The sequence below is a fragment of the Limnobacter sp. 130 genome, assembly GCF_902506325.1.
Lineage (GTDB): Bacteria > Pseudomonadota > Gammaproteobacteria > Burkholderiales > Burkholderiaceae_B > Limnobacter.
This window is the reverse complement of the sequence record NZ_LR732328.1, coordinates 1,425,328-1,540,670: the sequence shown is the minus strand read 5'-3', so window position 1 is coordinate 1,540,670 and position 115,343 is coordinate 1,425,328. Positions and strand designations below refer to the sequence as shown.

Here is a 115,343-nt window from a genome sequence, read left to right as displayed (position 1 = left end):
AACGATGATTCAGCAAGAAATGACCATCAGCAATAAATTGGGCCTGCATGCGCGCGCGTCAGTCAAACTGACCCAAACCGCCAGCCGTTTTCAGTCAGAAGTGTGGATCGGCAAAGCCGGTCGCCGCGTGAATGCGAAAAGCATCATGGGTGTCATGATGCTGGCCGCAGGCAAAGGGCACAACGTATTGCTGGAAGCTGAAGGCAGTGACGAAACCGAGGCCATTGCTGCACTGGTGGCTTTGATTGATGACAAATTTGGCGAAGGCGAGTAAACCATGACCCTGGCCTTGCATGGCATCGCAGTTTCACGAGGCATTGCAGTCAGCCGCGCCCTGGTGTGGGACACGGCCATGCGGGATATACCCCGCAATCGCATCGAGAAAAAGTCGGTTCGCTTCGAGAAGAAAAGGTTCGACAATGCCATTAAGCGAGTGGCTGATGAACTGGTTGAAATCCGCAGTCAAATTGCGGCAGACTCCCCGGCTGAGTTTGATGCTTTTCTGAATTTGCACAGCCTTATTCTGGCCGACCCGATTCTGTCGGAAGAACCCAAGAACCTGATTCAAAGCAAACTGATCAATGCGGAATGGGCGTTGATCGAGCAAATGGAAGTGCTGCTGGAGCAGTTCTCTGCCATTGAAGACGACTACTTCCGTGAGCGCAACAGCGATGTTCGGCAAGTGGTTGAACGGGTATTAAAGTCTTTGCGCGGCCATGCTACCGCGCTGCCATTGCCACCCGAAGGCGAAAACGAAGACCCTTGGCTGATTGTTGCGCACGATATTTCCCCGGCCGACATGGTGCAGTTAAAGGGTCGCCGGGTGGGCGCATTCGTGACAGAAATGGGTGGTGCGACCTCCCACACTGCCATTGTCGCGCGCAGCTTGGGCATTCCTGCAGTGGTGGGGGTGCCGCGTGCTTTGGAGTATGTGCACAACGGTGACCTGGTGGTGGTGGATGGCAAAGTGGGGGCCGTGTTTCTGGACCCCGCGACCATGGTGGTGGAGGAATACCAGCGCAAACAGGCAATACTGGCGCTTTCCCGTCAACGCTTAAAGCGTCTGATCACCACGGAAGCGCGTACGCAATGTGGACGCCGCATCGAGTTGCTGGCCAATATTGAGTTGCCTGAAGACATCAAAGGCGTTGTGGACGCTGGCGCAGACGGCGTGGGCTTGTTTCGCTCCGAATTTCTGTTCATGAATCGCAAAGAATGGCCTTCGGAGGACGAGCAGTACGAAGCGTACCGCAAGGTCATCAAGGCCATGAAAGGCAAACCGGTGACGGTTCGCACGCTGGATTTGGGCGCCGACAAAACCTTGCAGTTTGATGGTGCCAACAGTAGCGCGCCGCCCGTATCCAGTACCTCTGCGCTGGGTCTTCGGTCTATTCGATTCAGCCTTTCCGAGCCCGCCATCTTTCTGACTCAAATACGCGCATTGTTGCGGGCAGCCAAGCACGGGCCGATAAAAATTTTGTTGCCCATGCTCACCAATATTCGGGAAACCAAGCAGGCATTGGCCTACATCGACATGGCGCGTGAGCAATTGCTCGAGCGGCGTTTTCAGGCCAATCAGGCCGTGCCCATTGGTGGCATGATCGAAGTGCCTGCGGCTGCACTCAGCCTGCCACATTTCCTGAAGTATCTGGATTATGTGTCGATCGGTACCAACGACCTGATTCAGTACACATTGGCTGTGGACCGGGTTGATCACCAGGTGGCGCATCTCTACGACCCACTTCACCCGGCGGTACTTCGGCTGGTGTACGAGGTAATCTCGAGCGCAGAAAAAGCAGGGGTCCCGGTCAGTGTTTGTGGCGAAATGGCAGGCGATATACGCTTGACCCGCTTGTTGCTGGGCATGGGCTTGACCCAATATTCAATGCATCTTTCGCAGTTGCTGGATGTGAAAGAACTGCTCTTGAAAACCGATTTTGAGGCCACTCAAAAACTGGTGAAAAAGGTAACACGCAGCTTCGATATTGAAAAAATTGATGCATTGATGCGCCAGTTGCACGACGATTAAGGAAAACCAGGTGCCCACTGGGCGCCCAAGCCCGCACTCAAAGCACCGTCAAAGCCAGTTTGCGATTTATACTCAAAGGCTTGCGAAAACCAACAATCCAACCTAAGAAACGCCGAATTGTGTTTGCCAACCAGTCCGTGGGCTTCGTAAAGTCCGAACTTATTGAATTCACTGCACCGCTTTTGCTGGAGTGCGGAAAGTCTTTGCCCAGCTATTCGCTGATGGTGGAAACCTATGGCACCTTGAATGCCGACAACAGCAATGCTGTGTTGGTGTGCCATGCGCTTAATGCTTCCCATCACGTGGCGGGCCTTTATGAAGGGCAGGAAAAAAGCGAAGGCTGGTGGGACAATATGGTGGGCCCCGGAAAGCCCTTGGACACCAACCGCTTTTTTGTGATCGGCGTGAACAACCTGGGCTCGTGTTTTGGTTCGACTGGCCCCAGCAGCATGAATCCGCAAACCGGAAAACCTTACGGTGCTGATTTCCCGTTTGTGACCGTACAAGACTGGGTGAATGCGCAGGTGCGCCTGGCGGATTATTTCGGAATTCAGAAATTTGCAGCGGTGATGGGCGGCAGCCTGGGTGGTATGCAAGCCTTGCAGTGGAGCCTGAGTTACCCCGACCGTGTTGGCCATTGCATGGTGGTTGCGTCTACACCCAAGCTGAGCGCGCAAAACATTGCATTCAACGAAGTGGCTCGCCAGGCCATTGTCACCGACCCCGATTTTCATGGTGGCAACTACTACGAGCACAGCGTGGTACCCAAGCGGGGTTTGCGCCTGGCCCGCATGATTGGTCACATCACGTACTTGAGTGGTGACGACATGGCCGAAAAGTTTGGCCGCACCCTGCGCAACGGCGACTACAACTATGGGCTCGAAGTCGATTTTCAAGTAGAAAGTTACCTGCGCTACCAGGGTGACAAATTTGCCGATTACTTCGATGCCAATACTTACTTGTTAATTACCAAGGCGCTCGATTATTTCGACCCGGCACGCCACACCGGCGGCGATCTGGTCAAGGCACTTGAGGCCGCCAAAGCCAAATTTTTGCTGGTCAGTTTCACCACCGACTGGCGATTTGCCCCTGAACGCACCCGCGAAATTGTGGAGGCCCTGATGGCCAACCAGCGCGATGTGACCTACGCTGAAATTGACGCACCGCATGGCCACGATGCTTTTTTGCTGACCGATGAGCGCTACCACAACGTGGTGCGTGGCTACTTTGAGCGCATTGCCAAGGAGCTTGCATGAAAACCCTGCACGCGGTTCGACAAGATGTACAACCCTTGCCCATTGTGGTGCCAAGGGCCGATCTGGACTTGATTGAAAGCTGGGTGCCCATGGGCGCGCGTGTGCTTGATTTGGGTTGTGGCGACGGTTCTTTTCTGGCCCGCCTAATGAAAACCCGCAAAGCCACTGGCTATGGTGTTGAAATTGATGACATCAATGTGCAGCGCAGTGTGGGCAACGGCATCAATGTGATTCAGCAAGACCTTGAAAAAGGCTTGGCCATGTTCGAGGACCATGCCTTTGACGTGGTCATTTTGTCGCAAACCCTGCAAGCCATGCACAACACTGAGCGAATCCTGAAAGAGATCGCACGGGTGGGCAAGGAAGGCATTGTCAGCTTCCCCAACTTTGGCCATTGGTACCATGTGTGGTCGATTGCTTTGGGTCGTATGCCTGTGTCCAAGCAAATGCCCTACCAGTGGTACAACACACCCAATATCCATTTGTGCACCCCCAAAGACTTCGAAGCGCTGGTTGCTCAAATCGGACATAAAGTACTGGGCAAACAACTTTTTTTGAACGGCGAGCCCGTTGAGTTTCTGGGCAATTTGCGCAGCACTTTGGCTGTTTATCGCTTCAAACCTCAGTTTGTGGCCTAGGCCAACACCATGAAAAACCCGCAACCCACCCCACTTGAAACCGAGTATTGGCGGCAGGTTAAGCGAATTACCTGGCGTTTGCTGGTTGTTTGGATCGCCTTGATCCTCAGCGTGGTGCTGTTCATTCCCCGGCTCGGGATCACTGTTTATGGGGTCCCGTTGACTTACTGGGTCATCTCCAGTGTTCTGCTTTTGAGTTTTTTTGGATTGGTTGCGTGCTACGCGTGGCGCATGGATAGGTTAGAATCAAGATTCAAACGAGCGGTGGAAAACAACCGCAAACATCCAGGAGATACGAATGAAAAGCAGCACCGGCGAGGTGGGAAAACCCCTCACTGACACCAAAGGCACGCCCCTGCGTTTTGTAACCGGCTCGTCGCTGTTCGACGGACACGATGCCGCGATCAACATGATTCGCCGCTTGTTGCAAAGCCAAGGTGCTGAAGTTATTCATCTGGGTCACAACCGTTCTGTTCAGGAACTGGTCGATGCCGCCATTCAGGAAGACGCCGACGGCCTGGCCGTAAGCTCCTATCAAGGCGGGCACAACGAATTCTTTAAGTACATGGTTGACGAACTGAAGGCCAACAACGCCGGTCACATCCAGGTGTTTGGCGGCGGTGGCGGGGTTATTTTGCCGTCCGAGATTGAGGCGCTTCAGGCCTATGGCGTGAACCGCATTTACAGCCCGCAAGACGGCCAGAAAATGGGCCTGGAAGGCATGATCGGTGACATGATCGCCCGTGCTGCACAAGTGCGCGACGCCCGCAAAAAAGCCGAGGTGACTTGCACATCGGCTGGCATTCAGGCCTTGGCCAACAATTGGCCCCTGCTCACCCAGCTGATTACCCGCTTGGAGCGCGACGAAGTACCTGCCGCAGATCTTGAAGCCATTCGCGAACAAGCCAAAGCCAGCAAAACTCCCGTGTTGGGTATTACTGGCACGGGTGGTGCGGGTAAATCGAGCCTGACCGATGAGTTGATTCGCCGCCTGCGCATGGACCACGGCGACGACCTGACCATTGGCGTGGTCTGCGTAGACCCATCCCGCCGCAAAACCGGTGGCGCTTTGCTGGGCGACCGAATTCGAATGAATGCAATTGGCCCTTGGGCTGGCAATGGTCCCAAGGTGTTCATGCGTTCCCTGGCCACCCGCGATTCCGCGCAGGAAGTGCCCGCCACCCTGCCCGACATTATTGCGCTGTGCCGCGCCACGGGTTTTGATGTGGTGCTGATTGAAACCCCCGGTATTGGCCAGGGCGATGCCGCCATTGTGCCGCATGTGGATTTCAGCCTGTATGTGATGACGCCTGAGTACGGCGCCGCCAGCCAGCTCGAGAAAATCGACATGCTCGACTTCGCCGATTTCGTGGCGGTGAACAAATTCGACCGCAAGGGCGCGCTTGATGCCCTGCGCGATGTGTGCAAGCAAGTGCAGCGCAACCGCATGGCGTTTACCAGCATGCCCGACACCATGCCTGTGTATGGCACCTTGGCCAGCCGCTTTAACGACGATGGTGTCAGTGCCCTGTACAAAGCATTGCGTGCAGCCTTGCCCATTGCCAAGCCTTCCAAAGGGCTTTTCAACGCGGTTGACACCAAACACTCCACCACCATGAAGGCGGTGGTGCCCTCTGAGCGTGTGCGTTACCTGGCCGAAATTGCGCAGGCTGTGCGCAGCTACAAGGCGCAGGTTCAGAAAGACGTGGCCTCGATGTACGACCTGGAATGCATGGAGCGTGCGCAGGCTTTGTTGCTGGCCCACAAGCCTGACAAAACCAAAGCAGTTGAAGCACTGGACGACATTGTTGAGCTGACCAACACCCGCATCAGCATGGCTGCTCAAAAGGCCATGAAAGATTATTCCAAATTGGCCGAAGGCTACCAAGGCGACACGCTGACTTACGAGGTGCGCGGCAAAGCCTTGCAGGCACCGCTAACGGTCACATCCCTTTGCGGTTTAAAAATCAACCGGGTCAGTTTGCCGAAGTTCACCAGCCGTGCTGACTTGTTGAAGTTCGTGATGCTTGAAAACCTGCCCGGTTACTTCCCGTTCACCGCGGGCGTATTCCCCGTGAAGCGAGAGGGCGAAGACCCCACCCGCATGTTCGCTGGTGAAGGCGACCCAGCGCGCACCAACCGCCGTTTTAAAATGCTGAGCAGCGCGAGCGACGCCAAGCGCTTGTCCACTGCATTTGATTCGGTAACTTTGTATGGTTTCGACCCCGATTTACGCCCCGATATTTACGGCAAAGTGGGCACCAGTGGCGTGAGCGTGGCCACACTTGACGACATGAAAGTGTTGTACAGCGGTTTCGATTTGTGTGCACCCAGCACCAGTGTGTCAATGACGATTAATGGCCCTGCACCCAGCATTTTGGCCATGTTCCTGAACACAGCAATTGACCAGCAAGTGGACAAGTTTACGGCTGAGAACAAGCGCGCGCCGAATGCAGATGAATACGCGAACATCAAGGCTGCTACTTTGAAAGCGGTGCGCGGCACAGTGCAAGCTGACATTCTGAAAGAAGATCAGGGCCAGAACACCTGCATCTTCTCGACCGAATTCAGCCTGCGTGTGATGGGCGACATTCAGCAGTATTTCATCGACCATGAAGTGCGCAACTTCTACAGTGTGTCGATCAGTGGTTATCACATTGCCGAAGCCGGAGCCAATCCGATTTCACAACTGGCCTTTACGCTGAGCAACGGCTTTACATTTGTTGAGGCTTATCTGGCGCGTGGCATGAGCATTGACGATTTCGCGCCCAACTTAAGCTTCTTCTTTTCCAACGGCATGGACCCGGAGTACACCGTGTTGGGCCGCGTGGCGCGCCGCATTTGGGCCATCGCCATGCGCGACCGTTACGGCGCCAGCGACCGCAGCCAGAAGTTGAAGTACCACATTCAAACCAGTGGTCGCAGTTTGCACGCACAGGAAATTGCGTTCAACGACATTCGAACCACCTTGCAAGCGCTTATTGCGGTTTATGACAACTGCAATAGCTTGCACACCAATGCCTATGATGAAGCTGTAACCACACCCACCGAGGAAAGCGTGCGCCGTGCCATGGCCATTCAGTTGATTATCAACAAGGAATGGGGTTTGGCGAAAAATGAAAACTCAAGCCAGGGCGCATTCATTATTGATGAGCTGACCGAGCTGGTTGAAAACGCTGTGTTGGATGAACTAGACCGCATCAGCGAACGCGGTGGTGTGTTGGGTGCCATGGAAACGGGTTACCAGCGCAGCAAAATTCAGGAAGAGTCGATGCATTATGAAATTCAGAAGCACGACGGAACATTGCCGATTGTGGGTGTGAACACCTTCACCAATCCGAATGAGAACGCCGATTCCTTGAATTCGCTGGAGCTTGCCCGTGCTACCGAGGAGGAAAAGTTGAGTCAACTGGATCGCCTTGCGGATTTCCAGCAGCGGCATTCAGCAGAAAGCGCCGCCATGCTGGAGCGCTTGAAGCAAACAGCCATGGATGGTGGCAATGTGTTTGAGGTACTGGTGGATGCCGTGCGGGTTTGCTCGCTGGGGCAGATTACGCAGGCGCTGTTTGAAGTGGGTGGGAAGTATCGCAGGTCGATGTGAGGCGTGACTTTTTCGCTGAATGTGAAGGGGCACTGTTGCGGTTTCTTGCGCAATTCAGTGTGAGCGACTTTTGATCTGAACTTGAAGGGTCACCGCTGCCCGAAAACTTGGCATATCGTCTTGTCAGCTTGAGCCTGCACTAAGCCAAGCCCTCCAAAAGTAACGGTCGGGTCTTGGCTTTCGCGCCGGGCGCGATCGTTTGTCTCGGCGTGCCAAGCCGGCAAGTTTTCTGACCGGTCATCGTGCGACCACTTGCAAGTTCAGCTCTAAGTCACCGGCGCCAGAGTCTCTCCATCACCGCGCATCTCGCCGCTGGCTCAAAAGCCCAATCGGCGGCGGTGTTTCGATCGCCTCGCCTTCAAGAAAACCTGCCCGTTTGAATTCACCCGCCACGGTCGGCCATCGGCCGGCACCGAGACTCGGCCCGCCTTTTTGCCGAGCGAGGTGAGTCAGGGTGAATCTCAAAAAGGGAAATACAGGTTTTCAGGCGAGAGATTGAAATTCGCGCCGAGTGGGACATTAAAGAGCAGCGAGAGATCGGAACCCAAGCCGATCGGGTTAAAAAACCAGCGGCCGAACTTTGCGGTAAAATCAAACCTTTGCAGTACACAACAAGCAGCACCATGAAACTCAACGCCGATCTCTCCCAACGCGCAGTCGTCAACAGCAACGAAGTGGAATGGGTACAGTCCCCAGCCCCTGGGGTTTGGCGCAAGCCGCTGGAACGCGATGGTGATGAAGTGGCTCGCCTTACATCGATTGTTCGTTACGACGCATGCTGCACGTTTCCTGAACACGAGCACGGTGGCGGCGAAGAATTCTTCGTGCTGGAAGGCACGTTCGAAGACGAGTTTGGTGCTTACCCGGCTGGCACCTTTGTAAAGAACCCGGTGGGGACCAAACATTCACCCAAATCCACTGAAGGCTGCACCATTCTGGTCAAGCTGCGCCACATGCGTTCAGAGGATCAAACCCCAGTGGTGATCAACACCAACACGGCCGAATGGCGGCAGGGCTTGGTACCGGGGTTGAAGGTAATGCCGTTGGACAGCTTCGAGACTCGCCACACCGCCTTGGTGAAGTGGGCGCCTGGCACCTATTTCAACATGCACCGGCACATGGGTGGCGAAGAAATTTTCGTGCTTGAGGGTGTGTTTTCAGACGAGCATGGCGACTACCCAGCTGGCACGTGGTTACGTAGCCCGCATGCCAGTGCGCACACACCATTCAGCAAACCCGGTTGTACCATTCTTGTGCGCACAGGGCATTTGGTCGATTAAATTAAAACTCTTCAGCCCACTTCTTGAACTGATTCAGCGAGCCCTTGAACAAATGGTCAATGTCGGCAAGGTGTTCATCTACAAATTCACGCACCACCGAACTGGTGCTGGCGGGTTCCACCCGCAAGTGGGCTTCGCATTGGCCGTCGGCATTGCTCACCCGCATGTTCAGCTTGTGCGCAATGCGCAGCATGGCCTCGTTGTCCATCAGGGTGTATATGAACAGCATTTCAATGCCTTCATTGCGCGCACGGCGCAAAGCCCGCTGAAACAACAAAGTTCCCAAGCCATGGCCGCGCATATTGGCGTCCAGCGACAAACCCAGCTCGGCGCCTTTGGGGGCAGTGCTGTCTGCAGACGAATTCAGTTCAGCCAGGTGCACAACGCCCAGCAATACATCGTCCCGTCCGAAAATACCGAATACGGAATCGCGTTCAAAATCAAGACTGGCAGCGTACTTGGCAATTGCAGCGTCGCCCAGCGCATAACTGAAGCGCAAACGGCGATCGGTTTCGTCCAAGGCCAGCAAGTGTGCAAGAATTAACGGGCGGTGCGATTCATCCAGTTCCACAATGGGTACCTTGGACAATCCAAGAATGGAAGCAGCCCGGCGTCCGAGGACGCTGGGAATATCAAACCATTCAATGGGCTCTGACGACATGATGAACTCGATTGCAAAAATTGTGAAAATCGGAAATATGCCTACATGATCCACCAACAAGAAAGCAAGCCGCAACCCAACACCCCGCAAGTTGGAGTACCACTTCAAATTCGGGAACTGGGCTTGGTGGACTATTTGCCCACCTGGGAAGCCATGCGAAATTTCACAGACGCCCGTTCAGAACAGCTTAGCGACGAGATCTGGATTTGTGAACACCCCCCTGTATTCACTTTGGGCCTTGCAGGTGACCCTGCCCACATGTTGCAGCGCAACAACATCCCTTTGGTGAATACCGACCGCGGCGGCCAAATTACCTATCATGGCCCCGGGCAAATCGTAATTTATCCGTTGCTGGACCTTCGCCGCTTTGGCCTGAAGGTGCGCGAGTACGTCCAACTGCTTGAACAAAGCATTATTGACGCCTTGGTCGCAGTGGGTGTGGCAGATGCCCAACGCAAACCAGGTGCGCCCGGTGTGTACACATTTCACAACGGCGCGTTGGCCAAAATAGCAGCCTTGGGCATCAAGATCCGCAAGGGCTGTAGTTATCACGGCCTGTCATTGAATGTGAACATGGATTTGACACCGTTTCAGCAAATAAACCCTTGTGGTTACGCGGGTTTGGAAACAGTGGACTTGGCCACGATTGGTGTTAAAATTTCACCTTCTGAGATGCAAGTGCATCTGATGAAATACCTGATTCAACACCTTGAGGCTGCGCGATCCGCGGTGTCAAAGTAAACAAACGGCCAATTCACCCTATGGCCAGGGAGCAAAAACGTGTCCGAGATCAATGAAAAGTCAGCCGTTGCCAAAGAACTGAGCGCGGTGAGCGATCCGACCGTCAAACAGAAAGCAGCCGCGAAAACAGCCCGCATTCCCATCAAAATTGTGCCGGTGGAGCAACTGAAAAAGCCCAGCTGGATTCGTGTAAAAGCAGGCTCGCCTTCCACCCGTTTCTACGAAATCAAGGAAATTCTGCGCGAGCACAAGTTGCACACTGTGTGCGAAGAAGCGTCTTGCCCCAACATCGGTGAATGTTTTGGCAAAGGCACCGCCACCTTCATGATCATGGGCGACAAGTGCACCCGCCGTTGCCCCTTCTGCGACGTGGGCCATGGCCGCCCCGACCCGCTGGATGAAAACGAACCCCTGAATTTGGCGAAAACCATTGCCGCATTGCGCCTGAACTACGTGGTCATTACCAGCGTAGACCGCGACGACCTGCGCGACGGTGGCGCCGGCCATTTTGTGGCCTGTATTGAGAAAACCCGTGAACTGTCGCCCAACACCAAAATTGAAATTCTGGTGCCTGATTTCCGTGGTCGCCTGGACCGTGCGCTTGGCATTCTCAATGCCGCCCCGCCCGACGTGATGAACCACAACCTGGAAACCACCGAGCGCCTGTACAAGGAAGCCCGCCCCGGTTCGGACTACAAACATTCGTTAAAGCTTTTGCAAGACTTCAAAAAAGCCCACCCCGACACGCCCACCAAAAGCGGCATCATGGTTGGGCTTGGTGAAACCGACGAAGAAATTCTGCAAGTGATGCGCGACATGCGCGAACACCAAGTGGACATGATCACGATTGGCCAGTATCTGGCCCCCTCGGGCCACCACCTGCCTGTGCGCAGGTACGTGCACCCCGATGTGTTTAAAATGTTTGAAGAAAAAGCCTATGAAATGGGCTTCACCCACGCAGCGGTGGGTGCCATGGTGCGCAGTTCATACCATGCCGATGAACAGGCGCATGGTTTGGTGTAAAGCACAGCGGGATTAAAGTTCCCGCTTGTCCGCACACTCGCCCAGGCTGCCATCCAGCCTGCAACGAATTCGCTTCAGAATTTTCATCATTTCGGGGTCATAAAACCCGTCTGCCGTCATTTGAATTCTGGATTCACGCATCAGCACATCGTACTTGGCACGATCAGTCTCGGGAATGTCCAGCCAGGCGGCAGCGGGCACTGCTTTCTCAGAAGTGTCTACCAATGCAATGGCGCGCTCAAACTGTTTTTGAACCCATTCGCGAGATTTTTGCCCATATCCTTCTGGAAACTTGTCTTTGCGAATCAAAATATTGGCGGTTAGCTGCACCAATGGAAAACGGTAAATGCCGCCCTTGCTGCCAATCCCTTTGTACAACTCCAACGGTTGATAGGCAATTGCGGGCGCGGCAATAATGTCCACCTGGCCATTGTTGAACTTGGTGCCGAAGTTGATCACTTCGCTGGCAACCGGTTGTGCACCCAATTGCTGCACCATTTTTGCTTGCGACTTGTCGTAGTCCAGTACCGCAATTTTTTTACCCGCCGCTTTTTCTACTGAATTAATTGCCCTGTCGTTCACCATCACATACGCGGCACCAATGGGCAAAATACCGGCCACTTCAAACAGGCCCGAGGTCATTTTGTCATTCAGTTTCGGATTGCTTAACAAGTCGATCACGGTGCGCAAGTGCTTGTAGGTGGGTACCGCACCGATTGAATCTACACTGCCCACAAACTTGTTGAACTGGCGCCCACGCAAGGTGGAAATTGCGGCAGCATCGCATTTGCCAGTTTTGAAATCTTCGGCAGCCAGGCGTTCATCGACATACGCTTCCAGCTCAATGTTTACCCCCCATGCTTTGGCGGCGATTGCGTAATCTTTTGCCTGTGCAAAGGCAGGCCCACTGCGACCAGCAATATCAAAAATACACATTTTGGTGCTTTCTGCATGGGCCTGGAAGGGGGCGGCCAGGCTGGCGCCCAGCAATACGAGTGCTGCAGCTTTGATGGTGTTCATTTCGTCTCCAGTAGTTTTGGGCTTTTTTTGTAATATTTCAGCCCTTTGATTTTTTTATTCTACAGAATAATTAATCCACTTCGTCCACCGAGAACCAGGCGGCCGCCAGTCCGTCGCCGCAAGCTGTTGTTGTGCAGGTGGTCACGCCCTCCAGCGGTGCGCTGTTTTCCTGAATCAATCCAAATCCGTAATGGTCAGTCATGTTCAGTTGTGAGTAGTCACGCGGGTCTTCTGTGACGATGACCAGAAATTGGTTGCTGCCGGCGGGTCCCGTTGCCTGTATGGGTTCATTGCCAGGAGGCAGCAGTATTTTTTCATTCGCCTTGATCGTGACCTGGGGCACGCGAACATTGGGTAGCAACTGAATGACTGATTGATCAGATGACAGCACATACACGGCCACATATCCGTTCAATGGCGATTGAACCTGAAACCTCAACAAGTCCTCACCGATTTTCAGTACAGGATTGTCCATGTGAATACTCAAGGCGCTCTCCGCTTTGGCGAGTACCTTTTGAAATACAGGGGCAATCGGGTTGTCAGGTATTTCGGGTTCGGCTTGCATTGCAATTACTGTGGGTTTTGCAACAACGTCTTCAGACGTATTGTTCGTTGTGACGCCAAGCAAGGCGATACCCGCAAACGCCACCGCAAACAATGCTGCGGATACAACCCCCATTGTCAAACGTTTTGTAGTTCGGGATGAAGTTAAAACGTGCGGCAAGTTCGCGCTCGATTTTGGCTGCAGGGCGTTGCGAAAATCGGCCATGCTGGCAGTTCTGTCATGCACCTGTACACGCAAGGCATGGTCAATGGCTTGTTTGATTTCTGCATTGAACTGCAATTCAACCCGGGATTCTAGCGGCACGTAAGTGTCATTGACCAATCGACTGACCGATGAAGGAGGTGTTTTGCCAGTGATCAAATAATGTGCAACAGCGGCCAGTGCATACACGTCAGTCCAGGGACCTTGCGTCATGGTGGGCACCTCGGCATATTGTTCTATGGGTGCGTAGCTCGCTTTCAATATCACCGTAAATGGTTGCGAGACACTGCCAATTGCTCTGCGTGCGGCACCAAAATCAAGAAGAATGGGAAGCCCGGTGCCTTCCTGAATAATGATATTTTCGGGTGAAATATCACGGTGATAGCACTGCTGCGCATGCATGCATTCCAGGGCCTCGGTCAATGCCACAAGCCAATTCAGCAGCAGGTCATTCGAAATGGGTTCGGCGTGTTGGGCTGCATACTGCTTCAGTGTTATGCCCTGATACAAGGGCATGACCATGTAAGCGGTGCCCTGCATTTCCCAGAATCGGTATACCTTGACAAGTGCTGCATGGTCGAACTGGGCCAACAAACGCGCTTCATTCACAAAGCTGCTCAAGCCCGATTCGTAGGTGCCGCGGTGTCGCTCTTCCCTTACTTTCACAGTACCTCTTGGTGTACGTACGGCGAGTGCACTTGGGAAGTATTCTTTGAGCGCAACCAGCCGCTCGAGCATGGGGTCCCAGGCTTTGTAAACAATGCCAAATCCACCAATTCCGATGACATCGCGAATTTCAAGTCCCTCAATTTGTGTGCCGTGCGTAAGCGTGTCAGGACTGCCGGGCTTGTCGAGATGGCCTGAATCGGTGGGCGCAGGCTGAATCACGGTAATGTCTGCTGTCATGGCGCTGTATTCAAACCAAACAGCGTTTCAAAGGCACTGATATCGGGCAGCCCTTGGTATCGTGTCAACCATTGGACCGAACCCGAGAACTCAAGCCGATACCAATGGCTGTCAGTATCTTCGGTGGTCAAGGCGTGTGTACTTTGCAGTTCGGGCAGAAGATCAAGCGCATCGCCGAACCGTTTCAATGTCCACTCTTCATCCAGCGCGCTGGCGCATAGTGTGTGCGCCTGTAAAAACCACCTTGCCAATTCTTCGTGATTCGGGCGCGTTGTTAAAGCACTGTCCAGTTGCTCCATGAGTACAAAAGGAAACGCGCGGCCCGCTTTGTCCACAGAGGGCATGATCACACCGACTGCACTTTGACCGCTCAGGGCTGGCAGGGCTTTTCCCCCCAACAGAAAACCGTGCATTGGGGCCTGATAGTATGCGTTTGTCCAGGCAGCGCCATGTTTTTCGTGACCATTTTGCATGGCTGCGCTTAGCCAAAGATCCAAAGCGTTAAGCAGGGGCTCAGACATGTTGTTACTACAAAAATCGCCGACACAAGGCAGTTTGCCAAACCAGGACACCGCGCGTTTTTCCCGTTTCATAAATTCCCCGGACATCTAAACTGCCGAAGTTCACTTAAGCGAAGTGGATTGAATGCCGAATTGGCCAATACCTCAAAATCAAACTGTTTGCCTTCAAGTACAAAGCGTGCCCTGAACTTTTCCGGGCGCTCCGTGTTCTCGATTTGCGCGGCATCAAACATTCGAAACAAGGCCCAGGGGCCGTTGTAAGTTTTGTGCGCACCCTCGGATGCCCGGATGCGCAAAGTGCTCGAAGGGGCCTGCCCACCCCATTGAATGCGGTGACTAGGTTGAAACTGTTTAGAAAACATTTTCAACTCCCCATTGGTTTCAAGATAAAAAACATCGCTCGGGTGGCTTGATTGCACCAAGCGCATTTCCACATCAAATTTCGCCACTGCAGAATTGCCTGAGAAAAATACGTCGCGAATTCTTGCGGCACGCTGAAATTGAATCAGCGACGGGTTGTTCGGTGCTTGCGATCCGTCACCGAGCGGTTTCAGTTTCCAGCTCGGCCCGCCGGTATCCACCACCTGGCTTAGGCGGCTCATGAAAAACTGATCCATCAATCCATTCGGTGCAAAAAAACGGGCAAAGTCATCGCTTAGTACATCCAGACCCGATCCGGGGTGAATGGGGTAGCGATTGGACACAGTTCGCCGACAAATTTCCTGCAGTGGCCGCAGGTCAGCGCTTAGATTGGCTCGCTCGGCTGCACGGCCCTGCGCACTGCCTTGCCCTGCCAATTGCCCGACAATGGCGCGAACTGGTTCTGGTAAAACCCCGGCACCCACCTGCAATGAATCCATGGAAGCCGCAGGTGGTGGCGCAGACTTGCTTTTTTTTGCACTGGCAATGGCCGCCAGTTGTGCGTAAAGATCATTCAACAAGCCAGACACCTGGTTGTATGCAGGTGGATTGCCTTCAAATAGGTTGTTGATGTCGCTGAAGTAATCGTCGACCTGTTGCTCGAGCGGCGCCTCAAAGTCTGTGGCTTTAAAATCGGAACCTGCCAAAAGCGCCGCGCTTGGGGACAAGGTTTGTTGGGCTTTCTGGTTGGTGAGCGTCTCAAGTTTCTCGCCAGTTTTCACCAGTCCACCTGCAAGCCGGGTATTTTCCGAAACCTCTTCAAGGAATTTTTTCAAGGGAGATTGAGGCGATGCCAGAACCCGCGCAAGATCAACCGCTTGTTCAAACTGGGCGGGTCGCTGAATCTGGACATCTTTCAGATAGCTGTCCCAAATACGGATGTAATCGCGAATGTACAAACCGCGAACCTGACTCAGAAGTTCGGATATTTGAGTTGCCTTGACTGAGCTGCTTGTTCTACTTTCTCCCATCACCCAGCTGGATTCCTGTGTCAGGCGATTCGCTTGATCTGGCAACTGTTTTAGAAAGTACTTGATGTAGGTGTCACGTGTGTAGATCGCATCAATTCCCTGGCTTAAGGATTGACCACTGGGCCGCGTAAATATCGCAGCTGAACTTGCGCCCACCGCACCGATCAAATTAAAGCCGCCATTGGGTTCTGGTCTGTAAAATCGAACCATGCGCTTGTACAGCCTGTCATCCAGAGCCTGAGCGCCAATCACTTGTCGTGCGGTTTCAATCAGCTCATCGTCTTTCTCAGGCAAACCACCTGGTGCCCCCAGGGCAATTGCTGCTTGCAGGTGTTGTATGGCGGCGTCTTGCAGCGGCGGCGCATAGCTGGCCAGAACATTCTGCTGCCAGTCAAACACCACCCAGCTCGCCAGCGCCTGCGCATCATAATGTGTGGGTGAATGAATCATGACATACGCTTTCAACGACTCGTAGGCCAGTTCCATGTCTTGGTTCAGGGCCGTACGTAACCTGTCCTCCAACCGCTTTGCAATCCTTGGCATCAACGCTGTTTCAAGCGCTTTGTGATAGGCCAATTGTTCGGCTTGGCGCAATTTGTCGTCCTGGTTTAATCCAAGATGGTGTGTAAAACCCGCTGGGCTGGGTTGAGCAATATCTTGCAGCCGGCTAAGCGCCGAGAACAGGGGTTGCAAAGAGGCCTGCGACTCGGTCTGCAAGGTAGACGCCTGCCCGGACACTGCACGGCTTGTCTGCAAGGTTTGATCAAGCGTCGTGCTGTTGTTGCTGTAGCTAATCCACCAGCCAAGCAACAACAAAGACAGCAGGGCCGCCGAGCCACCTAACAGGCCGATGTAAATTGCGCGTTCAAACAGTGCCGTTTTTTTAACGTACCCGGCCAAATGCTGTTCTTGAAAAACAACTTTGGCCAACAATTCACGAATGAAAAAACTTTTACCCTGCTTGCCTGTGGGCGTTTCCAGTGCTTTATTCGGGGCAATGCCCAGTGCAATTCGATCAAATACATTGCCTTCCTGAGTGCCGCTGCTCAGATAAACTCCACGCAGCACAACGGGTTGCTCAAATGGACTGTCTGATTGCAGTGCCTGCTGTAGAAGACCTTCAATAGCGGGCTTCAGTTGGGCAAAGGCCAGTGGAAATTCAAACAGTTTGATGCGTCTGTTTTCTTGTTCCTCTTCCTCAAGTCGTTGGTTAAGTTGCTCGCCCAGGTGCTCAACCATGTGGCTTAACGCATTGGGTAGCGTCTGTTTCAGCGTTGTGTCCAAAGTATTGGGGTGTTCAAAATTGATTCCCCAGGCCTTGGCTCGATCAACTTCGGCGAGTCGCCCAAAGGTTTCACGAAAACCGGTCAGCAAGTCGAGTTTGGTGATCAACACATACACCGGCGGACACATGCCCAGCGCACGGATCATTTCCTGAAGGCGTAGGGCAATCTTGGTGGCTGTGTCTTTTTGCTTTGATTCACTGTCCAGTAATTCTTGAACGCTGATCGTGAGCAATACGCCGTTGAGTGGTTGCTTGGGGCGATGTTTCTTGAGCAGGCTCAGAAACGAATTCCATCCTGCCGAGTCGGTGTTGTGGTCTGAATCCTGTGTGGTGAAGCGGCCGGCTGTGTCGATCAGGACCGCTTGATCCGTAAACCACCAGTCGCAATTTCGGGTTCCCCCCACACCCTTGATCGCATCTTTTCCCAAGGGGTCTTGCAGCGGAAAACGCAGACCTGCATTTTTCAGGGCAGTGGTTTTGCCGCTGCCAGGCGGACCAATCATGACATACCAGGGAAGTTGGTATAAACCTGGTTTGCTTTGATACCAGGCCTTTCGGGATTGATGCTGCTTGAGCATGTGCACCGCCTGGTTGAAGATATCCTGAAGCTTCGCAGTTTGTGCAAAAGCCTGTTCATCCTGGCGGGTCAGTCCCGCTTTCAATGCCTGCTCAGCTGTGCGAACTTTCCACCAGCGCCAGGTCAGTGGAATAAAAACAAGCAGCCCGACAATCAAAATCAACAGGGCTTGGGCCCACCATTTTTCAAACGGTTTTATTTCGCCAATCGCAATGATGGGACCGACCAGCCAAATGAATACAGCAAACCCTGAAAACGCAAAAAGGCTTAAAGCAAATCTCAAAAACATAGTGAACTCGAAGGTGTTTTATTGGGCATGAAGCAGGGTAATTTCGACACGACGATTCAAGGCTCGACCTTCGGACGTGTCATTGGGTGCAATCGGGTTGGCTGCACCTGCTCCTTCTGTGGCAATGGCCACATTGGGCAAATGAATGGCGATCCGTTGGCCCACGTGGTCGGCCCGTGCTGCGGACAGTTGCCAGTTCGATGGGAAACGGATTGATCGAATCGGCTGATTGTCGGTGTATCCCGTTACCGTGATTTGACCGGGGTGCTGCGCCAGTTCCTGCGCAACTTTGTCGACCAGTGGCAAGGCATCGGGTGAAAGTTCAGCGCTACCCGAGCTGAACAGGCCATCACCCACCAACACGACAGTGGACCTGTTGCCCGATTGTTTCAAGGTGAGTTGGCCGCCAATAATTTCCTGTTGTAGCTGGCTTGGTAATTCAAGCCCAACAGCAGGCGGCAATGGTTGAACTTGTGATTTTGTGAACTCAGGTTGTGGAAAAGAAATGGCGGCGATTTCATTGAAAACCGTATCGGACTGCGTGTTCATATCGAAGTAAAGGCCAACAAAGAAGATTGCGCCGATTAAACACATTGCACTCATGGGCAACCAGAGCGGAATCTGTAAAAATCGATGGTTTGGACTGGGTGCTTTTGACTGCCAAAGATCAGGATGCAAGCCGCGAGTCCCCGTATTCAAGTTCAACGAAACAAGCTGAAATAGCCTGGAGCGCAATTGGTTCAGGGCAGACTCGCCGCCTGGTTCGACTTTGTATTTTCCTTGAAGCCCAAGACTGAGAACAACTGCCATCAAACCAAGCAGGTCACGGTTTTCTGTTGGGTTTTGCATCATTTTCTGGATCAGTGCAAATACTTTTTCACCGCCCCAGGTCTCACTGAAAAACTGATGCAGCAAACTGTGGCTGGCCCATTGCCCGGCGCCACCCCAGGGTGTGTTCGCAGCGCGCTCATCCATGTAGGTACACAACAAATAGCGCACTGAAAGCCTTTCAGCCTGCGGTCGCTGAAGTAATTCCAAGGAGCGGTCGAGTTCTAGCAGGCCTGCCGACAAGGTTGTGGAAAGTAACTTGGGGGAAGGCAGGTCAGCCATCTCAGCGACGGTGCACATCAGGCGAAGCAAATGCGAAGTCTGAATCAACAGAATGTTCTTGCTCGCCGGTGGGCAGTTTTTCAACTGACTGAGCAGCTGATTCAGTTGACTCTGTGCAGCTTGTGGTGAATCTTGACCCATGGGTTTCGATTGGGACACTGGGCCGAGAATGTTGTCAATCGAGTCAATCGCGTGGGTATTTGTTTTACCCGTTTTACCCAGCCGGGGTTTAATAATGGTGCGCTCGCCACTCAAGGCTGAAAAGGGGTCAAGTGGATTCAAAGCAAGCGCTCCTGTTCGCGTCTAACAGCCCACAGTTCCATTCTTAGCTCTGGCAAATCTCCCGCGTAGTGAATCGCCAAATGCCCGGTTTGATCCAGTATTTTCCAAAGTACCTCGGCGCGGGTTTCCAGTTGAAAGTAAAGATGGTCTGCATAGTAGGGCAAGGCTGGCGGGTTTTGCTGAACGGGCTTCAAGCGGATTCCTGGCAAGTTCAAATTGACAAGATCGCGCAGTTTCTCCGCTGGGCCAATTTTCACGGTGCTTGGGAATTGACGCTGTACGAGTTCTTCCGGTGCAAGCGCATGCACTGTTAAATAGAAATGGGCATCGGTGAGTAAGGTGCGGTCTGTAATTTGTGCCAGGTGTACGCCGCTTTGTTTTAGGTTAAGTGGAATTTGAACGGCGTGTTGGTCATGCATGGATGCCAAAGCATTTCTGATGGCGGCCAGCACTGGGGAGAAAGCGGTACGAATGTTGTCATGGTCGTAGGCGGGGCTAAAGTCAGCGGCAGAGTCGTCACCATACAAGGTTACGGAACCCAGGCATTCAAGCAGTCGAATATAGGCAGACTCGGGGTGTAGCCTGTGGCTGGTCAGCAAATGCAAAAAAACCAAACGGTGTTCAATGCAACTTTGTAGCAGCAGAAAATCGCCAATTTCGGAGCTGTTGTGGCTACCCTTGCGCACACGCCGTTGTCGAAGCTGATCAATTTTGCTTTGGAGCAAACTGACCACTGTTTCCAGCGCACGACGAATATTGCTATTCTGAATGCCGCACAAGCAGGGTTCTATAAAAGTTTCGTCGACTTGCGGCATGCCGTGTTTGGTCTCGCGCAGTTCACAGATTTGCAGACCAACCACGCCGTCTCGGATCTGTTGCCCAGCGCTTAGAAACATATTGAGTTGTCCCACTTCAATGGTCTGTGCTTCAAGCTCGTGGTCATAAATACTGAGGATTTCCGCGCCTTGAGCCACATATCGTGTGTCTGGCTGAACACCGGTTTCGGGATTCTCGGCACACCAAGCCACATGTTGAGCCTGCCAATGCGGTCGGGCCAATGTCAAAAAAATCTTGTTGTCTTTCACGTTGCTTGAAAGGTCCAGGCATGCCGGAGCCGGGTCTTGATCGGGAATGGAAAAGTAACTTCCATCCGGAAAATAGCCCGATGCTTTCAAGATCGAAATTTTTCCGGCCAACAGCAAGTCTTGATCCAGTTTCAATTCATGAAAACCATGGCAGTGCGCATTGAAGTGAGCGGTCCTTATATGGACCTCGTGCTCGAAATGTCGTTCTTGTTGCTGGAAATGTTGGGGCTGAAGGAAAAGGCCCTCACTCCAGATGACGCGGTTGTTTTTAGTCATAACGGGGGATGAGTTTCACTCTCTGCTGATGGGGATGTATCACTCTTTGAGCGACTTTTTTCAAAAGGAATAGACTCGACGCCCAAGTCGCGAAAAATCCTAACACGAGATTTTTTAAGGTGATTTTTTTACCAATCTCCTACCTATTTCGGAGTAGCTATGTTTGATAAATCCATTCTGAAGTGTTCATTGGCAGTGCCGTTTTTCTTCAGCATGCTTTCACCTGGTCATGCAGAGTCCTTGGTGGTTGATCTGGCCGGTACAGTTCCCGCAGTCGAACAGGTCAAAGAGGGTTTGTTTCCCGAAGAGGCTTGCGAGGAATTGCGCAAGAACGGTTTCAAGTGCATGGGCTTCAAGCCCGCGGTGCGCTTCTCGATTCCGAATGCCCACTTTCAGTTGGGTTCCGCAGAACTACCGGTCGATTTAAAAAAGCAGCTCGATGTCTTTGCGAAGGTCTTGAGCAATCGACCCGCCGACTCAGCCCCGGTGCTGGTGACTGGCCATGCGGATGCAAGTGGCAACGAACCTTTGAATCAGGCACTTTCAGCCGATCGGGCCAAAGCGGTCAAAAGCTATTTGATCCAGAAAGGGGTCTCGCCAGCCTTGTTGCGCATTGAAGGCAAGGGTGCCGAGAAACTGGCAGATGTGAACAATCCATTTGCGCCGGCCAACCGCCGGGTTGAAATCAGCCGTTTGCCCTGATAACACAATCACCTCATCACATGAACAGACTGATCACCATGAGCGGCGCAGTGCCGCTGGAAGAACTGCACTTCAGATCGGCTCGCCTTCTGGAGTCCTTGTCGGAAAACAGCACTGGCACCGTCTACCTTGAATCGGATGTCGCCACCTTGAATGCCGATGATTTCCTCGGAAAGAATCTTTGCCTGGGTTTTGAGACTCGGGAGCAACAAAAGCGCTACTTCGATGGTGTGGTCGTGGAAATGGAGCAAACCTCCATGGCGATCAGTGGGCGCTGTTCTTATCGTGTTGAGTTGAAATCATGGTCCTGGTTGTTGAGTAAAAATCAGGAGTTTCGTGTTTATCAGCACAAAAGTATTCCCGATATCGTGGCCGAGGTCATTGGCCGGCACGCCCATTCGTCCGTGCGTTTTTCTGATCGCACCCTGGGAGCCAAGCGTGTGTGGGAATACGTAGTGCAGTTTGGCGAAAGTGACCTGAATTTCATTCGGCGCGTGCTTGAACAAGAAGGCGTTTATTTTTATTTCGAGCATGCCGAGAATCAGCACACCTTGGTGCTGGTGGATTCCGGTACAAGCCATGCACCTTACCCCGGTTACGAATCGCTTAATTACAATCCGGGTTCTTTGGGCGGGCGATTGAGTCCAGAAGAAGTCATTTCCAGCTTGTCGTTGAAAAAATCGATTGAGCCCCCCAGGCACGCACAGTCGGATTACAACTTCAAAACGCCTTCCACGTCTTTGCTGGTCAATTCGCAAGGCAAGTCTGAATCCTATAACTCGGCTTTTGAAGTGTTTGAGTATCCAGGGGAATACAATGACGAAGGCGAGGGGGCTCACTACAGCAAACTGCGACACCAAGAAGCCCAGGCGCGTCAACAAATTTTCAGTGGCAGCACAACAGCACGCGGTGTCAGCACAGGTTGCCTGCTAACGTCGGTGTGCAAAGACAATCCAGCATTCTCCAATAGCTTGTTGATTGTCAGTACCCATTTGGCAATTTACGAAGCCGAACCCGAGGCCAATGGCGGAGCACAGTCCGATTTTGACTGCCAGTTTGAAGCCATTGAATCGGTTCAACCATACCGACCAGAGCGCAAATCCAGAAAGCCGCATGTGAAAGGCCCCTTGCCTGCTTTGGTGGTTGGGCCTGAAGGGCGTGAAATTCACACTGATGAATTTGGACGCGTGAAAGTGCAGTTCTACTGGGATCGTTACGGCAAGCGCAATCAGGACAGTTCATGTTGGGTTCGTGTTGCAACACCGGCTGCTGGAAAAGGTTGGGGATTTATTGCCATTCCACGCATTGGGCAAGAGGTTGTCGTGTCCTTTGAAGACGGCGATCCCGATCGCCCCTTGATTACAGGGGTTGCCTACAACGCTGAGCAAATGGTTCCCTATCCATTGCCCAATCACAAAACAGTATCAGGTTGGCGCACCCAATCTACTGAGAAGGGTACTCCCTCCAATTTCAATGAGCTTCGATTCGAAGACAAACTTGGCAGTGAATATGTGTGGTTTCAAGCAGAAAAAGATTATCTCAGCTTGATCAAAAACAACAGCAATACAGAAATTGGCGGCAATTCAAACAGCCTTGTACACGGCAACCTGATTGAAGAAATCAAGGCAGATGTATCTCGTACCGTGTTGGGTCAGGTCAGTCAGCAAATCGAGAAAGCCTTGCACCTCACCGTGAACGACGATCTTCTCGCCACTGTACAAGGATTGTTGGGTCTGATTAATCAGGGGCAAATTGCAGTCAGCACCACGGGCCAACTGTCCATCAAGTCTGGAGGAAGCACCGAGCTCGATGCCAGTGGAAATTTGAGCTTGAGTACTGCAGCACAAGGGAATCTAAAAGCCGGTGCCAGTCTGAAGCTTACCGCTGGTTCCAGTCTTTCACTCAATGTGGGTGGCTCCTCATTGTCGATTTCAGCCGCCGGAATCACGATGAGCGGACCCTCCATTTCAGTCAATTCAGGCGGTGGGGGCTCGGGTGCTGCCAGCGCCTCGCCTGCGCCGCCCGAGCAAGCTCAGGCTCCTTCCGTGGTTGAGCCACCGCTTGATCCGATTTCCTGATTGCACATCATGTTGAGCGTCTTTGGTGTGGCCCCAAGCGATCTGATTTCATCCGGAAAAGTTGTGGCTGAATTCCCGTCGTTCTCTGGGCAAACAGTGGGGGGCGTTGTCCCGGTAGACTGCCCAACGGGAGTTCTCGAGCTCTCGAGTTCGGCTGGGAAGTCTTCCGAGCATTGGCCATGGAAGCCGACAAACCGTGGCTATGTTGTTTTGCTCAACGAACAGCCTGGCAGCGCACTGAAAAATCAACTGAGAAAGATTCGTTATCTTCAAGATGAGTTTGGACAGAATCGAGTGTGGCCTTGGTTTGACCCACGTTATCTCAAGCTGGCACTGAACTCGCTTGAAGGTTCAGAGCTAAGTTTCATGTTTGGTCCGATTCAGGCTTTCGGATTCGTAGCCAATGACAACGCGGACAATATTCACGCGATTGAATTGTATCAATTGGGTCTGGATGGTTTGCTTGTCAAAAAGGTTGCGGCATGATCACCCTGGACCTCAAGGAACGTTTCTCCAAGTTGGCGCGAGCAGATCACCTTCTGCGAGTGTCAGCGACCCTGACGGATCTGGACATCAGTCATGGCTATAGTCAACAGACTGATTTCAATACGCGGCTTGTCGCTTGTATTTCAGCGTTGGCAGACCAGGGACTACACGGTGCCGCCGAGCAAACACAAGCGCTTTATTGCGTGCTCACTGAAGCATGTTGCATGACCACACTGCTACAGACCCTACAAACGAATAATTCGTTTGATGTGTGTTTGAAGCTGTGTGTTGAGCAGTCTCATGATTCACAGAATCTGCAGCAAAATCTGGATCGAATACAACAAATTTTTGCGGGTCTGGGCCGGTTTGATGAGATCTGGCTTGCGCCATTGAACAGCACCGTGAGTTTGCCTGCCGCAGTGAATTCGAAGGCCGATCCAAGTCTTCTGTATTTGGCTTGTACTCACGACGGAATTTTGAATTCAGATCATTTGCCTCCTTTTTCCGAGGACATTAATCACTTGTGCACAGAGTCGGGTTTCCGGCACAAGGTATCTGGAAAATTCACACCGTCGGCATTGATTCAACAAGTGTGCCTTCAGGCGTTGCCCCGATGCGAAACTGCACTTAGCCTCCAAGCTGTTGTTGCTCAATGCAGTTTTGGTGAAATGCGCCACAACAAGTTCACAGTTGCGCACCATGTCGCTTTGCTGGATGCAAGGCAGCTGCAGTTCAAGTTCGATCGCAGGCCACTTGAATGCCCGGCGAGCGATAAGCAAGCTCTTCAGTCCACTTGGCAATCTCAGCGTTCTCTCAGTGAAGCGCAGGTGTTGGTACAAAAGTCTTTGCTTGATTTCGCCATGCAACTGACTGCCGCATGGGAGAAGGTGGGGCACAAGTTTCAGTTCAAAGTACAAGGCAACGCATCAGTGGAAATTCAGGCAGATGCAATTCAATGGCATGCAAGCCTTGTGCACAAGGGCGTGCGCATGTACCTCACTGTGCAACCCGAGCAGAACTCGCAAACGCAATGGTGTTTGTCCCATGCATGGGACGAGGGGCAACTGCCCTTCGGGGAACCGTTTCTAATCCGTGAGCACACTGTGCCTGTGGTGGTGAACTGCACCACACCCTTGGCGGTTGGTCAGGCTGTATTGAGTACGCCCCCCGGTGTGGCTGGATACCTGACCATTCGCTTGCAGGGTCACGTAAATGCCGATACGCACTGCGTAGATCTTGAATTGAGTTTGAGTCATTCAGAGTTGCAGTATCACTGGCAATTTGCGGACGCCTTGCTGGGAAGGTCCTTCGGTTCATCGACATTGCTCACACAAGCGCACATCGCAAGCTGGAATGTAACGCATGGATAAAACCTTGTTGATACGCGCGTGCGTGACAGGCTCAGATGCGCTGCTGTGCCTCAATGGCATGGTCTTGTGCAAATTGATTTCAGGGCAAGAAATGCGTTTGCCGGTGCATGAGTTTATTCAGTCTGGTGAAAACCGGATTCAAGTGATTTTGCTGGGAAGCGTACTGAATGATACCCACAGTCGTGTGTGCGTCGAGTTACAGAAAGACAGGGGTGCCGATGTACTTGTTCAGCCTCAGGTCTTGTATGAATTTGAAGAATCGCTGTTACGTGGAGAACGTTTGGAGAAAAACCGACTGATCGATGTTTGTGTTGATCTGCCCGTGTCCTTTCCGAAATGGCGTTACCTGGACGTGATGCAGGCAAGCAGCGATGGTCAGGATCTGCAAAAAATCCAAGACTTCATTCTCCAGCTCTTGCGTCTGATGCAAGAGAAAAAAACTACCCTTTTGCTGCCTTTCTTCTCAGTTAGAAACAGGGAGATCGCCATTGCATACGGTTTGGATGCGCAGCAGGTTCATCATGATTTTCAACAGCATCTTCGGCGCATCACCGCACATGGAATTTTCCCGGACTGCGTATGGGATTCTCAATCGTGGTGTTTGCTTCCGGTTCGTCGAGCTGCAGTGTATGCCTTGCTCAACAATCAGCATCAGCCGCTCTTTCAACTTCAATTTGACGATGACGGCACCGCACTTCAAATTCCCATGCATGTGGGCGTTTTGGGCGGTGAGGTTTTTGTGCTGCGATAGGGCTTCATCATGAGTTCAAGTTGGGTGTTCAAAATTCAGTCGAGTTTTTTGCTGTCGCCTTCCATCGATGAATGGAGAGTGCCGTCGAAAGGCGGTTTGCTTGGTCGGGCGATTGACTGCGATTGGGTGTTGCCCGATCCCGGCAGGGTTATTTCACGCCAGCACGCCAGGATAGATCTTGAGGCTGAGCAATGCTACTGGACCGATTTGGGTACCAACAGCACACAGGTCAATGGCAAGCCGATGAATCCTTCTCAGCGCACGCTTTTGATGTCAGGCGACATTGTGAAGTTGGGCGATTATTCGATTGTTGTGGAAAAACTCCCGAACAATTGGTTTGACCCCGCGACGGATTCATTTGATTTTCTGTCGCCACCGTCGGTACCCGAAATTCAGATTGATGCGCTGTTGAGTGATCACGATGAACAGCAAATTGCGGAGTTATCCAACGATTCCGGGCAGGTTCCGGTGCTCGCTCAGCGAATGTATGTGGGTTCCCAGCAGCAGGCACAAGTCGCACCGGGGCCTGCAGTTGCACCGGTGGACAGCGCCGGGTTGCAAAAGGAGCTGGCCACTGTCAGGCAACTGTTACGCATCAGTGTTCAAGGTTACATGCAGTTGTTGCAAGCCCGACGATTGTACAAAACAGAATTGGGGGGCGACTACACGTCCCTGTCCGGCAAGGGCAATAATCCACTGAAATTCTCCAAGACCGTGGATGAAGCCATGGCCTTGCTGACCGGCGGGCAGTCTCCCGGATACTTGCCTGCAGAACAGTCCTTGGAGCAGGCCTGTCAGGATTTGCTTGCGCACATGCAGCTGAGCATTGCACAGGTTCAACAAGTGATTGAACAAGCACAAACGACACTGAACCCACAGTTGATCGCTGACGAACTTCAGCATGAAGGCGGATTCAACCTGAAACTCGCATCTTCCCGAAAAGCCCGTTTGTGGGATCTTTATTGCGAGCGGTATCGATTGTTGGGCGAATTATGGAGTTGACCATTCAGCTCGGAGCCTGCGGTGAATCGCGACCCGTTTCACTGCATGTGATTTCTCGTAGCGATCAAGGTGATCGTGACGAGAATCAGGACGCATTGAACCATGCTATTTCGGGGGAGTGGCATGTGTGCGCGCTTGCTGATGGTGCGGGGGGGCACCAAGGTGGTCAGGTTGCTGCTCAGCAGGCCGTTGATTTCTTTCTCGAATTGTTCTTGCTGCAACCAACTGTTTGCCGTGTGCAATTGCTCGCCATGGTGAATCAGGTGAACAAACACATTCTTGAAATGCAGCAATTGAATACCGGACTACAGGACATGCACACCACCTTTTGCGCACTTGTTGTGAATCGTGACACCCTGCAGGCTCTGTGGTTGCATGTTGGTGATTCGCGCGTATACAGGTTTCATCAAGACAATTTGGTGTCAAGAACCCGTGACCACAGCATGTTGCAGTGGATGACTGACCACCAGCCTGACCATTCGCCACCAGCCCGCAACACGCTCTATACCGCGCTGGGCGAGCAGCCTTCTGAACTCACCATTGATATTTCTGATGTTTACACCGTGACGCCTGGCGATTGGTTTTTGTTGTGCAGTGACGGGCTTTGGGAGCATTTCAGTGATGCAGAACTGGGCTTGATCGGATCGAGTCTTTGGAATCAGGAGAGTTTTTGTACGCACATTCACCAACTTGCGCTTAATCGTGCGACAGGGCGTGCAGACAATTTAAGCAGCATGGTTCTTTTCGTAGGCGAGGGGTGTCATTCGAACGGTTGATGCCATGCCAACGACCCTATTTTCTCATTTTCCAGTTTGATGCTTCAATCGCGTTCGCCTTTATTTTAAGTGTTCCAGCCATGTTCCCCTTTCGTTTTTTTCTTGCCACTTTGTGTGCGGTGTTCGCCCTGCCATTGCAGGCGCAGGTTGATACCCCCTCCACCTTGTTGAACGCCAAGCCCGCCGTATCAAGCCGAGAAAACTCACCAGTGCCCACGATTGACAATCAGTTGCCCGACAAAGCAGCGCCCGAACTTGGCAAGCCCTTGAATGACATCTCAATCGATGTCACGGCTTACCGAATTGACGACGTGGAAGCCCGATACCAGAACGATCTTGAAACATTGTTGGCTCCCTATGTGGGAGCAGGCCGGTCGTTTGAAGACCTCAGCAACGCAGCGCAACTTGTAACGGCATACCTTCAGCGTGAACTGGGTTTGTACCTGGCCTATGCTTACCTGCCTGCGCAGGACATCAAAAATGGTGTGGTTCGTATTGCGGTACTGCCAGGGATTCTTGAGTCTGTAGAGGTGGTGTGGCCTGCAGATGAACTCAGGGTGAAGCGCGAAATTGTCCAGTCACATTTGGCAAGCCTGAGGCCCGGGTCAATCATTCGCGTGGACGAGGTTGAGCGCGTGGTTTTCCTGCTCAATGATCTGCGTGGCATTCGAATGTCTTTTGCGATCAAGCCGGGCACTCAAGCCGGAAAGGCAATTTTGGTGGCCACACCCACGAACGATAAGCCGTTGACCGGAAGCGTTGGGGTGGATACAAATGGCTCACGTTTCGCGGGCACATACCGTGGAATTGCCACCCTGTCATGGGAAAGCCCTTTGGGCCTTGGTGATTCCCTGTCAGTCAGCCATTTGAAGTCTGATACCGGTGGTCTGGACTTTACCTTGCTCGGTTACACACTGCCGGTGGGTTCGAATGGATTGAAGTTGGGCGCGAACGTGTCCACAGTGAATTACCAGCTGAGCGAAGATGATTTTCCCTTGGGATTGAATGGCGATGCTGAGTCATTCGGGGTCTTTGCCTTGTACCCCTTGTTGCGTTCGCGAAACTTGAACCTGTTTGTCTTGGCAGGTTTGGATCAAAAAGAATTTACTGACCGACAAACGCTGACCGGCTTGGAAACAGTCAAGCAAGTGGACTCGTTCAGATTGGGTTTAAACGGTGATTCCCGTGACAGTTTCGCAGGCGGCGGTTTGAATTTTTTCAATCTGACTTACGAAGAAAGCAAAGTGAACTATCCCGGTGGAGTGCCGTTTGGTCTGGATGATGACCTGAGTGCCATGCGGGCCAACTATTCACTGGGACGCTTGCAGTCAATTGTTCCGGGCAAGCTCATGCTGTGGGCTTATTTACGTGGCCAGCAGGCCTTTGACAATCTTGACAGCAGTGAACAATGTTCTTTGGGCGGTGCCACGGCAGTACGTGCTTTTGCCCAAGGTGAAACATCGGGTGACAGTTGCGACCTGTTTACGCTGGAAGCCCGTTATTTGCCGTCGGCTGCCTGGCTCGACGGTTACGCACGCGAATTGTCGTTCAACGTGTTCTATGACCAAGGTCGTGTGCAACTGCGACATGATGCAAGTTCACAGGCCAGTGGCTTTGACAATCACGCTGAATTGGCTGGTTATGGACTTGGTCTGGCCTGGGATCGCCAAGACGTATTCACATTCAACCTGAGTTTGGCCTGGGAATTAACGGGCATACGCAAGTCTGATCCGAAGCGTCAATCACCACGAATTTTTGCATCTTACATCTACTATTTCTAAGCGAGTATTAATCATGAACTCCGCCATTTGCACGTCTGTACGTTCCTTTCCACTCAAGCCATTGGCTGCGGCAGTGTTACTGATCTATGCCACCGGCATTCAATCGGCACCTGTTTTTCAAAATTCACTCGGCAGCAATGTCACGGTGAGCAATCCTGACGCTCAAACTACTGTGGTTGTCCAGGAAGGTAGCCGTGCAGTGGCCAACTGGCGCGATTTCTCGATCGAGGCAAATGAAACGGTTCAGTTCCTTCAAGACAACGCAAACGCAGTGATACTGAATCGCGTGACCGGTGAAGACACCTCAAGAATTCTGGGTAACTTGCAGGCCAATGGGCGTGTCTTTTTGATTAACCCCAACGGTATTGTATTTGGTGCGAACTCGCAGGTGAGTGTGAATGGTCTGGTGGCCTCCACCTTGAGTTTGAAGCCTGGAATGCAATCCAATTCGGATGAGGTGGGCCTGGAGATCAATGGCACCGCTGGAAGCATCATCAACAATGGCCATATATCAGCAAAAGACATTCTGTTGATTGCCCCCACCATTGAGAACAACGGAACATTGGCGTCGAATGTTGCCAACTCGTCTGTACAACTGCTTGCTGCAAGCGAAGTCACGGTGAACACAGCCGATGGCAATCTGGTTTTTCAAGTCATGGCGGGTCACGAGAATGCCCTGATCGAGCAACTTGGCACAGTGATGGCTGAGGGCGGGCGAATTGTTTTCCTGGCAAGCGCTTCGGCAGGTGGTGCACCTAGCGTGATCAATGTCTCGAACCTGAACCAGGCCACGCAAATTTCTGTGCAGGGTGATTCGGTGCGTTTAAGTGGCGACATTAATTCGACGCTAAGCAATGCCACAGTCGAGGTCATTGCTCGCAATATTGCGCAACTCAACGCGGTGAGCATGGGCGGTGAAGTGGTGTTGAATGCAGATTCAGTGAATTTGCAGAATGCACAAAATGATTTTTCAGACAAAGTGACACTGAATGTCACTGGGCAGCTCAGTTTGAGCGATTCAAACAGTCTCGACATTCAAGGTGTTGCAGAAGATGCAACGCTGAATGCAGGCGAGAGTGTTCTGGTGAACGACTTTCATGTGAACAATCACTTGAGAATCGACGCTGGCACAGAAGCAAGCCTTGGCGACTTGAGCGCCAACAGCTTGAGCATCAACACGCAAAGCGTGAGCCAAATTCAAAATACGTCAGTTGACGTGAGCGCGGGCAGTAACCTGACCGCCAACCGAGTGACCTTGGGTAACAGCGAGAATCGCTTCAACGGTGTAGTCGACTTGGCAGTTGAAGGACAAGCCACACTGCATGGCAGCCAATCTTTGACCGTAACAGGTGAGGCTGGGCAAGCCGTATTGACAGGTGACCATGTGGTGCTTGGTGAATTGAATACAGGTCGTCTTCACGTGGAGGCCAGTGAGTTAAGCCAACTGGGCAATGACGCGCTAACTGTTGGAGGCACCACCACTGTGCTGGCTGGCAGCGTGACCTTGAATCAGGACAGCAATCGTTTTGGCGGTTTGGTGAGCCTTGATGTGAGCTCGCAAGCAGAACTGCGCGGCGGTGGACGTCTTGAAGTGGCCGGGCAGGTAAACAACGCATTGTTGCAGGCAGACAACCTTGTTTTGAGTGGTGTGAATGCCGAGGGAAATTTAAGTCTTGTTGCAAACACCATTGGTCAAACGGCGAGCCTGGTAGTACATGGCAACACGACTATTCAAAACACATCAGCAGTTAATCTTGATTCATCCAACGATTTTGTCGGTCTTGTGACCTTGGCTGGAGCCGACCTGGCTGAAGTCAATTTGACTGATCGAAATACTATCCAACTGAGTGGCCAGGCGGGCGATATCAGTGTTGTGTCTACAGACGCAGTTTCCGGTGTTGTTGCGTTGGGTAATTTGCAGGCGCAGTCGTTGACTGTGGCAGCAAATTCGGTGCGCCATATCAATGCAAGCGAACCAGGTAGCGCCATTCGTGTGTCTGGTTCCACACACCTGAACGCCAACCATGTTGAGCTTGCAAACAGCGCCAATGACTTCGTGGGCACGGTCAATTTGAATGTTGATGATGAAGCGAGAATTCGCGATGCCAATCAATTGCGTGTTGAAGGTGTAACCCACAATACACGACTTGAGGCCAGTTCAATCGAGCTGGCGGGAGCATTCAACGTGACTGGCAACTTGAACTTGCAAGCAGAGCGTGTTCAAGGCAATGCTCCCCTGTCCGTGGCTGGAGTTACAACGATTGAGCAATCAAGCATTGCAAGCTTGAACAACACGACAAACGATTTTGTAGGCGCAGTGAGTCTTCTCGACGCCGGAGAGGTGGTGCTCGCTGATCGAAATGGCATCGAGGTGCTGGGGCAGGCGAGTTCTCTGGAAGTGTCAACGCCGCTTGCAGGCTCTGGCCTGGTTACGCTGGGCGATTTGACGGTTGAAAGTCTTGTTGTGAATTCACAGCGTATTGCGCAAAGTGGCTCGGTGGTCGTAACCGGTGAAAGTAGTTTAAATGCCAGCGAACTTGAGCTGAATGGCTTCGAGAATGATTTTGTTGGTGCAGTTAACCTGAGTGTGGGTGGACAGGCTGACTTGCAGGATACCAACGAGTTGCGCGTGAAAGGCGTTGTTAATGCACTCAGCCTGAAAGCGCAAACTGCAGTAATAGATGGATTGACCGCGCAGGGTGATTTAGCGATTCATGCCGATTCAATTCAACAGGAAGGTGGCCTGATTGCCAACGGTAACACCCGCTTGGTGGGTGGAACGGCCAACCTTGCCACCTCAACAAGCAATACGTTTTCGGGCACTGTTCACCTGGATTTGACTGGTGAAGTGGCTTTGCATTCCTCTGGTGATCTCGCGCTTCTTGGGAAGGCTGAGTTGGTGAATGCAACAGCGGCAGGTGAACTGGCTGTGAGTCAATTGGATGCACAAGATATTTCACTGAACGCGGCAAATGTGGTGCTAAACAATTTAGTGGCACCGGGTAATTTGACGCTGAATGGCGGCAGTGTAAGCCAGCAAGGCGCTTTGACCGTTGAGGGTGACACCACACTGGGCGCAAGCCGGGTTGAGTTAGTCGACTCCTCCAATGATTTCAAAGGCAAGGTGATATTCAACGACGCCGGGCAGGTAGCACTGAACGACATGAATGACATTCGCATTCAAGGTCAGGCCGAGGCCTTGCAGGTTGAAGCCACCACGATTCTTGAACAAACGGGCGCTGTGGGTATTAATGGCTTTTCCCGCTTCGAGGGGGCCACGATCAATTTGAACAACACGTTCAACCGGTTTGGCAGCATGGTAGATCTGCAGGCAACGCAGGAAGCCACAATACACAGCGCGCACGATCTGCAGCTTCGCTCCACCGCTGCGACATTAAATGTTAATACGACCGGAAACCTTGTATTGGGCGACACTCAGGTAGGAACCCTGAATGCAATTTCAGGCGGTCTGATTGAGCAAAACTCTGCAAGTGCTATCACTGTCGAAGAGCGGGCTACATTGAGCGGCCAAAATGTTCGCATCGATGGCAGCAACAACGACTTTAAAGGTGTTGTTAATTTGACTGTCGAGGAAAGCACCGAAATTCGGGATCGAAATGACCTGAATCTTCAGGGGGGCACTCAAAATTTGATCGCCGATGCCAGCAATGGGATCTTGATCGCAGGTGGCAATGAAAGCCTGGAAGTAAGCAACGGAACATTGACAGCGTCGACTATCGAACTGGATCGATTGCTCGTGTTGAACGACGTCAGCTTGCAAGCCAACTCAATCACGCAACGCCAAGCCAGCAATACCGGTGGCAAAATTACATTGAAAGCCGACACGGTTTCTTTGACCCAGGCGGATAACGATTTTGCCGGCGAACTGGTTTTAGATGGTGTTCGAATCGCTGATATTGTGGACGAAAACCAAGTGACCATCAGCGGTACCACGGGCAACTTGAATGTGGAAGCGACAGAGCGCCTTACCTTGGGCGCGTTGCAGGCCAATAACTTGAGTGCCCGCGCACAGCAGATCGATCAAATCACCTCGCCTGGCAGTGTCGTTCTGGTGCGTGGTGAAACCAGTCTGGCTGCAGCAGACGTTGAACTTCGCAACAACAACGATTTTCAAGGTGCGGTGAAGTTACAAGTGACCGGGAACACGCAACTGCGAGATGCAAATACATTGCAGGTGGAGGGCACGACCAGTCGATTGGAGGTCTTTGCGCAACAGTTGGGTCAACGTGAAAATTCGGCGTTGCTTGTCGAGACCCAGACCCAAATCAATGCAGGTGCCGTGAATCTGAGCGAATCGGGCAATGATTTCCAGGGTGATGTCATTTTGAATGTCACTGGCAGTGCCGCGCTTCGCGACGACAACAACATTCACATTCAGGGCAGTACAGCGGCACTGGAGTTGTTGGCCAATGGTGATATAGAACAGTCCGCCTCACTTGAAGTTGCCGGTACGACGCGGGCCACCGCAGCGAACATTCAACTGAACAATGTGGCGAACAGCTTCGGCGGAGCAGTGACCTTTCATGCTGATCAAACTGCCAACGTGCAAGCCGAGCAGAACTTGCTGGTGGCAGGACGCGCTGAAAGTCTGAATGCGACAGTGGGTGGCGATTTGGAGTTGGGTGCGTTGACTTTGGGGCGCCTGACAGCTGCAGCTGGGGGACAGATTACACAGACTGCCTTGAGCGCGATAGAAATTAATGAGGAAGCCTCATTGGGTGCACAGTCTGTTTTGTTGAACAACGCAGGCAATGATTTCAAAGGCATTGTGAATTTGGCTGTCGCAGAGAACTCCACTGTGACTGACCGGAATGGTTTGCAAATTCAAGGTGCCTCTCAAAGTTTGAATGCAAGCGCCGAGAACGGAACTTTCATCGCCGGTGGCACTGACAAGCTGCAAATTGAGCGAGGTACTTTGACCGCAGCCACGATTGAATTAAACCAATTGGATGTTACAGACGCAGTGCGCTTGCAGGCGGAACTGATCACTCAAAATGAAGCTGCCAGCACGGGCGGTCAAATTACGCTGGCAGCACCTGTCATCAATTTGACTCATGCGGAGAACAACTTTGCAGGCGAGTTGATTCTTGAGGGTGCCGGCACAGTAAATCTTGTAAGCAAGCACCAATTGACTGTAGGCGGCGTGGTTGATCAATTCAATGTGTCGGCGGATGAGTCACTGACTTTCACTGGCTTGCTCGCTAACAAGCTGAATGCTGAGGCGGAGCGTGTTCTTCAATCAACTCAGCCGGGGCAGACGCTTAAGGTGAGTGGTGAAACTACACTGAAGGCAACGGCGGTTGACCTTCGTGGTAACAACGATTTTCAAGGTGTGGTGAATTTACAAGTCACTGAACAGGCGCAGCTGCGAGATAGCAATACCCTGGGTTTGGAAGGTTCGGTTGGCCAGTTGGATGTTTACGCGCGAAATCTTGAGCAGCGTGGTGCGCTGGCGGTGGCAGGTGATACCCATGTGAATGTCAACAACGTAACGTTGGATCATGCGGACAACGATTTTCAGGGTGAGGTGGTGTTCAATGCCACAGGCAGCGCCCGTGTGGTTGATGCGAACTCCTTGGCTGTTTCAGGTCAGGTGAACGGAAGCACGCAGTTCATGGCAAAGCGCATTGAGCAAACCCGTGCTTTGACCACAGGTTCTTCCCTGCTGCTGCAATCTGCGAATGTTAACCTCGGCAATTCCGGCAATCAATTCAATGGCGTGGTTCGGATCGAAAATGCAGTCGACGCCAATTTGGTCAGTACTGGCCGCTTAACCCTGACCGGTGCAGGTCTTGAACATTTGTCGTTGACCGCGAACGAAGTCAGCTTGGGTGCATTGGGTGAATTTCAAACGTTGAATGTTGTCGCTGACAAAGTGGATCAAAATTCAGCCTTGTTGGTGCAAGGGCAAACCACGTTGACAGCGCGCAAAGTGGAACTGGGTGATTCAGGCAATGACTTTGTGGGTGACGTGCTTGTTCAGGCTTATGTCTCGTCAAACCCTGTTGTAGAAATCGCTGATAAAAATTCATTGACCGTGCAGGGGGATGATTTACAGTTAAACGCTCAAATTCAAGGCGATTTAACTGTGCGAGCAGACAATCTGGTTCTGGGGCAAACCGCAGTACTCGGCGATAGCCAGCTAATACTGACAGGTGAGTTGACCCAAAACGGCGCGGTGAGTTTGAACAATGCTTTGCTGAACGCTGATCGAATTGTTTTAAATAACTCTGCCAACCTTTTTAAGGGTGACACCACGCTGGACGCCTCGGACGAGGTGGTGCTTCGCACGGCTGGTGATTTCAACGCAGATGTTGGCTCGTCAAATGCAATCCTGAAGTTGAATGTTGATGGGAATACAAACCTGCAAGGTGAGCATGTCAGGTTTTCGCAATCAAAGTTCAGCGAAAATTTGTCAGTCAATGCCAACCAGATTTCCCAGGTGCTGACAGGTTCGCATGCGCTAGAAGTGCAAGGCAATACGCAGCTGGTTGCGGTGGGCGGAAGCATTAATCTGCTGAATTCAAACAACCGGTTTACCGGGCATGTCAGTGCAAGCGCCGAACAAACAAACATCGCAGGGCGCCGTGATTTGCAACTGATGAACCTGAGCAGTCGAGGTGGTGAAATTACGGCGGATGGTCGTTTGCTTCTGCTGGGTAATATTGAGCAACAAGGCGGTACGCTGACTTTTGCTGCGCATGGTGTACCCAGTCCTTTGTCTTCAGCTGAAATTGCACTGTTGCTACCACCAGCACTGGACGTTTTCTCGAACAAAGAAGCTGCCAATCCAATCACCGGCTTGGGGCGAATCAGTTTGGCCAGCACGGCCATTGAGCAAACCGGTGGGCAAATCACGACAGCAGCGGGTTCGCTGACCCAGTTCAAGGCGTCGCAAAATGGTTCGGTTGTCCTGACGCAGGGTAATCAGATCAACGGCCAGGTCAGCGCATTGTCGGGCGATCGTTTCGCTATGTCATTTGACTATTTGCCCAATCGGGGAGCCAGCCTTTTTGCCGTGAACAACACGGTGAAACTGCTCGTGGGTGCGCAAGGCGTGGAAGCCGATGTCATTGCCATTCGTGCCCGCGGATTGGCCACGCCGGGTGAAGAGTCGTTGATAAGGGCGCGCATGCCGTATAACGATGTTGCGGTGGGCACCGCCCGGTCCTATGCGGGTCTGACTTTGTCTATCCCCCTGAGCCCATCGGGTGGAGCACAAGGTTCAAATGCCAGTTTCGGCGAGTCGTCGGACAATGGTTTGCCGGGCAGTGCGGGGGCCATTCGCGTTGAAGTGGGTGACACCTCGAGGCCTGGGTTGGGCGGGTTCCTTACCGTATTGCCTTTCGAGGGCAGCAACCTGTTGCCCGGGCAAGTGGTGTATCTTGCCGGTCCGGAGCGCAAAGGCACTCAGGCCTTCTTTTACGATGGCGCACGCAATCTGAATCGTGTGCCGGTGGTTTATAACGGAAGCTTATTGCTTTCACCGCAAGAGACCGCTGCTTTGACAACGGCGCAGGGCGCAGTGGTTCTGGCCCGCCAGGAGCAAACCCGCTCGGTAGTCAGAACCGAGAATGTGGCTGGCAAAATTATTCATGGGGTGGTTGTTGAGGTTGGGCCAGGGCGCCCCGCCACCGAAGGGGAGGGTGGTGCTGGCAAGCCTACTTCTTGTGACGCGGCAGACACAGGGTTGGCTTGCAACCCTTAAGTTCTGGCTGGATTAGGGACTTCCTGTGTAGCCATCACGGGAAGTGTGCCGCATACTTCGGTTTGAATTTTTAAATCGAATTGGAGCAAGTTTATGAAAACCAAACCCATGTTGTCTGCTGACGACGTTCAAGCAATTTTGACAGCGGCCCGCGCTGAAGCTGAAGCCAATGCCTGGGCTGTAACCATTGCAGTGGCCGACGATGGCGGGCACCTGCTGGGCTTGATTCGTTTGGACGGCGCACCCCCCATGAGTGCGCACATTGGCCCTTCCAAAGCCAAGTCGGCCGCCATGGCGCGCAAAGACACCAAAATTCTTGAAGACGTGATCAACAATGGTCGCACTGCATTTGTAACTGCCCCTTACGTAGATGGTCTGCTGGAAGGTGGTGTAACCATTGTGGCTGATGGCCAAGTGGTTGGCGCAGTGGGGGTTTCTGGCGTGAAATCGGACCAAGATGCGCAAATTGCGCGTGCTGGCATTGCCGCGCTGAAGCTGTAATCACCGCTGAACTTCGATTGCAAACCCCGCTGCGGCGGGGTTTTTTGCATTCAACGCCGGTTAAATTGAATTTTGCACGCTCTGGGTCGTCTAAAATAAAAATTCGAAGATCACATGGGTATCACTTGATGAGCTATCAACCCAACCCGGTTCCCAGCCAGGAAGAGTCCAATCGCACCATCGTGCTGGTGGCCTATATTTTGGGCGCAGTGGGTATTTTCACTGCATTCATTCCAATCCTGATCGCCTTGATTATTTGCTATGTCAAGCGCGGTGAATCAACCGGCACCATTTATTACAGCCACTATGACTGGCTTATATCAACTTTCTGGATCGGTATGTTCTGGTTTGTTGTGGCCATGATCACCATGGTGTTTGGCGTGGGCTTTATTGTGTATGGCATTTTAAGCCTGTGGTTGCTGTATCGTTTTGTGAAAGGCTTGCTGCGATTCAGCGAAAGGAAGGCGGTTGTCTAGCCTGATTCAGTCGATGAAATTACGCAGCCTGCTGTTGTGTGCGGCACTTGTTTTGCAAGCCTGTGCCACAGCGCCCGATGAACCTTCGGACGTGCTGGTGCTTGAAGATGGCTCGCTGTTTTTTGGTGATGCTGCAGGCAAGGGTGAAGTTCAACAACGTTTGCTGACCCAGTTCCGACAATGGCGTGGCACGCCCTACCAATTGGGCGGTAATTCCAGGGTGGGCATCGATTGTTCAGCGTTTGTGCAACAAACCTTGAGCACTCATTTTCAAATCAAGGCACCACGAACCACCGCTCAGCAATTGAAAATGGGAGATGAAATTGCACGCGACGCCATGCAGGTGGGCGATTTGCTGTTTTTCAGAACAGGCTATTCCACCCGGCACGTGGGGTTTTATCTGGGGGATGGGAAGTTTCTTCATGCCTCGACCAAAGTCGGTGTCACGATTAGTCGGCTGGATGATTTGTACTGGCGAAAGACCTTCTGGAAAGTAAGAAGGGTGATGTGAATTTAAGCGCAATAAAAAACCCGCCAAACTTCGGCGGGTTTTTGTTGGTGCGCACTGTGCCGCGGTGTATTTATCGCTGCTGTGCCAGTGCTTCAATGCGCTGCTCAATGGGCGGGTGGCTGCTGAACAAGGCCATCACACCGCCTTTGCCTGAAATGCCCGAGGCAGCCATGTTGGAAGGCAACTCACCAGCCTGCATGCCACCCAAACGTTTTAGCGCCGAGATCATGGGTTGGCGTGAGCCCATAATCGTGGCTGCACCCGAGTCAGCGCGGAATTCACGCTGACGCGAGAAGTACATCACGATGATGGAGGCCAAAATGCCCAGCGTAATTTCCATCACGATCACGGTGATGAAATAACCCATGCCGGTGCCGCTGGATTGGGAATCGTCTTTGCGCAAAAACTGATCCACAAAGAACCCCACGACGCGCGCCAGGAAAAACACAAAGGTATTCACCACGCCTTGAATCAGCGTGAGTGTCACCATGTCGCCATTGGCAATGTGGGCTACTTCGTGGGCCAGCACGGCTTCGGCTTCTTCACGGCTCATGCTTTGCAGCAAACCGGTACTGACTGCCACCAGCGAATTGTTTTTGCTGGGGCCGGTCGCAAATGCATTGGGTGCGCCTTCGTAAATGGCAACCTCGGGCATGGGAATGTTGGCTTTCTGCGCAAAACGCTGAACGGTTTGCACCAACCACTGCTCGGTCGGATTGCGCGGGGTTTCAATGACTTGTGCACCGGTGCTCCACTTGGCCACTTTTTTGCTGATCAACAGGCTGATGAATGAACCACCAAAGCCCAGTACAGCACTGAATGCCAGCAGCATGGTCAGGTTAAGCTGCCCCCCGGCCATGAACTGGTTCAAGCCCAGTACATGCACGGTAATGCCCAGTACCACCATGATGGCGACGTTGGTGGCTAAAAATAAAACAATGCGTTTCATGATGCGTGTTGTCCTTTCAACAATTGCAAGTGGGGGGTCACCTGGTGAAGGGTGTGTTTCAATTGGCGGCGAACGGCGCGTGCGGCTGATTCAACCGCCTGGTCAATTGCGCTGAGCCAATGCGGCCCGGCGCTGTCTACGATCACGGGCGCTTGCCCGTCGATTCGAATTTCAATCACACAGTTGCGCTGATCAGCCTGTTGGGCAGTGCGCCGGTCCAGTTTCACTGTGATGTTTTTGATCTGTGTCGAAAGTTGATTGATGGCCGAGCGCACGCGGCGAAGTACATACCTGCGCAGGGTGTCATCGATCTCGGGATGCCGAGCCACAATTTCTGTATTCATGGTTGCGTCCTCCTTTCGGGGAAATAGACAGTTGAAGTGTACGCCGGTTCAATGTAAGAATAAATAGAACAATTGTTTAGTGAATATTCGAATAAATCGAAGGGTTGATGAAACTTACTGACTTGAATTTCCATCACTTGCGCTACTTCTGGATGGTGGCGAACACGGGCAGCCTGACGGCGGCGGCTGAGCGGCTGGGCCTGCGCGCACAAACGCTTTCAAGCCAAATTACCCAGCTGGAGCAAACACTGGGCAGGGCGCTGTTTCAACCGGTGGGCCGGGGCTTGGGGCTGACTGAGGCGGGGCGAATTGCCTTGCGTTATGCCGATCAAATTTTCCAGTTGGGCGAGCAAATGGCCGAAAGCCTGGGCGATGAGCAACTGGATTACACCTTGCGTTTGTCGGTGGGTATTGCCGACGCGTTGCCAAAAACAGTGTCGTTTCACATGATTGAGCCAATTTTGGGCATGCAGCGCCCAGTGCGCCTGGTGTGTCATGAAGGTCGTTTTGAAGCCCTGTGTTCCGAGTTGGTGCAGCACAGCGTAGACGTGGTGTTGGCCGAGCGCCCGGGAGGCCAAGGCACGGCCCACTTGCAGGTGGCCAAGTTACTCAGCTACCCGGTGCGCATATTTGCAAGCCCGGTCTTGAAAAAGAAGTATGAAGAGAATTTCCCGCACAGCCTGCACCATGCGCCATTTCTGATGCCCTCTCGAAACAACGTGTTGCGCTTGAAACTTGAGCACTGGCTGGAAAGTGTGGGGGTTGAAGTGACCGTGGTGGGGGAATTCGACGACCTCGCTTTGCTGGAAACTTTTGGGCGTGCAGGCTTGGGCTTGTTTGCAGTGCCGGCACTGTTGATTGAAGATGTGGTGCGTGACCACACGGTGGTGCACATGGGCGACGCCCAAGGTGTAGTTGAGGACTTTTTTGCTTTTACCCATCCGCGCAATTTAAATCACCCGGCGCTCAAGCTGCTGTTTAACGCCACGCCGAACGCCAACACCAATACAAACCCGAATCGCCCCGTTTAATGGCTTGCAGTACACTGCGACTTTTCCAGCCCTTTCTCCTTACGGCCTTTTATGTTCTTGCGCATTGTTGCAGTTATTTTTCCGGTGTTTGCGGTTGTGGCCTTGGGGTATTGGTATGGCCGGGTGAAAAAGCCCGACATGAAGTTTGCCAATCAGCTGAATATGGAAATTTTTGTGCCGGCGCTGGTGTTCTCTGCGCTGGCCAGCAAGTCGTTTGAAATTGAGTCGTATTGGTTGTTGGCTGTGGGCGGTGCCATTGTTGTATTGGGTTCGGGCCTGTTGGCTTGGCCCATTGGGCGTTTGCTGGGCATAGACAGTCGGATTTTTGTTCCACCCATGATGTTCAACAACTCGGGAAACATGGGGTTGCCATTGGCCATTCTGGCGTTTGGCGAGCAGGCTTTGCCCGCCGCAGTGATGTTGTTTTTGGTGGGCAACACGCTGCACTATTCGCTAGGCACGTGGATGATGAGCCCCAATGCGCGCATTTTGATGCTCTGGAAAGAACCTGTGATTGCGGCGTCCATTGCGGGCTTGTTGGTCAGTGTATTGAATATCGAGGTGTGGTCACCTTTGTATTTTGCGATCGACATGGTGGGCGATGTGTCCATTCCCTTGCTGCTGTTTTCGCTGGGTGTGCGGCTGACACAGGCTGACTTCTCGGATGTGAAACTTGGGGTAATTGGCGGTGTGTTGTGCCCTTTAACCGGGCTGATATTCGCGGCGTTGTGCGTGTGGCTGCTGCCCTTGACGCCTGAGCACACCGCCATGCTGATTGTGTTTGGCGCGTTGCCACCCGCGGTGCTCAGTTTCGTGTTTGCTGAAAAATATGGCCTTCAGCCCCAACGCGTGGCTTCACTGGTGATGATGGGGAACCTGATGAGCCTGATTTTCGTGCCGATGGCCTTGTACTGGGTGCTGTGAGCCCGCACCCTGGCTGGGCATGCTGACCCACACGCGTTCTGTTTTCGGCAAGCGCAGTGTGGCGTTGGCCAACAAATCGGGGTAACGGGCCAGGTCGATTACCAGCCTTTCCTGGCGTGGGTCATTGTAAACATGGCCCAGGGTGGGCCCGGTGCGCATGCCCAGCGCAGTGAATTCAGGTGTGTTCATCCACAAGCCCAATGGCAGCAATTCCATGGTGTTGTAAATTTCACCAATTTTTTCAGCGGTCAATTTGCCGACATGCACTTGCAAGTAAGGCCCCAAAGGCGAGCGCAATACGTTTTTAATGGCTCGCAATTCGGTGTTGAGCTGCAAGGGTGGCAGTGCGCTGCCCAGGGCGATGCGAATGGTATTGCCTTGCAGCTTCACCGCAGTTTCGTCAATTTTAATCAGATCGCCGAGATTCAGTCCCACATAGTTGATGATCGGCAGCACCGAGAGGCCGAACATGCGCACTTGGGTGGGTGTGAATTCAAGGTGCTGCCTGTCGTTTGAAATGACAAGAGGCCCGCTTAGTTTGGCAGGCAACCAGAACAGGGGAATACCAAAAATTTCAGGCCTCGCCTGCAAGGCAAGCTGAAGGTGAGGTTCGCCAATGGTGGCACTCACCTTGCGGATCGGGCTGCCTTTGAAATTGAACAGGGCTTTGTTCATCATGGTGTTCAATGCGGTTTCACTGAGGGAAATTTCGCCCACATGAACGGTTTGTGCGGCGGTGGGCAGTTGACCCAGGTTGGTGGACCTGGTGCTGGCCAACAGCTTTTCAACGCGCAATTCGACGCCTTCTTGTGACAGCAGGGTGGCATGGTGCACAGCCAGGGTGACCGGGTCGCTTTGGGTGCCCACGAGAAGTGCCAGTTGGGCGAGCGCTTTTTCGCCCGTGGCCAGCAGCGAGAGGTCATCGGTATTGAGTAAGCCTTCTTGTGCGCTTATCCACAGTGCACCGTCGGTTCGAAGCTGAACTGTGCTGGTGGTGATCAAGCGGTTTAAATCGTGCAGTGCAATCGGCAGGCTGCCATCGCTGATTCCCGTAACCAAGGTGGGCTGGCCTGCCAGCACCATGCCGGCGGCGCGTAATTCACCCCCGTGGGTGTACACAAAATTACTGGGGCATTCGGATTTGCAAAAAAAGGCGGGGCCTGTTTTGCTGGTTCCCAGCTCGAGTTGAACTTCTCCTTGCCCAAGTTGCAGCGAGTTCAGTTCAAACGCAATTTTGGGTGCCTGTAGCAGTTGGCCCAAGCGCAGCACCATGGCTTGCCCTTGCAAGGCAACTGCCCTGGATTTCATGTCGATGAGTGACTGCAGTTGAATGTTGGTGGCGAGCAGCGCCTTGTAAACGGGTAGGCCGGCCACTTTGAGTGTGCGTGGCGTCAATGTAATTTCCTGGCCATTTTCTATGGTGGGTGTGCCTTCCATCGAGAAGGAAATCCAAAGGCCAAGCCGCCGGATATCGCCAGTAATTAAAACTCCCCCGGGTTGGGTGCTCACCTGCCTGATTCGCAAGGGGGCTTCACTGGCCTGTAATTCGGCTTGTACCAATGCCTGCAGCACGTCATCGGAAATGCGCAGTTGAGCATGGTCAACACGAACGTCAAAGGCCGACAGGTTTTCCAGCAATACAGGTGCATTGGCCTGGTGCGGCAGCAGCTGGCCGTGCAGCGACTTCACGTCGAATTGAATGTTGTTGGCGAGTGCCAAACGACTGTTGCGCACCTGAACGGATACGATTTCGCTGTTGCCCCGGTTGTCGGGAAGTACGGTACGCCAATCCTGAACTTTCTCCAGCGTTTCGGCCAACGCAGCAGGGGAAAAGCAGGCGGTGAAAGTAGTAAATACAAGGGCGACCAACAGGCGAACTTGATGCTTCATCACAATAAGCCAGAGTGAATTTGGGGTGAAGTGTAGCCGGATGTGATTGTTTTTCTTGGAGTTTGGCTTCTAGGTGTTGTTATTTGGGTTTGTAGCCCCACACCTCGTTCAAGCGATTTTCCCGGCCGCAGGTGGTTTTGTAGTACTGGTAACGCAATGGGTTTTTGCGATAAAAGTCCTGGTGATATTCCTCGGCTACGTAGAAGGGCTGGGCCGCTTCAATGGTGGTGTAGATTTTTTTGAATTTGCCCGTTCCTTGCAATTCTTCCTTGCTGCGTTTGGCTTGTTGGTGCTGCTCGCTGTTCAAGTAGTAAATCGCCGATCGATACTGCGCACCCACATCACAGAACTGACGGTTCTCGACTGTGGGGTCGATATTGGTCCAGAAGGCCTTCAACAGGGTGTTGTAGCTAACTTGTCGGGGGTCGTATTGCACCCTCACCACTTCAACATGGCCAGTGTTGCCTTGGCTGACTTGTTCGTAGGTGGGTGAGGGGGTGCGCCCGCCGGTGTAACCGGAATCGACAGATTTAACACCCCTGATTTTCTCGAATGTCTCTTCCATACACCAGAAACACCCGCCCCCAAATATGGCTTCATCAAGCTGTTGGGCGTGTGCCACGGGTAAAAAGCTGGAAAGCCCCACCAGAAAGGTTGCGGTATTACGGGACCAATTTACCCATGTCATGCCAGGACTCCTTGCGCAATGTTCAAACTGATTGTGGCAAGCACCACGGTTTTGCTTTCATTCAGACCCGCTTTTTGAAATAATGTTCACCCTTTGCCTGAAAAGATTAGTGAAATCATGAGTTTGTTGCCGCACGAGTTGGAATTGCTAGCCCCCGCACGCGACGTTGAAATTGGTCGCCAGGCGATTTTGCATGGCGCAGACGCGGTGTACCTGGGTGGGCCGGTGTTTGGCGCACGCGCCAATGCAGCCAATTCGGTGGCGGATATTGCAAAACTGGTTGAGTTTGCACACCGCTACCATGCGCGTATTTTTACAACCATCAACACCATTCTTCACGATGCCGAGCTTGAAGAAGCCCGCAAACTGGTGTGGCAGTTGTATGAAGCCGGCGTGGATGCGCTGATTATTCAGGACATGGGTTTGCTGGAAATGGACTTGCCGCCGATTCAGCTGCACGCCAGCACACAGTGCGACATTCGCACAGTTGAAAAGGCAAAGTTTTTGGCCGATAGCGGCTTTTCGCAGCTTGTATTGGCGCGGGAACTGACAGTTGAGGAAATTGCTGCTGTACACGGTGCGGTGGGTGATTCCGCCACCATTGAGTATTTTATTCACGGTGCCCTGTGTGTGGCTTTTTCGGGGCAGTGTTATATCAGCCACGCCGAAACCGGGCGCAGTGCCAACCGGGGCGATTGTTCGCAGGCCTGCCGCCTGCCCTATACGCTGACCGATCAAAGTGGTGCCGTGGTGGCATTTGACAAGCATTTGCTGTCGATGAAAGACAACAATCAAAGCGGCAACCTGGAGCACTTGATTGATGCGGGTGTAAGGTCTTTCAAAATTGAAGGCCGGTACAAAGACATGGCCTATGTAAAAAACATCACGGCTCACTACCGCATTTTGCTGGACGAGATCATGGAGCAGCGCGGGGAGTTTACCCGCGCATCCAGTGGTGCTGCACGCCACTATTTCAGGCCCGATCCGGACCGCAATTTTCACCGTGGCTCAACCGATTATTTTGCCAGTGGCCGGAAAATCGACATCGGCGCCTTCGATTCACCCAAATTCATTGGTCAGCCCATTGGCCATGTGATTGCGGTGAATGACAAAAGCATCGACATTCAAACCAGCGATGAGCTGAACAACGGCGACGGCTTGAACTTCATGCGCAAACGCGAAGTGGTGGGCTTGCACGTGAACCGTGCCGAGAAACTGCACAGCAAAGGCGAAGGGCAGGCGGTGTACCGCGTGTTTCCCAAAGACACGATTGGCAGTTATGGCGGCCTGAAGGCTGGCTTGCCCATGCACCGTAACCGCGACCACGCTTGGGACATGGCGCTGACCAAAGAAAGTGCCGAGCGCCGAATTGGCCTTTGGCTAACACTGACCGAGTGGATGGAAGGCGATGTGTTGAAAGGCCTGCAACTTAGCCTGACCGACGAAGACGGCATTGCCACCACTGCGCAGGTTGAAATGGCGCTGGAGTTGGCCAAACAGGCCGACACGGCAGTAGAAAGCATTAAAACCCACTTGGGCAAGCTGGGGGGTACTGATTATTCCGCTTTGGGCCTGAATGTACACCTGAGTCAGCCCTGGTTTGTGCCGGCCAGTACTTTGAATGGCATGCGTCGAGACGCGATCGAGGCCTTGAACAGGGCGCGGATTGCGGCCTGGCAACGCCCTGCTCGCAAAGCGCCTGTGCAGCCCTATGTGGACTATCCCGAAAAGTCGCTCAGCTTTCTGGCCAATGTTTACAACGACAAAGCGCGTGAATTTTACAAAAAACATGGCGTGCAGATGATTGCGGCAGCTTACGAGGCACATGAGGAAGCTGACGAGGTGCCTGTTATGATCACCAAGCATTGTCTGCGATTTTCGTTTAATTTGTGCCCAAAACAAGCTAAGGGTGTAACAGGTGTGCAGGGGCAGGTGAAGGCCGAGCCCATGGTGTTGGTCAATGGTGATCAAAAGTACACCCTGAAATTCGATTGCAAACCTTGTGAAATGCACATCATGGGTAAAATGCGCAAAGACATTTTCAATAGCCCGCCTCCGTCGGTGGTGCCAATCACATTCATGAAGCGCAAGCCAGCATGAGGTTTTAACCCACGGTTCCGTGCCGTGATATTCGATTTCACGGGTGTGTCAAATTTTTGTCATTTTTTTGTCATAATTCTTGGATACCCTTGCAGGTCTGCGTGAAACTTTCTGCTGGATTAATTACTTACCAATATGTCTGATACTTCGACGATCAAGGCCCCAACCAAGCGGGGCGACGCCATATTTGGCCTGTTAACCAGCGGAGCTTCTGTTTTCACTTTGCTGATGCTCGGTGGCATCATTGCCTCGTTGATTGTGGCCTCGTGGCCCACAATCACTGCGTTTGGCTTTGATTTTCTGTTTACCGCCAACTGGGATCCTCCCGTTGATGAATACGGCGCATTGGTCCCGATCTACGGCACCTTGGTCACTTCGCTGATTGCATTGGTGATTGCCGTTCCAATCAGCTTTGGTATTGCATTGTTTCTTACTGAGCTTTCTCCTCCCTGGTTGCGCCGCCCACTGGGCACGGCCATTGAGTTGCTGGCCGCGGTGCCATCCATTGTTTACGGCATGTGGGGCTTGCTGGTTTTTGCGCCAATTTTTGCCAAGTACGTGCAAGGCCCAATGAATGCCACCATTGGTCAGGTGCCTGTGATCGGTGCATTGTTTTCCGGGCCTCCCATCGGCATTGGTTTGCTGACAGCCGGTGTGGTGCTGGCCATCATGATCATTCCTTACATTGCCGCAGTAATGCGCGATGTGTTTGAAGTAACCCCTGTGATGCTGAAAGAAGCGGGTTACGGCATGGGATGTACCACTTGGGAAGTGGTGTGGAAAATTGTATTGCCGCACACCAAGGTGGGTGTGATTGGTGGAGTTATGTTGGGCCTTGGCCGTGCCTTGGGTGAAACCATGGCGGTGACGTTCGTGATTGGTAACACCAATTATCTCAATGACATTTCCCTGTTCTCGCCCGGCAACAGTATCACTTCCGCCTTGGCCAACGAGTTTGCCGAGGCTGGCCCAGGTTTGCATACATCTGCCTTGATGGAGCTGGGCTTGGTTCTGTTTGTCATCACCTTCTTTGTGCTGGTCGCCTCCAAGCTGCTTTTGGCCAAACTATCGAGCAACGGGAGATAAAGCATGAGCAGCATTCATTCTGATCCCACTGTGACGTCCAAAGACTCCTCGGTGACTACTGTTGCCACGGATGAAAAAATGCGCGTGAAAATGCAGGCCAAGCGCAAACGGATCAACTCTTTCGCCTTGACACTGTCGCTGGCGGCCATGGCTTTTGGCCTGTTTTGGTTGATCTGGATTTTGTACACCACAGTGACCTTGGGCATTAATGGTTTGTCTTGGGACTTGTTCACTGAAATGACGCCACCCCCGGGTGTAGAAGGCGGTGGTTTGGCCAATGCCATTACTGGCACCCTTTTGATGGTGGGCTTTGCCACTTTGTTTGGCACGCCCTTGGGTATCTTGGCGGGTATTCACTTGGCCGAGTCCCGCAAAGACAACAAGCTGGCCAGCTCTGTCCGTTTCATCAACGATATTCTGCTGTCCGCGCCTTCTATCGTGATTGGTTTGTTTGTATATGCGGTCATGGTTCGCATCATGGGGCACTTCTCCGCCTGGGCAGGCGTTGTGGCACTGGCATTGATCCAGATTCCAATTGTGATTCGCACCACCGAGAACATGCTGCGACTGGTGCCAGATGCCCTGCGCGAAGCGGCCTTTGCCTTGGGTACACCCAAGTGGAAAATGGTCATGGCCATTACTGTAAAGGCCAGCTATGCGGGCATCATGACCGGCATTTTGCTGTCGGTGGCTCGAATTGCCGGTGAAACTGCGCCCTTGTTGTTTACAGCCTTGTCGAACCAGTTCTGGAACACCGACATGATGAAACCCATGGCGAACTTGCCAGTGATGATTTTCAACTTTGCGCTCAGCCCTTTCAAAGAGTGGCAGGAACTGGCATGGGCTGGTGTATTCCTGATTACTGCTGGCGTGCTGGTGTTGAATATCATCGCGCGTTCGCTACTGAAGAACTCGAAATAACTGACCTTTAAAGGCCAAGAATATGTCCACGATTGACGTTGAAGAAAAGATCAAACTTGAAGTGAAGAACCTGAATTTTTATTACGGTTCATTTCAGGCCTTGAAATCGGTCAACTTGAGCATTCCCGAGAAGAAGGTCACCGCATTTATTGGACCTTCAGGTTGTGGCAAGTCCACTTTGTTGCGCGTGTTCAACAAAATGTACGCACTGTACCCTGAGCAGCGTGCAGAAGGCCAAATCCTGATGGACGGTGAAGACCTGATCACCAGCAAGAAAGACATCGCTTTGATTCGCTCGAAGATCGGCATGGTGTTTCAGAAGCCAACACCGTTCCCGATGTCCATTTACGAAAACATTGCCTTCGGTGTGCGGCTGTTCGAGAAGTTGTCCAAAGGCGAAATGGAAGAGCGCGTGGAATGGGCGCTGACCAAAGCCGCCTTGTGGAAAGAAGTGAAAGACAAGCTGCACCAAAGTGGCAATGGCTTGTCGGGTGGTCAGCAGCAACGCCTGTGTATTGCACGTGGCATTGCGATCAAGCCCGAAATTCTGTTGCTCGACGAGCCTTGTTCGGCGCTTGACCCTATTTCAACGGCGAGCATTGAAGAGCTGATCACTGAATTAAAAGAGGACTACACCGTGGTGATTGTGACCCACAACATGCAGCAAGCTGCGCGTGTGTCGGATTACACCGCCTATATGTATTTGGGTGAGTTGATTGAATTTGGCGTAACTGATCAAATTTTCCTGAAACCCAAAAAGCAGGAAACTGAGAACTACATTACGGGTCGATTCGGTTAACGCGGCCTACAAGTACTTGACTTGTTTGCTGAAAAACCACATTTGGGTCGCCCGGTGTGGTTTTTTGACATTTATGTTATTGCCTTATATTTGTCATTATTCTGAAACATTGCTGCGGCATGATTGAGGCACTTTAATAAGTGAGGTGAAAAATGTTCAACATCAAAACAATCGCTACAGCGATTTCCGCAGGCGCCCTGGCCCTGAGTATGACTTCTGTGAACGCCGCTGAAATTACTGGTGCTGGCGCTTCCTTCCCCGCTCCTGTTTACGCCAAGTGGGCCGATGCTTATAACAAAGAAACTGGCCACAAGGTGAATTACCAGTCCATCGGTTCCGGTGGTGGTATCAAGCAGATTTCTGCAAAAACAGTCGATTTCGGTGCCTCTGACATGCCTTTGAAGCCAGAAGACCTGAAAGAAAAAGGTTTGATGCAGTTTCCAACCGTGATCGGTGGCGTTGTGCCCGTGGTGAATCTGCAAGGCATCGCCCCAGGCCAAATGAAGTTGTCCGGTGAAGTACTGGCCAACATTTACCTGAACAAGATTACCAAGTGGAATGACAAGGCAATTGCAGACCTGAACCCAGGCGTGAAGTTGCCAGCGCAGGACATCAGCGTGATTCGTCGTGCTGACGGTTCCGGTACAACCTTTATTTTTACCAACTACCTGAGCAAGGTCAGCGCAGACTGGAAGAGCACTGTTGGCGAAGGCACCGCAGTGAAGTGGCCAGTCGGTTTGGGTGGCAAGGGTAACGAGGGCGTGTCTGCTTTCGTACAACGCGTGCCCGGTTCAATTGGTTACGTTGAGTATGCTTACGCGAAACAAAACAAGCTGACGCACACACAGTTGAACAACAAGGAAGGTGAATTTGTTCAGCCTGATGAAGAGACTTTCAAGGCGGCTGCTGCAGGTGCCGATTGGTCCAACAGCTTCTACGAAATTCTGACATTGCAACCAGGTAAAGCCGCATGGCCCATCACCGGTGCTACGTTTATCCTGTTTCACACACAACAGGCTGACGCTGCCAAGGCTTCTGAAGTGTTGAAGTTCTTCAACTGGGCTTATGCCAAGGGCGACAAGTTGAGCTCTGACCTGGACTATGTTCCACTGCCAGATGCAACAGTCAAGCTGATCGAAAACGCTTGGAAGTCTGTAAAGTCGGACAACGGCAAGGCGATTGCACTGAAGTAAAAATCAACCCAGGTTGATCGGAAAAGGGTCCTTCGGGACCCTTTTCTTTTTTTGGATGTGGTTTCAGAGAAAATAAAGCCAGCACCCGAGACTTCAAAAATCGGATGCTGTGCTTGATCAAGCCGCCGGGTTGGGTGCCTGGGAAGTAGTGACTTCGCTGTTTGCACTGAAGGCCTTGTACAACACAAGTGCCAGCAAACCGCCCACCACTTCAAAAATCACGTAAGCGGGGACATCGGCTGGCGCAATGCCCGCAAAACTGTTGGAGAACTGGCGACCAAATGCGGCGGCCGGGTTGGCGAACGAGGTGCTGGAAGTAAACCAGTAAGCCGCACCAATGTAACAGGCCACCATGCCTGAAACCCGTTCGGCCTTGGCCATTAGAATCACCAGCAGCAGACCCGCCGTGGCTACAATTTCTCCGGTCCAGATGCCCCAACCTGTGCGGGCCTTTTCAGAGAACTGAAACAGCTCCATGTCGAACATTTGGTGAACCAGTATGGCACCCAGAAATGCGCCTGCCAGTTGAACCACAACATAGGGCAGCAGTTCGGCACCGGGTTGGCGTTTTAGAAGCACCATGCCGAGCGTGACGACCGGGTTGAAATGGGCACCACTGATGGGACCAAACACCTCGATCAAAATATAAAGGCCAAACACGGTGGCCAGGGTGTTGGCGATCAGGGCAATGCCGTTGTTGCCTTCTGACAGGTTCTCGGCCATGACGCCAGAACCAATCACAATGGCCAACAGCAACAGGGTGCCCAGAAACTCGGCACCCAAACGTTTTTGCAAGGAATACATGGTTGTTTTAACTCCGTGAAATGGCAGCCAGGGCGGTATTCAATTCCGCTGGGTTCATGGTGCTCAGCGGCAGCTGAATCAGCTGCATCATTTTGAATGCAATGGCTTGGCGGGTCAGCTCGAATGCGCGGGGCTTGTTTTCTTCTGTTTCATTGGAGGGGTCGGGGTAGCCCCAGTGGGTTTTTACCGGGCTACCGGGCCAGTATGGGCATTGCTCGGCGGCCGCACTGTCGCACACGGTAATTACGATGTCGATTTTTGGTGCACCGGGTTCGGTGAACACGTCCCAGCTTTTGCTGGTGTATTGGCTGGTGTCAATGCCCACATTGGCAAGCGCCTGAAGCGCGTAAGGATTCACGCGGCCACTGGGTGCACTGCCTGCGCTGAAGGCTTTGATGTCTTTGCCGTATTGCCGGGCAAGATGATTCAGCATGCCTTCCGACAATACGCTGCGTGCAGAGTTGTGGGTGCAAAGAATGAGTACGTTGGTGCTCATGAAGAGATTTTTCCTATTTGTTCGACTTCGTGTTGAATGGCCAGTTTTTCGAGTTTTGCAATGGGCAGGGCAAGCATTAGCTCAATTCGCTTGCGCAGCAACAGGCCGACATTGCGGAATTCCTGAATGATGTGCTCGTGGCTGCCTTCGGCTTTGGCCGGGTCGGGGGCACCCCAGTGCGCCAGAATGGGTTGACCGGGCCACACGGGGCAAACCTCACCTGCGGCTTGGTCGCACACGGTGAATACGAAGTCCATTTTTGGTGCGCCAGGCGCAGCGAACTCGTCCCAGCTTTTGCTGCGTAGCGTGCTGGTGTCCATTTCCCACCGTTGCAAAATTTCAAGGGTGTAAGGGTTCACGCGGCCAGCCGGGAAGCTGCCTGCAGAATAGGCTTTGAACTGGCCACGGCCCAGTTGATTCAGGATGGTCTCGGCCAAAATGGATCGGGCCGAGTTGCCGGTACAGATAAACAGCACGTTGAATGTTTTGTCACTCATGGTGAGCCTCATTGTGGGCAGGGTGGATGTTGGTGGCGCAGTTCCGACCTTCACAGCAGTTTTCGGTCAGGTAAGCAATCACGCCGTTCATGTGATCAAATTGGGCGCTGTAAATCAGATTGCGCCCGTCGCGAATGGGTTGAACCAAGCCCGCGTTGCTGAGTTCTTTCAAGTGAAAGGACATGGTGGCAGCGGGAATGTCCAGTTTTTCGCACAGCTGGCCAGGCGTGAGCCCTTCAGGGCCTGTGACCACGAGCGTGCGAAATACACGCAATCGAGATACGTGTGAAAGTGCGGCAAGCGCTTTAATAATATTTTGTTCGTCCATAATTCGATAATAATGGAAATATGGAATTATTTGATGAAACTTTTGTGACAGCGCACAAAAAATTGCGCTGAATCAGGCGGCGCGAGGGGGGCTTTCTTTGCGTGATTTAGGCGTGGGGGTTTCTGGCTGAGAATGACCCTGTAGCCAGTCAGCAGCTTTCTTCCACACGTGTTCTTGGGCTTGACTGCCCAAAATGACACCCATGTGGCCACCCGGGGCCAACAGAAACGATTTGTCTTTTGAGGACACCAGCATCAGGCTTTTCTTGGCCATGCTGCCTGGAACCAGGTGATCAGTTTCACCGGCAAATACCAGCATATTGGCGTTGATATTGCCTAGATCAGAGATTTTTTCACCAATTTTGACTTTGCCTTGGGCCAGTTTGTTGTCCACTGCAAAGCGAACCATGAAATCGCGAAGCACACCGCCGGGGTATAGCGTCATGTTGTTGAGGTAATCGGCGGTGGTGGTGTGTTGTTCAACAAACTCGCGATCATTCAGCCGGGTCAGCAGGTCCCAATACGTGGTGATGCTGGCCACAGGCGCGGTGAGCTTGAAACCCAGGCTGACCATCCAGCCGGGTGGGCTGAACAGGGCGGGGTTGATTCGGTCCAGACGGAACTCGCTGTACTTGCGGACAAAGCGGGCGGTGACGTTCAGGGTGTTGGAGGCCACTGCCATGATGTTTTTGCCGTCGCGCAAATCTATCGGACTGGCCACGGTGACCAGGTTGCGAATGTGTTTGTCGTGCCCGTAACCGGCGTACAACAAACACAGCAAGCCGCCCATGCACCAGCCGAACAGGGAAATCTGTTTGGAGTTGCTGTGCTCGCGCACGGCGTGAAGGGCTTGACCCATCATGTCATGGCTGTAGTCGAATAAGCCGAGATGGCCGTCTTTGCGCTCAGGTTTGCCCCAGTCAATCAAATACACCCGAAAGCCCGCTTCAACCATGGCTTTCACCAGGCTGCGGTCGGGCATCAGGTCGAATGTTTCTGTGGTTACGCCCAGTGGTGGCACCAACACCAGTGGCACCGCGTGTTGGCGATTCTTGGGGGCTTCGATTTCACCGTCAGCCAGGCTGGCGCTTGGCGAGTTCTCGGCAGGCGCGTAATAACGCACCCGCATTGGCAGGTGTTCGGCGATGACTTCATATTCGGTTTTGCCCGATTGAATCAGGATTTCCTTGCGAAAAAACCAGTCCGCCGCATTGGTCGCGGTGTTGACGGCCAACTCGTTGATTTTCAGGGCGGTTTTGAATAGTTTTTTCACGGTTGCTGCAGTGCAATGTTGGAATGGTCGAAGTTTATACGCAGACTGGGGCGTTTCGGATGAGGGTTTACTCTAAATACTGATTTCTGATCGGAACTTGAAGGCTCACTGTTTGGGTTTCTTGCCCCCTCAGCGTGGGTTGCCCGTTCCGCACTGAAAACCGCTGAATCCCTTTTTGAATTCATTCTTGCTCACCGAGCTCGGCAAAAGGGCGGGCCGAGTCTCGGTGTCGGCTGGAGGCCGAACGCTGCGATTAAACTCAAACGGGGCGGTTTTCTTGAAGTGCGTCCCAAGCAATCCCACTGCCGAGTTGGCTTGAACCGGCGCTCGCGAATCTCCACCACAGCGCAGCTCACCGCAGGGTTCACAGCCCAAGCTGATTGGGCTAAATAAACCTGATGAAAAGCCCGCAAGAACCCCGGCTGACTGAGCTAAACAAATCTGCCGCTAAAAATCATCCTTCCATGCTCGCCCAAAGCCCGCCCCAAATCCGCATGCCCGCCTGGTCCACCTCGTCCACGGCGCTTAAAAATCGCTCCCGTGCCTGAACATTCACCCACTCTGCGGGCAAGAAGGGATCGTACACCACATGCTTGATCGCAGTGCCACCCAGCAAAAACGATTCGCGGGCGGCCACTTCAGGTTCCAGTGCGCTGCACCGGTCTAGCCAGGTGCGCATTTTCTTTTCAAGTTGAGCATAGTTGGACTCCAGCTCGCGCGGGTTCCAAAGGGTCGCAATCCGGCGTTGAAGGTCGTTGTCAAAATCCCGGGCCTCGAACACTGGGGCTTCTTTTTCCAAGCCCAGTTTGTAAAGCCGATTGCGCACAGCTTGCAGGGTGTCTTCAATGTTGTTGGGTCGAATGAACAGGTGCTCGTTCAGGGGCTGAAAGCCCAACATCAACAAGGCTCGGGCACGGGCGCGTTGCTGTTTGGCTTCGTTTCGGGACAGTTTGTCTGCCTGAACAACAATGTAGCTGCCGTCCCAGGGGCGAACCCGGGTGCTGCGGGTGCGCCAGGCGGCAACGTCGTCGGCCAGTGTGTGTGCATCGTCGGTCAGCTGATACAGGGCGCGTCCAGCCGACTCGATCAGGCCTTCAGCGGAGAGTCGAACCAAGGCCACACGCGTGTTGTTTACGCTGATGTCGAAAATGCTGCAAGCGGCAATGGCCTGCTTGGCTGAAAGAGGGCGACCTTTGGATGCCAGCAACAGGTCGAGAATGAGGCTTTTGGCGGTGGGTTTGCGCACGATGTGATTGTTCTTCTAAGGCAAAGCTGAAGTGTATGCAAGGCTGGCGCAGCACGCAAATTTGATCGCTGGTTTGTGCGATCATTGCCTCACCCAGAATAAGGAGATGAAATGATCAGGGCATGGATTTCCCGGGCAGCCGACCAAACGCAGGCTGAGCTGGAAACTTTGGATGAGTCTGAATTCGCAGGGCAGGATGTGGTGCTGAAGTTGCATTACAGCTGCCTGAATTACAAGGACGCTTTGGCTTTGACCCACACTGCCCCCATTGCGCGCAAGTACCCCATGGTGCATGGCATTGATGCGGTGGGCGAGGTGATTGAATCGAATTCGGACCTATGGCCAGTGGGCACGGTGTGCCAGGTGAACGATTGGGGTTTGGGTGAAACGCATTGGGGTGGCTTGGCTGAACGGGCCAGCGTGCCCGCACAGTGGATTTCTCCGATTCCGGAGGGCCGCAGTGCACGGTGGGCCGCCGCTTTGGGTACGGCGGGCTATACCGCTGCCCTGTGCGTGATGGCCTTGCAGGATCACCCCCTGAAACCTGAAGACGGTCCAGTGCTGGTGACCGGGGTAAGTGGCGGTGTAGGCACCGTGGCTTGCCTGCTGCTTCAGCACTTGGGCTACGAGGTGGTGGGCTTGACGGGTTCAATCGATGCCATGGGTGAGCCTGTGTCTGAATCGGCGGCCAAGCATTTTGAACGTTTGCAGTTGGGTTCTACCCACTTGATTCACCGTGAATCCATGTCCCGCCCCGGGAAACCTTTGCAAAAAGAACAATTTGCCGCCGTTGTGGATAGCGTGGGCAGCCACACTTTGGTCAATGCATGCGCCCAAACCAGGTACGGTGGTGTAGTGGCCGCGTGTGGTTTGGCGCAGGGCATGGATTTTCAGGGCAGTGTAGCCCCCTTCATTTTGCGGGGTATTACCTTGCGCGGCATTAACTGTGTATACCGCACCCACGCTGAGCGTGACCGTGCCTGGAGCATGTTGGCGCAAGCTTTGGGTGAGTACGATCTGGATTTCATGATCAAGGAAGTGCGCCTGGCGCAGGCTTTGGACAGTGCGCGGCTTGTGTTGGCCAATCAATTGCAGGGGCGCGTGGTGGTGAACTGTGCCTGAGAACCGGGCTTGGGCTTTGCCGTATCTGGCCCTGGTTTTGAATGCCTTGGTGTGGGGCGTTTCCTGGTGGCCATTGCGTGAATTGCAAGGCGAAGGATTGCACCCGTTGTGGTCCTCGGCTGCAACCTACTTGTTGGGCGCTGTGGCCATGTTGTGCTTCATGCCCAAGGTGTTGGGTGAGTTTGTTCAGCACAAAGCGCTTTGGTTGCTGGCTTTGGCCGCTGGCACCACCATGGTGGGTTTTAATTGGGGTGTGTCGATTGGCGAAGTAATTCGGGTGGTGCTGCTGTTCTACCTGATGCCAATCTGGGCGGTGTTGTTGGCGCGGCTGATATTGAAAGAGCCGATCACTGGCAGGGCTTTGATTCGGGTTGCTCTGGCGTTTACGGGTGCTGTATTGCTGTTAAGCCCAAATGGAACTTTGGGCTTCCCGGTGCCATCGAATTTGGCAGAAACTTTGGGTTTGATGGGCGGTGCGGCGTTCGCACTGAACAATATCCTGTTGCGCCACCAGGCTGAGCGTACGGCTCAGGCACGTTTGTTTGCCATGTTTGTAGGCGGTGTTGTAGCGCCTGCGGCAGTGGCTGCTGGCCTGGCGGTGTTGTTGGGTGAGGGCAATTCGATTGTGCAATGGCCGGTGTCGCCCGGTTTATATGGCGGTGTGGTGTTGTTGGGCTTCACCGTTTCTTTGCTGGTGGCCAACTATGGTTTGCAGTACGGTGCATCGCGATTACCAGCCAATGTAACCTCGGTGGTGATGTTGTCAGAGGTGGTGTTTGCAACCTTGTCTGCAATTTTATTGACCAACGAGGTACTGACCCCGCAAGTTGGAATTGGTGGCGCCATGATTTTGCTGGCGGCTGCTTTAAGCGCGCTTGAAAGCAGGGACGCGCATTGATTGGGAGAGAAAACATGAATCATTTGTTCAAGGTGGCCATGGCCACAGCGGCGTCTACGCTGCGAGGCTGGCAAGGCATGGTGGTGACTGAGCCCGCTGCCGTTCAACCAGAAAAACCGCTGAAATTGTATGAGTTCGAGAGTTGCCCCTATTGCCGCCTGGTGCGTGAAACACTGACTGAGTTGGCACTGGACGCGGACATTTACCCTTGTCCCAAGGGCGGTGAACGCTTTCGATCCGAAGTGCTGGAGTTGGGAGGCAAGGCCCAGTTTCCGTTTTTGGTGGATGACAACACAGGTGCGAATTTGTACGAGTCTGCCGATATTATCGAGTACCTGTACACCACCTACGGCAAGCGTTCAGTGCCCCTGCGCGTGAAAGCGGCCCTGCCGCAGGCTGTGTCAAGCCTGGCCAATTCAGCCCTGGGTTTGGGCGCGGGTACCAAGGTACGTGCATCAAAAAAGCCTGAGCAAATGCTGACCTTGTACGGTTTCGAAGCCTCGCCTTTTTGCAGGCCAGTGCGCGAAGTGCTGTGTGAACTGGAAATTCCCTACCACTTGATCAATTTGGGCAAAGAACAATTTGCAGACATGGGCGTGAATGGTGTGCATGCTGCCGTGGGCGAATACAACCCGGTGAAGGGCGGCAAACGTGAGCAGTTCATGGCCAAAACCAACAAGATGATGGTGCCGTATCTGGAAGACCCGAACACGGGCAAAGCCATGTTCGAATCCAAAGCGATTGTGGAGTATCTGCTGGAAACCTACGGCGGGTGAGACTTATTTCGGGATGAAGAACATCACGGTCTCTGTCCAGCCTTCGGTGTAGTGGCGCAAATACACCTTGTAGTCGTTGCGTACACCGAGAATGATTTCAGGCACTTGCCAGAAATGTGCCGGGTCGTGGTACACCGCCACGGCCAGTTTGGGGTGGTCTTCCTGAATATGCCACTTCATGCCTTCCAGTGCTTTGGGCTCCGCACCTTCCAGATCAAGCTTGATGAAGCTCACTGATTCTGTCACTCGGTTGTCGAGTGCATCCACTTCAATTTGTGTGCTGCCGGTTTCTGAAATTTTGCAGGCTGAACCAGCACCTGCGTCAAACGACAAGGTTTGCTTTTCATCCCACAAGCCAAGGGGGTGATAGTGAATATTGCGGTGGCTGGCCAACTTGGACTTGGCCGCAGCCAGTGTGGGCTCGGCGGGTTCGAAAAAGTGCACGCCGCCATATTGGGGGCAACGCTTGATGAATTCTTCAGTGGTGTATCCGTCAAAGCCGCCACCATCTACAAACACTTCACCCGGTGCAAATTTTACAAAGGGCTCGAAATATTGCTGGTCGGCTGTGTAGTCGAAAAACCGCATGGCACGCAGGTTGGCATTCAGGCGAAATTCCATCACCCGGTTGAACACTTCCCGCGATTCCTGATCGGCGAACAGGTCGCGTGCCCACTCAAATTTCTCTGGGTGTGCAGCGTATTCTTTTTGGGTGTCGGCCAAGGCCTGCACTTGCGGCAGCAGGAAGTGACTGGCATCGGCCACTGCGAAATAATCCATCGACACCACACCATTGAGGCGCAGCAGTTTGTTCATGGCTGTTTTCGGGCGCGCTTGCGTAACCGTGGAAATCACCATGCTGCCTGCTGGCACCTGGCTTGGTTTTACCACCGGTTTGCCACGGTACTCAGTGGCGGTGGTGTACTCGTCGATAAAGCCGTCAAGATCAGCGCGATCGGCCACTGCATCGGCAAATTCATTGATGCCCAGTACAAAGCGTTTTTGGGTGGTGTTGCCGAAGAATTCCGCATGAAAGGCGGCGGCGTGGGCTTTTTGACTGAGTTGTTTCATGGCGATGCACGTGAAGGGTGGCGATGAAACCAGTCTAAAGACATGTCTTGCGGTTGAAGCGGTAGAAAAGCGAGGGAAAACAGGCGCTTATCCTGATGTTTGACCTTGCTGATCCCCCCGCAGAGTGGGGGGTGGGCGGTCAATACGCCTTAGTTGGTGCATTCACTTGATGAGCCTTCTCTCAAGTAAGAATCACAAAGAACAGTCTTCTTGAACGTTGAATTACCGCCTGTCCCACGTGCCCATCAACCAATCCATGATGGGGTAGGTGATGTTGAAATTCTTGTGCGCCATGATTCGCTGATCGTGGTGCGTGGTGTGCAAGCGGGCAAAGTGTGTGAAGCCCGGAATGCGGTGCACCCAGTGGTCTTCCTTTAAGTGGTAAGACAGATGAAACAGTTCGTAATTCAGGTAGTAGGCCATGCCGGTGGCCACCAGCAACAAGGCCACGTTGGGGTTGAATAGCCACGCCAGCAAAAAGCCCATGGGTACAAAAAACGCCACCACGAAAAACCCCACAATGGCAATTGGAAACAGCACGGCTTTGAAGTCCTGGTTGCTGTCAATTTCCATGTGGGTGTCTGTGAAAAACTTGTGGTGTTGCAGCGAGTGCCGTTTGTACACAAAGCCCAGGCCTTTCACCGGCCGGTGCATGGCGTATTTGTGACCAGCCCATTCAGCAAAGTTTGCGTATAAGAAAGTGGCGGGAATGATGAGCCATTCCAGCAGGCTGGGTGATTCAAGCCAATAAATACACAAGGCGATTACACCCAAGCCCAAGGTCATGGTCATGGCCAGGTGCAAATAGCCTTGGTAGCCGGCGGAAATGAATTCGGCCCGGTAATTGGCGCGCACCGAGCGCAAGGTGTCGTCTTGGGATTCTTTGGGTACAAGCTGTTTGACTTTGGCATGCATGGTATTACTGTCTCCCACAGTATGAATTTTATTTTGTAATGTTAGATTGCCCCCGATTGCCTTGAATTTCAAGTGCTTTCGCAAGCATTTGCCTGTGCGCTGGTACACTTTTAAAAAACACAATTCCAAAAGCAGCAAAGGAGACCCAATATGAACGCACCGCTTTCAAGTACACCACCCGCCCACATTGGCCAGCAAGAATGGCAGGCCCGCGTTGATCTGGCTGCAGCCTATCGTTTGGTGGCCATGCACCGTTGGGACGACCTGGTGTTCACCCACATTTCGGCTCGCGTACCCGGTGAAGAAGGCCACTTTTTGATCAACCCTTATGGCTTCATGTTTGAGGAAATTACCGCCAGCAGCCTGGTGAAGGTGAACATGAATTGCGAGAAGGTGGACAACAGCCCTTACGACGTGAACCCGGCTGGTTTCACCATTCACAGTGCCGTGCATGCCATTCGGCATGATGCCCACTGTGTGATGCACACCCACACGGTGGCTGGCGTTGCTGTTTCAATTCAGGAACAAGGCTTGTTGCCCATTTCGCAGCAGTCGCTGTTTCCGCTGGCTGGCCTGGCTTACCACGACTACGAAGGCCTGGCCCTGCGGGAAGATGAAAAAGCCCGCCTGCAAGCCGACTTGGGCGAGGCCAACAACCTGATTTTGCGCAACCATGGTTTGCTGACCTGTGGTTCTACAGTGGCTGACGCATTTTTGAATATGTTTATTTTGCAGCGTGCTTGCGAGGTTCAAATTGCAGCGCAATCTGGCGGGGCCACCTTGATTCCAATTGCACAACCGATTGTGGACGGCATTCGGGCCGCTGCGGCGCAGGTAACCCGTGGTTTGGGTGGCAAGATTGCCTGGCCTGCCCTGTTGCGCAAGCTGGACCGCGAGCAGCCTGATTACAAAAACTGAGTTGCTTATTGCTTAAGGCTTGTTTCCACCTGTCACGGTGGAAACATACTTCGCCAAAATTTTCATTTGATCAACCGTGAGGTGATCCACAAAGGGGGGCATGCCCCCCTTGCCGTTTTTCAGCGCATTCAGCACACGTTCTTCGCTGGGCTTGAGCACATCCAGCACCGGGCCAATTTTGCCTTTGGTGCCAGCATCGGCCAAGGTGTGGCAAATGGCGCAAGCGGGGTCGGCATCGGTTTGAAACAGTTTTCGGCCTTGTTCAAGAACGGTTGCGTCGTCCATGGCGAACGCATTGAACGCACTCAGGACCAACACCAGCATGCAGCTGAATTTCACCATTCTTAAACTCCCTGAGTTGATCAAGCCCGTAGTTTGCGGGCTTTGAACAAGCCCCAACTGCTGTCAAGAATATAGAAAAACAGGGCTTTCAGGGCACTCTCGTTCGGGACAGGGTTTTTGCCTTTGCCCATGCGGTGAATTTGGCGGGTGTACCACTGAATTTCCAGCAATCCTGTGCGGTCCACGGCTTTCACGCCGGTAATCAGCGGCTTGACCGGGTGCAGGGCTTCTTTGTTGCTCAGCAGGCGCTTGGGCAGGTCAGGTTCCATGGCAATGGAGCGGGCCAAACCAATCAAGTCGACCGCGCCGGTGTTCAGCGCTTCTTTCATGCCGCCCACGGTGCGGAAACCGCCTGTCAGCATCAAGGGTACTTTGCACACTGCACGTACTTTCTCGGTGAAGTCCATGAAGTACGCTTCGCGTTTTACGGTGCTTTCTTTCTTGGGCTTGGCGCTTGCGCCGGTCATGGCAGGTGCTTCGTAGGTGCCGCCGGAAACCTCAATCATGTCGATGCCGCGTGCGGTCAGTTCTTGAATCACAGCCAGTGATTCTTCCTCGGAAAAACCGCCTTTCTGGAAGTCAGCCGAGTTCAATTTGATGCCGACCGGAAAATCAGCGCCAACCTGCTTGCGCACTTCGTCGTAAATGGCCAGTACAAAACGGCGACGGTTTTCAGCGCTGCCGCCCCATTGGTCGGTGCGCTGGTTGCTCAGTGGGCTTAAAAACTGGCTGATCAAGTAACCGTGTGCGCCGTGAATTTGCACGCCATCAAAACCGGCTTCTTTGCACACCTTGGCGGTGCGGCCCCAGCGGGCAATCAGGTCTAGAATTTCAGTCTCGGTGAGCTCGCGCGGTGTGGCAAACATCATTTGCAGGCTTTTGTGAAACGGCACGGCCGAAGGCGACACGGTTTCCTTGTTCATGCCTTTGGGGCATTGTTTGCCGGGGTGGTTGATTTGTACCCAGATTTTGCTGCCATTGGCCTGGCCTGCCTTGGCCCACTGCTGCAACAGGGGCATGTCGCGGTCGTCTTCAATGACAACGTTGCCCGGCTCTGCACGCGCGCGGCGATCAATCATCACATTCCCGGTTATATTCAAACCGATGCCACCTGCGGTCCAGCGCTGGTACACCCGTACAATTTCCGGTGTTACGCGGTTGTCCCGGGTACCCAGGGCTTCGCTCATGGCAGCCTTTACCAGTCGGTTGGGAACAGTGGCGCCACAAGGCAGGGTAAGGGGGTCGCGTAGCTCGATGCGCATGAAGAGGTCTCCGGCTTCTGGAAGTTGAAAATTATTGTTGTCACATAGTAGCCTGCACGAATGAAAAAAATTGAAATCAACACACTAATTTTTACGGCCTTCGCCATGTGTGCGTTTGCGGCCAATTCCTTCTTTTGTCGGGCCGCTTTGGGTGCCGGGCAAATTGACCCGGCCAGCTTTACTGCCATTCGGCTGATCAGCGGTGCAATCACGTTGTGGTTGTGTTTGCGCATTCAAAACAAGGGCAGGCAGCAGGGCAGTTGGGCTGGTGCGTGGGCGCTGTTTGGTTATGCGGTACTTTTTTCCATGGCCTATTTGTACATGAGTACAGGCACGGGTGCGTTGATTTTGTTCGGCAGTGTGCAGCTCAGCATGATTGCTTATGCTGCCACGCAGGGTGATCGTTTGAAGGGCCTGCGTGCACTGGGCGCAGTGGTGGCTGCCGCGGGCTTGGTGTTGCTGTTGTGGCCACATTTGCAAACACCGGCATCGATTTTGGCGGCGGCAAGCATGGCTTTGGCGGGCGCCTGTTGGGGTGTTTACTCGGTGGTGGGCAAGGGGTCCAAATTGCCCCTAGCCGATACGGCGGGTAATTTCTCCAAAGCCACCTTGCTAATGGTGCTGGTGTGGGTCGCCGTGTATTTTTCTGCCAAAGCGGGTGTTCACATTCCAGGTGTTACCGTGGAGCGGGGTTTGGCCCTGTACACGGTGTATTTGCCAACACCCACTGTGGCGGGCGTTTTGTTTGCCTTGGCCTCGGGCATGCTGGCCAGTGGCATTGGTTATGCGGTGTGGTACAAAGTACTGCCCGCCTTGCCCACCACGTCGGCTGCCAGTGTGCAACTGAGTGTGCCTGTCATTGCTGCACTGGCGGGTGTCGTGTTTCTGGATGAAGCGGTAACTGCAACACTGTTGGTGGCCATGGTCATGACGCTGGGTGGGGTGTATCTGGTTTTGCGCGGCAAGCGTTAAGGTACTAATTCTATTGGCTGGACAATGAATCGATGAATGAAGTCGTAAAACCCAAAAACAAGAACACCGATGCGGGCGGACCAAACCAGGCGGACCAGGCCAGCCTGTCAACCTTGGCCAAACAGTTTTACCTGCAGCACTGGGGTTTGTTGTTAAGCGCCGCTTTGGTGTTCGCGGTGGTTATCAACCTGTGGCCAGTGCTGGCACCATTTGTGGCTGCGTTTGTGTTGGCGTATTTGCTGGCAGCACCCAGTCGATGGGTGCACAGCAAGTTGCGCGGTCGCATTCCTTTGCCAGTGTGCGCGGTGCTCACTTTTTTCGCGCTGCTGTTGATCTTTTCAAGCGTGGGTTTGTTGTTTATCCCTGTAGTGCTGACTCAACTCGAACTGATTCAAAACAACCTGCCGCAGTTGATCGTCAATGTGAAAGGAACGGTATTGCCTTGGTTGAATGAGGCGTTTGGCTTGACCATTTCCGTGGACAGCACGGAGATGAAAGACCGTATTGCCGCTTATATCAGCGAAAACCGGGGCACGCTGGCTGAAATCAGTACGAAGGTTTTGCGTTCAGGTTCGCAGTCCGTGTTGGGTATTACCGGGTTTGTGTCGCTGACCGTGATTGCCACGCTGTTCATCTTGCCGGGCTGGACGCAGATCACGAAACAGTTTCAGCAAGTATTTCCACCGCATTTGTGGACGCGCGCACGCCCCCTGTTCAGCGAAATCGATTCAGTCATGACCGAGTACATCAAGGGCATGATGATTGTGATGCTGTTTCTCAGCACGTTTTATTCCATTGGTTTGAGCGTGGTCGGGCTGCAAAGTGGTTGGGCTTTGGGCATGCTGGCCGGGGTCCTTTGTGTGGTGCCTTATTTGGGTTTTGCAGTGGCCTTGTTGGTGGGTTTGCTCACAGCGGCGCTGGAGTTACAAGGTTTCTTGCCAATTCTTCTGGTGCTGATGGTGTTTGTGGTTGGGCAGTTTCTTGAAGGTTTTGTGCTCACGCCCTTGGTGGTGGGCGACAAAATTGGTTTGTCTGCTTTGGCTGTTATTTTTGCGCTCGCGTTTTTCGGCGCAGTATTCGGCTTGGTTGGGGTGTTTTTGGCCTTGCCACTGGCAGCAATTTTTAAAGTGGCGTATTTGCATGCATTTGCCCATTACGAGCAAAGTGACTATTACCGGCAGGCCAGGTAAATCAAGACGAAAAAAAACCGGTGGGCTGCTCACTTCTCCCACCGGCCGATTAGCCCAAGATTTCTGTCACGAAATTTTTTAAGCTGCGTTTGCCTTCAGCTGGCTGTTCATGCGGGCACGAATGGCATTGGCAATTTCCGTATTTGGTTTGCGGCCTGAGCTCTCAACAGAAGCCACGAAGTTATCGATTTCTGTCAGGAATCGGCTGTTGTCGTGCATCCATGGATGAAAGTCGGCCTTGAAGTAATCCATGAACTCGCCGTTGGCCACCGGGTTGCGCAGCACGCCGACTTTTTTGCCCCACAGCATTTTGGTTACGGTCCAGAAGCCTTTGATGTGACCGCCCTGGATGGTTTTGTCTGCAAACACCAGGCGCATGTGGAAGTAAGCCACCAGCGGCCAGAACAATGCCGTGGCCAATACCATGGCAAGGCGGCGGCTGAACCGGTTGTGCATGTTGTCAGGCAACACGTGGTTCCAAACGTCGTAAGCCACTGCCTTGTGTTCAGTTTCTTCGTAGGCGTGCCACATCCACATTTGCTTGTAAGCGGGTTCGGATTTCTCACCCAGCACGTCGGGGTTGCGCAGCAACTGGTCTGCCATCAATGCGGTGTAGTGTTCCAGTGCAATGGTGCCAGCCAGTGTCAGGCGCTTGCCCAGGGTTTTCTTGACGAAAGCCAGAAAGCCCCACAGGAAACTGTCCAGTTTGGAAGCAGGCAGGCCAGCACGGTCCAGCATTTCGTTGTATTCAACGTGCTCGCGGCTGTGCATGGCTTCTTGGCCAATGAAAGCCACCACAGCCTTTTTCAATTCGGGATCGGTGATGTCGTCGCGGTAGTTGCGTACCGCATCCATGAACATGCGCTCGCCCGCCGGGAAAAACAGCGACAGCGCATTCATGAAATGGGTCACGTGGGGACCTTGCTCATGCCAATTGGATACCTTCTCTTCAGGCAAATTCAATTTGACATCGCGGCGTACGGGCATGATGTTCTTCATGGTTTGACTCCTACACTTGTTTTATTGTTGTTGCCACGTTTGACCGTGACATTGATGAATGTAACAATAAAATTTCGTGTCCACAATAGCAAAACCTGAGTACCCATTCTAGAAAATTGTCAGGATTTACCCCACAACAAGGGTGTTTTTGAACCGGTCTGGGATGGGTGTCGAGCGGCCTGTGTCGGGGCTGACCCACACCATTTTGGCGCTGCCCGTGGCCACCAGTACATCGGGTGCGTCGGTGCGGCGCATTTCATAGCGCTGTACCAGGCTGCTGCGCCCCACCTCGCCGGCAAACACTTTGATTTCAACTGTGCCGGGTGCTTTCAGTTCTTTTAAAAAACTGCATTCGGTGTGAACGATCACCACATAGGCAGGGTTGTTGTCGATTGCCGCAGGCAACAGGTCGATCCATTCCACGCGGGCCTGTTCGAAACAACGAAAATAAACGGTGTTGTTTACATGGCCAATCTGATCCATGTCGCCCCAGCGAAGTGGCACTGTGGTGGTGTAAATTTCTTTCATGTTGTTTAGCGTTGGTTGCGTTGTTCTGTACGCCACTGCCAAGGGGCAAGCGGTGCAGTTTGTTGCCACAAGCCTTTGCGTGCATTGCGGGCCAGGTCCTCGGCCTGTTCGTACAGCACACGGTCTTCGCTGCTTTGACTGCGGGAAAACTCCCGATACCACCAAGCGTGCCCCGCTTCAATGGCTTTCAGGTTGATATCGGTGTCGCCCGCGCAAAGGCGTTGCGAACAACCCTCAACAGGAAGTACGACCTTGGCCACTTGCCGTTTGTAGCGATCGGTGTTGTTGACCACAATTTTCACGGTTTTATTCATCAACCGATCGCTTAACCAGCGTTTCGATTGTTCACCGCCAGCTTGATTCAGTTCGGGCGCGTCCACTGCATGCATGCGGATCTTGTGTGTGGCACCGTCCTGATTGCGCACGGTGATTGTGTCGCCGTCGGCCACACGGGTAACCTGAGCCAAGTAATACGAACCAGAGTTCGCCGTGTCAGGTTTGCTGTTTTCCGTGGCACTTGGGCCATAGGGACTCATGTAATAGCCCAACAGGGCCAAAAGCAGAGCCAACACTTTAAAGATCATATTGGGTTTGAGAATGTTCAAGGTTAAGATGGCTAGCGAGCCGAATAACGTTTCAAAAAACAGCCGAGAGTACCATGGACAGAGTAAACCTGCAGTTCAACAGCGACAACACCGTGGCCACGGTGGCCCTGAATCGCCCCGAGAAACACAACGGTGTGGATTGGCCCATGTTGAAGGACATACGCAAGGTGCAACAGCAGCTCGCCAAACACAAAACCCTGCGAGCAGTGATCTTGAAAGGGGAAGGCCCATCGTTTTGCGCCGGGCTCGATGTGAAATCGGTGATGAGCAACCCGAAAACGGGCTTGGTGATGTATGCCAATTTGTGGTTGCCCATGCGCAATATTTTTCAAACCTGGAGCATGGGCTGGCGCGACTTGGGTGTGCCGGTGATTGCCCAAATTCATGGCAATTGTTTTGGTGCCGGCATTCAGCTGGCCATGGGGGCAGACATTCGGGTGTGCACACCCGATTCACAATTGTCGATTCTTGAAGCCAAGTGGGGTTTGGTGCCAGACATGGGTGGTGCCGCACTGGTACGCGAGCTGTTGCCTGTAGACGTGGCCAAGGAACTCACCATGACCGGGCGCATTCTTAGTGGTCTGCAAGCCAAGGAACTGGGTTTGGTAACCCATACAGTTGAAAACACAGAAGAGAAGGTGCAGTCCTTGGTGCAGGAAATTCTGACCCGATCGCCCGATTCCGTGGCTGCCAGCAAGTTCATGCTTCAGCGAATTTTTGGCATTGATGAAAATGCACACTTAACGCAGGAGCGCCGCTGGCAACGCCGGGTGTTGGGTTTCAAGAACCAGCGTATTTCCGTGGTGAAAAACAGCAAAGAACCGACCCTGCCTTTTGCCAAACGTCAAATTCGCTGAAATTGCAGCGAAACCGCATCCAGCGGCGCAGGTGGGGCAGTAACAAACAATTAGGGAATAAAAAACACAACACGGAGACATGCCCATGAAGGCCCTGACCCCCAATGATCAATTGTTCTTGTGGCTGGAGCGCCGCAACCAACCCATGCATGTGGGTGGGCTGGTATTGCTTAAGCCCCCCAAGGGGCAAAGCACAATTGATTATGTACACAAGGTGGTGGCCGACATGCGCACGTACACCCAACCGGTGGCGCCGTTCAGTTTGCGCTTGAAGTCGCGCTTGGGCATGTGGTTTTGGGTGGAAGACGATGAGTTTGACCTCGAGGCGCATTTCATTCATTTGTCGCTGCCCAAGCCTGGCCGCATTCGCGAGTTGCTGGAATTGACTTCCAAGCTGCATGCCGCGCCATTGGATCGTGCCAAACCGCTTTGGGAAGCGTATGTCATTGACGGCCTGGAAGACGGTCGCGTGGCCTTGTACACCAAGGTGCACCACGCGCTGGTTGATGGCGTGGCCTGTATGAAAATGCTGCAGCGGTCCATGGCCGACAGCCCGGAAATCCTCGACATTCCGCCCTTGTGGGCCAATCCGAATTTGCGTGGATCGGTGCAGCGTTCCGAAGCTTCAGAGGGGCTCGTGACCTTGCTGGGGCAAGTTGTCGATACAGCCAAAACCCAGTTGTTCAGTTTGCCCAAAGTGGTCAAGGAAGTGGGGCGTTCTTTGTGGCAAACCAGTGTGGCCGATCCCGATTTTGTGTCGGTTATTCAAGCGCCACGCAGTGTGTTGAACCGCCGCATCACCGCGTCACGCCGAGTGGCAGCGCAATCGTGGTCCATGGAGCGGATTAAAAACTGTGCGAATGGTTTGAACATGACCCTGAATGATGTGGTGCTGGCAATGTGCGGCTCCGCTTTGCGTGCCTACCTGGGTGAGTTAAATGCACTGCCCGCCCGCCCCTTGGTGGCCATGGTGCCGGTGTCGCTTCGAAAAGATGACACCGCAACAGGTAACCACGTGGCCTTGTTGTTGGCCAATTTGGCCACTGACACGGAAGACCCCGTGGAGCGGATTGAAACCATTGCGCGTTCGGTGAACCATTCCAAGGAACGGTTTGCCAGCATGAATCAAACTGAAATCATGAACTATGTGGCCACCATGATGGGCATTAGCGGGTTCAATATGCTGACTGGTTTAGCGCCCAAATTGCAGGCTTTCAACATTGTGATTTCCAATGTACCAGGCCCCAAACACACCCTTTATTTCAACGGTGCAGAAGTGGATGGTGTGTATCCAGTTTCACTCTTGCTCGACGGCCAGGCCTTGAACATTACGTTGAACAGCTACGCGGGCAAGCTTGAGTTTGGTTTGGTGGCGTGCCGACGAACAATGCCCTCGATGCAGCGACTTCTGCAGTTTCTCGAGGACGGTTTGGTCGAGCTTGAAGAGGCTGCCGCCAAGGAAGCCAATGCCAATCTGAAAAAGCGCAGCGCAGCTTGATTGACGTTCTTATTCCTCGCTAAACCGCGAGGCCATGGCAATGCCAAACAAAAAGGGCCAGCGCTGGAACGAGTCGTACATCGCCTGGTCCTGTTGAATGTCCTGGTACATGTTGTGATCAAAACCCTCCAGCTGTGCGCTGAGCGCATAAATGTCATGTGCCATGTCGGCGGGCGGCATGAACAGGGCTGGTGGTGTGTTGGGGTCAAATTGTGCCATGGCTTTTTTCCCCTTCAGTTGCTGGCCGCAATGGTTTGAACCGGGCCCAGCATTTTCCAGGCCGCACCAGGCGCTTTGATCCAATAAGCACCCTGACTTTCCATCACCGTGATATTGCCTTGCTGGGACACGAAGCGGGTATCGGGCAAATCGCTTAGCAACACGGGCCAAGTGGGTTTTAGTTGCTGTTCCAGTGGTTGTGCCAGCCACCGCACCAACAATTCGCTGAGTGCGGTGTAGCTTACCGATTGCTTCACTGTGACGGGGCCTGTGCTTGCCGGTGTGTATCCGGGCGCAACCCAGTAACCGAACACAGGCACCTTCGTAATGGCAGGTGTTGGCAACTCGCGAAGCCCCACCAGTTGACCGAATTCACCGGTCAGCCCGGCGCCGTGCTCGGGTACTACAACCACCAAGGCTTTGCGATCACTGCGACGAATTTCACCCAATACAGATTGAATGTCGTTCAGCATCCGCTCAAGGCGCAAAGGGTAACTGTTCAGGCTGTTCAAGTTGCTGTTGGGCAAACGGTTGCCATCATGCAAGGTAATGCTGTTGTAGTAGTAAGCCACAGCGGGCCCGCTTTGTTGAACGCGTTTGTTCCACCATGCGCGCAGATAATCGCCATCGCGCCCCACGCGGGAACCGTCAAAGGCTTGCACCCCCGCAGGCACTTCGTCATGGGCAACCAGCTCGGTGACTTTGCCGCCGAGGTTGGTTTTGACGAGTTTTGAAAAATCCTGAAACTTTCCATTGTGATTTAAACCCATCGCCACTTCAAAACCCACATTTCGCAGTTGCTCAAACAACATGCAACTGCTGTTGGCCGCGCTGTAAAGTGCGTCGTGCGGCGTTTGGCCACACTTGCCGCGCAACAGGCGAATGGCAGCAGGGCCAGAATAACTGGTGGCCGAGTTGAAGTTCTCAAACACAAAATCAGCTTGCCGGATGGTGGGGTGCTGGCCCTGCTTGGCGTATTGCAGGTCGGCCCAGGACAGTGAGCAGATTTGCAGCACGATTACATCAAAATCGGGGCCAGACACAGGTGAGAAAGGGGCCAGCGCAACAGTGCGCTGTCGATCAAAAAAGCCGGCAAGCACCGCGCCTGGTCCTGCACCATCATAGGCATTGTCACGCAATTTGGTTGGGCTTTCCTGGTCACGCGCCACGCGCAGTTTTTGAAAGTCCACCTGGCCCAGCGCCAAAAACTCAGCCGGTGACAGGTTTTCGCGGGGTTGAATTTGAGCTTCCCGCAAGGCCACCGCATCACTGGTTTGAGTTTGTTTCTGAATAAAAGGCAGCGCCTGAATTCCGAGCATGGCCAAAAGCCCAAAGCCCACCCAACTGCTGATTCGTATATAACGATCCAATACCCGAATCACCATGAATCCGAGCAATGCCCCCCACAGCATCCAGGGTTGAATGGTGCGTTTAAGCAATTCCCACAGGTAGTCAAGCGAGAAGCCGAACAGCGCCTTGATTTGATCAACCAAAGCCAGTGACACCACCAAGCCCAATTCATGCAGCAACAAGGCAATTGCCGGGCCTGTAAATACCAGGTAGCGCAGCACCTTCATCAGTTGTTTGTTTTGGTAGGCTGCGGGGTTGGTGGCAATCAACAGGGCAAACAATCCCAGGTTCCACAGTGGGCTGAGCGTCAGTTGCCCCGCAAAGTGCAGGCCAAACTTGATCAGGAAGTACAGGTTCCACAACAACATGGCCCTAGTTCTCCCACTTTTCGGTTTGGTTTTTGTTGCCCATCAGGCGATTGCCCAGGCCAACTGCACCACCTTTGAGCCAGGCAAACAGGCGCACATAACCAATCATGCCTTTGGCGAATACGTCTTTCAGGCCGCCCAGCGCGCGATCACGTGTCTGGTCCTCTTGCCAGTTCAGCCAGGCGTCGGCTCGTCCAAATGTGCACTGAATCAATTGTGTTTCCTGTTCGGGAGTCAGGTTGGTGAACAAGGCTTCAACATGCCCACTTTCCGTGAAATGAATTTTTGCAGGAAACAGAAATTCCCGGTCGCCCCGGTGCAATCCAACCTGTACCTGGCTGAACTCGCTGATGCCCGCAGTGTCGGCCACGGCCAAAGTCAGGCCTGCGGCAGAATACTCCTCGGTGTAACAGCTCACCGTGTAGCCGCCTGGCAGTTTAAGGAAAGCTGGCATAACCATGCGCACGCGATGGTGTACGTGCTGCTGTACCGACTCGGTGGCCACACCCACGGCAGCACCCAAAATTGCCAGGTTAAAACCGCACCAAAGCAGGTTCATGATCACGGTGCCAGTTTCATGGGTGTTGAACACAAACAGCCGAAGTAAACCCACGGAGAATCCAAGCAAATTGATCAACAGCAGGATCAAATAGGGTTTTGCAATGTTGGAATCGAAATAGCTTTTCTCGATCAGGCCGCCTTTGGAAGTCACGTTGAACTTGCCCAGCTTCGGATTAATAAAGGCCAGTGTTGTTGGCAAAATAATGTACCAAGACAACACGGTTTCATAGACCTCCGACCAAAACGACCGTCGGTATTTGCCCTGTATGACCGAGTTGGTGTAGCTGGAAATAATCAATTGGGGCAAGGCGTAACTGAGAATCGTGACCGCCGCCGCATTGATCAGGTGCTGTTCGAAAAACAGGTAAGCCATTGGCATGATCAAAAAGATCATGCGTGGAATACCGTAGAAAAAGTGCAGCATTGCATTGGAGTAGCAAATGCGTTGAAACACGCTTAAACCCTTTTTGAACATGGGGTTGTCAGTGCGGAAAATTTGCGCCATGCCGCGCGCCCAGCGAATACGCTGACCAATGTGACCCGCCAGTGTTTCCGTGGCCAGGCCCGCCGCCTGAATATTGTTCAGGTACACGCTGTTGTAACCCAGGCTGTGCAGTTTCAAGGCGGTGTGAGCATCTTCAGTCACTGTTTCTACCGCAATACCACCCACTTCCAGCAGGGCTTTGCGCTCAATGACAGCACAACTGCCGCAGAAAAACGAGGCATTCCAGTAGTCGTTGCCGTCTTGAATCAAGCCGTAAAACAGCGATCCTTCGTTGGGCATTTGCCGAAATGAATTGAAGTTGCGCTCGAACGGATCCGCCGAGAAAAAGTGGTGTGGCGTTTGCACCAGTACGCACTTGGGGTCGCGGCTAAACCAGCCCATGCTGGTTTGCAAAAACGAGCGCGTGGGAATGTGGTCGCAATCGAAAATTGCAACGTACTGGCCGTGGGTGTGCTTCAATGCATAGTTGATATTGCCCGCCTTGGCATGCGAGTTGTCCGGGCGGGAAATGTACTCCACGCCGGCTTGCTTCGCGAATTCCTCAAAGGCCGGGCGGTGGCCGTCGTCCAGAATATAGACCGTGATTTTTTCAAGCGGCCAGTCCAGTCCCTTTGCGGCATACACCGTTGGACGCACCACTGACAAGGGCTCGTTGTAACTGGGGATGAACACGTCCACCGTGGGCCAGTCACTCAAATTGAGTTCCAGTGGCATGGGTTTGCGTTTTAGCGGCCAGGCTGTTTGAATAAAACCAAAAATCAGGATGACCCAGGTGTAAGCCTCGGCGGCAACCAGCGTGTAGCCCAAGAAAATTTCTGCGCCGCTTTCAAGATCAAGAGAACTTGTAAAACGCCAAAACACATAGCGGGCCAATAGCAGCATGGTCAACGCCATCAAACACAGGTTGGCGAATCGCTCGGGTAGCCGTTTGAACAACATGGCGAACAGGTAGCACACCACAATGAAAATCCATTGACCCGCCAAGGGCAGCGAGGCTTGTGCGGTAAACAAAAAAAGTACCAATGCCGAAAGGCCGAGTCCCCAACGAAATGGTTTGTGGCGGGCTACAAATTGACTGGTGTTTTCAATGCGCTGTTCAAGCCGTGCCGCGCGTACTGCGTAGTCGGTGAGCCTGCTGAACATGGCACGCACCGCCCGGTAAGGGCGTTGAATCAGTAGCTTGAACAGATAAGCAATCGGGCTGAGCAAATCATGCAAAGCCACCGCAATAATATGAAACACGAAGCTTGGAAGGCTGCGGCCTTGTCGACCATTGGACGCCTCGAATGCGCTGTTCAAACTGTTTGGGCGCAACCAAAGTGCCTGAAAAAGGCGCAGCAAACGCACCCGCGTTTTCAGGTTTGGAAATTCCCGCAAATCAAGCAATCGCTCAAGTCGGTTGATCCAGTTTGACGAGGCGCTCATCCGATCTCCGAGTCAATCCAGTTGCACAGTTTTTGTTGGTCTTCAACCAACTGTGAACGGGGCGCATAGTCTGCCAGTACCAGTCCCGCTGCAAGACTTTCGGCCAGTGCCTGGTCTTCATGCAAATAGAAAGGCAGCAGGCGGTGGCTTAATTTCATTTTGCACAATGTCCACAAATCGAGGTGCAATACTTTGGCCGAATCGAAGCGGTTCATGAGAAAGTAAGATGCGCCCCGGCTCTCCAGCAAGTGCGGCAGCAATGTATCAATACCCAAAATGGAGGCTGAATCCGGAATCAGTGTAATCAGGTTCAGGTCAGAAAGTGCCATGACTTTCTGACACCAAGGTGTGGGCCAACGCGGCAAGTCGATTATCACCACCGCGTCGTCAGCAAATTCATCTTTTTGAAACAGCTCGCTCAGGCGTTGGGGTTGCTCCATCAGCACGCGATCAATGGCCAGTTGTTGGGTCATGGAAATTTCACCAAACGGCAACAGCTTGAAACCGGCATTGCTGGTGTTCACCACACGCTCAAGTGGTTCGTCTTGCAAAATGACATGGGCAAGACCACGCGCGCTGCGGCTGGCGTAACCCAGCTGAAATTCAATGTTGTTGATGGGGTCGGCCTGCACTAGCGTGACATTGCGCCCCAGCATGCTGAGGTGAGTTGCTGCGGCGATCGCCAGGCTGGTACGCCCTGCACCCCCGGTGGGGGAGACCAATGCAATAATGATCATGCGTCCTCTTTGTCATCGGGGCTGGCAATCCACTTGCCATGCCGCACTAACTGATAGCAGTTGTCAGGCAACTGGTTGTTACTCCAGTTCACCCAGTCGCTTAACCAGATTCGGGTTGTCGGGTTCTTCATCATTTTGCCCACCAGCAAAATGGCAAGTAAAACACCCAGTAAAAGGCCACTCAGGATCAGCCCAAAAACAATCATTTCGCTTCCTCGCCAAGCAGCCTGCTCAATCGCTGGGTCCATGGTCTGTTCTGGTTCATGGCTTCGGGGGTTTCGTCCCAAAGTTCCGCAAGTTTCGCGGGTTCACTCAAGTCTGTACCCATCAAGTCCTCGACCGACAAAGGCTCAAGTTCTTCGTGCAAGTCTGCAAGCAATTCACTTTGGGTTTCCTCGCCCAAAAATTGAATGTCACCACTAAATAGCACAGGCAGGTTTTCCCGGAAACACGATTCAAGCCAATTGCGGTAGCTAGTGTCATCGGGTTCGCTGACCCACACTTTCAATAGGTAAATGGCCTCTCGGGTGGCTGTGAATACGCAGGTGGCTTGCGACCAGTTGGCCAGTCGCAGAGCAGTTTGCGCAGTCATGTGGCGCATCAGGGAAAGGCGTGTCAGCGTGCAATGCATGGACCACTGTTTGGACAATTGCAACATCATCAAACCCTGCGCAGCAAAAGTGGGGTTGGCCACCACCGTTAAAAGCCCAGGCATGAATACTTCATGCAAGTCGCGGGCAAACGTGTTCTGGTGATTCTCTGTTGCAGGCTGAATCAGCGTGGGTTTGTGAAGCTGCATCGCCGTAATGCCCAACCAGGTTTCAATGTTTTCTTCTTGCAGCCACACGGTGTCGGCACCCATGCGAAGCAATACCGATGCGTCTTGAGCGCTCATTTCGCCGCGTGCCTGTACATGAATTCCGTGTAGCTCGTTGGTGTCAAAGCGAAGGCGATGGCAGGTTTGTGCCAGTTGTTTCAGGCTGCCAAATACACGGCTGTCCAACACATGGTGTATGGGCAGCTTCGAAAACCTGGTGGGGTCATTCCACAAGTTGGTTTGCAGGCCCCACTGTGTGGGCCACCAAGGGCGAAACTCAAATTCACCATGGTCGCTGACATCGGCAAGTCCATCTGCGAAGGTGCTCCATTCTGGCAGGTCGCCTTGCACCGTGGTCACCACATGCGCTTGTGCGTGGTGAGCCCATTGGTGCAGCAAGCGCATTTGCGCCAGCGGGTTTTGTCGGCTCACGGGTTCAGCATTGTCATTAAACCAAAGCTCGGCATGGTCAATAATAACCAGTGCAGGCTTGAGCACGCACAAGGTGTTGAGCGAGCGGCACAGCTGTCGAATGCCGTTTTTTGTATGTCCTTTGGGCCACAAATTTCGAACTGACACCACATCAAGTCCTTTCGGAGCGCCTGTGCGTGTAAGCAGGTAGGGTTCCAGAAAACTGCGGACCTCGTTTTTTGGGCTTGCGGTCAACCACAAGCAAGATTTGAATGGCGTCTCTTCTTGCGAGTCCAGCCAGTGTTGCACCAGGCCCTGCGAAAAGTGATTCGCATGGGGTGCTCGCACAACGTAGGCTCCGGGCTTGGGCAAGTCAATCATTCAAAACCTCGAGTAGGGTGTTACACCCTCGGGCGGCACACTCAGTTCGAAAAAATCACCAAACGAATATTTCGCATACAACTGTAATCTGTCGGGGTTGTAACCTTCAGAGCGGTCAATTTCAAAGTAACCGCCCACCACAAAGTTTTTCAATACCTGGCGTTCAAGTGCAAGGCGCAAACCCGTGCTGGTGCCCCCACCTGGGCCGCCAGTCTGCAAGGTCGGGTTGCCTTGCGCGGCAGCTGCAGCAGCCAGTTCCGGGTTGAGTGGGTAAAGGGCAGTGTCGTCTTCGCGTGACTCACTGGCGCCCACACGTGCTTGAGCCTGCCAGGACCAACCATTCATGGTGCCAGTCCAGGTGATGGGGAAGGTCAATGATCCAAACGCCTGTGGACTGTAGTAGCCACCTTGGCCGAAGGTGTAAAAGCGCAGGTTTTTCTCGAACGACCACAAAAACAGCGACGCACCAATTTCCACTTCATGCCCAGGGCGTTGAAACACGGTTTTGCCCACAATGCCTTGCAGGTTGTACTCGGTATTGTCCGGAATATTTTTGCCGGTAATCAGGTTGGCGCGTGCAATGCCCACAAAGTCGAGTGTGGAGTCAAATGCCTGGTAATACACCGCGCTAATACCGTTGCGCCTTGCGCCACCCCAGGTTTCGCCGGTCAACGGGTCGATAGCGCCAGTGGTCGACAGTACGCTGCCGTTGACCATGCGCCTGGCCAGCTCAAGTCGCAATGAACCCGCTCCCACATTGGTACTCCACTGCACACCACCCACCCAGTCATTGACCGGGTAGTCGCCCACGGTGGTACCTACATCCACCCGGTATTGCTCGGTTTGTACGCCCACACCCACCACGTGGCCTTTGTAATTCTGGTCCAGCCGGTTATTGGCAATGGCTGGGTCGGTGGGCAATGTGGTGCCCAATTTTGCAAAGTTGCTGGCGGTGGCTGGGTTCACCCGGCCAGAATTCGCGTTCAATGTGTCCGCGCGTAAAAACAGGGTGCGCTCAAAATCGAGCGGCAAATCCAGTTGCAAAGGAATTTCATCGCTATCGATTCTGGACACACCTTCATCCCCATCGATAATCGCGTTCTCGTAGGACATACGCAGCCGTACCTGACGTTTGCGCTGAAGGCCTTGTTCCAGTGCCTGCACCTCGGGTTCAGCGCGCCACTTTGGTGTTGCACCAATTGAGCTTGCCAGTGCATTGAACTGGCCGTTCCTTTCTTGTGCGCGCAGTCCATCGAGGTACTGGCCATATTGCACACGTTTTTCAAGCGCGCTCATGCCTTCTGTCCAGTTCTCGCGGGGCACCGCGTTGATCAATGCAACGGCTTCTTCATTGCGGTTTTGGCGGGCGGCCAGCAGTGCCGCAGCAAATCGCATTTCCTGTCCTTTTTCAAGGGCCAGGCCTTCATCCATAATTCGTTGTGCAGCCTGCTTGCTGCCCGTATCTCCTTGGTCATCCAGCAGGGTGGCCAGGTCATACCGAAACCACGGGTAGCCCGGGTTCAGGTCCACCGCGTTTTGAAGCAGCCGTGCCGCTTCGTTTTTGTTGCCTTGATCAATCTGTTTTTGTGCCTGGTCAGCCAGTTGTTGTCCTTGCTCAAAGTCAGACAACACCGGAGTGGCTTGTGCTTGTACCTCGGGTATTGCGGGTTCAGCTTGCTTAACCGGTGCTGCGTTTGTCCGTGCCACATTGTTTGGTCGACGGGTGGGGCGAGCACTACCGGATGCGGGTGATTGTGCAAGTGTATTGCCAGCAACACCGCCCAGTTCGGCCAATAGTGTTTTGTAACGTCGGTCATCCGGGTACTGTTTGGCCAGCTCAGCCACTTGTCTGCGAGCATATGCTCTGCCCTCGGCTGTGCGGTTCATCAGGCGATATATTTGCACAGCGGCCTCACCCAATGGTGGCTGTGGCAACAACTGCTGAAGTCGCTGTGGCAGGTTGGGTGGAATTTGCTCGCTGTCGGCCAGGTAACGTAACTCGGCGAATTGCTGCCGCTTGTCTGAAGCCAGTGTAATTGCCTGTTGCAGTTCAATGGAAAACCGGGTGTTGCCATGCACCAGCTGTAGTTTGCCAAGCCAAATGTTGGCGGCCTGTACGTCGCCGCGTGCGATATCGATTAAACCTTGCCAGCGCAGGGCAGACGCATTGGTGGGCTCAATCAACAGTATTTTGTTGAACGACTGTGCTGCCAGATCGAACCGGAAACGCTCATACCAGTAAACCCCTTTGTCGCTTAGTGCACGAATATTGGTTTGCTGTGTATCCACATTGGCATGGGCTTGCCCTGCAATTGCCAAGGGCATTGCTACAAAACAGGCTTGAATGGCCAATGCGAGTGCGCAGGTCCGCAGACTTGGATTTTTTTTGCACTTAGCCACAGCTTTTAACCTCTTTGCCACGCGGCATGAATTCGCCCAAGGTGTTGAATCGATACAAGCCATCCATATAGCCTTGCCCAAAAAGGCTGAGTGCGCCGTTGTAATAGCCGTACTTTAGCCATGCTTCCTGGTTTGAAGTTTTCAGGCTTTGCGCGTGAAATTTTTTCGCAAGTTCGGGCATGCCGATTGTTTGCAGAAACGGGGCCATCGCCGCTTGAAAACCGGCAGGCCCACGTTCACCAGAAAACTTTCCATTCATTGGTTCAAACCATTCTGGCATGTTCTGTCGTTTCAGCAGCAGTGCCGCCATGGGAGAAAGTTGTTTCAACAATGCTGCGACGGTGGGGTCGTTTTTACTGGTCATGGCAATCCACAGGTAGGTGCGTATGGCATCGTAATCGCCACGTTGCTCGTCCTCGGGAAGGCTCATTGCACCGTTGTTGTATAGCACCCAATCGGGATAACTGCCTGTTTTGCCAGTTTCAAGCAGCAATTGTTGGCTGGCCAGGTAAATTTGCGACCAGCGGGTGTCGTCCGCCCAGGCATTGGCAAAGCGGGCCATCATGAAAGGCGGTACGTAGCTGGGGTTGAGTTTAACCGCACCGTTGTCCAGCACAAATCCGGTGTGACCCGGCAACAGGCTCAAACCCAGGCCACTTACTTCCATGCTTTCTTTGTTCAGGATCAGTTCGCCCAGGGCGCGGGCTTTGTCAGCATAAGGTGTGTGGCACCACACCCGGCTGGCTTCCAGCAGCGCATAAGCGATCCACAGGTCAGCGTCTGAAGCACTGTTGGCATCGATCACGCCCCACGAGTCCCCCTGCTTTCCCCAAATCCAGGCAGGCAGCTGCTTACCCATGTCACCAGCGCTCAGGTTGTTCTCAGTCCATTCCAATATGGCGTCGAACGTTTTTTGATCTTGGGCAACCAATGCAAAAAAGAGGGCGTAAGACTGCCCTTCAGACACCGTGCGCAAGTCTTCCTGGCTGCGATCGATCACACGCCCGTCTTCGCTGACAAAAGCGCTTTTAAAGCCTTCCCAAGCGGGCCACGACTGCGCTGGCGCAGCGCTGCATGCGGAGGCCACAATCAGCGTGGCGCCGAGCCCCAGGCGTTTGAGCAATTGACGCCACAAGGCCATGTTCAACTGCCTTTTGTGCGGCGCGAAGCCCGGCCAGACAACCAGCCGAATGCGAGTATCGCCAAAATGACCCCAGCCAGCGCTCCGCCTACAGCGATCAGGGCCGGGTATTCGGAAAACGCAATTCGCAAACGCAACCACCAAGGCAGTGCACCGCTAATGTAGGTTTCGCCCAAGCTGTAGCTTTGTATGTCATCACCACGAATCAGGCTCACACTGCCTTTGATTTTTGCCACATCGCCGTAATCGGACAAAGCAGCCACGGCGCGCTCGAAACTGTCCTGATCGGTGCCTGTAATCACCACCCCGGCTTTTTTGGGTGCCAGGTGTGATTCAAACCCCATGATTGCGCCCAATGAGCCTGCCGTTTGAATCAAGGCGCGTGCATTGTTGCTGGGTTGCAATTCAGAGTCGCTTTGCCACAAACCTTTCAGCCATTGAATGGCGGGGGGCAGGCCCATGCTCCGCTCGGTTTCATTGAGTACCATTGGCAGGTTTTTACTTGCGGAATCCAGCCAGCTCAGGCGTTCGCTGGTGCCCAAGGCCAGCCAGTTTTTGCTGCCAATACCCTCGGGTTTGTCCGAGACAATCAGGCTGGTGCGTGTGGCAGGCAGACCTGTCCACTGACCAAACAAGCCCATCACGTTCAGGTACGAGCGAATTTCAAGCGGCGTAGGGTTTGCTGGCAAAACAATTGCAGTATCTGACAAGTCAGCCATGATGCTGAATGGGTAACCGCCGTTGGCAAACGCGGTCAGGTTCGGCATGCGGGTGTAGTGGGGCAAGTTGGAAAAATCCACGGTGGATTCTGGATCAATCGAACCGCGCGCCACTTGTGATACCCGTGTGCACGCGCCACCGCCCTCAGCCATGAATCCGAAAGCAAATGCCAGCTCGTTGTTGCCGCCCACCCTGAAGGCCGGGATTTGCAAGGCTTCTTCGCTGGTCAGTTCGGCCTGGCCCAACAAATCAATATTGATTTTGTTTTGTACCTGCTCGGATCGTGGTGCCAGGCGGAAGGATTGAATCAGGGAATTATTGATTTCAATGTTCAACAGTGAATCATTCCAGCGGGAAGGTGCTGTGTACCGGTACTTCAAATCCATCGGGATATTGCGACCTGCCCAGCTGAACAAATCGGGCGGAAGGCGCAAATTGATCGCAGCACGCGGTTTGTCTGCGCTGACTTCAAGTTGACCCGGAAAGTCGATTAATTCGCCAAAGCGCACTGGTCGGTTGGTGGGCACATAGCGTGGTGCGTCATAGGGCTTTCGTGGCGCCCCCAGGTCTACTTTTTTGACCAAGGCTTTCTGTCCACTGAGCACCTGGCCTTCAATCACCAAACCGTACACGGCCTGCAACAACTCCTCGTCAGTACGGCCCATCACGTAAAGGTGTTTGATCCATGGGTTTTCTTTGGCGCTCACAATCATGAGTGATGGGCCTTCAATGTCCGCCTCACTCATACCCTCAGGCATTTTCTTGCCTTTGGTCAAAATGATGGTGTGTCGGGTGCTCGACGCCGTTTCAAGCAAATCAAACTCAGCCTGTCGGTAAAAGGCCTGGGCTCCCATCCAAGAGGCCAGAATACCGGCTGCCTTCATGCTTGTTTCGGTTTGCTCCAGTGGTAAAACCAATGGCAGTTTTAGTTTGCGGTTGTCGCGGGGATCAAAAAAGGGTGCTGGCAACAAGGCCAGATCATTCACCAGGTTCAATGGTGTTGAGCCAATCGTCAGTGTGCTTTCGGGGCGCATGTCAAGGCGCAGGGTTGGGTTACCCGGGTCTACGCATTCACTGTCGTAAGTACCGTCGTATTCAATCCGCACTGTCGCAAAATCGGAAAACAGCAGCGGATCCAGTTCAATATTTATCGTGTGTGGTACACCAGCCCTTGCCACGCTCAGTTGAGAAATACCCGAAAGCTGGTTGTTCACGTACACGCGCACAAACGACTGATCGTGTCGCATTCCTTGGGGGTACAGCACACGCAAACTCAGATTGGCGCGAGTCACCAATTCGTCCAGCCGAATACCGGAATTCAAATCAACAAAGCGGTTAATACCACTCAAGCGGACCCCGTTGGGCTGTCCCATCTCGGTAAAAGTCAGGGTTCGGCTACGCTCTATCGCTGCTGTGCCTTCCACATTAGCCACTAAGGTATTGGCTTCAGCGCTTTCTTGGGCGTGGCCAGTCAGGCAAAATAGGGCAAAGGCTAGATAAAGTATGTGTCGCATAAGTGGGGTCGCTGGTCTGCTTGGTTGTAAGAACAGGCTTTAAATATTGACCTGATCTGATCATTGCACGTGTTAATTTTGATTAATATTTGTCAATCTTTAAAAAATATGAATCATTAGTTAACACGTTATCCTATTGTTTTTGTATATGCTCATTTTGTAGAGCTTGTTTTATACAATTATCGCGTGAAGTGCCGAAAAGCGCACACTTTTAGAAAAGAGAATTAACAGTTTAGGGCGAACAATATGGTTTCGACAGAAGAGGTGGGGGATATTTTCTTGCTGCGCGTAGACGCAGTTCGATTGGACAGCGCGGTGGGAACAATCATCCGCAACGCGGTGGTATCCAAACTGGACACCACCCGAAAATTTGCTTTGGACATTGGGGCTGTCAAACTGGTGGACTCTGGTGGTTTGGGTTCTTTGGTTGCTTTGCTCAAAAACATCACCAACCACCAGGGCAAGTTGGCCGTGGTTGGCATGAACAAATCCGTGCGAATGATGTTCGAGCTATCCCGAATGGATCGCCAGTTTTCCTTGCTGGATGACATGCCCAAAGCTGTTGCCTTTTTACAGCAGGCTTGAGCCACTGTGACAGAACACGACCTCAATAAGCAGCTACCCCGAATTCTGGTTGTTGATGATTCGGTGGTTGAGCGAAACCTCTTCGTTCACATGGTGGCCAAGTGGGGTTATCCGGTTGAGTTTGCAGCCAGCGGTCAGGAAGCGATCGAACTGATTGAACGTGACCGTTTTCAGTTGGTGCTTGCGGACTGGCAAATGCCGGGTATGCAGGGCACCGAGTTGTGTGTGGCTTTACGCCAACTCGACTTGGGGCAGTACACCTACATTATTTTGATGTCAGCCCAGAATGATGAAGAGTTTCTCATCAAGGCGCTGGATGCCGGTGCCGATGACGTACTCGCAAAGCCTGTTGATGGCAATGAACTTGAGGCACGGCTGCAGTCCGCTGTGCGTCGAATCGAGCTTCAAGCTCAACTGACCCGGAAAACCAATGAACTGGCGCATGCGCACGAAGTAATTGCACAAGATCTGCGTGCGGTCTCTGGCTTGCAGCGCAGTTTTCTGCCCGAGGCGCAAAGTCCCTTTCAGGGGCTGAATTACCAGTGGCTGTCTGTGCCTTCCAAATATGTGTCGGGCGATCACCTGCAGGTTTTTGAATTGCAGCGCGACGTGTATGGTTTTTACCTGCTCGATGTGTCTGGTCATGGCATTCCGGCAGCGGTCAAATCCATGCAACTGGTTCAAATGTTTGCCGACCGTTCCAACACCAGTATCGTTTTCGAAGGGCGTTTGGGCAGCGACGGACAACGGATGGTTTCCAAACCACGCGATGTGGTGGCGCGTCTGAATCGACTGTTTCAGCAAACCGAGTCTGACCTGTCGTATTTCACCATGATCTACGGTGTGTTTAACACGGCAAACCGCAATGTCTCCCTGTGCCAGGCCGGTCACCCGTCTCCGCTTCTGTTATCAAAAGGAAACACAGCCACTGTGTTGGGTGGTGGGGGTTATCCCGTCGGCTTATTCGATCTTGATGATTTCGAAGACATCGAGCTGACTTTGGGCGACGATGACTCTTTGATTCTTTACTCCGATGGCGTGACCGAGGTGCTCTCGACCAGCTCCGAAGCATTTGGAGAAGAACGGTTGCTGGAGTTTGTCAATCAGCAAAGCAGTCAGGGGCGCTGGTCCGAATTGCCCGAGCGCATCCAGATGCGTGTTCAACATTGGGGCGGCTCGGTCATCAAGCAAAAGGGTTTCGAAGACGATGTGTCCATTTTGATGTTGGCCCCGCGTCCCGGTGTGCTGGACCAATGCGATGTGGTTGATGCCGACCGACAAGTGCCCGAACTCATTTTTCGTCTTCAGGAAATTCAGGAAAGCCGCCCAGCGACATCGCCTGTGAAAGCCGGCAAGTCGGTTGTGATCGTTGATGATTCCCGAAGCTTCTTGAGAATTTTTGAGGCCATGCTGCACAGTTGGGGTTACACCGTGTATTCGGCAAAAAATGGCCACGAAGCATTGCCCCTGATTGAAACGCATCAACCCGACTTTGTATTGACCGACTGGGACATGCCCGGCATGAGCGGCATTGAGCTTTGCGAGCAGGTGCGTGCCCAGAAACAGAATGCGTACACCTACATCATCATGATTACTGGCTATGCCAGTCGCGATGATTTGTTGAACAGTTTGCGCGTGGGTGCCGATGACTTTATGACCAAACCGGTCAACCCGGGCGAGTTAAAGGTGCGGCTGCAAACCGCCGAGCGAATCGCGGACTTGCACACAGGCCTTGAGCGCAGGCACACAGAGCTCAGTCAGTTGTATGAAGCATTGCAGCGCGACATGCGGGAAGTGTCCCGCATTCAGCGTGCCTTGTTACCCAAAAGCAAACAAGAACCTTGGCCGTTTGCGATTCAAACGATCTACCAACCTCATGGCTATGTGTGTGGCAAGCAAATGGGTTTGCTTGAAACCCAAGCCAACGAGCACGGCTTTTTCATGCTCAACATGGCAGGGCAAGACACGGCAACCGCGTTGCAAACCATGGCACTTGCACGCTGGTTTTCCATGGCCCGAGCCACGCGTGTATTGTTTCCTATCGAAGAAACCAGTTCCAAGATTCGACGCTATTTGGCAAGTCCCGAGCAGGTGCTGTCCCAGCTTGCGAGTATTTCTCCGTCCCTGAAAGATGAGCCACCCCAGTTCGACCTCCTGTATGGTTTGATCAATCTGGACCAAGGCACATTGCTGGTGGCCGGCATTGGCGATTGGACCATGGTCATGGCACAGCCAGGGCTGGCGCCTGCTTTTTTTGGTTCTCAGGGCGAGCCGGCCCAAGCCCCAGGGCTTGGACAAATCATTTACCAGGGTGTTATTGCACCAGGCAGTCGCCTGTATTTTTATCCGCAAGAATGTGCGAACACCTTGGGTGTGCCCAAGCCACAGGTTTGGCAGCAATCGGTGTTGCTGGATGACAGCCAAGGGCATGTGCTGACTCGGGAGTTTTCGCGATTGCTCGATTCAGGACAACAAGAAGAGGGTGCTGATGGGGATTTGTGCCTGCTCGGAATTCAGTGGCGCGAAAGTTTTGACGTGCAACGCACAGAATTATCGTTCAGTCGGATTTCAGAACTTGCCGACGAATTCGTTCAAACGGGTTTGACTGCCAAGGACGAGTTTGATTCGCATGAGAAAGCGCTCAAGTTAGGCGAGTTTCTGAACTACATAGCTTTCAGTGCAGTGGCTGATACGGTCAATATCGGTGTGTTAAGCCGTGCCGTGCGAACCTTCGTTGAAGAGTTGGCCTACTCCGAGGAAGTTTGTTACAACACGGATCTGGTTGTGTCCGAGGCGCTGACCAACGTCATGCTGCACGGATTTCAAGGCAAACGTCCCGAGCCTGTGCAACTCACAGTGCTTGCTTTTCAGCAGGGTGTGGGCGTATTGATTGAAGACCTGGGCAACTGCATACCGCAGCAGGTGTTGAGCAAAATGCACCAAGAGCATTCGTTTCAAGACGATCTTAGTCTTGGCGATTTGCCCGAGGGCGGAATGGGTCTGGCATTCATGCGCATGGTGTCACAGCGTTTTGTGTACCAAGCTGGCCAGAATCAAAGCCCCAACCGTTTGCTGTTGTTGCTCTAGCCGAATTTGTTTATTTTTTCTCTTCGCTGTTGACTGGCGGCTCTGGGGGCAACCAGCCCGTGGGCTGCAGGGCCGGGTTGTTCGGCATTTCCTCGGCCATCTTGTCGATCAGGCCGACAATGCGCTCATCTACAAACTTGCTGGCTGATTTTTGCAGCGCTCTGGATACTTCCGATTCAATGGCTGTCATGGCCAGTGGGCGAATTTTCCAGATCAATTGCGCAAGTCTGGGCAATTCTTCTTTGGGTGGCAGGTTGTCACCATACTGGTCCAGTTCTTTGACAAACAGTGAAACCGCTTGATCGCAGAAGCTTTCAAGGTGCCCCCGAAGTGACGCAATCAAATCAAGCAGGTCGAGCAGCGGCAGGCCAGCGCTGGCCATCTCGGCGCCTGCATGCAGAATTTTTGGGCTCGGTGCCCGGTAACGTAAACCATCAGGTTCCAGCAAACCCAACTCGATTGTTTTGGCAAGCGCCCCACGGCTCAGGCTGGTACCAAACATGGTGGCCAAATGCACAGGGTTGTAATTCTTTGGAATTTCGTCGGTCCACGGACTGGTAATGGCGTGCGTTAAACCCAGCAATTGGCGAAGGTCGTAACCCTTGTCAATGGCATCGAGCATTTCGTGGATATTGCTCAAGGTGTAACCGCGACCCAACATTTGTCCAATAAGCTTTAGTCGCGACAAATGGTCTTCGTTGTAAAAGCCGACACGTCCGCGTTTTTCAGGTGGGGCCAACAAGCCCCTGTCCTGATACGCGCGAACATTTCGCACGGTGGTGTTGGCGGTGCGCGCCAGTTCATCAATGGTGAACTCGCGACCCTGCCCACTGGTGGAAGTGTCTTTGTTTGCCGACGATTTTTTGAAGCGGAATGAAACCATTTAGGAATTGTAACCAAATGTGAGAGTATCTAGCGAACCAAGCTTGATGCAGTGCGCAATTATGAACAAACACTTACTTCTTGCCATCGGCCTTTTGGGCCTAAGCGGTTGGGCAACGGCCCAAAACATTCAAAACAAAACTCTGGATGAAGGGGCACTTCGAGCTTGCCTGTTTGTTGAAGACGATCAACTTCGCCTGCGCTGCTTCGATGATGCCACAGGCAGAAGCCTGGTGGTCAAAGATGGTTCAGCGCCTGAAGCAGCTGCAGCCCTGGATGGTGGTTTGTTGTTGTACAAACGCAGCGAAGACACCACATTGAGTTGGCTGGATCGTCGATGGGAGCTGGCTCCTGCAGCCAAACGGGGTACGTTCTCGATTCGCCCTTATCAGCCGGTCTACCTGTTGCCGGTGTATCACAACAAATCGCCCAACATTCGCCCAACAAGCCCGAACCCCGCCAATACAGTACCGGCGAACAGGGCCCCTGAAAGCCTTGACCAGAATGAGTTAAAGTTTCAGCTGAGCCTGAAAACCAAGGTCATGGAGAACATGTTCGGTGACAACGGCGATTTGTGGTTTGCATACACGCAATCGAGTCGTTGGCAGGTCATGAACCAGGATATTTCCCGCCCGTTTCGCGAGACCAATTACGAGCCTGAGCTGATCTTTACCTGGCGCTCGAGCTGGAGCGAGTTCAAAGACGCCACCGGCTGGGAGCCACGGCTGCTTGGCTTAAGCCTGAATCACCAATCCAATGGGCGCGCCTTGCCTTTGTCTCGCTCCTGGAACCGCCTGATCGGCATGGTGGGGCTTGAACGCGAGAACACCATGGTGCAGTTCAGGCCGTGGATCCGTTTGGCTGAAGATGCCGCCGAAGATGACAATCCCGACATCAGTGATTTCATGGGGCGCGGCGATATGTTGCTGGTCCACAAACACAATGGCCATGAATACTCGCTGCTTACCCGGCACAACTTTCGCGGTGGCGACGAGTCGCGTGGAGCGGTTCAATTCGATTGGGCATTTCCCCTTACCAGCAATTTGCGTGGCCATTTGCAATACTTCACCGGCTTCGGTGAAAGTCTGATTGATTACAATTACAAGTCTGATTACCTGGGGGTCGGGCTGTCCTTGGTAGGGTGGTATTGAACGTGTGGTTACAGAGTGCTTTTCTCGCGTGCCTGTTGTTGACCGGATTCGCGCATGCCAAAGACCCGGTTGTTTTCGTGCTGGCAGCCACTGACAAAGTGGTCGTGACCAACCCGAAAGGTCAGAAGTACAGCGCCTTGCCCACACAGCGGTTGCTTCAGGGGCATGTCATTAACGTACCCAAAGGCGAACGTTTCTCGGTGCAGGTGCTGAAGACGGGTAATCGTCGGGTATTCACTGGGCCCGCACAGCTTCGTGTGATTGCCGATACCGTGCGGGTGCTTAGCGGTCCGCCAGTCAAAGTGTTTCCAATAGAGCAAGCGCACCAGGACTTGATTGATCAGTGGGTTAATTTGTATGCTCGCCCGCGTGGTGTTCAGCCAGCCAAGAATGACAAGGCCGAGCCACCCAAGGAAAATACTCTTCGTGTTTTGCGACCAATCGACGGATCGCTGTTGCTAACGCGCAATCCCGAATTTGTTTTTCAGGGTGAGCTGCCCCGAGAGGGCAACTTGATGTTGTTCGACTCAAAAGGCAAACGGTTCTGGGTGGAGCCGCTTGAAAGTGAGTATGTCAGCTTGCCGCCCGCCGCGAAGTTTGAGTGGGGGCAAAGTTTCACCTGGGAAGTGCGGCGCCTGACTGGTGGCCGAGTAACCAGCGGCAGTTTTCACATTGCAAGCGAAGAGACTGCGCGCAGCTTGCTGGAAGCCAGGGTGCCTGACACCGATGAGGTTTTGCCTGAATCGAAGCTGTATTACGGCATGCGTCTTCAGCTGGCCAATGCGTTCAAGGAAGCCAACGAAGTTTGGCAATCATTGGGCATGGTGTTGACCGCACAGGGCCAACCCAGCCGAATTCGTCGCTAATACTTCCTCAGCCGTCCAGTTCTTCCCAACGGGCATAGGCTGCCAAAAGTTCGTTTTCAAGTGTCACCATGCGGGCTTGCGCAGCAGTCACCACGCCGGCATCTTGCTGGTAAAAATTGGGGTCGCCAATTTTGGCAACCAACGCTTCCTGTTCCGTTTCAAGTTTCTCGATCAAGGCGGGCAGCATTTCCAGCTCGCGTTGTTCCTTGTATCCCAGTTTTTTGGTTTTTTTGGTGGCAGTGGGTGCAGTGGGTGCAGCCGGGGTAGGGGGCGTTGCTACCGATGCTGCACTCGGGGTAATGGCCTTACCCACATTGGCCCAGGGGTCAGTGGTGCGCTGGCGCAACCAATCGTCATAGCCCCCCACGTAATCACCCACCACGCCATCGCCTTCAAATACCAGGCAACGGGTGACAATCTGGTTCAAAAATTCCCGGTCGTGGCTGACCAAAATCAGTGTGCCTTGGTAAGCCATCAGCTTTTCTTCCAGCAACTCAAGCGTTTCAATGTCCAGGTCGTTGGTCGGCTCGTCGAGCACCATCACGTTCGAGGGTGTTGAAAACAACTGGGCCAGAATAAGCCGCGCACGCTCGCCGCCCGACAAACTTCGCACCGGTTGGCGCGCGCGGTCGGGTGTGAATAAAAAGTCCTGCAAATAGCCAATTACATGCTTGGCCTGCCCATCAATGGTAATGAACTCTTTGCCGGCACCAATAATTTCTACCGCAGTGTCTTCTTCGTTGAACTGACTGCGCAACTGGTCAAAGTAAGCAATTTCCAGTTTTGTGCCCAACTTAATGTGGCCCGAGTCAGGGGGTAGCTGCCCCAGTAACACCTTCAGGGCAGTGGTTTTGCCAATACCGTTTGGGCCCAGAAAACCAATTTTTTCACCACGCAAAATGGTGTTGGTGAAATTGCGTAAAATTGGCAAGTCGCCCAATTGCTTGTTGATGTCGGTCAGTTCGGCGACCAGTTTGCCACTGCGCTCGGCTTCCTGTACCTGTACCTTGGCAGTGCCCACAATGTTGCGGCGGTCTGAAAACTGTTTGCGCATGTCCATTAATGCGCGCACGCGGCCTTCGTTGCGGGTACGGCGTGCCTCAATTCCACGGCGAATCCAAACCTCTTCTTCAGCCAGCTTTTTATCGAACAGCGCATTGGCTTTTTCCTGCGCATGCAAAAACTCAGCTTTGCCTTTCAAAAAGCCTTCGTAGCCACCTGACCAGCTTTTCAGCATGCCGCGGTCCAGGTCGCACACGCGGGTGGCCAGCTTGCGCATGAAGGAACGATCGTGGCTTACGAAAATCACCGCCCCCTTGAACTGACGAATTTGTTCCTCCAGCAATTCAATGCTGGGAATGTCCAGGTGGTTGGTGGGCTCGTCCAGCAGCAGCACATCGGGGCTGCTCACCATGGCTTTGGCCAGCATCACCTTGCGCTTCATGCCGCCCGACAACTTGGCGAATGGCAAATCAGGAGGCAACTTCATGCGGGAAAGCATTTGGTCTACTTCACTTTCTAGATGCCAGCCGTGGTGCTCGCCCAATTCGTGTTGAGCATTCTCCAGTGTTTTTGCTTGCTCCGGTGTTAGCGAGTCATGATCCAGTGGGCCCAGTGTGCGGCTGATACTGATGTGTTTGCCCAGCTCCCCAAAACCTTGCGCCACCACATCAAAAATAGTGTCATCGTGTTCTTGCGGTACAGCCTGTTCAAGGCAGGTCATGCGAATGCCGTCTTGCTTGATCACCAAACCGTCTTCAGGGGTGGTTTCGCCAGTCAAAATCCGGAACAAAGTACTTTTGCCCGTGCCGTTGCGGCCTACCAAGGCCACGCGTTCACGTTCTTCAATTGAAAAATCAACCTGATCCAGCAGCACAGTGGTACCAATCCGGTACGTGGCGGCTTTTAAACCCAACAACATGTTTGTTCCTTTCGTATTTATTTGGTGGCATTCAGCGCCAGCGCGCAGCACAGGGCTGCATCGGGTGTGAATTGCCAGGCATTGATTGCTTCGACGCAGGCATTGGGCGACATTAACTGGAAGGCGCTTACCTCGCCATCGCGGTTTTCGGGGCGACGACCCGGCTTTAACTGGCCATGAAACAAAATGACTGTTTCGTGATGCCAGCCACCATACAGCAAGGGGCGGCTTAACACCAGTTCATGCGGGGCCAAAGGTTTGATCCAGGCAAAATCGTCTGAATTCAGCCCCGCCTCTTCATCAAGTTCACGCCACAGGGTGCGCTCAATGCTTTCGGCACTGGCAATACCGCCAGCGGCCAGGTTGTCCAGCATTCCTGGGTTTTCATGTTTGGTGAGCGAACGCACACCTGTCCACACGCAGCCGTTGTGGTTTTCAACATGAACATGCACCGCGCGGCTGCGCAAACCCAGTGTCTTGAACAAGGCCCGCTCGGCGGTGGCCAGCACCTGCCCTTGTAGGCTCAGTAGCAGTTGTTCTTCGTTGCGCCAACCTGGTACCAGGCCCAGGGCTTTGAGCATATTGCCTGCACTGGCCAATTTCGCGCTAAGAAGCTGTGGCCCGACAGTGCTTGTGCAATTCATCCCAAGGGCGGTGCTTGTGCATGCAAGGTCTGCAGCATGAAACACTTTGTCAAAGGTGGTCTGGTGTTGGGTGTCCAAAAAACCCAGGTGTTCGCCATTCAATATCCATGGAATGAATTGCTGGGCAGGGGCGCTGTTCTCGTCGCGCCAGCGCGCTGTGAAGGGCTGAAACTTTCCGGGTAGTGCGTTTTGCAACCAGGCTTTGCTGGCTTGAATCATGACAAGGCCTTCAGGTTTGAATCAGTTTTTTGGTATTTTGAATGCTCATCAAAATACCTGCACCCATGCCCAAGGTCACCATGGCGGTTCCGCCGTAGCTCATCAAGGGCAGCGGCACACCCACCACCGGCAAAATACCGCTGACCATGCCAATGTTCACAAATGCATAGGTGAAGAAAATCAGGGCCATGGATCCCGCCATCAGGCGTGAGAACAACGTGGGCGCGTTGCCAGCAATCACCAGTCCCCGCACAATCAGGCAGGTATAAAGTGTCAACAGCACCAGGCAGCCCAACAAGCCGAACTCCTCTGCCAGCACCGCGAAAATGAAGTCAGTGGTGCGTTCCGGAATAAATTCCAGGTGGGTTTGCGTGCCTTGCAAGAATCCTTTGCCGGTAAACCCACCCGAACCCACGGCCACCGTGGACTGAATAATGTGAAATCCTTTTCCAAGCGGATCTTGGGTGGGGTCGAGCAAGGTAAGTACCCGTTGACGCTGGTAATCGTGCATCAGCGTCCAGAACACGGGCAGGCTTGCCAAGAATAAACCAGTCAGCCAAGCCAGCACTTTCCAGGACAAGCCCGCGAAGAAAATGACAAAGAAGCCCGAGCCCAACACCAGCAGCGCCGTACCCAAGTCGGGCTGTTTCAGAATCAAAACGCCCGGGATGGCCAAAATAATCGAGGCCACTGCGAATTCTCGCCACCCAGAGACGTTTTCTCGCTGCTGAAAGAACCACGCCAACATCAGCGGCATGGAAATTTTCATGATTTCTGACGGTTGAATTCGAATAAAACCCAGGTTAAGCCAACGCTGCGCGCCTTTGGAGATGTCGCCAAACAGTTCAACGGCAATCAGCAAAATGACCCCCACCACATACAGCGGCACGGCAATGCGCATCAAAAACTGCGGTTTCAAATTTGCAGTGATCCACATCACCATGAATGCAATCAGAAGATTGCGGGAGTGGTCGATGAATCTGCCCTCGAAATCGAAAGCGGCACTGTATTGGGTAATCAGCGCAAACACCACCAGCGACAGCAAAATGGTGCTGAGCACCGGGTCAAATACCGTCAGGAATGGTTTGATGCGCGGCCAAATCGGTTCGCGTTGAATGGCGCGGGTTCGGTTCACGGCAAGGCCTCCGGGTTTGCAGCCTGTTCAGGAGCTTGGGGCGCTGGCAAAGCAATTGAGGGATCGTTCTCCGCGTCAATTCGCCAAAAAGTATCGAGTACCTGTTTGATCGCAGGGGCCGCAGACTGACTGCCAAACCCGCCGTTCTCAACAATGGCAGCCAAGGCAATTCGGGGTTGTTCCATGGGTGAAAACGCAATAAACCAGCCGTGGTCGCGTAGGCGTTCGGCCGAGGCGGCACGGTCTTTGTAAGTTTCGCCCTGTTTCAGTCCAAACACCTGCGCAGTCCCTGTTTTGCCCGCCACTTCATATTTTACGTCCTTGAAAACACCCCGTGCCGTGCCTTCAAGCACTGCGCCGCGCATGCCCAGTTTGACTGTATCGACATGCCGTTGTTGCAAGTTGAGTTGCTTAAAAGCTTCCAGTGGTTTTTCAGTGACTTGTCCACTCACCGGGTTTTGGAAAGCCCGCACCAGTCGGGGTGTTGCGTTCATTCCGCCGCTGGCCAACACTGCTGTGGCGTGCGCCAATTGCAGCGGTGTGTAGTTGTTGTAGCCTTGGCCAATGGCCACCGAAATGGTTTCGCCCGAGTACCAGCGTTGAGCCTCGGCTTTTTTAAAAGCAGCTACTTTCCATTCCCGTGAGGGCAACACACCGGTTCGTTCTCCGTCCAGATCAATACCAGTGCGTGAACCAAAACCAAAGCGGCCCATGAATTCTGAAATGATGTCGATACCCATTTCACTGCCCAGCATGTAGTAATAGGTATTGCATGACTCGGCAATTGATTTGTACATGTCCACCATACCGTGGCCGCCAATTTTGTCATCCATGAATCGGCGCGAGCCGAAGTCAAAGTAACCGGGGTCGCGCAGTGTGCTGGATGCCGTGCGAAAGCCGCGCTCCAGGGCGGCCAGCGCCATGAAGGGCTTGAAGGTGGAGCCGGGCGGATAAGTGCCTGTCAATGGCCGGTTTAACAAAGGCCGATCGATGCTTTCATTCAGTAGCTTCCAGTTCTCAGAGTCAATGCCTTCTACAAACAGATTGGGGTCAAAACTGGGGGCGCTTACCATGGCCAGAATATCGCCATTGCGCGGATCGATGGCAACCAGCGCCCCCCGTTTGCCTTGCAATGCCTTCTCCGCGGCTTCTTGCAAGCGGATATCGATCGATAGCATCAGGTTTTCACCCGGCACTGCGGGCGAGCGTGAAAGCACCCGAACGGCTCGGCCACCCGCCGAGGTTTCTACCTCTTCAAAGCCGGTTCGTCCGTGTAATTGCGTTTCATAACGTTTTTCCAGACCGTCTTTGCCGATGTAGGCCGTGCCCCGGTAGTTGTTTGTTTGGTCGAGTTCTTCAATGCGGTCTTGATCCCGTGCCGAAATTCGACCAATGTAACCCAGCAAGTGCGCCGCATATGAGCCATATGGGTATTGTCTAAAAAGGCGAGCGCGAATTTCCACGCCGGGAAAACGGAAGCTTTGCACCGCAAACCGGGCCACTTCTTCGTCCGTCAGGCGGGTACGAATCGGAATGGATTCAAATCGTTTCGATTCAGCACGCAGTTTCTTGAATCGTCTGCGATCCAGGGCGGAGATTTCAACAATCTTGCCGAGTTCATCAATCATCTCGTTCAAGTTGTCGATTTTGGATGGGGTGATTTCAAGTGTGTAGGCTGAATAATTGTTCGCCAGCACCACGCCGTTGCGGTCAAGAATCAGCCCGCGGTTGGGCACCAGCGGCACAATGGTGATTCGGTTGTCCTCGGCTTTGGATTGGTATTTGTCATAGCTGATCACTTGAAGCCAAAGCAGGCGCGCCACCAGCACCAGAAACAGCAACACCACAAAGAGGCCAGCCAGAAACAGCCGGAACCGGAACTGTTTGATGGCTTGTTCTGGGTGGTTAAACTCGGTCATATCGGGCGGTCGTTGTCACGGTTTTCCGGAAGCTTCTGTGGTGCGAGCAGCAAGAATTGAGTCAGTGGCCACAATGCAGCGGTCAACGCGCTTTCAGCAAATATCAAGGTGCCCGGAAATGTGCCGCCGAACATGACACGAATGGCCACGGTAATCGCTTGCGCAGCCAACAGCAACGGGAAAATATGCGCCGCTTGCATCATTGGCGAGAACCACATCACCCGCCGGTGAATGGTGATGGCGAAGTAGGAAAGCAGGGTGTAGGCCAGGGCATGTTCACCAAACACGCTGGCAGAATGCACATCAATTGCGGCACCAAAACACCACGCCACACCAATGCCAATTCGTCGGGGTTGACGAATGTTCCAGAACACCAACACCAAGGCCAACAAATCGGGCGTGATCCAGTTTCTGTCGATCGGAATAAACTTGAACAGCATTGCAGCCAGCAGTGAGAATGTGATGAACCATGGGTTCACTGGCCGTAAAATCTCGGAGTCGCCAAACGGGTTAATTGCCATTGCCAGCCTCTGTGTTGGTCGCAGGGGGAGGTGCCGTGGGCAAGGCAGGTGGTTTTTCCCTGAATGTGTCCAGTACCAGTACAAAACGGTGGCGTTCTACACCGGCGATGGGTTCACAGAAAATACTGGCAAAGGCATAGCGTGAATTGCGTTCTACGCGAATAACCCGTGCCACCGGAACGCCTCGGGGATACACCCCATCCAGCCCGGAGGTCACCAATAAATCGTTGTTCTCAATGTCGGCGTTGGCCGCCATGAATCGGAGTTCAAGTAAACCGCCGTCCAGCCCGCCATACGCCACGCTGCGAATCCCATTGCGCAAGTTTTCAACCGGTATGATCTGTTCCTTGTCCGTGATCAGGCTGACTTCGGCACGGCTTGGAAATGCGCGGGTGACTTGCCCCAGCAAGCCCAGTTCATCAATGACAGGCATTCCTTCCTTCACACCCTGAATCAGACCTTTCCCAATGATGATTTTTCGGGAAAATGGATCGCGTGCATCGCTGACAATTTCACTGAGTATGGAGCGCTTCACTTTCAGCGTGTTGCCCACATTCATCAGTTTGCGCAGTTTCTCGTTTTCCTGGCGCAGGGTTTCCAGTTCGTGCAGTCTTTGTTTGTCTTGAAGTTGCTCGAGAATCAAGGTTCTGTTTTCGGATTGAAGCGTGTCGAGCGTTGACACATAATCAATACCAGCCTGGCTCCACTCAATGGGCAGGCTTGCAATTTTTTGCAATGGATAAAGTACGGTGCCCACCGCTTTGCGCACCACTTCCATGGCAGCAAAGCGCGAATCGAGAAACAACAGGCCCACCGAGAGCGCGACAAAAAAGGCCAGCCGCACGCGTGCGGATGGGCCTTGTTTGAACAACGGTGGTGGTGTGTACTCCATAGGCTTGTCGCCGGTTCAAGGCCAGGCTGGGTTAGAAGCCGGAGTTCGAACCGCTTGTACTCTATTTATTCACTGGTGAAAATGGTGCCCAACTTGTCCATGCGTTCCAGCGCAAGGCCGCAACCACGAACCACGCAAGTCAGCGGGTCTTCGGCCACATGCACAGGCAAGCCGGTTTCTTCCATGAGCAAGCGGTCCAGGTCGCGCAACAAGGCGCCACCACCGGTCAGCATCATGCCGCGCTCGGCAATGTCTGCGCCCAGTTCTGGCGGAGTTTGTTCCAGCGCAGATTTAACCGCGGACACAATCGCATTCAATGGCTCGGTCAACGCCTCCAGAATTTCATTTGATGAAATCGTGAAACGGCGTGGAATGCCTTCCGACAAGTTGCGGCCCGTCACTTCCATGTCTTTCACTTCTGACCCAGGGAAGGCGGATCCGATTTGTTTCTTGATGGCTTCAGCGGTGGGTTCACCGATCATCATGCCGTAGTTGCGGCGAATGTAGCTGATGATGGCTTCGTCGAACTTGTCGCCGCCCACGCGCACGCTGCCTGCGTACACCATGCCACCCAGGGAAATGATGCCCACCTCGGTGGTGCCGCCGCCAATGTCAACCACCATGGAGCCCGATGCTTCGGAAACTGGCAGGCCTGCACCAATTGCAGCAGCCATTGGTTCTTCAATCAGGTAAACCTGAGATGCACCTGCGCCCAATGCGCTTTCGCGAATGGCGCGGCGCTCAACTTGCGTCGACCCGCAGGGCACGCAAATGATTATTCTGGGGCTGGGAGAAAACAGACGGCTTTCGTGAACCATCTTGATGAACTGCTTGAGCATTTGCTCAGTCACCGTGAAATCGGCGATCACGCCGTCTTTCATGGGGCGAATGGCCTCGATGTTGCCTGGCACTTTACCCAACATTTGCTTGGCTTCAAGGCCAACCGCAGTGATGGTTTTCTTGCCATTGGGGCCGCCTTCCTGGCGGATGGCAACCACGGAGGGCTCGTCGAGAACGATGCCTTTGGTGCGGGCGTAAATTAGCGTGTTGGCCGTGCCCAAATCAATGGCCAAGTCGTTTGATAAGTAGCTGCGTAGAAACCCAAACATGGTGATGTTCTAACCTGTGTCGTGTAGTTGGAGAGCTGCCAAGCCCGCGAAGCTCAAAGTTGTCTAGAAGTTGTCCGGTTCGCCACTATTTATGGGACTTCACTTGTCAAGTGGCATAACTACCGATGATAACCTATAAAATAAGCAGACTTTGATCAACACAGACTTTCACCAAGCGGCTTTTGCATCATTTAGAAGCGATGCTCAGGCCTGCTGGTCGGCGGAGAAAATTTATGTCCCTTGATTCCGGACAAATTGCAAAAATTGCGGCCTTGTCGCGCTTGAAAGTGGCTCCCGAGCAAGCCCAGGCCCTTGAGCAACAATTGAACAACATCATGCAATTGGCCGATCGCTTGAGCAGTGAAAACACTGAAGGTGTTGAGCCGCTCGCGCATCCCATCTCGCTGATTCAGCCGATCGCGCTTCGCTTGCGCGAAGACCTGGTGACAGAAGCAGACAACCGCACTGCCAACATGGCCAACGCGCCAGCAGCCGAGAAAGGCTTGTTTTTGGTGCCCAAAGTGATCGAATAATTGTTCATTGAAAAGTTTTACCTCCTAATTTTGCAAATCTGACATTGGAATGTGGTTTTAAGCATGTCTTCCAAACTTCAAAGTATTTCCGCGCTGCGCACCCTGCTGGACGAGAAAAAAGCCAGCGCGACTGAGCTGGCCCACGACGCCCTGCGCGAAGCGGGTCAGCAATCCAGTCTGAACGCATTCGTTGACATTCGCGATGACCTCACCCTTGAACAAGCCAAAGCTGCCGATTTGCGTTTGGCTTCCGGTGAAAAAGGTGCGCTACTGGGTATTCCGACTGCGCACAAAGACATTTTTGTTACACAGGGCTGGACCAGCACGGCTGGCTCGAAAATGCTGGCAGGTTACCAAAGCCCCTTTGATGCCGAGGTGGTGTCGCGCTTGAATGCTGCTGGAACCGTCAGCATTGGCAAATTGAACTGCGATGAATTTGCAATGGGTTCGTCCAACGAAAAAAGCGCCTACGGTCCGTGTTTGAACCCTTGGGACTCGCTGGCTGTGCCCGGTGGCTCCTCGGGTGGTTCGGCGGTGGCCGTGGCTGCTGGTGTGGTGCCATTTACAACCGGCACCGACACGGGTGGTTCTATTCGCCAACCTGCCTCGTTGTGCGGCATCACCGGCATCAAGCCCACCTATGGCAGTTGCAGCCGCTATGGCATGATCGCCTACGCAAGCAGTCTGGACCAGGCTGGCCCCATGGCCCACAGTGCTCGCGATTGTGCTTTGGTACTCAATGCCATGGTGGGCTTCGATGCGAAAGACAGCACCAGCGTGCAGCGTCCAGTTGATCAAGAGGATTTCACGGCCGGTTTTGGCAAGGCCTTGAGAAACGGCGATGTCGCAAAACCGCTGGCTGGTGTGCGTGTGGGCCTTCCCGCTGAATTTTTTGGCGAGGGTTTGGCCGCCGATGTACGCGCGCCAATTGATGCTGCACTGAAACAGCTTGAAGCCATGGGCGCCATGCTGGTGAACATCAGCCTGCCGCGCACTGAATTGTCCATTCCTGCGTACTACGTAATCGCCCCGGCCGAAGCCAGCTCCAACCTGTCGCGTTTTGATGGTGTGCGTTATGGTCACCGCGCGGCCGATTACACCGATTTGAAATCCATGTACGAGAATTCGCGCAGCGAAGGTTTTGGCCTTGAAGTACAGCGTCGCATCATGGTGGGTGCCTATGTGCTTTCGCATGGTTATTACGACGCGTATTATTTGCAGGCCCAGAAAATTCGCCGCCTGATTGCGCAAGACTTCCAGGCGGCCTTTCAGCAGTGTGATTTCATCGCTGGCCCGGTCAGCCCCACAGTGGCCTGGAATTTGGGCGAGAAGTCGGCTGACCCGGTTCAAATGTACCTGGCCGACATTTACACGCTGAGCACCAGCCTGGCTGGTTTGCCCGGCATGAGTGTGCCCGTGGGCTTTGGCGACAAAAACCGCCCAGTGGGCATGCAGCTGATTGGCAATTATTTCAAGGAAGGGGAATTGCTGGCACTGGCTGATCATTATCAGCTTGCTACCGATTGGCACCTTCGTACACCGTCTTAAAAAGGGATCGCACCATGCAATGGGAAATTGTGGTGGGTCTTGAAACCCACACCCAGCTCACAACAGAATCAAAAATTTTCTCGGGTGCCAGCACCGCTTTTGGTGCTGAGCCCAATGCACAGGCCTGTGCCGTGGATTTGGCTTTGCCTGGCGTTTTGCCAGTCATGAACAAGGCCGCCGTGCAGCGTGCCATTCAGTTTGGTTTGGCCGTGGGCGCCAAAGTGGCCGAGCACTCCATATTTGCGCGTAAAAACTATTTCTATCCCGACTTGCCCAAAGGCTATCAAATCAGCCAGTTTGAAATTCCTGTGGTGCAGGGCGGAACAGTCAGCTTTTTGCTGGGCGATCAAATGAAAACCGTGCGCCTGGTGCGCGCCCATTTGGAAGAAGACGCAGGCAAAAGCCTGCATGAAGACTTTGCAGGTCAGTCGGGTATCGACCTGAATCGTGCCGGTACGCCGCTGCTCGAAATTGTGACCGAACCCGACATGCGCTCGGCCGAAGAAGCGGTGGCCTACGCAAAAACTTTGCACACGCTGGTTACATGGCTGGGCATTTGCGACGGCAATATGCAGGAAGGCAGCTTCCGCTGCGACGCCAACGTGTCGGTTCGCCCCAAAGGCGAAACCAAGCTGGGTACGCGTTGTGAAATCAAAAACCTGAACAGTTTCAAGTTCTTGCAGGCAGCCATTTTGTTCGAAGCGCAGCGTCAAATCGAAATCATCGAAGATGGCGGCGTTATCAAGCAAGAAACGCGACTTTACGACCCAGATCGCAACGAAACCCGTTCCATGCGCAGCAAGGAAGATTCGGAAGACTACCGTTACTTCCCCGATCCTGATTTGCCTCCATTGATGATTTCCCAGGAGTGGGTTGAGCAGGTTCGCGCTGAAATGCCTGAATTGCCAGGCCAGAAACAGGCGCGTTACACCGCTGATTTGGGTTTGAGTGAATACGATGCGGTTACCGTCACTGGCAGCCGGGCCATGACCAATTACTTTGAAGCGGCCTTGGCCGTTGCAGGCAATGACAAAGCAAAGCCCTTGGCCAACTGGTTGCTGGGTGAGTTTTCGGCCAACCTGAATCGGGAAGACAAAACGCCTGCTGAATCACCCATTGAGCCAGCCCTGATGGCTGCTTTGGTGAAGCGCGTGGTAGACGGAACCCTGAACAACAAAACTGCGAAAGTGGTGTTTGCTGCCCTGTGGGAAGGCAAGTACGCTGACGTGGATGCGTGTATCAAAGGTGAAGGTTTGGAGCAGATTTCCGACTCAGGCGCTGTCGAGAAAATGATTGACGATGTGTTGGCTGCGCATCCCGGCCCTGTGGCCGAGTACAAGGCAGGCAAAGAAGCCTCGTTTAACTTCTTGGTTGGGCAGATCATGCGCGCCGCGCGTGGAAAGGCCAACCCGGCGCAGGTGAATGAGATTTTGAAAGCCAAGTTGAGTTCTTGATTTGACATCTCGATTTGGCTTGAGCCGGCGGCTTGCAAATCTCCACCAAGGCGCATCTCACTGCGGGGCTTAACGCCCAATCGGCGGCGGTGTTTCGATCGCTTCGCCTTCAAGAAAACCTGCCCTTGCGTGCCGAGCAGGGCCGGTGTTGCCCAGTATGGGCGACAGAGAACGGACCCGACCCGCTTTTTAGGAGGGACGTTCTCAGGCATCGTAAGGTTCAGCAAGGGAGCTACAGGTTTTCAGGCGAGAGATTGAAATTCGCGCCGAGTGGGCCTTAAAGAGCTGCGCGTTATCGGAAGTCAAGCCGGTTGAGCGATCCAAGCTAGCTTGCCAAACTCACAGCGGGTGATCGTAATCCGCAATCAGCGGTGCATGGTCTGAAAACTTCTGGCCCTTGTAAACACTCACTTCACGTATCAAGTCACGCAATGCGGGGCTCACCATCTGGTAATCAATTCGCCACCCCACATTCTTGGCATAAGCTTGCCCTCGGTTGCTCCACCAGGTGTAGCAAGCCTCGGTTTCCTCTGGGTACAGCACACGGTAAGCGTCTACCCATCCGCGATTTTCAATTACCTCGCCAATCCAGGCGCGTTCTTCAGGGGTGAAGCCGCTGTTTTTCAGGTTGCCTTTCCAGTTTTTCAGGTCAATTTCCTTGTGGGCAATATTCCAGTCGCCACACAAAACAACAGGCTTCTTCTTGCTCTCAAAATCGTCGAAAATTTGCGCAAAGTGATCTAAAAACCGGAATTTGGCTTCTTGTCGTTCTTCTGAGCTGCTGCCAGACGGAAAGTAGATGGACGACACAATCATGTTCTCGAATTCTGCGGTGACCATGCGGCCTTCAGCATCGAATTCGGCGTTATCTAGTCCATAAGTCACATTAAGTGGTTCGATTTTGCTGTAAATGCCTACTCCGCTGTAGCCTTTTTTCTCTGCGGCCTGAAAGTAGCCTTGGTAGTCCCCTGGTTGCAGGTGTTCCGGCCCAAGATCGGCCAAGTGCGCCTTGATCTCCTGCACGCACACCACATCGGCCTGGCTTTGGTTCATCCAGTCGAAAAACCCTTTTGTGTGGGCAGAACGAATTCCATTCAGATTTGCTGAGATAATGCGGGTCATTGTATGAAGTCAGTTTTTTAGGGATTGATCGTGGTCGATTCAAATCAAAATTTACAGGTTCTTTCCGACCAGTTTTTGCAGTTTGCTGTCGAAAAGCAGGTGTTGCGCTTCGGTGAATTCAAAACCAAGGCCGGAAGAATGTCGCCGTACTTTTTCAATGCGGGTCTGTTCAACACAGGCTCTTCTTTACAAAAGCTCAGTGAATTTTACGCACAAACCTTGCTTGAGCAAACCGCTGAGCGGGGAATTGAGTTCGACATGTTGTTTGGTCCGGCTTACAAGGGTATTCCTTTGGTGGCAGGCGCCACCATGGAAATGGCCCGCCGTGGTCGCGACGTGCCCTACGCCTTTAACCGCAAGGAAGCCAAGGACCACGGAGAAGGTGGTTCTTTGGTTGGTGCTCCCCTGGAAGGGCGTGTTGTCATTGTTGACGATGTCATTTCGGCAGGCACATCGGTGCGCGAATCCGTTGAAATCATTCGCGCCAACGGGGCTGAGCCCGCAGCTGTGCTGATTGCCCTCGATCGCATGGAAAAAGGCATGCGCGATGGTCAGGACACACAGCACTCGGCGGTTCAGGAAGTTGAGCAGTTGTACGGTATCCCTGTGCTGGCCATTGCCAACCTGCAAGATTTGTTGCGCTACCTGTTGACTCGCCAAGCGGCCAATGTTCGCCTGGCCGGCTGGTACGAAAAGGTCAAGGAATATCGTTCCCGTTACGGGGTTTGATCAAAGTACGACCGACACCAGCTCGTGGCCGGACAGCGCCCTGTAGATGTCGTCCAGCTCGTCTTGGTTGTGAACATAGACGTTGCAGGTCAAGCTCAGGTAATTGCCCTTGCTGCTGGGGCGCATGTCAACGCCTGCAACATCAAATCCAGGGCTCATGCTGAGCAATAAATCGCAAATCACCTGAGAAAATTCAGGCACGTTCTTTCCCATCACCTTGATGGGAAAGTGTGTCGGAAACTCAATCAGGCTTTTCTTGCCTTCACTGGGTGTCGGTGTGCTCATTGTTTACTCTTCAAACCACAATTTGGCGGAGTCCACCATTCGGCCAAACAAACCGGCTTCTTCGACTGTGGACAGGGCCAGAAGCGGCACAGTACCAATTGTTTCGCCGTTCAGTGTCAACTTCAAGGTGCCCAATTCGGTGCCCGCAGGAATTGGCGCAATCAGGGTGCCTTTTTTCTCGACGGTGGCCTTCAATTGTTTGGCCATGCCGCGTGGCACATTGATCAGCAGGTCCTTGTTCACGCCCAGCTTTATCTCTTTGGCCTGGCCTTTGTAGACCTCGCTGGTGCTGATGGCTTGCTTGGCTGAATAAAGCTTCACGGTTTCAAACATTTGATAACCGTAGTTCATCAGTTTCAGGCTTTCCTGGGTGCGGGCCTGGTCCGATGTGGTGCCCAGTACCACCGACAGCAGGCGGCGATCAACTCCGTTGGGCAGTGTGCGATTGGCCGAGCTGACCAGGCAATAGCCAGCCGATGCAGTGTGGCCGGTTTTCATGCCATCCACGGAAGAGTCAATCCACAACAGGCGGTTGCGGTTGGGCTGACGAATGCCGTTGTAGGTGTATTCCTTGGTCGAGTACATCTTCTTGTAGTACTCAGGAAAGTCTTGAATGATCCGTTTTGCAAGAACTCCCAGATCGCGCGCCGTGGTGTAGTGCTGCGGATCGGGCAGACCTGTGGCGTTTTTGAAGTTGGTGTCCGTCAGGCCCAGTCGCTTGGCTTGCTGGTTCATCAGTGTCGCAAAGTTGTTTTCGTCCCCTGCCAACAGTTCGGCTATCGCACGGCTTGCGTCGTTGCCCGACTGCACAATCACACCGTAAAGCAGTTCTTCAACTGTGACTGGCTTGTTGGGTTCGATAAACATGCGTGAACCTTCCGCCTTCCAGGCATAGGGTGACACTGGCACTTGTTGATCCATGCGAATTTGCTTGCTTTCAAGTGCTGCAAAAGCCATGTAGGCCGTCATCAACTTGGTCAGCGAAGCGGGATCAAGGCGTTCGCGGCTATTGAACTCGGCCAGGGTTTGGCCCGTGGTCAGGTCTAGCAACATATAGCCCTTCGCGCCGATTTCGGGTGGAGGGGGCATGACACTGGATTGGGCAACCGCTTGCGTGGCAACTCCGATACCCAGGCCCAGAACCAATGAAAGTTGGCCCACATGGCGTTTGAATCGGGAAATTCCTGAATTAAACAAGTAAAAAGCTCCTGTGCTAGAAATGGGTAAGGAAAGTGGATGGCGTTTAGCTTGGGTAATAACGCACAACCAGCTCTTTGAGTTGAGGCAGTTTGCCGTGAAAAAAATGTTCCACTCCTGGCAAGACCATCACTGGCAGGTTTTGTTCACCTGCCCAACGTAAAACATCGCTTAGCGGCACAGTGTCGTCGACTTCACCATGAATCACCAGTGTGTTGTCAGGTACAGGGGCCACGTCAAAACGACTCGTGGCAGTGCCCACCAGCACCAGTTTTCCGATGTTTATTCCAGCCTCGCGCAGTCGTTGTGCGCCGTGGCTGGTTACAAATGCACCGAAGGAGAAACCAGCCATGGCAACCGGCTGGCTTTGTAGCTCCACGGGCAGCAAAGTTGTGCGGGCCTGTTCAGTCAGTTGCGCAAGGTCGTCGGTTTCGCCTTGACCGTTGTCGTGCGTACCAGCGCTTTGACCGACACCCCTGAAATTGAAGCGCAAGGTCGTGTAGCCCATTTGAAGAAACGCGCGCGCTAGCGTTTGAACAACTTTGTTGTCTTTGGTGCCACCAAACAAAGGGTGGGGGTGTGCAATGACCGCCAAGCCGCGTATCGCTGCGGTGGGTTCGTCAATAGACACTTCGATCGGGCCTGCGTGGCCGTCCCACAGTTCATGTCGGGTTTTCGGATTCATGGCAATCGCAGGCGTTCGACGATTTCACCGCCCACCAAGTGAGAATCAATAATTTCATCCACGTCCGAGATGTCCACATAGGTGTACCAAACACCTTCGGGATACACCACCATCACGGGGCCTTCATCGCAACGATCCAGGCAACCCGCTTTGTTCATCCGGATTTTCCCCTGTCCATTCAAGCCCAGCTTTTTGATGCGCTCCTTGGCGTGTGCATGCGCTGCCGATGCGTGGCAATCTGCGCAACAATTTTCATTGTTGGGGCGTTGGTTGGTGCAAAAGAAAACGTGCTTCTCGAAGTAGCTCATGGCTGGGTGAATCCGCGTGATTGCTCAGGGTATGGTCCCTATTATCGCCGAAAACGTCGCTCGGGCAGGCTCAAAAAGGTCAAAACAGTCAGCGCCAAAATTGGCCACAACTCGCTCACCCAGCGCCCGGCCTCTTGCAGGCTACGAAAAATTGCCAGAATGCCGCTGCCTGGGTTGCCCAGGTCGGGGTCGTAAACACCGGGTAAAAGCAAGGTGATCAACCACCCACCCAACAAGTGCAACAGGCCGATGCGAGCCATGTGGTGGGGCAACACCTGCATCATCGAAATGGTCAGTGCAACCACAAAGGCGATCAGCAGGCCCAAACTATTGGCCTCAAACCAACGTTGCCCCAAGTAGCTCCACGCCGACATGGGTGCCAGTACCAGGTAATCAAGCAAGCGAATCAATAGCGTCAGCGCAATCAACACAATCAAGAGTCGTGTTCGTGGCGAGCCAGCATGGGTCTGGGCAAGGCCAACCATCCAGGCGCACATCAAAAAACAATAGTTGATGAATGTGGGGGCGATTGTTTCAATTTTCAGCAATACCTCCAGGGGTATTCCAAATGGCGTGCTGTGCTGCAGCGGGCCGGGTATTTCCAGCAAATTACCCAGCCACAGCCCTGTGCTGAATGTCGGGTTTTGCGGCGGTAAAATGCTGAGAAACCAAAGGCTGAGCAAGCCCATGCCAATCCATGCACGCTGAATCAGCCAATGTTCAATTCTGCGGTTTAATAATGGGGCAATTCGGTGGTGCGCGGTCACGTAAATACCCGCCAATACGCCCAAGACGCCACCAATCGCATTGGTGACCAGGTCCATTTTCGAAGGCACCCGGCTTGGCAAAAATGTTTGCATCGATTCCAGGGCCAGCGAGATCAGCGCACACACCAGCACCACAAGTATTTTGTCGAATGTACGCGGCTGCCGGTTCAGCCCCAGCAGCATCAGAAAGCCCAGCGGAATGTAGCCCCCGATATTGATGAATACATCGGCCCACAGTACTTTCTGATGCACGGGTATCCAGGGGCCAAACAGAAATTCAAAAGGACCAATGCCAATGTGTCGCCAGTCACTGTAAGGAAACAGGCTCAGGTGAATGACCATGCACGCATACAGACTCGCAAACATCAGAATCCCGGTGTATGGGGTTCTTTTCAGCAGGCTGGAATGGATTGGTGACATTGGGTTTGAGCAGTTCCTTGGTTTTGAGTCCCATTCGAGGGTTAAGATGGGCGAAATTTCACAACTTGCCTGAAATAATCGTCATCCGATGTTAACCCAAGCCGAAGTGCACTGGATCGAACTCGATTCAGTCGACTCAACAAATGATTATCTCAGCCGCGCTTACCAGCGGGGGCGAGTGTCGGGTGTTGCGGCAGTGCTGGCCAACATGCAAACCGCTGGCCGCGGGCGTGGCGGGCGAGTGTGGCAGGCGCGGCCCGGTTCTGGTTTGTGCGTGTCTTTGGGCTTGCCCATGGCGGGGCTGCAAATACCCTTCTTGCCGCTTTGTGTCGGCGTGGCAGTGGCTGAGGTTCTTGAGCAATGGAATGTGCCCGTGCGCCTGAAGTGGCCCAATGATTTGTTGGCGGACCAACAAAAATTGGGCGGTGTGCTGTGCGAATCCTTTCAAACCGGGCAGGGGGCAGTCACTGTGGTCGGGATTGGGCTGAATATTCAGCCCGTCGATGTTCCCGACGCGCTTTCCGGTCGGGGGGCCACCAGTTTGTCGAACTATTTGCCAGCGTCGAGTCTGCCTTCATCGCGCAACCTGGCCGAGCAGGCCGTGTTTTCGGTTTTGAGATGGATTGACATGGCAAGCGTACAAGGAATTGACGCGATATTTGCTGAATTCACCCGGCGTGATTCCTGGCTGCACAATCCAGTGCAAGTGGAAGACCAAGGGGTGGTTTGTTTTACAGGCGAGGCCATGGGAATTGACCGGCAAGGTGCGTATTTGGTAAATACAGAACAGGGCCTGCGTGCAGTTCATGCGGGCGATCTGTCATTGAGGGTGCGGCCGTGAGCAATACTGGCAGCTTGTTGTGTATCGATGCAGGAAACACGTTGGTGAAGTGGTGCTTGCACGCGAGCGTCAGTTTGCCGTTTGAGCAGCCCTCGGCTTTTTTCAGTCACCCGACCACAGGTTTTAAGCCTTTCTCTGGCGCATCGAAGTTGTTGCACCAGCAACTTGCCCCTTGTTTGGATCATGCCCAGTCCCCAGTGCAGGCGGTGTTGCTCAGCAATGTCTTGGGCCCGGATTTCGAACGGTCAGTGCGCGAAGTGTGCGAGGTTGCTGGCGTGGCCCTGCATGTATTGACTGTGAACAGGCATGCCGAGGTTCAATCGGCATACGAAACCCCAGCTGCTTTGGGTAAAGACCGATGGGCGGCATGCATGGCGTTGACTCAAGTCAGCCAGGCTGCTGTCAATTTGTTGGTGAGCTTTGGCACGGCCACCACGTTCGACATCGTGGTCAAAAATACCCACTGGCAACACTTGGGCGGATACATTGTGCCGGGCATTGAAACCATGCTTCAAAGTTTGCATTCCAACACCGCTGAATTGCCCAAGGTGGATTTCAATCTCGCCACTGCCAACACTTGGCCTGTCAGCACGCAGCAGGCAATTGGCCAAGGCGTTGGTCGCATGCAGGCAGCAATGGTGCAGTCAATTGCGGCGCAGTTGGAGCAGGAGCATCGTGAGCCTGCCGTGGTGTGGCTCTCGGGTGGGTTTGCACCCATGATGCAGGCCAGTTTGCCGCAGGCCAAGCTGCTTGAGCATGCTGTGTTCAAGGGTTTGTTGGTTGATTATCTATTGGGTCAGAAAGGTGCGGCAGCATGAATGGTTGGCGTGTTCTGGCTGTGTTCCTGCTATTGGGTAATCTGGTCTTGCTGGGTTTGGGTGTTGTTACAAACAGCAGTTCGCAAAAAGCGATTGATTCACCTGGTTTGCGTGCTGAGTGGGTCGGCGTAGAGCGCCCCTGGGATCAGGCTGTTGATGTCATTCGTGCGCCTACACCCGTGGCCCCTAAAATTGATTTGAAACAGGGGCAAGCCCAGCTCGACAGTGCAATTGAAAATGCAAGTAAACAAGTGTTCGAGAATCCGAAACTCAATCAGGAATGCCTGTTGTGGGGGCCATTGCTGCAAAGTGAATCTGCGCGCGTCCAAGAGGCCTTGCTGAATTGGGGCGGGGAAACTGACAGGCTCGAACGACAAGTGCCAGTAGGCTACGTGGTTTACCTGCCGCAAGACATTGTGAACAGTGGGGTCGGTATTGACCAACTCTCCGGCAAGGGCATTACCGACATGTTTTACATCACCACACCTGGGCCGTTGCAAGGCACTATTTCATTGGGCTTGTTTAGGGACCTGGATCGGGCGAATGTTCAGAAGGCTGACCTGGCCCGGCGTGGTGTCGTGGGGGTTCAAATTCGGGAGCGACTTGGTCCGGTGCGTGTGTTTTTTGAGCTTCGGGGAAATGCCACGCAAATTGAATCAATGCGTTCAGTGTTTGAGTTGAACAGAAAAGGCGAGCTAAAGCCTTGCGAATCGCAAGCAGCATCCTGAGTTAAAGGTCTCCGCTTCGGTCCTTGTCTAAAAATACTTGGGCCAACTGTGTGCCCTCCGCGTTCACGCCTTTGCTCCAGCAAATCACTTTGAATGCTTCACCCATGTCGGCTTCGTTCAGCAGTGTATTCAAATGTTGACGCATCAAGGCGCCACGCGTCGGGTGAGTAAAATCAGGCTGTTGTTGGGCCAGTTCAAGAATGCCATGCGCCAATAAAAATTCGCCTTGGTGCGCATAGCCTTCGAGTTCGCCGTTGCAGCTTGTCAGCGCCTCATACACCGCGCTGAAATTCACGTGGGCCGTCAAATCCTGTTGGCCCACTTTCACCAAAAAATCATCATGTGCTGTGTGGCGGCTTGTCGCGCGCAAGGTGCCTTTGCTGCGCGTAGGGTGGTAGTACATGGCTTCATGAAAACCATAGTCAATCATCAGCGCAAGGCCGTTTAAGCGCTCCGTCATTGTTTTTACCCACGCGGTGCTTTGCTCTGCAATTTCAGATTCATAGCCCTCAGGCCAGGGACCGTGGGCCGATTGCAGGTCAGAAATGGCGGTGGCTAAAACCGGGTCGGCTGGTTTCCATACCCAGCGCAACTCGCCGTTCAGGTGTTGAACCCAAGCTTCAAGTGGCCCGTCGCTTTGCCATTTGAATCGACGAACCGGGGTGGCGTCGAGCACCTCATTGCCCAACACTACGCCGCGGAGTTCATCCGGCAATTCACCAAGCCAATGCACTTTCTGCACCACTTCCGGGCCATGCAGTGCCTTTAACTTGGCCAGTTGCATGGGTTTTAATCCTGCCGACACATCCACGATGTTGTACTGGGTAATCAAATCCCCTGCGGTTTGAAGAATATCGCAAGCCAGTTGCCCGGTTCCGGCACCAAACTCATACACAACACCATTGCAGCGTGGCAGCACGTCACGCAGGGCTTTCCCCAGCGTTTGTCCAAACAGTGGGCTTAGTTCGGGTGCAGTAACGAAGTCACCCTGGCGACCAAAAATTTGCTCGCCCCTGGCGTAGTAGCCATTTTGCGGGTCGTACAGTGCAAATCGCATGAACTCGTCAAAGCGAGTGGCGTGATTAAAATTCGACAGCATGGGGCAGGTCTGGTTTAGAATAGCGGGTTCTTCTTTTAAAAATCAAAGCCTTGAAGTGAACCCTTGTTTGCTTGATGGTGAGTATCCTCGGTTTTCAGATTCTAACCGATCAAACAGCGATGACACAGCGATGACACATGCCAATCCTCAATATGCCCTGGTAACAGGGGGCGCAAAGCGACTGGGTAAAGCCATTTCGCTCGAGCTTGCGCGCGCTGGCTGGTCCATCGTATTGCATTGCCGTTCCTCGCTGGCTGAGGCCCGCGACACAGCGGCGCAAATTGAAGCCCTGGGTGTGCAGTGTGTGGTGGTTCAGGCCGATCTTGAAAAGCCCGACGAGGTTGAAGCCCTGTTCGACGCAGCCGAACAAACCGGGCCCATCCGTTGCGTGGTCAACAATGCGTCATTGTTTGAGTTCGATTCTGGCGAAACCTTTCAGCCCGAGCTTTTTCATCGCCACATGGCCTCGAATCTGGCTGCACCCATTCAATTGGCCAAACGCCTGTTTCAGCATGTACCCGACAACGAGCAAGCTGTCGTGGTAAACCTGCTTGATCAAAAGCTGAAAAATCTGAACCCTGATTTCTTGAGTTACACCTTGACCAAGGCGGGCCTTGAAACCGCCACCACCATGTTGGCCATGGAATTGGCCCCCAAGGTGCGCGTGGTCGGCGTGGCCCCAGGCCTTACCTTGATATCGCACCTGCAAACCGATGCGCAATTCGAGAGTACACACCGAATTTCGCCTTTGAACAAATCTTCCGAGCCCCAGGACATCGCCAACACGGTTCTGTTCCTGGTGCAAAGCCGCGCAATCACTGGCACCACCATTCTTGTGGATGGCGGGCAGCACCTGGTGCCCATGGCGCGCGATTTCAGCATGATGACACCATGACAGACTGGTTTTTTGATTCTCGCCTCGCCGACTGCCGTCGCGTTTTTATTCGTGATTTCGATGTATCGGCTGCCATCGGTGTGTTCCCCCAAGAGTTGGGGCGCACGCAGGCGGTGCGCATCAACATTGATTTTTGGGTAAAGTGCGCCTCCACCCCTTCCGAGCGTGATTTGCTGGTCGATGTCGTTGATTACGACTTCGTTCGCCCGGGCATTCACGGTCTCATTCAGTCGGGCCACATTGGCTTGCTTGAAACGCTGGTGGACAAAACCCTGGCGCTGGTACTCGAGCACCCCAAGGTACTCGCGGCCCGTGTTCGCGCTGAAAAATCCGAGGTCTATCCCGACTGTGAATCAGCCGGTGTCGAGGTATTCCGCTTCAAATCTTCGCAAAGTATTTAATCATGCAAACCATCACGATTTTCCCCAACAAGGCCGAGCAGAAAGACGCGTTTGAGTTCAACAAACTTGAGAAACGCCTGACCAAGCAAGTGGGCCAGGCCATTGCCGATTTCAACATGATTGAAGACGGCGACAAAGTGATGGTGTGCGTGTCGGGTGGCAAAGACAGCTATGGCTTGCTCGACATTTTGTTGCTGTTGCGTCAGCGTGCGCCAATTCATTTCGACATTGTCGCCGTGAATCTGGATCAGAAGCAGCCCGGTTTCCCTGAAGAAGTGCTGCCCAACTATTTGCGCAGCATCAACGTACCGTTTCACATTGAAGAACAAGACACTTACTCAATTGTGAAACGCGTGATTCCCGAAGGCAAAACAACGTGTTCTTTGTGCTCACGGTTGCGCCGCGGTATTTTGTACCGTGTTGCTTCCGAGTTGGGTGCCACCAAAGTGGCTTTGGGGCATCACAAAGACGACATTTTGCAAACACTGTTGCTGAACTTGTTCTACGGCGGTCGCATGAAAGGCATGCCACCAAAGTTGGTCAGCGACAATGGCGAACACACCATCATTCGCCCATTGGCTTATTGCCGGGAACGGGACTTGGCGCGGTATGCCGAAGAAAAGAATTTCCCGATCATTCCGTGCAACTTGTGCGGCAGTCAGGAAAACCTGAAGCGCAAGGAAATGGCGGCGTTACTCAATCAGTGGGAGAAACACAACCCACGCTGGATCGCCAACCTGTTCACGTCCCTGTCCACCGTGGTGCCTTCGCACCTGATGGATCGCAAGCTGTTTCCGTTCGAAACCATTCGCCCCGGTGCGGCGCTGGAAGACGGCGCGGGTGACAAAGCGTTTGATGCGGATGACGAGTGCTAACTTACTTCAAAAACAGTTTGTACGCTGGGTTCTCCGTTTCATTCACCGCCGGGTAGCCCAATTGTTTTACAAACTTGTCGAACTCGCCGTGGTCCGCAGGCGGCACCTGAATGCCCACCAAAATACGACCATAGTCGGCGCCATGATTGCGGTAGTGAAACAGGCTGATATTCCAGCCTGGGTTCAGGGCGGTTAAAAATTTCGTCAATGCGCCTGGTCGCTCGGGGAATTCAAAGCGATACACCAGTTCATGGTCTGCCGAATTGGACCTTCCGCCCACCATGTGCCGCAAGTGCAGCTTCGCCATTTCATCGTCAGTCAAGTTCAGTGCGTCAAAACCAGATGCGATAAAGCGTTGTTGCAATTCATCTGCTTGCGTGCGACTGCCAATTTGAATGCCGACAAAAATATTGGCCTTGGCCGAATCGGACATGCGGTAGTTGAACTCCGTCACATTGGTGGGGCCAAGCAAATCACAAAACTTTCTGAAGCTGCCGCGTTCCTCTGGCACAGTGATGGCGAAAACTGCCTCGCGTTGCTCACCCACTTCTGCGCGTTCAGCCACAAAACGCAGGCGATCAAAATTCATGTTTGCGCCACAGGAAATGGCGATCAGGGTTTGATTCTGTAGACCCATTTCAGCGGCATACTGTTTCAAGCCCGCTACAGCCAGGGCCCCTGCTGGCTCCAGAATGCTGCGTGTGTCCTGAAAAACATCTTTGATTGCAGCGCAGGCTTCATCAGTCGTCACGCGAACAACGCCGTCGACATATTTCTCGCACAGGCGGAAGGTTTCCTCGCCCACCAGCTTGACTGCGGTGCCGTCCGAAAACAGGCCAACCTCTGCCAGCGTCACGCGTTTGCGTTGTTCCAGGCTTTGCGCCATGGCATCGGAGTCCACGGTTTGCACGCCGATGATTTTGATGTCGGGGCGCAACTGCTTTACATAAGCACCCACTCCAGCAGCCAAACCGCCGCCGCCAATCGCAATGAAAATGGCATGAATGGGGCCTTGGTGCTGGCGTAAAATTTCCATGCCCACTGTGCCTTGTCCTGCTATCACATCTGGGTCATCAAACGGGTGCACAAAGGTCAAGCCCTTGGCTTGCGCCAATTCGGTAGCATGTCCTGCCGCATCGCTGTAGCTGTCGCCAAACAGCACTACATTCACCCAGTCGCCGCCAAAGCGTTTCACAGCGTCGATTTTCAGGGCTGGGGTGGTGGTGGGCATCACAATGGTGGCCAGGCAGCGCATCTTCGCTGCAGACAATGCAACGCCTTGCGCGTGGTTGCCTGCGGATGCGGCGATCACACCCCGTTCCAGTTGAATAGGGCTTAAATGGGCCATCTTGTTGTAAGCGCCGCGCAGCTTGAAGCTGAAGACCTCTTGCATGTCCTCACGCTTTAGCAACACCTCATTGGCAGTGCGAACAGACAAGGAATGTGCACGCTCCAACGGTGTTTCAATGGCCACGTCGTAAACCTTGGCGGTCAGTATGCGTTTTAGATAGTCAAGACCCACAAAGCACCTATTTATTGCAGATTTTTAAGCAAATTTCGAGCTTTTGCCCATGAAGGCTACACTTTACAGCATGAGGGCAATCCCAAAAGCCGGCTTGCGCGTTTGGGTCGCATCTGCAGGTCGCCTTCGGGCATAATTTAGGCTCAGTTTCTCAAGGACAGGTTCAAACCCCCAATGGCATCTACAAAATCATCGAAACCCAAAGCGAAACCTCAAGTCAAAAAATCCCTTGGAAATACCATCCCCGCATTTGTGTTCGGCATGGTGTTTGGGCTTTTGATTGCGCTGGGAGTGGCGTTGTTTGTCAGCAAGTCCCAACTGCCTTTCTCGGGCGCCGAAACGCAAGGGGCTGTGCCCAATGTGTCGCCTGGGCCTGGTAACAGTCCACCTGATCCCAACACTGCCATTTATGGCAAAGCCAATGCCAATCAGGGCAATGTGGTTACCATCGATCCATTTCAGCAGGGCACGGAACCTCAGGCCGGTGATGGCACTCCAACTCAACAAATTGAACCTGTGGCTCAGGCCATTTACTTTCTGCAGCTGGGAAGTTTTCGAAATCGAGAAGACGCCGAGCAACTGCGGGCGCAGTTGGCGTTTGTGGGCACAGAATCCGAAATTGCCGTGGGCGAGGTCAACGGCAATGTTGTAAACCGCGTTCGTGTGGGGCCATTCGGCAGTGCGAACGAAGCCTATCAGGCCCGAATCCCCCTTACCAAAGGCGGTTTCGAGGCAACTGTGGTCAAGGAGTAAAGAAAATGAAGCGTCGTGAATTAATTCAAAGTGCAGTTGCATTGGGCGTAGTAAGTGCCTTGGGCGGCTTGTCCCCGGCCTTGGCACAAGATGCGGGCGCATTCCGAAAAGTACGTCGGGAAGTTCCTCGCTCCACCCCCGGCAAAATTGATGTGGTTGAGTTCTTTTGGTACGGCTGCATTCACTGTTACAACTTCGAGCCCAAGGTGAATGCCTGGTACAAAAAGCTGCCCAGCGATGTCGTATTTACCAAAATCCCGATCGCTTATCAAAGTCAGCGTGTCAACTTCCAGGGTCACCAGCGCCTGTATTACACACTAGAGGCCATGGGCAAGCTTGATATGGCCCACAGCAAGGTATTCGAAGCCATGCACAAAGACAAAAAGCAGTTGGCGAATGATGAACAAATTTTCGACTTTGCCGAATCTCTCGGCCTGAAGCGCGAAGAGTTCGCCAACATGTTCAAATCATTCGGTGTGAATGCGAAATGTGCGCAAGCCAAGTCGATTTTTGAAGCTTACGGTGCAGATGGCGTTCCTACCCTTGGGGTTGATGGCAAGTTTTTCACCTCCGCATCGATCGCGGGTTCTGAAGACAATGCAATTCGTGTGGCCGAGGCCTTGATCCGACGACAGCGCCAGGCCTGAAAATCAGGGGAAAAGATGAAGGAGGATTCTATGCGCGGTGGTGTTGTCCGGTTTGTTGCTTTTGCATCACTGTCATTCATCCTGGGGGCTTGCTCCAGCGTTCCTCTGGACAAGCCTGTTTCGTCGCCGCCAGCGAGAACCGTGGCCAAACCCTCGGTGCCTCCGCCGGTGAAACATGAAAACTGGGAGCCAGCTCCACAAGGTGGCGGCTATTATCTGGATGATGGTCCCGGCGATTTGCGTCCGGCAAACCTCGACGACTTGCCCTCTGCCGAACCACAGCTCGAGCCCATTGCAATTCGCAACACCCGGCCTTACACCGTCATGGGCCAGGATTTCACGCCGCAAACTTCTCTCGAAGAGCCTTACAGCCAGAAAGGTCGGGCCAGTTGGTACGGCAAAAAATTTCATGGTGCAAAAACTGCCAACGGTGAAATTTACGACATGCACCAAATGACGGCAGCGCACACCACCTTGCCTTTGCCAAGTTATGCCAAGGTTACCAATCTGGCCAACGGCAAGTCCGTTATTGTTCGGGTCAACGACAGGGGGCCATTTTTACGTGGCCGAATCATCGATCTCAGTTATGCCGCCGCGTATCAGCTGGACTACATCAAGCAAGGTAGCGCTGAAGTACTCGTTGAAAAAATGACTCCCGATGCAATCGCGCAGTACCATGCCGAAAAAAATGGCACAGTGGTGGCCAAGAATGGTGTGCGGGTTGAGCAGGTTGCCATGAGCAATACCTCCGCATTGGTGCCCGTCCATCGAATTCCGCTGTATCTGCAAATTGGTGCCTTCGGCAACAAAAACAA

At 53.2% G+C, this 115,343-nt stretch carries 103 protein-coding genes (2 of these 103 only partly in view); 54 read left to right on the top strand and 49 right to left on the bottom strand.

Annotated features, from left to right (window positions below; genetic code table 11):
- From FRIGORI9N_RS07335 to FRIGORI9N_RS07300, 8 genes are all read left to right on the top strand, one after another.
- On the top strand, window positions 1–36 hold the 3' end of the coding sequence (locus FRIGORI9N_RS07335; RefSeq protein WP_159569146.1) for a PTS sugar transporter subunit IIA. 429 nt of this gene lie to the left of the window's left edge; 36 of the gene's 465 nt are visible here — the last part of the coding sequence; its start codon lies beyond the left edge, outside the window; it ends in the stop codon at window positions 34–36.
- On the top strand, window positions 5–274 hold the full coding sequence (locus tag FRIGORI9N_RS07330) for an HPr family phosphocarrier protein (RefSeq protein ID WP_159569145.1): 270 nt from the start codon (window positions 5–7) through the stop codon (window positions 272–274). Before FRIGORI9N_RS07335 ends, FRIGORI9N_RS07330 begins: the two co-directional genes overlap by 32 nt.
- A gap of 3 nt (window positions 275–277) precedes the next feature.
- On the top strand, window positions 278–2,029 hold the full coding sequence (gene ptsP / locus FRIGORI9N_RS07325) for a phosphoenolpyruvate--protein phosphotransferase (RefSeq protein ID WP_159569144.1): 1,752 nt from the start codon (window positions 278–280) through the stop codon (window positions 2,027–2,029).
- A gap of 119 nt (window positions 2,030–2,148) precedes the next feature.
- Window positions 2,149–3,285 (top strand): homoserine O-acetyltransferase, encoded by a 1,137-nt coding sequence (locus FRIGORI9N_RS07320; protein WP_159569143.1) that lies wholly within the window; start codon window positions 2,149–2,151, stop codon window positions 3,283–3,285.
- Entirely contained in the window at window positions 3,282–3,923 is a 642-nt protein-coding gene (gene metW, locus FRIGORI9N_RS07315) for a methionine biosynthesis protein MetW (RefSeq protein ID WP_159569142.1), read from the top strand. The genes FRIGORI9N_RS07320 and metW overlap by 4 nt, the downstream gene beginning before the upstream one ends.
- Window positions 3,924–3,932: 9 nt before the next feature.
- On the top strand, window positions 3,933–4,262 hold the full coding sequence (locus FRIGORI9N_RS07310; RefSeq protein ID WP_159569141.1) for a DUF4212 domain-containing protein: 330 nt from the start codon (window positions 3,933–3,935) through the stop codon (window positions 4,260–4,262).
- Window positions 4,222–7,524 (top strand): fused isobutyryl-CoA mutase/GTPase IcmF, encoded by a 3,303-nt coding sequence (gene icmF / locus FRIGORI9N_RS07305; RefSeq protein ID WP_159569140.1) that lies wholly within the window; start codon window positions 4,222–4,224, stop codon window positions 7,522–7,524. Before FRIGORI9N_RS07310 ends, icmF begins: the two co-directional genes overlap by 41 nt.
- A 623-nt stretch (window positions 7,525–8,147) precedes the next feature.
- Complete coding sequence (locus tag FRIGORI9N_RS07300; protein WP_159569139.1) at window positions 8,148–8,804, top strand: cupin domain-containing protein; 657 nt, start codon at window positions 8,148–8,150, stop codon at window positions 8,802–8,804.
- Between the two features lies 1 nt (window position 8,805).
- On the opposite strand, the gene FRIGORI9N_RS07295 is transcribed toward FRIGORI9N_RS07300, so the two are convergent.
- Window positions 8,806–9,465 (bottom strand): GNAT family N-acetyltransferase, encoded by a 660-nt coding sequence (locus FRIGORI9N_RS07295; RefSeq protein ID WP_159569138.1) that lies wholly within the window; start codon window positions 9,463–9,465, stop codon window positions 8,806–8,808.
- A 45-nt stretch (window positions 9,466–9,510) separates the two neighbouring features.
- Here FRIGORI9N_RS07295 and lipB point away from each other — a divergent pair, with 45 nt between their 5' ends.
- Together lipB and lipA are read left to right on the top strand one after the other, a co-directional pair.
- Window positions 9,511–10,206: a lipoyl(octanoyl) transferase LipB gene (gene lipB, locus FRIGORI9N_RS07290; RefSeq protein ID WP_159569137.1), complete on the top strand. Its 696-nt coding sequence runs from the start codon at window positions 9,511–9,513 to the stop codon at window positions 10,204–10,206.
- 39 nt (window positions 10,207–10,245) lie between these two features.
- Entirely contained in the window at window positions 10,246–11,229 is a 984-nt protein-coding gene (gene lipA / locus FRIGORI9N_RS07285; protein WP_159569136.1) for a lipoyl synthase, read from the top strand.
- 12 nt (window positions 11,230–11,241) lie between these two features.
- On the opposite strand, the gene FRIGORI9N_RS07280 is transcribed toward lipA, so the two are convergent.
- The 6 genes from FRIGORI9N_RS07280 to tssK form a co-directional block, all read right to left on the bottom strand.
- Entirely contained in the window at window positions 11,242–12,249 is a 1,008-nt protein-coding gene (locus FRIGORI9N_RS07280) for a putative solute-binding protein (RefSeq protein WP_159569135.1), read from the bottom strand.
- 70 nt (window positions 12,250–12,319) lie between these two features.
- A complete protein-coding gene (locus FRIGORI9N_RS07275; protein ID WP_159569134.1) occupies window positions 12,320–13,921 on the bottom strand; it encodes a serine/threonine-protein kinase in 1,602 nt (533 codons plus the stop codon).
- Window positions 13,918–14,514: a type VI secretion system-associated protein TagF gene (gene tagF / locus FRIGORI9N_RS07270; protein ID WP_159569133.1), complete on the bottom strand. Its 597-nt coding sequence runs from the start codon at window positions 14,512–14,514 to the stop codon at window positions 13,918–13,920. Before tagF ends, FRIGORI9N_RS07275 begins: the two co-directional genes overlap by 4 nt.
- On the bottom strand, window positions 14,511–17,984 hold the full coding sequence (gene tssM, locus FRIGORI9N_RS07265) for a type VI secretion system membrane subunit TssM (RefSeq protein WP_159569132.1): 3,474 nt from the start codon (window positions 17,982–17,984) through the stop codon (window positions 14,511–14,513). The genes tagF and tssM overlap by 4 nt, the downstream gene beginning before the upstream one ends.
- Before the next feature lie 18 nt (window positions 17,985–18,002).
- On the bottom strand, window positions 18,003–19,376 hold the full coding sequence (gene tssL, locus FRIGORI9N_RS07260) for a type VI secretion system protein TssL, long form (RefSeq protein ID WP_159569131.1): 1,374 nt from the start codon (window positions 19,374–19,376) through the stop codon (window positions 18,003–18,005).
- Complete coding sequence (tssK, locus tag FRIGORI9N_RS07255; RefSeq protein WP_159569130.1) at window positions 19,373–20,737, bottom strand: type VI secretion system baseplate subunit TssK; 1,365 nt, start codon at window positions 20,735–20,737, stop codon at window positions 19,373–19,375. The genes tssL and tssK overlap by 4 nt, the downstream gene beginning before the upstream one ends.
- Window positions 20,738–20,896: 159 nt before the next feature.
- Between tssK and FRIGORI9N_RS07250 the strand changes: the two genes are divergently transcribed.
- From FRIGORI9N_RS07250 to FRIGORI9N_RS07195, 12 genes are all read left to right on the top strand, one after another.
- Window positions 20,897–21,439, top strand: a complete 543-nt coding sequence (locus tag FRIGORI9N_RS07250) for an OmpA family protein (RefSeq protein WP_159569129.1) — start codon at window positions 20,897–20,899, stop codon at window positions 21,437–21,439.
- A gap of 20 nt (window positions 21,440–21,459) precedes the next feature.
- The gene (locus FRIGORI9N_RS07245; protein WP_159569128.1) at window positions 21,460–23,517 is read left to right on the top strand and encodes a type VI secretion system Vgr family protein; all 2,058 of its coding nucleotides are present in this window, start codon (window positions 21,460–21,462) and stop codon (window positions 23,515–23,517) included.
- A 9-nt stretch (window positions 23,518–23,526) separates the two neighbouring features.
- Window positions 23,527–24,003, top strand: coding sequence for a hypothetical protein (locus tag FRIGORI9N_RS07240; protein ID WP_159569127.1), 477 nt, complete (start codon window positions 23,527–23,529; stop codon window positions 24,001–24,003).
- Entirely contained in the window at window positions 24,000–25,373 is a 1,374-nt protein-coding gene (locus FRIGORI9N_RS07235; RefSeq protein ID WP_159569126.1) for a hypothetical protein, read from the top strand. The genes FRIGORI9N_RS07240 and FRIGORI9N_RS07235 overlap by 4 nt, the downstream gene beginning before the upstream one ends.
- On the top strand, window positions 25,366–26,124 hold the full coding sequence (locus FRIGORI9N_RS07230) for a hypothetical protein (protein WP_159569125.1): 759 nt from the start codon (window positions 25,366–25,368) through the stop codon (window positions 26,122–26,124). Before FRIGORI9N_RS07235 ends, FRIGORI9N_RS07230 begins: the two co-directional genes overlap by 8 nt.
- 9 nt (window positions 26,125–26,133) lie before the next feature.
- Entirely contained in the window at window positions 26,134–27,126 is a 993-nt protein-coding gene (locus tag FRIGORI9N_RS07225) for a type VI secretion system-associated FHA domain protein (RefSeq protein ID WP_159569124.1), read from the top strand.
- Entirely contained in the window at window positions 27,117–27,902 is a 786-nt protein-coding gene (locus FRIGORI9N_RS07220) for a PP2C family serine/threonine-protein phosphatase (protein ID WP_159569123.1), read from the top strand. Before FRIGORI9N_RS07225 ends, FRIGORI9N_RS07220 begins: the two co-directional genes overlap by 10 nt.
- An 80-nt stretch (window positions 27,903–27,982) precedes the next feature.
- Window positions 27,983–29,683, top strand: coding sequence for a ShlB/FhaC/HecB family hemolysin secretion/activation protein (locus FRIGORI9N_RS07215; RefSeq protein WP_159569122.1), 1,701 nt, complete (start codon window positions 27,983–27,985; stop codon window positions 29,681–29,683).
- 13 nt (window positions 29,684–29,696) lie between these two features.
- Window positions 29,697–37,412: an S-layer family protein gene (locus FRIGORI9N_RS07210; protein ID WP_159569121.1), complete on the top strand. Its 7,716-nt coding sequence runs from the start codon at window positions 29,697–29,699 to the stop codon at window positions 37,410–37,412.
- A gap of 93 nt (window positions 37,413–37,505) precedes the next feature.
- Window positions 37,506–37,913, top strand: a complete 408-nt coding sequence (locus tag FRIGORI9N_RS07205; RefSeq protein ID WP_159569120.1) for a heme-binding protein — start codon at window positions 37,506–37,508, stop codon at window positions 37,911–37,913.
- Window positions 37,914–38,041: 128 nt separating this feature from the next.
- Window positions 38,042–38,389 (top strand): hypothetical protein, encoded by a 348-nt coding sequence (locus FRIGORI9N_RS07200; RefSeq protein ID WP_159569119.1) that lies wholly within the window; start codon window positions 38,042–38,044, stop codon window positions 38,387–38,389.
- Window positions 38,390–38,402: 13 nt separating this feature from the next.
- Window positions 38,403–38,900 (top strand): NlpC/P60 family protein, encoded by a 498-nt coding sequence (locus FRIGORI9N_RS07195; protein WP_159569713.1) that lies wholly within the window; start codon window positions 38,403–38,405, stop codon window positions 38,898–38,900.
- 70 nt (window positions 38,901–38,970) lie between these two features.
- On the opposite strand, the gene htpX is transcribed toward FRIGORI9N_RS07195, so the two are convergent.
- Together htpX and FRIGORI9N_RS07185 are read right to left on the bottom strand one after the other, a co-directional pair.
- A complete protein-coding gene (gene htpX, locus FRIGORI9N_RS07190) occupies window positions 38,971–39,849 on the bottom strand; it encodes a protease HtpX (protein ID WP_159569118.1) in 879 nt (292 codons plus the stop codon).
- Window positions 39,846–40,193 (bottom strand): HPF/RaiA family ribosome-associated protein, encoded by a 348-nt coding sequence (locus tag FRIGORI9N_RS07185; RefSeq protein ID WP_159569117.1) that lies wholly within the window; start codon window positions 40,191–40,193, stop codon window positions 39,846–39,848. Before FRIGORI9N_RS07185 ends, htpX begins: the two co-directional genes overlap by 4 nt.
- Window positions 40,194–40,300: 107 nt before the next feature.
- Between FRIGORI9N_RS07185 and FRIGORI9N_RS07180 the strand changes: the two genes are divergently transcribed.
- Together FRIGORI9N_RS07180 and FRIGORI9N_RS07175 are read left to right on the top strand one after the other, a co-directional pair.
- A complete protein-coding gene (locus FRIGORI9N_RS07180; RefSeq protein ID WP_159569116.1) occupies window positions 40,301–41,224 on the top strand; it encodes a LysR family transcriptional regulator in 924 nt (307 codons plus the stop codon).
- A gap of 51 nt (window positions 41,225–41,275) precedes the next feature.
- Window positions 41,276–42,148, top strand: a complete 873-nt coding sequence (locus tag FRIGORI9N_RS07175; RefSeq protein ID WP_159569115.1) for an AEC family transporter — start codon at window positions 41,276–41,278, stop codon at window positions 42,146–42,148.
- On the opposite strand, the gene FRIGORI9N_RS07170 is transcribed toward FRIGORI9N_RS07175, so the two are convergent.
- Window positions 42,080–44,038, bottom strand: coding sequence for a hypothetical protein (locus FRIGORI9N_RS07170; protein WP_159569114.1), 1,959 nt, complete (start codon window positions 44,036–44,038; stop codon window positions 42,080–42,082). The genes FRIGORI9N_RS07175 and FRIGORI9N_RS07170 overlap by 69 nt on opposite strands.
- Window positions 44,039–44,117: 79 nt before the next feature.
- Complete coding sequence (gene msrA, locus FRIGORI9N_RS07165) at window positions 44,118–44,726, bottom strand: peptide-methionine (S)-S-oxide reductase MsrA (RefSeq protein WP_159569113.1); 609 nt, start codon at window positions 44,724–44,726, stop codon at window positions 44,118–44,120.
- Window positions 44,727–44,843: 117 nt separating this feature from the next.
- Between msrA and FRIGORI9N_RS07160 the strand changes: the two genes are divergently transcribed.
- The 5 genes from FRIGORI9N_RS07160 to pstS all read left to right on the top strand — a co-directional run bounded on the left by FRIGORI9N_RS07160 (window position 44,844) and on the right by pstS (window position 50,825).
- Window positions 44,844–46,826, top strand: a complete 1,983-nt coding sequence (locus tag FRIGORI9N_RS07160) for a U32 family peptidase (RefSeq protein ID WP_159569112.1) — start codon at window positions 44,844–44,846, stop codon at window positions 46,824–46,826.
- 135 nt (window positions 46,827–46,961) lie between these two features.
- Window positions 46,962–47,912, top strand: a complete 951-nt coding sequence (gene pstC, locus FRIGORI9N_RS07155) for a phosphate ABC transporter permease PstC (protein WP_159569111.1) — start codon at window positions 46,962–46,964, stop codon at window positions 47,910–47,912.
- 3 nt (window positions 47,913–47,915) lie between these two features.
- A complete protein-coding gene (pstA, locus tag FRIGORI9N_RS07150; RefSeq protein ID WP_159569110.1) occupies window positions 47,916–48,833 on the top strand; it encodes a phosphate ABC transporter permease PstA in 918 nt (305 codons plus the stop codon).
- Window positions 48,834–48,855: 22 nt separating this feature from the next.
- Entirely contained in the window at window positions 48,856–49,632 is a 777-nt protein-coding gene (gene pstB / locus FRIGORI9N_RS07145; RefSeq protein ID WP_159569109.1) for a phosphate ABC transporter ATP-binding protein PstB, read from the top strand.
- Window positions 49,633–49,784: 152 nt separating this feature from the next.
- Window positions 49,785–50,825 carry a phosphate ABC transporter substrate-binding protein PstS gene (gene pstS / locus FRIGORI9N_RS07140; RefSeq protein ID WP_256366105.1) on the top strand — a complete coding sequence of 347 codons (1,041 nt, stop codon included), beginning with the start codon at window positions 49,785–49,787 and terminating at the stop codon, window positions 50,823–50,825.
- 117 nt (window positions 50,826–50,942) lie between these two features.
- On the opposite strand, the gene FRIGORI9N_RS07135 is transcribed toward pstS, so the two are convergent.
- The 6 genes from FRIGORI9N_RS07135 to FRIGORI9N_RS07110 all read right to left on the bottom strand — a co-directional run bounded on the left by FRIGORI9N_RS07135 (window position 50,943) and on the right by FRIGORI9N_RS07110 (window position 55,468).
- Entirely contained in the window at window positions 50,943–51,629 is a 687-nt protein-coding gene (locus FRIGORI9N_RS07135; protein ID WP_159569108.1) for an MIP/aquaporin family protein, read from the bottom strand.
- Window positions 51,630–51,636: 7 nt separating this feature from the next.
- Entirely contained in the window at window positions 51,637–52,125 is a 489-nt protein-coding gene (locus tag FRIGORI9N_RS07130) for an arsenate reductase ArsC (protein ID WP_159569107.1), read from the bottom strand.
- Complete coding sequence (locus FRIGORI9N_RS07125) at window positions 52,122–52,622, bottom strand: arsenate reductase ArsC (RefSeq protein WP_159569106.1); 501 nt, start codon at window positions 52,620–52,622, stop codon at window positions 52,122–52,124. The genes FRIGORI9N_RS07130 and FRIGORI9N_RS07125 overlap by 4 nt, the downstream gene beginning before the upstream one ends.
- Complete coding sequence (locus FRIGORI9N_RS07120; RefSeq protein WP_159569105.1) at window positions 52,615–52,950, bottom strand: helix-turn-helix transcriptional regulator; 336 nt, start codon at window positions 52,948–52,950, stop codon at window positions 52,615–52,617. Before FRIGORI9N_RS07120 ends, FRIGORI9N_RS07125 begins: the two co-directional genes overlap by 8 nt.
- 72 nt (window positions 52,951–53,022) lie before the next feature.
- Window positions 53,023–54,222: an alpha/beta fold hydrolase gene (locus FRIGORI9N_RS07115; protein WP_159569104.1), complete on the bottom strand. Its 1,200-nt coding sequence runs from the start codon at window positions 54,220–54,222 to the stop codon at window positions 53,023–53,025.
- A gap of 454 nt (window positions 54,223–54,676) precedes the next feature.
- Window positions 54,677–55,468, bottom strand: coding sequence for a PaaX family transcriptional regulator C-terminal domain-containing protein (locus FRIGORI9N_RS07110; RefSeq protein WP_159569103.1), 792 nt, complete (start codon window positions 55,466–55,468; stop codon window positions 54,677–54,679).
- 111 nt (window positions 55,469–55,579) lie between these two features.
- Between FRIGORI9N_RS07110 and FRIGORI9N_RS07105 the strand changes: the two genes are divergently transcribed.
- The 3 genes from FRIGORI9N_RS07105 to FRIGORI9N_RS07095 are packed head-to-tail and all read left to right on the top strand — an operon-like array spanning window position 55,580 to window position 58,264.
- Complete coding sequence (locus FRIGORI9N_RS07105) at window positions 55,580–56,590, top strand: MDR family oxidoreductase (protein ID WP_159569102.1); 1,011 nt, start codon at window positions 55,580–55,582, stop codon at window positions 56,588–56,590.
- Window positions 56,583–57,488, top strand: a complete 906-nt coding sequence (locus FRIGORI9N_RS07100; protein WP_159569101.1) for a DMT family transporter — start codon at window positions 56,583–56,585, stop codon at window positions 57,486–57,488. The genes FRIGORI9N_RS07105 and FRIGORI9N_RS07100 overlap by 8 nt, the downstream gene beginning before the upstream one ends.
- A 14-nt stretch (window positions 57,489–57,502) precedes the next feature.
- Window positions 57,503–58,264, top strand: coding sequence for a glutathione S-transferase N-terminal domain-containing protein (locus FRIGORI9N_RS07095; RefSeq protein WP_159569100.1), 762 nt, complete (start codon window positions 57,503–57,505; stop codon window positions 58,262–58,264).
- A gap of 3 nt (window positions 58,265–58,267) precedes the next feature.
- Here FRIGORI9N_RS07095 and FRIGORI9N_RS07090 read toward each other — a convergent pair whose 3' ends face one another.
- Window positions 58,268–59,335 (bottom strand): FkbM family methyltransferase, encoded by a 1,068-nt coding sequence (locus FRIGORI9N_RS07090; protein WP_159569099.1) that lies wholly within the window; start codon window positions 59,333–59,335, stop codon window positions 58,268–58,270.
- Window positions 59,336–59,557: 222 nt separating this feature from the next.
- Window positions 59,558–60,250 carry a fatty acid hydroxylase family protein gene (locus FRIGORI9N_RS07085; RefSeq protein ID WP_159569098.1) on the bottom strand — a complete coding sequence of 231 codons (693 nt, stop codon included), beginning with the start codon at window positions 60,248–60,250 and terminating at the stop codon, window positions 59,558–59,560.
- A 150-nt stretch (window positions 60,251–60,400) separates the two neighbouring features.
- Between FRIGORI9N_RS07085 and FRIGORI9N_RS07080 the strand changes: the two genes are divergently transcribed.
- On the top strand, window positions 60,401–61,168 hold the full coding sequence (locus FRIGORI9N_RS07080) for a class II aldolase/adducin family protein (protein WP_159569097.1): 768 nt from the start codon (window positions 60,401–60,403) through the stop codon (window positions 61,166–61,168).
- 12 nt (window positions 61,169–61,180) lie between these two features.
- Here FRIGORI9N_RS07080 and FRIGORI9N_RS07075 read toward each other — a convergent pair whose 3' ends face one another.
- Window positions 61,181–61,510 (bottom strand): cytochrome c, encoded by a 330-nt coding sequence (locus tag FRIGORI9N_RS07075; protein WP_201301424.1) that lies wholly within the window; start codon window positions 61,508–61,510, stop codon window positions 61,181–61,183.
- Window positions 61,511–61,530: 20 nt separating this feature from the next.
- Window positions 61,531–62,772, bottom strand: coding sequence for an NADH:flavin oxidoreductase/NADH oxidase family protein (locus FRIGORI9N_RS07070; protein ID WP_159569096.1), 1,242 nt, complete (start codon window positions 62,770–62,772; stop codon window positions 61,531–61,533).
- A gap of 60 nt (window positions 62,773–62,832) precedes the next feature.
- Here FRIGORI9N_RS07070 and FRIGORI9N_RS07065 point away from each other — a divergent pair, with 60 nt between their 5' ends.
- Together FRIGORI9N_RS07065 and FRIGORI9N_RS07060 are read left to right on the top strand one after the other, a co-directional pair.
- Window positions 62,833–63,744 (top strand): DMT family transporter, encoded by a 912-nt coding sequence (locus FRIGORI9N_RS07065; protein ID WP_201301423.1) that lies wholly within the window; start codon window positions 62,833–62,835, stop codon window positions 63,742–63,744.
- 32 nt (window positions 63,745–63,776) lie between these two features.
- Entirely contained in the window at window positions 63,777–64,934 is a 1,158-nt protein-coding gene (locus FRIGORI9N_RS07060) for an AI-2E family transporter (protein ID WP_159569095.1), read from the top strand.
- Between the two features lie 78 nt (window positions 64,935–65,012).
- Here FRIGORI9N_RS07060 and FRIGORI9N_RS07055 read toward each other — a convergent pair whose 3' ends face one another.
- From FRIGORI9N_RS07055 to FRIGORI9N_RS07045, 3 genes are all read right to left on the bottom strand, one after another.
- Window positions 65,013–65,933 (bottom strand): metal-dependent hydrolase, encoded by a 921-nt coding sequence (locus tag FRIGORI9N_RS07055; RefSeq protein ID WP_159569094.1) that lies wholly within the window; start codon window positions 65,931–65,933, stop codon window positions 65,013–65,015.
- 126 nt (window positions 65,934–66,059) lie between these two features.
- Window positions 66,060–66,461, bottom strand: coding sequence for a thioesterase family protein (locus FRIGORI9N_RS07050; protein WP_159569093.1), 402 nt, complete (start codon window positions 66,459–66,461; stop codon window positions 66,060–66,062).
- Window positions 66,462–66,466: 5 nt separating this feature from the next.
- Entirely contained in the window at window positions 66,467–67,033 is a 567-nt protein-coding gene (locus tag FRIGORI9N_RS07045) for a thermonuclease family protein (RefSeq protein WP_236550818.1), read from the bottom strand.
- 86 nt (window positions 67,034–67,119) lie between these two features.
- On the opposite strand from FRIGORI9N_RS07045, the gene FRIGORI9N_RS07040 reads away from it, so the two are divergent.
- Together FRIGORI9N_RS07040 and FRIGORI9N_RS07035 are read left to right on the top strand one after the other, a co-directional pair.
- Complete coding sequence (locus FRIGORI9N_RS07040) at window positions 67,120–67,923, top strand: crotonase/enoyl-CoA hydratase family protein (protein ID WP_159569091.1); 804 nt, start codon at window positions 67,120–67,122, stop codon at window positions 67,921–67,923.
- 85 nt (window positions 67,924–68,008) lie between these two features.
- A complete protein-coding gene (locus FRIGORI9N_RS07035; protein WP_159569090.1) occupies window positions 68,009–69,421 on the top strand; it encodes a wax ester/triacylglycerol synthase family O-acyltransferase in 1,413 nt (470 codons plus the stop codon).
- A 9-nt stretch (window positions 69,422–69,430) separates the two neighbouring features.
- Here the strand turns inward: FRIGORI9N_RS07035 and bcsR are convergent, their stop codons facing one another.
- The 9 genes from bcsR to bcsB are packed head-to-tail and all read right to left on the bottom strand — an operon-like array spanning window position 69,431 to window position 81,889.
- The gene (gene bcsR / locus FRIGORI9N_RS07030) at window positions 69,431–69,640 is read right to left on the bottom strand and encodes a BcsR/BcsP family cellulose biosynthesis protein (protein ID WP_159569089.1); all 210 of its coding nucleotides are present in this window, start codon (window positions 69,638–69,640) and stop codon (window positions 69,431–69,433) included.
- Window positions 69,641–69,654: 14 nt separating this feature from the next.
- Window positions 69,655–71,358, bottom strand: coding sequence for a cellulose biosynthesis protein BcsG (bcsG, locus tag FRIGORI9N_RS07025; protein WP_159569088.1), 1,704 nt, complete (start codon window positions 71,356–71,358; stop codon window positions 69,655–69,657).
- A gap of 4 nt (window positions 71,359–71,362) precedes the next feature.
- On the bottom strand, window positions 71,363–73,849 hold the full coding sequence (gene bcsA / locus FRIGORI9N_RS07020) for a UDP-forming cellulose synthase catalytic subunit (protein ID WP_159569087.1): 2,487 nt from the start codon (window positions 73,847–73,849) through the stop codon (window positions 71,363–71,365).
- Complete coding sequence (gene bcsQ, locus FRIGORI9N_RS07015) at window positions 73,846–74,586, bottom strand: cellulose biosynthesis protein BcsQ (RefSeq protein WP_159569086.1); 741 nt, start codon at window positions 74,584–74,586, stop codon at window positions 73,846–73,848. Before bcsQ ends, bcsA begins: the two co-directional genes overlap by 4 nt.
- Entirely contained in the window at window positions 74,583–74,792 is a 210-nt protein-coding gene (locus FRIGORI9N_RS07010) for a hypothetical protein (RefSeq protein WP_159569085.1), read from the bottom strand. The genes bcsQ and FRIGORI9N_RS07010 overlap by 4 nt, the downstream gene beginning before the upstream one ends.
- Window positions 74,789–76,195: a hypothetical protein gene (locus FRIGORI9N_RS07005; RefSeq protein WP_159569084.1), complete on the bottom strand. Its 1,407-nt coding sequence runs from the start codon at window positions 76,193–76,195 to the stop codon at window positions 74,789–74,791. Before FRIGORI9N_RS07005 ends, FRIGORI9N_RS07010 begins: the two co-directional genes overlap by 4 nt.
- Window positions 76,196–78,595 (bottom strand): cellulose synthase subunit BcsC-related outer membrane protein, encoded by a 2,400-nt coding sequence (locus tag FRIGORI9N_RS07000; RefSeq protein ID WP_159569083.1) that lies wholly within the window; start codon window positions 78,593–78,595, stop codon window positions 76,196–76,198.
- On the bottom strand, window positions 78,588–79,736 hold the full coding sequence (bcsZ, locus tag FRIGORI9N_RS06995) for a cellulose synthase complex periplasmic endoglucanase BcsZ (protein ID WP_159569082.1): 1,149 nt from the start codon (window positions 79,734–79,736) through the stop codon (window positions 78,588–78,590). The genes FRIGORI9N_RS07000 and bcsZ overlap by 8 nt, the downstream gene beginning before the upstream one ends.
- Window positions 79,737–79,738: 2 nt before the next feature.
- Window positions 79,739–81,889 (bottom strand): cellulose biosynthesis cyclic di-GMP-binding regulatory protein BcsB, encoded by a 2,151-nt coding sequence (bcsB, locus tag FRIGORI9N_RS06990; RefSeq protein ID WP_159569081.1) that lies wholly within the window; start codon window positions 81,887–81,889, stop codon window positions 79,739–79,741.
- Between the two features lie 327 nt (window positions 81,890–82,216).
- Between bcsB and FRIGORI9N_RS06985 the strand changes: the two genes are divergently transcribed.
- Both FRIGORI9N_RS06985 and FRIGORI9N_RS06980 read left to right on the top strand, forming a co-directional pair.
- A complete protein-coding gene (locus FRIGORI9N_RS06985) occupies window positions 82,217–82,555 on the top strand; it encodes an STAS domain-containing protein (protein ID WP_159569080.1) in 339 nt (112 codons plus the stop codon).
- A 6-nt stretch (window positions 82,556–82,561) separates the two neighbouring features.
- Complete coding sequence (locus FRIGORI9N_RS06980; protein ID WP_159569079.1) at window positions 82,562–85,642, top strand: response regulator; 3,081 nt, start codon at window positions 82,562–82,564, stop codon at window positions 85,640–85,642.
- Between the two features lie 10 nt (window positions 85,643–85,652).
- Here the strand turns inward: FRIGORI9N_RS06980 and FRIGORI9N_RS06975 are convergent, their stop codons facing one another.
- Window positions 85,653–86,525 carry a MerR family transcriptional regulator gene (locus FRIGORI9N_RS06975; RefSeq protein ID WP_159569078.1) on the bottom strand — a complete coding sequence of 291 codons (873 nt, stop codon included), beginning with the start codon at window positions 86,523–86,525 and terminating at the stop codon, window positions 85,653–85,655.
- 61 nt (window positions 86,526–86,586) lie between these two features.
- Between FRIGORI9N_RS06975 and FRIGORI9N_RS06970 the strand changes: the two genes are divergently transcribed.
- Together FRIGORI9N_RS06970 and FRIGORI9N_RS06965 are read left to right on the top strand one after the other, a co-directional pair.
- The gene (locus FRIGORI9N_RS06970) at window positions 86,587–87,675 is read left to right on the top strand and encodes a phospholipase A (RefSeq protein WP_236550817.1); all 1,089 of its coding nucleotides are present in this window, start codon (window positions 86,587–86,589) and stop codon (window positions 87,673–87,675) included.
- A gap of 2 nt (window positions 87,676–87,677) precedes the next feature.
- On the top strand, window positions 87,678–88,541 hold the full coding sequence (locus tag FRIGORI9N_RS06965) for a hypothetical protein (protein ID WP_159569077.1): 864 nt from the start codon (window positions 87,678–87,680) through the stop codon (window positions 88,539–88,541).
- Window positions 88,542–88,548: 7 nt separating this feature from the next.
- On the opposite strand, the gene FRIGORI9N_RS06960 is transcribed toward FRIGORI9N_RS06965, so the two are convergent.
- The 7 genes from FRIGORI9N_RS06960 to FRIGORI9N_RS06930 form a co-directional block, all read right to left on the bottom strand.
- Window positions 88,549–90,462 (bottom strand): ATP-binding cassette domain-containing protein, encoded by a 1,914-nt coding sequence (locus FRIGORI9N_RS06960; protein WP_159569076.1) that lies wholly within the window; start codon window positions 90,460–90,462, stop codon window positions 88,549–88,551.
- 17 nt (window positions 90,463–90,479) lie between these two features.
- Window positions 90,480–91,325, bottom strand: a complete 846-nt coding sequence (locus tag FRIGORI9N_RS06955) for an NUDIX domain-containing protein (RefSeq protein WP_159569075.1) — start codon at window positions 91,323–91,325, stop codon at window positions 90,480–90,482.
- 10 nt (window positions 91,326–91,335) lie between these two features.
- Entirely contained in the window at window positions 91,336–92,460 is a 1,125-nt protein-coding gene (gene rodA / locus FRIGORI9N_RS06950) for a rod shape-determining protein RodA (protein ID WP_159569074.1), read from the bottom strand.
- The gene (gene mrdA / locus FRIGORI9N_RS06945; protein WP_159569073.1) at window positions 92,457–94,379 is read right to left on the bottom strand and encodes a penicillin-binding protein 2; all 1,923 of its coding nucleotides are present in this window, start codon (window positions 94,377–94,379) and stop codon (window positions 92,457–92,459) included. The genes rodA and mrdA overlap by 4 nt, the downstream gene beginning before the upstream one ends.
- Window positions 94,376–94,900 carry a rod shape-determining protein MreD gene (gene mreD / locus FRIGORI9N_RS06940; protein ID WP_159569072.1) on the bottom strand — a complete coding sequence of 175 codons (525 nt, stop codon included), beginning with the start codon at window positions 94,898–94,900 and terminating at the stop codon, window positions 94,376–94,378. Before mreD ends, mrdA begins: the two co-directional genes overlap by 4 nt.
- The gene (gene mreC, locus FRIGORI9N_RS06935) at window positions 94,890–95,792 is read right to left on the bottom strand and encodes a rod shape-determining protein MreC (RefSeq protein ID WP_236550816.1); all 903 of its coding nucleotides are present in this window, start codon (window positions 95,790–95,792) and stop codon (window positions 94,890–94,892) included. The genes mreD and mreC overlap by 11 nt, the downstream gene beginning before the upstream one ends.
- 65 nt (window positions 95,793–95,857) lie before the next feature.
- Window positions 95,858–96,901, bottom strand: coding sequence for a rod shape-determining protein (locus tag FRIGORI9N_RS06930; RefSeq protein ID WP_008248080.1), 1,044 nt, complete (start codon window positions 96,899–96,901; stop codon window positions 95,858–95,860).
- A 233-nt stretch (window positions 96,902–97,134) separates the two neighbouring features.
- On the opposite strand from FRIGORI9N_RS06930, the gene gatC reads away from it, so the two are divergent.
- From gatC to gatB, 3 genes are all read left to right on the top strand, one after another.
- On the top strand, window positions 97,135–97,434 hold the full coding sequence (gene gatC, locus FRIGORI9N_RS06925; protein WP_159569071.1) for an Asp-tRNA(Asn)/Glu-tRNA(Gln) amidotransferase subunit GatC: 300 nt from the start codon (window positions 97,135–97,137) through the stop codon (window positions 97,432–97,434).
- Window positions 97,435–97,497: 63 nt separating this feature from the next.
- A complete protein-coding gene (gene gatA / locus FRIGORI9N_RS06920) occupies window positions 97,498–98,982 on the top strand; it encodes an Asp-tRNA(Asn)/Glu-tRNA(Gln) amidotransferase subunit GatA (protein WP_159569070.1) in 1,485 nt (494 codons plus the stop codon).
- A gap of 14 nt (window positions 98,983–98,996) precedes the next feature.
- On the top strand, window positions 98,997–100,436 hold the full coding sequence (gatB, locus tag FRIGORI9N_RS06915) for an Asp-tRNA(Asn)/Glu-tRNA(Gln) amidotransferase subunit GatB (protein ID WP_159569069.1): 1,440 nt from the start codon (window positions 98,997–98,999) through the stop codon (window positions 100,434–100,436).
- 339 nt (window positions 100,437–100,775) lie between these two features.
- Here gatB and FRIGORI9N_RS06910 read toward each other — a convergent pair whose 3' ends face one another.
- Entirely contained in the window at window positions 100,776–101,558 is a 783-nt protein-coding gene (locus FRIGORI9N_RS06910; RefSeq protein ID WP_159569068.1) for an exodeoxyribonuclease III, read from the bottom strand.
- Window positions 101,559–101,582: 24 nt separating this feature from the next.
- On the opposite strand from FRIGORI9N_RS06910, the gene pyrE reads away from it, so the two are divergent.
- Window positions 101,583–102,287: an orotate phosphoribosyltransferase gene (pyrE, locus tag FRIGORI9N_RS06905; RefSeq protein WP_159569067.1), complete on the top strand. Its 705-nt coding sequence runs from the start codon at window positions 101,583–101,585 to the stop codon at window positions 102,285–102,287.
- Here the strand turns inward: pyrE and FRIGORI9N_RS06900 are convergent, their stop codons facing one another.
- Genes FRIGORI9N_RS06900 through FRIGORI9N_RS06880 form a run of 5 tightly spaced genes read right to left on the bottom strand, consistent with a single transcriptional unit; the run spans window position 102,288 to window position 105,895 of the window.
- On the bottom strand, window positions 102,288–102,572 hold the full coding sequence (locus tag FRIGORI9N_RS06900; protein WP_159569066.1) for a YbeD family protein: 285 nt from the start codon (window positions 102,570–102,572) through the stop codon (window positions 102,288–102,290). It abuts the gene before it with no gap.
- A 3-nt stretch (window positions 102,573–102,575) separates the two neighbouring features.
- On the bottom strand, window positions 102,576–103,769 hold the full coding sequence (locus FRIGORI9N_RS06895; protein ID WP_201301422.1) for a D-alanyl-D-alanine carboxypeptidase family protein: 1,194 nt from the start codon (window positions 103,767–103,769) through the stop codon (window positions 102,576–102,578).
- Window positions 103,770–103,815: 46 nt separating this feature from the next.
- On the bottom strand, window positions 103,816–104,454 hold the full coding sequence (locus tag FRIGORI9N_RS06890; protein ID WP_159569065.1) for an alpha/beta hydrolase: 639 nt from the start codon (window positions 104,452–104,454) through the stop codon (window positions 103,816–103,818).
- Window positions 104,451–104,762, bottom strand: a complete 312-nt coding sequence (locus tag FRIGORI9N_RS06885) for a ferredoxin (protein ID WP_159569064.1) — start codon at window positions 104,760–104,762, stop codon at window positions 104,451–104,453. The genes FRIGORI9N_RS06890 and FRIGORI9N_RS06885 overlap by 4 nt, the downstream gene beginning before the upstream one ends.
- A 41-nt stretch (window positions 104,763–104,803) precedes the next feature.
- Window positions 104,804–105,895: a VanZ family protein gene (locus FRIGORI9N_RS06880; RefSeq protein WP_159569063.1), complete on the bottom strand. Its 1,092-nt coding sequence runs from the start codon at window positions 105,893–105,895 to the stop codon at window positions 104,804–104,806.
- A 142-nt stretch (window positions 105,896–106,037) separates the two neighbouring features.
- On the opposite strand from FRIGORI9N_RS06880, the gene FRIGORI9N_RS06875 reads away from it, so the two are divergent.
- The 3 genes from FRIGORI9N_RS06875 to FRIGORI9N_RS06865 are packed head-to-tail and all read left to right on the top strand — an operon-like array spanning window position 106,038 to window position 108,336.
- Entirely contained in the window at window positions 106,038–106,790 is a 753-nt protein-coding gene (locus FRIGORI9N_RS06875; protein ID WP_159569062.1) for a biotin--[acetyl-CoA-carboxylase] ligase, read from the top strand.
- Window positions 106,787–107,608, top strand: coding sequence for a type III pantothenate kinase (locus tag FRIGORI9N_RS06870; RefSeq protein ID WP_159569061.1), 822 nt, complete (start codon window positions 106,787–106,789; stop codon window positions 107,606–107,608). Before FRIGORI9N_RS06875 ends, FRIGORI9N_RS06870 begins: the two co-directional genes overlap by 4 nt.
- Entirely contained in the window at window positions 107,605–108,336 is a 732-nt protein-coding gene (locus FRIGORI9N_RS06865; protein WP_159569060.1) for a hypothetical protein, read from the top strand. The genes FRIGORI9N_RS06870 and FRIGORI9N_RS06865 overlap by 4 nt, the downstream gene beginning before the upstream one ends.
- 1 nt (window position 108,337) lies before the next feature.
- Here FRIGORI9N_RS06865 and FRIGORI9N_RS06860 read toward each other — a convergent pair whose 3' ends face one another.
- Window positions 108,338–109,435, bottom strand: coding sequence for a class I SAM-dependent methyltransferase (locus FRIGORI9N_RS06860; protein ID WP_159569059.1), 1,098 nt, complete (start codon window positions 109,433–109,435; stop codon window positions 108,338–108,340).
- Between the two features lie 130 nt (window positions 109,436–109,565).
- Between FRIGORI9N_RS06860 and FRIGORI9N_RS06855 the strand changes: the two genes are divergently transcribed.
- Genes FRIGORI9N_RS06855 through ttcA form a run of 3 tightly spaced genes read left to right on the top strand, consistent with a single transcriptional unit; the run spans window position 109,566 to window position 111,606 of the window.
- Complete coding sequence (locus FRIGORI9N_RS06855) at window positions 109,566–110,330, top strand: SDR family oxidoreductase (RefSeq protein ID WP_159569058.1); 765 nt, start codon at window positions 109,566–109,568, stop codon at window positions 110,328–110,330.
- Window positions 110,327–110,731 (top strand): dihydroneopterin aldolase, encoded by a 405-nt coding sequence (locus FRIGORI9N_RS06850; RefSeq protein WP_159569057.1) that lies wholly within the window; start codon window positions 110,327–110,329, stop codon window positions 110,729–110,731. Before FRIGORI9N_RS06855 ends, FRIGORI9N_RS06850 begins: the two co-directional genes overlap by 4 nt.
- 2 nt (window positions 110,732–110,733) lie before the next feature.
- Window positions 110,734–111,606 (top strand): tRNA 2-thiocytidine(32) synthetase TtcA, encoded by an 873-nt coding sequence (gene ttcA, locus FRIGORI9N_RS06845; protein ID WP_159569056.1) that lies wholly within the window; start codon window positions 110,734–110,736, stop codon window positions 111,604–111,606.
- A 1-nt stretch (window position 111,607) separates the two neighbouring features.
- Here ttcA and ilvA read toward each other — a convergent pair whose 3' ends face one another.
- Window positions 111,608–113,128, bottom strand: a complete 1,521-nt coding sequence (gene ilvA / locus FRIGORI9N_RS06840; RefSeq protein WP_159569055.1) for a threonine ammonia-lyase, biosynthetic — start codon at window positions 113,126–113,128, stop codon at window positions 111,608–111,610.
- A gap of 261 nt (window positions 113,129–113,389) precedes the next feature.
- On the opposite strand from ilvA, the gene FRIGORI9N_RS06835 reads away from it, so the two are divergent.
- The 3 genes in view from FRIGORI9N_RS06835 to FRIGORI9N_RS06825 are tightly spaced (at most 15 nt apart) and all read left to right on the top strand, a layout consistent with a single transcriptional unit that may run on beyond the window.
- Entirely contained in the window at window positions 113,390–113,881 is a 492-nt protein-coding gene (locus tag FRIGORI9N_RS06835) for an SPOR domain-containing protein (protein ID WP_159569054.1), read from the top strand.
- Window positions 113,882–113,886: 5 nt separating this feature from the next.
- Window positions 113,887–114,528 (top strand): thiol:disulfide interchange protein DsbA/DsbL, encoded by a 642-nt coding sequence (locus tag FRIGORI9N_RS06830; protein ID WP_159569053.1) that lies wholly within the window; start codon window positions 113,887–113,889, stop codon window positions 114,526–114,528.
- Between the two features lie 15 nt (window positions 114,529–114,543).
- On the top strand, window positions 114,544–115,343 hold the 5' portion of the coding sequence (locus FRIGORI9N_RS06825) for a septal ring lytic transglycosylase RlpA family protein (RefSeq protein ID WP_159569052.1). It continues 199 nt past the right edge of the window; only the first 800 of its 999 coding nucleotides appear in the window; the start codon lies at window positions 114,544–114,546; the stop codon falls past the right edge of the window.

Bases quoted from the DNA above. Each gene is read 5' to 3' on its own strand.
- FRIGORI9N_RS07330 (WP_159569145.1), top strand. From the start codon at position 5: ATGATTCAGCAAGAAATGACCATCAGCAATAAATTGGGCCTGCATGCG.
- ptsP (WP_159569144.1), top strand. From the start codon at position 278: ATGACCCTGGCCTTGCATGGCATCGCAGTTTCACGAGGCATTGCAGTC.
- metW (WP_159569142.1), top strand. From the start codon at position 3,282: ATGAAAACCCTGCACGCGGTTCGACAAGATGTACAACCCTTGCCCATT.
- FRIGORI9N_RS07310 (WP_159569141.1), top strand. From the start codon at position 3,933: ATGAAAAACCCGCAACCCACCCCACTTGAAACCGAGTATTGGCGGCAG.
- icmF (WP_159569140.1), top strand. From the start codon at position 4,222: ATGAAAAGCAGCACCGGCGAGGTGGGAAAACCCCTCACTGACACCAAA.
- FRIGORI9N_RS07300 (WP_159569139.1), top strand. From the start codon at position 8,148: ATGAAACTCAACGCCGATCTCTCCCAACGCGCAGTCGTCAACAGCAAC.
- FRIGORI9N_RS07295 (WP_159569138.1), bottom strand. From the start codon at position 9,465: ATGTCGTCAGAGCCCATTGAATGGTTTGATATTCCCAGCGTCCTCGGA.
- lipB (WP_159569137.1), top strand. From the start codon at position 9,511: ATGATCCACCAACAAGAAAGCAAGCCGCAACCCAACACCCCGCAAGTT.
- FRIGORI9N_RS07280 (WP_159569135.1), bottom strand. From the start codon at position 12,249: ATGAACACCATCAAAGCTGCAGCACTCGTATTGCTGGGCGCCAGCCTG.
- FRIGORI9N_RS07275 (WP_159569134.1), bottom strand. From the start codon at position 13,921: ATGACAGCAGACATTACCGTGATTCAGCCTGCGCCCACCGATTCAGGC.
- tagF (WP_159569133.1), bottom strand. From the start codon at position 14,514: ATGAAACGGGAAAAACGCGCGGTGTCCTGGTTTGGCAAACTGCCTTGT.
- tssM (WP_159569132.1), bottom strand. From the start codon at position 17,984: ATGTTTTTGAGATTTGCTTTAAGCCTTTTTGCGTTTTCAGGGTTTGCT.
- tssK (WP_159569130.1), bottom strand. From the start codon at position 20,737: ATGACTAAAAACAACCGCGTCATCTGGAGTGAGGGCCTTTTCCTTCAG.
- FRIGORI9N_RS07250 (WP_159569129.1), top strand. From the start codon at position 20,897: ATGTTTGATAAATCCATTCTGAAGTGTTCATTGGCAGTGCCGTTTTTC.
- FRIGORI9N_RS07245 (WP_159569128.1), top strand. From the start codon at position 21,460: ATGAACAGACTGATCACCATGAGCGGCGCAGTGCCGCTGGAAGAACTG.
- FRIGORI9N_RS07240 (WP_159569127.1), top strand. From the start codon at position 23,527: ATGTTGAGCGTCTTTGGTGTGGCCCCAAGCGATCTGATTTCATCCGGA.
- FRIGORI9N_RS07235 (WP_159569126.1), top strand. From the start codon at position 24,000: ATGATCACCCTGGACCTCAAGGAACGTTTCTCCAAGTTGGCGCGAGCA.
- FRIGORI9N_RS07230 (WP_159569125.1), top strand. From the start codon at position 25,366: ATGGATAAAACCTTGTTGATACGCGCGTGCGTGACAGGCTCAGATGCG.
- FRIGORI9N_RS07225 (WP_159569124.1), top strand. From the start codon at position 26,134: ATGAGTTCAAGTTGGGTGTTCAAAATTCAGTCGAGTTTTTTGCTGTCG.
- FRIGORI9N_RS07220 (WP_159569123.1), top strand. From the start codon at position 27,117: ATGGAGTTGACCATTCAGCTCGGAGCCTGCGGTGAATCGCGACCCGTT.
- FRIGORI9N_RS07215 (WP_159569122.1), top strand. From the start codon at position 27,983: ATGTTCCCCTTTCGTTTTTTTCTTGCCACTTTGTGTGCGGTGTTCGCC.
- FRIGORI9N_RS07210 (WP_159569121.1), top strand. From the start codon at position 29,697: ATGAACTCCGCCATTTGCACGTCTGTACGTTCCTTTCCACTCAAGCCA.
- FRIGORI9N_RS07205 (WP_159569120.1), top strand. From the start codon at position 37,506: ATGAAAACCAAACCCATGTTGTCTGCTGACGACGTTCAAGCAATTTTG.
- FRIGORI9N_RS07200 (WP_159569119.1), top strand. From the start codon at position 38,042: ATGAGCTATCAACCCAACCCGGTTCCCAGCCAGGAAGAGTCCAATCGC.
- FRIGORI9N_RS07195 (WP_159569713.1), top strand. From the start codon at position 38,403: ATGAAATTACGCAGCCTGCTGTTGTGTGCGGCACTTGTTTTGCAAGCC.
- htpX (WP_159569118.1), bottom strand. From the start codon at position 39,849: ATGAAACGCATTGTTTTATTTTTAGCCACCAACGTCGCCATCATGGTG.
- FRIGORI9N_RS07185 (WP_159569117.1), bottom strand. From the start codon at position 40,193: ATGAATACAGAAATTGTGGCTCGGCATCCCGAGATCGATGACACCCTG.
- FRIGORI9N_RS07180 (WP_159569116.1), top strand. From the start codon at position 40,301: ATGAAACTTACTGACTTGAATTTCCATCACTTGCGCTACTTCTGGATG.
- FRIGORI9N_RS07175 (WP_159569115.1), top strand. From the start codon at position 41,276: ATGTTCTTGCGCATTGTTGCAGTTATTTTTCCGGTGTTTGCGGTTGTG.
- FRIGORI9N_RS07170 (WP_159569114.1), bottom strand. From the start codon at position 44,038: ATGAAGCATCAAGTTCGCCTGTTGGTCGCCCTTGTATTTACTACTTTC.
- msrA (WP_159569113.1), bottom strand. From the start codon at position 44,726: ATGACATGGGTAAATTGGTCCCGTAATACCGCAACCTTTCTGGTGGGG.
- FRIGORI9N_RS07160 (WP_159569112.1), top strand. From the start codon at position 44,844: ATGAGTTTGTTGCCGCACGAGTTGGAATTGCTAGCCCCCGCACGCGAC.
- pstC (WP_159569111.1), top strand. From the start codon at position 46,962: ATGTCTGATACTTCGACGATCAAGGCCCCAACCAAGCGGGGCGACGCC.
- pstA (WP_159569110.1), top strand. From the start codon at position 47,916: ATGAGCAGCATTCATTCTGATCCCACTGTGACGTCCAAAGACTCCTCG.
- pstB (WP_159569109.1), top strand. From the start codon at position 48,856: ATGTCCACGATTGACGTTGAAGAAAAGATCAAACTTGAAGTGAAGAAC.
- pstS (WP_256366105.1), top strand. From the start codon at position 49,785: ATGTTCAACATCAAAACAATCGCTACAGCGATTTCCGCAGGCGCCCTG.
- FRIGORI9N_RS07135 (WP_159569108.1), bottom strand. From the start codon at position 51,629: ATGTATTCCTTGCAAAAACGTTTGGGTGCCGAGTTTCTGGGCACCCTG.
- FRIGORI9N_RS07130 (WP_159569107.1), bottom strand. From the start codon at position 52,125: ATGAGCACCAACGTACTCATTCTTTGCACCCACAACTCTGCACGCAGC.
- FRIGORI9N_RS07125 (WP_159569106.1), bottom strand. From the start codon at position 52,622: ATGAGTGACAAAACATTCAACGTGCTGTTTATCTGTACCGGCAACTCG.
- FRIGORI9N_RS07120 (WP_159569105.1), bottom strand. From the start codon at position 52,950: ATGGACGAACAAAATATTATTAAAGCGCTTGCCGCACTTTCACACGTA.
- FRIGORI9N_RS07105 (WP_159569102.1), top strand. From the start codon at position 55,580: ATGATCAGGGCATGGATTTCCCGGGCAGCCGACCAAACGCAGGCTGAG.
- FRIGORI9N_RS07095 (WP_159569100.1), top strand. From the start codon at position 57,503: ATGAATCATTTGTTCAAGGTGGCCATGGCCACAGCGGCGTCTACGCTG.
- FRIGORI9N_RS07090 (WP_159569099.1), bottom strand. From the start codon at position 59,335: ATGAAACAACTCAGTCAAAAAGCCCACGCCGCCGCCTTTCATGCGGAA.
- FRIGORI9N_RS07085 (WP_159569098.1), bottom strand. From the start codon at position 60,250: ATGCATGCCAAAGTCAAACAGCTTGTACCCAAAGAATCCCAAGACGAC.
- FRIGORI9N_RS07080 (WP_159569097.1), top strand. From the start codon at position 60,401: ATGAACGCACCGCTTTCAAGTACACCACCCGCCCACATTGGCCAGCAA.
- FRIGORI9N_RS07075 (WP_201301424.1), bottom strand. From the start codon at position 61,510: ATGGTGAAATTCAGCTGCATGCTGGTGTTGGTCCTGAGTGCGTTCAAT.
- FRIGORI9N_RS07070 (WP_159569096.1), bottom strand. From the start codon at position 62,772: ATGCGCATCGAGCTACGCGACCCCCTTACCCTGCCTTGTGGCGCCACT.
- FRIGORI9N_RS07065 (WP_201301423.1), top strand. From the start codon at position 62,833: ATGAAAAAAATTGAAATCAACACACTAATTTTTACGGCCTTCGCCATG.
- FRIGORI9N_RS07060 (WP_159569095.1), top strand. From the start codon at position 63,777: ATGAATGAAGTCGTAAAACCCAAAAACAAGAACACCGATGCGGGCGGA.
- FRIGORI9N_RS07055 (WP_159569094.1), bottom strand. From the start codon at position 65,933: ATGAAGAACATCATGCCCGTACGCCGCGATGTCAAATTGAATTTGCCT.
- FRIGORI9N_RS07050 (WP_159569093.1), bottom strand. From the start codon at position 66,461: ATGAAAGAAATTTACACCACCACAGTGCCACTTCGCTGGGGCGACATG.
- FRIGORI9N_RS07040 (WP_159569091.1), top strand. From the start codon at position 67,120: ATGGACAGAGTAAACCTGCAGTTCAACAGCGACAACACCGTGGCCACG.
- FRIGORI9N_RS07035 (WP_159569090.1), top strand. From the start codon at position 68,009: ATGAAGGCCCTGACCCCCAATGATCAATTGTTCTTGTGGCTGGAGCGC.
- bcsR (WP_159569089.1), bottom strand. From the start codon at position 69,640: ATGGCACAATTTGACCCCAACACACCACCAGCCCTGTTCATGCCGCCC.
- bcsG (WP_159569088.1), bottom strand. From the start codon at position 71,358: ATGTTGTTGTGGAACCTGTACTTCCTGATCAAGTTTGGCCTGCACTTT.
- bcsA (WP_159569087.1), bottom strand. From the start codon at position 73,849: ATGAGCGCCTCGTCAAACTGGATCAACCGACTTGAGCGATTGCTTGAT.
- bcsQ (WP_159569086.1), bottom strand. From the start codon at position 74,586: ATGATCATTATTGCATTGGTCTCCCCCACCGGGGGTGCAGGGCGTACC.
- FRIGORI9N_RS07010 (WP_159569085.1), bottom strand. From the start codon at position 74,792: ATGATTGTTTTTGGGCTGATCCTGAGTGGCCTTTTACTGGGTGTTTTA.
- FRIGORI9N_RS07005 (WP_159569084.1), bottom strand. From the start codon at position 76,195: ATGATTGACTTGCCCAAGCCCGGAGCCTACGTTGTGCGAGCACCCCAT.
- bcsZ (WP_159569082.1), bottom strand. From the start codon at position 79,736: ATGGCCTTGTGGCGTCAATTGCTCAAACGCCTGGGGCTCGGCGCCACG.
- FRIGORI9N_RS06985 (WP_159569080.1), top strand. From the start codon at position 82,217: ATGGTTTCGACAGAAGAGGTGGGGGATATTTTCTTGCTGCGCGTAGAC.
- FRIGORI9N_RS06975 (WP_159569078.1), bottom strand. From the start codon at position 86,525: ATGGTTTCATTCCGCTTCAAAAAATCGTCGGCAAACAAAGACACTTCC.
- FRIGORI9N_RS06970 (WP_236550817.1), top strand. From the start codon at position 86,587: ATGAACAAACACTTACTTCTTGCCATCGGCCTTTTGGGCCTAAGCGGT.
- FRIGORI9N_RS06960 (WP_159569076.1), bottom strand. From the start codon at position 90,462: ATGTTGTTGGGTTTAAAAGCCGCCACGTACCGGATTGGTACCACTGTG.
- FRIGORI9N_RS06955 (WP_159569075.1), bottom strand. From the start codon at position 91,325: ATGATTCAAGCCAGCAAAGCCTGGTTGCAAAACGCACTACCCGGAAAG.
- mrdA (WP_159569073.1), bottom strand. From the start codon at position 94,379: ATGACCGAGTTTAACCACCCAGAACAAGCCATCAAACAGTTCCGGTTC.
- mreD (WP_159569072.1), bottom strand. From the start codon at position 94,900: ATGGCAATTAACCCGTTTGGCGACTCCGAGATTTTACGGCCAGTGAAC.
- mreC (WP_236550816.1), bottom strand. From the start codon at position 95,792: ATGGAGTACACACCACCACCGTTGTTCAAACAAGGCCCATCCGCACGC.
- FRIGORI9N_RS06930 (WP_008248080.1), bottom strand. From the start codon at position 96,901: ATGTTTGGGTTTCTACGCAGCTACTTATCAAACGACTTGGCCATTGAT.
- gatC (WP_159569071.1), top strand. From the start codon at position 97,135: ATGTCCCTTGATTCCGGACAAATTGCAAAAATTGCGGCCTTGTCGCGC.
- gatA (WP_159569070.1), top strand. From the start codon at position 97,498: ATGTCTTCCAAACTTCAAAGTATTTCCGCGCTGCGCACCCTGCTGGAC.
- gatB (WP_159569069.1), top strand. From the start codon at position 98,997: ATGCAATGGGAAATTGTGGTGGGTCTTGAAACCCACACCCAGCTCACA.
- FRIGORI9N_RS06910 (WP_159569068.1), bottom strand. From the start codon at position 101,558: ATGACCCGCATTATCTCAGCAAATCTGAATGGAATTCGTTCTGCCCAC.
- FRIGORI9N_RS06900 (WP_159569066.1), bottom strand. From the start codon at position 102,572: ATGAGCACACCGACACCCAGTGAAGGCAAGAAAAGCCTGATTGAGTTT.
- FRIGORI9N_RS06890 (WP_159569065.1), bottom strand. From the start codon at position 104,454: ATGAATCCGAAAACCCGACATGAACTGTGGGACGGCCACGCAGGCCCG.
- FRIGORI9N_RS06885 (WP_159569064.1), bottom strand. From the start codon at position 104,762: ATGAGCTACTTCGAGAAGCACGTTTTCTTTTGCACCAACCAACGCCCC.
- FRIGORI9N_RS06880 (WP_159569063.1), bottom strand. From the start codon at position 105,895: ATGTTTGCGAGTCTGTATGCGTGCATGGTCATTCACCTGAGCCTGTTT.
- FRIGORI9N_RS06875 (WP_159569062.1), top strand. From the start codon at position 106,038: ATGTTAACCCAAGCCGAAGTGCACTGGATCGAACTCGATTCAGTCGAC.
- FRIGORI9N_RS06865 (WP_159569060.1), top strand. From the start codon at position 107,605: ATGAATGGTTGGCGTGTTCTGGCTGTGTTCCTGCTATTGGGTAATCTG.
- FRIGORI9N_RS06860 (WP_159569059.1), bottom strand. From the start codon at position 109,435: ATGCTGTCGAATTTTAATCACGCCACTCGCTTTGACGAGTTCATGCGA.
- FRIGORI9N_RS06855 (WP_159569058.1), top strand. From the start codon at position 109,566: ATGACACATGCCAATCCTCAATATGCCCTGGTAACAGGGGGCGCAAAG.
- FRIGORI9N_RS06850 (WP_159569057.1), top strand. From the start codon at position 110,327: ATGACAGACTGGTTTTTTGATTCTCGCCTCGCCGACTGCCGTCGCGTT.
- ttcA (WP_159569056.1), top strand. From the start codon at position 110,734: ATGCAAACCATCACGATTTTCCCCAACAAGGCCGAGCAGAAAGACGCG.
- FRIGORI9N_RS06835 (WP_159569054.1), top strand. From the start codon at position 113,390: ATGGTGTTTGGGCTTTTGATTGCGCTGGGAGTGGCGTTGTTTGTCAGC.
- FRIGORI9N_RS06830 (WP_159569053.1), top strand. From the start codon at position 113,887: ATGAAGCGTCGTGAATTAATTCAAAGTGCAGTTGCATTGGGCGTAGTA.